This window comes from Cupriavidus sp. a3, from assembly GCF_051015765.1.
Lineage (GTDB): Bacteria > Pseudomonadota > Gammaproteobacteria > Burkholderiales > Burkholderiaceae > Cupriavidus > Cupriavidus oxalaticus_A.
In genome coordinates, this window is the sequence record NZ_CP170643.1 from 1932043 (window position 1) to 2047385 (window position 115343).

The 115343-nt window shown below is 62.3% G+C and carries 97 protein-coding genes and 9 pseudogenes (1 of these 106 running past the window's edge); 58 read left to right on the forward strand and 48 right to left on the reverse strand.

Features of this window, described 5'->3' with window-relative positions:
* Nucleotides 1–839, forward strand: the 3' portion of a protein-coding gene (locus ACAD63_RS09455) for a GNAT family N-acetyltransferase (RefSeq protein ID WP_434033827.1). The gene continues 19 nt to the left of window position 1, outside the view; 839 of the gene's 858 nt are visible here — the last part of the coding sequence; the start codon falls outside the window, past its left edge; it ends in the stop codon at nucleotides 837–839.
* A gap of 108 nt (nucleotides 840–947) precedes the next feature.
* Here ACAD63_RS09455 and ACAD63_RS09460 read toward each other — a convergent pair whose 3' ends face one another.
* From ACAD63_RS09460 to ACAD63_RS09495, 8 genes are all read right to left on the reverse strand, one after another.
* Nucleotides 948–1244 (reverse strand): hypothetical protein, encoded by a 297-nt coding sequence (locus tag ACAD63_RS09460; RefSeq protein WP_115706743.1) that lies wholly within the window; start codon nucleotides 1242–1244, stop codon nucleotides 948–950.
* Between the two features lie 244 nt (nucleotides 1245–1488).
* Complete coding sequence (gene acs / locus ACAD63_RS09465; RefSeq protein WP_135707041.1) at nucleotides 1489–3471, reverse strand: acetate--CoA ligase; 1983 nt, start codon at nucleotides 3469–3471, stop codon at nucleotides 1489–1491.
* A 137-nt stretch (nucleotides 3472–3608) separates the two neighbouring features.
* Nucleotides 3609–4724, reverse strand: a complete 1116-nt coding sequence (locus ACAD63_RS09470) for a porin (protein WP_135707042.1) — start codon at nucleotides 4722–4724, stop codon at nucleotides 3609–3611.
* Nucleotides 4725–4958: 234 nt separating this feature from the next.
* Nucleotides 4959–5888: a 2-hydroxyacid dehydrogenase gene (locus ACAD63_RS09475; RefSeq protein ID WP_135707043.1), complete on the reverse strand. Its 930-nt coding sequence runs from the start codon at nucleotides 5886–5888 to the stop codon at nucleotides 4959–4961.
* Nucleotides 5889–6040: 152 nt separating this feature from the next.
* Entirely contained in the window at nucleotides 6041–7660 is a 1620-nt protein-coding gene (locus ACAD63_RS09480) for an ABC transporter substrate-binding protein (RefSeq protein ID WP_434033828.1), read from the reverse strand.
* A 73-nt stretch (nucleotides 7661–7733) separates the two neighbouring features.
* Entirely contained in the window at nucleotides 7734–9023 is a 1290-nt protein-coding gene (locus tag ACAD63_RS09485) for an NAD(P)/FAD-dependent oxidoreductase (RefSeq protein ID WP_135707045.1), read from the reverse strand.
* A 31-nt stretch (nucleotides 9024–9054) separates the two neighbouring features.
* Nucleotides 9055–9720, reverse strand: coding sequence for a haloacid dehalogenase type II (locus ACAD63_RS09490; RefSeq protein WP_133092903.1), 666 nt, complete (start codon nucleotides 9718–9720; stop codon nucleotides 9055–9057).
* A gap of 231 nt (nucleotides 9721–9951) precedes the next feature.
* A complete protein-coding gene (locus ACAD63_RS09495) occupies nucleotides 9952–11433 on the reverse strand; it encodes an aldehyde dehydrogenase family protein (RefSeq protein ID WP_434033829.1) in 1482 nt (493 codons plus the stop codon).
* A gap of 529 nt (nucleotides 11434–11962) precedes the next feature.
* Here ACAD63_RS09495 and ACAD63_RS09500 point away from each other — a divergent pair.
* From ACAD63_RS09500 to ACAD63_RS09510, 3 genes are read left to right on the forward strand one after another with little or no spacing between them, the layout of a single operon-like run.
* Entirely contained in the window at nucleotides 11963–12337 is a 375-nt protein-coding gene (locus tag ACAD63_RS09500; protein ID WP_135707047.1) for a (2Fe-2S)-binding protein, read from the forward strand.
* On the forward strand, nucleotides 12334–13734 hold the full coding sequence (locus ACAD63_RS09505) for an NAD(P)/FAD-dependent oxidoreductase (RefSeq protein WP_135707048.1): 1401 nt from the start codon (nucleotides 12334–12336) through the stop codon (nucleotides 13732–13734). Before ACAD63_RS09500 ends, ACAD63_RS09505 begins: the two co-directional genes overlap by 4 nt.
* Complete coding sequence (locus tag ACAD63_RS09510) at nucleotides 13731–14897, forward strand: NAD(P)/FAD-dependent oxidoreductase (RefSeq protein WP_135707049.1); 1167 nt, start codon at nucleotides 13731–13733, stop codon at nucleotides 14895–14897. Before ACAD63_RS09505 ends, ACAD63_RS09510 begins: the two co-directional genes overlap by 4 nt.
* A gap of 108 nt (nucleotides 14898–15005) precedes the next feature.
* Here the strand turns inward: ACAD63_RS09510 and ACAD63_RS09515 are convergent, their stop codons facing one another.
* From ACAD63_RS09515 to ACAD63_RS09525, 3 genes are all read right to left on the reverse strand, one after another.
* Nucleotides 15006–16427 (reverse strand): aspartate ammonia-lyase, encoded by a 1422-nt coding sequence (locus ACAD63_RS09515; RefSeq protein WP_135707050.1) that lies wholly within the window; start codon nucleotides 16425–16427, stop codon nucleotides 15006–15008.
* Between the two features lie 123 nt (nucleotides 16428–16550).
* Nucleotides 16551–16904 (reverse strand): cupin domain-containing protein, encoded by a 354-nt coding sequence (locus tag ACAD63_RS09520; RefSeq protein WP_434033830.1) that lies wholly within the window; start codon nucleotides 16902–16904, stop codon nucleotides 16551–16553.
* Between the two features lie 34 nt (nucleotides 16905–16938).
* On the reverse strand, nucleotides 16939–18120 hold the full coding sequence (locus ACAD63_RS09525; protein WP_135707052.1) for an amidohydrolase: 1182 nt from the start codon (nucleotides 18118–18120) through the stop codon (nucleotides 16939–16941).
* A gap of 384 nt (nucleotides 18121–18504) precedes the next feature.
* On the opposite strand from ACAD63_RS09525, the gene ACAD63_RS09530 reads away from it, so the two are divergent.
* Together ACAD63_RS09530 and ACAD63_RS09535 are read left to right on the forward strand one after the other, a co-directional pair.
* Entirely contained in the window at nucleotides 18505–20628 is a 2124-nt protein-coding gene (locus tag ACAD63_RS09530; RefSeq protein WP_434033831.1) for a TonB-dependent siderophore receptor, read from the forward strand.
* Nucleotides 20629–20843: 215 nt separating this feature from the next.
* A complete protein-coding gene (locus tag ACAD63_RS09535) occupies nucleotides 20844–21953 on the forward strand; it encodes a tartrate dehydrogenase (protein WP_133092912.1) in 1110 nt (369 codons plus the stop codon).
* A 17-nt stretch (nucleotides 21954–21970) separates the two neighbouring features.
* Here ACAD63_RS09535 and ACAD63_RS09540 read toward each other — a convergent pair whose 3' ends face one another.
* Nucleotides 21971–25384, reverse strand: coding sequence for an adenylate/guanylate cyclase domain-containing protein (locus tag ACAD63_RS09540; RefSeq protein ID WP_434033832.1), 3414 nt, complete (start codon nucleotides 25382–25384; stop codon nucleotides 21971–21973).
* Nucleotides 25385–25769: 385 nt separating this feature from the next.
* Here ACAD63_RS09540 and ACAD63_RS09545 point away from each other — a divergent pair, with 385 nt between their 5' ends.
* From ACAD63_RS09545 to ACAD63_RS09560, 4 genes are read left to right on the forward strand one after another with little or no spacing between them, the layout of a single operon-like run.
* A complete protein-coding gene (locus ACAD63_RS09545) occupies nucleotides 25770–26465 on the forward strand; it encodes a haloacid dehalogenase type II (RefSeq protein WP_434033974.1) in 696 nt (231 codons plus the stop codon).
* Nucleotides 26435–27529, forward strand: a complete 1095-nt coding sequence (locus ACAD63_RS09550; RefSeq protein ID WP_434033833.1) for a phosphotransferase — start codon at nucleotides 26435–26437, stop codon at nucleotides 27527–27529. Before ACAD63_RS09545 ends, ACAD63_RS09550 begins: the two co-directional genes overlap by 31 nt.
* Before the next feature lie 4 nt (nucleotides 27530–27533).
* Entirely contained in the window at nucleotides 27534–28889 is a 1356-nt protein-coding gene (locus ACAD63_RS09555) for an aspartate aminotransferase family protein (protein ID WP_135707057.1), read from the forward strand.
* Between the two features lie 27 nt (nucleotides 28890–28916).
* The gene (locus ACAD63_RS09560; RefSeq protein WP_135707058.1) at nucleotides 28917–29420 is read left to right on the forward strand and encodes an Lrp/AsnC family transcriptional regulator; all 504 of its coding nucleotides are present in this window, start codon (nucleotides 28917–28919) and stop codon (nucleotides 29418–29420) included.
* 138 nt (nucleotides 29421–29558) lie between these two features.
* Here ACAD63_RS09560 and ACAD63_RS09565 read toward each other — a convergent pair whose 3' ends face one another.
* Nucleotides 29559–30479, reverse strand: coding sequence for a LysR family transcriptional regulator (locus ACAD63_RS09565; RefSeq protein ID WP_135707059.1), 921 nt, complete (start codon nucleotides 30477–30479; stop codon nucleotides 29559–29561).
* A gap of 355 nt (nucleotides 30480–30834) precedes the next feature.
* On the opposite strand from ACAD63_RS09565, the gene ACAD63_RS09570 reads away from it, so the two are divergent.
* The 11 genes and pseudogenes from ACAD63_RS09570 to ACAD63_RS09620 all read left to right on the forward strand — a co-directional run bounded on the left by ACAD63_RS09570 (nucleotide 30835) and on the right by ACAD63_RS09620 (nucleotide 39789).
* Nucleotides 30835–32112: an NAD(P)/FAD-dependent oxidoreductase gene (locus ACAD63_RS09570; protein WP_434033834.1), complete on the forward strand. Its 1278-nt coding sequence runs from the start codon at nucleotides 30835–30837 to the stop codon at nucleotides 32110–32112.
* Between the two features lie 95 nt (nucleotides 32113–32207).
* The gene (locus ACAD63_RS09575; RefSeq protein WP_434033835.1) at nucleotides 32208–33200 is read left to right on the forward strand and encodes an ornithine cyclodeaminase family protein; all 993 of its coding nucleotides are present in this window, start codon (nucleotides 32208–32210) and stop codon (nucleotides 33198–33200) included.
* A 34-nt stretch (nucleotides 33201–33234) separates the two neighbouring features.
* Nucleotides 33235–34206, forward strand: a complete 972-nt coding sequence (locus ACAD63_RS09580; protein WP_135706332.1) for a threonine/serine dehydratase — start codon at nucleotides 33235–33237, stop codon at nucleotides 34204–34206.
* Between the two features lie 522 nt (nucleotides 34207–34728).
* Nucleotides 34729–35169, forward strand: a complete 441-nt coding sequence (locus tag ACAD63_RS09585; protein ID WP_133092921.1) for an Hsp20/alpha crystallin family protein — start codon at nucleotides 34729–34731, stop codon at nucleotides 35167–35169.
* 15 nt (nucleotides 35170–35184) lie between these two features.
* Complete coding sequence (locus ACAD63_RS09590) at nucleotides 35185–35592, forward strand: Hsp20/alpha crystallin family protein (RefSeq protein ID WP_135706333.1); 408 nt, start codon at nucleotides 35185–35187, stop codon at nucleotides 35590–35592.
* Nucleotide 35593: 1 nt separating this feature from the next.
* Nucleotides 35594–35758 (forward strand): Hsp20/alpha crystallin family protein, encoded by a 165-nt coding sequence (locus ACAD63_RS09595; RefSeq protein WP_240746054.1) that lies wholly within the window; start codon nucleotides 35594–35596, stop codon nucleotides 35756–35758.
* A gap of 238 nt (nucleotides 35759–35996) precedes the next feature.
* Nucleotides 35997–36377 (forward strand): hypothetical protein, encoded by a 381-nt coding sequence (locus tag ACAD63_RS09600; RefSeq protein WP_133092923.1) that lies wholly within the window; start codon nucleotides 35997–35999, stop codon nucleotides 36375–36377.
* A gap of 148 nt (nucleotides 36378–36525) precedes the next feature.
* Nucleotides 36526–36813 carry a co-chaperone GroES gene (locus ACAD63_RS09605; protein WP_135706334.1) on the forward strand — a complete coding sequence of 96 codons (288 nt, stop codon included), beginning with the start codon at nucleotides 36526–36528 and terminating at the stop codon, nucleotides 36811–36813.
* A 200-nt stretch (nucleotides 36814–37013) separates the two neighbouring features.
* Nucleotides 37014–38951 (forward strand): molecular chaperone DnaK, encoded by a 1938-nt coding sequence (dnaK, locus tag ACAD63_RS09610; protein WP_434033836.1) that lies wholly within the window; start codon nucleotides 37014–37016, stop codon nucleotides 38949–38951.
* 90 nt (nucleotides 38952–39041) lie between these two features.
* A pseudogene (locus ACAD63_RS09615) lies at nucleotides 39042–39299 on the forward strand (tyrosine-type recombinase/integrase); the annotation flags it as partial.
* Between the two features lie 61 nt (nucleotides 39300–39360).
* Nucleotides 39361–39789: a hypothetical protein gene (locus tag ACAD63_RS09620; protein ID WP_135706336.1), complete on the forward strand. Its 429-nt coding sequence runs from the start codon at nucleotides 39361–39363 to the stop codon at nucleotides 39787–39789.
* A gap of 25 nt (nucleotides 39790–39814) precedes the next feature.
* On the opposite strand, the pseudogene ACAD63_RS09625 reads toward ACAD63_RS09620, so the two are convergent.
* A pseudogene (locus ACAD63_RS09625) lies at nucleotides 39815–39981 on the reverse strand (type II toxin-antitoxin system VapB family antitoxin).
* A 44-nt stretch (nucleotides 39982–40025) separates the two neighbouring features.
* Nucleotides 40026–40160 carry a hypothetical protein gene (locus ACAD63_RS09630; RefSeq protein ID WP_276609618.1) on the reverse strand — a complete coding sequence of 45 codons (135 nt, stop codon included), beginning with the start codon at nucleotides 40158–40160 and terminating at the stop codon, nucleotides 40026–40028.
* Nucleotides 40161–40256: 96 nt separating this feature from the next.
* Here ACAD63_RS09630 and ACAD63_RS09635 point away from each other — a divergent pair, with 96 nt between their 5' ends.
* From ACAD63_RS09635 to ACAD63_RS09645, 3 genes are all read left to right on the forward strand, one after another.
* Complete coding sequence (locus tag ACAD63_RS09635; protein ID WP_135706337.1) at nucleotides 40257–41519, forward strand: adenylate/guanylate cyclase domain-containing protein; 1263 nt, start codon at nucleotides 40257–40259, stop codon at nucleotides 41517–41519.
* A gap of 765 nt (nucleotides 41520–42284) precedes the next feature.
* The gene (locus tag ACAD63_RS09640; RefSeq protein ID WP_135706338.1) at nucleotides 42285–43838 is read left to right on the forward strand and encodes a phage integrase family protein; all 1554 of its coding nucleotides are present in this window, start codon (nucleotides 42285–42287) and stop codon (nucleotides 43836–43838) included.
* Nucleotides 43839–44396: 558 nt separating this feature from the next.
* A complete protein-coding gene (locus ACAD63_RS09645) occupies nucleotides 44397–45209 on the forward strand; it encodes a tyrosine-type recombinase/integrase (protein ID WP_240746055.1) in 813 nt (270 codons plus the stop codon).
* A gap of 408 nt (nucleotides 45210–45617) precedes the next feature.
* On the opposite strand, the gene ACAD63_RS09650 is transcribed toward ACAD63_RS09645, so the two are convergent.
* Nucleotides 45618–46589 (reverse strand): ParB/RepB/Spo0J family partition protein, encoded by a 972-nt coding sequence (locus tag ACAD63_RS09650; RefSeq protein WP_133092929.1) that lies wholly within the window; start codon nucleotides 46587–46589, stop codon nucleotides 45618–45620.
* The gene (locus tag ACAD63_RS09655; RefSeq protein WP_133092930.1) at nucleotides 46586–47797 is read right to left on the reverse strand and encodes a ParA family protein; all 1212 of its coding nucleotides are present in this window, start codon (nucleotides 47795–47797) and stop codon (nucleotides 46586–46588) included. Before ACAD63_RS09655 ends, ACAD63_RS09650 begins: the two co-directional genes overlap by 4 nt.
* A 1336-nt stretch (nucleotides 47798–49133) precedes the next feature.
* Between ACAD63_RS09655 and ACAD63_RS09660 the strand changes: the two genes are divergently transcribed.
* The 3 genes from ACAD63_RS09660 to ACAD63_RS09670 all read left to right on the forward strand — a co-directional run bounded on the left by ACAD63_RS09660 (nucleotide 49134) and on the right by ACAD63_RS09670 (nucleotide 52082).
* Entirely contained in the window at nucleotides 49134–50531 is a 1398-nt protein-coding gene (locus ACAD63_RS09660) for a replication initiation protein (RefSeq protein ID WP_135706340.1), read from the forward strand.
* A 583-nt stretch (nucleotides 50532–51114) separates the two neighbouring features.
* Nucleotides 51115–51447, forward strand: coding sequence for a DUF883 family protein (locus ACAD63_RS09665; RefSeq protein WP_133092932.1), 333 nt, complete (start codon nucleotides 51115–51117; stop codon nucleotides 51445–51447).
* A gap of 236 nt (nucleotides 51448–51683) precedes the next feature.
* A complete protein-coding gene (locus tag ACAD63_RS09670; RefSeq protein ID WP_133092933.1) occupies nucleotides 51684–52082 on the forward strand; it encodes a TraR/DksA family transcriptional regulator in 399 nt (132 codons plus the stop codon).
* A gap of 1 nt (nucleotide 52083) precedes the next feature.
* Here ACAD63_RS09670 and ACAD63_RS09675 read toward each other — a convergent pair whose 3' ends face one another.
* The 3 genes and pseudogenes from ACAD63_RS09675 to ACAD63_RS09685 form a co-directional block, all read right to left on the reverse strand.
* Nucleotides 52084–52338, reverse strand: coding sequence for a hypothetical protein (locus ACAD63_RS09675; RefSeq protein WP_135706341.1), 255 nt, complete (start codon nucleotides 52336–52338; stop codon nucleotides 52084–52086).
* A gap of 879 nt (nucleotides 52339–53217) precedes the next feature.
* Nucleotides 53218–53428: pseudogene (locus ACAD63_RS09680) on the reverse strand (tyrosine-type recombinase/integrase); the annotation flags it as partial.
* 118 nt (nucleotides 53429–53546) lie between these two features.
* Nucleotides 53547–54461, reverse strand: coding sequence for a LysR family transcriptional regulator (locus ACAD63_RS09685; RefSeq protein WP_133092935.1), 915 nt, complete (start codon nucleotides 54459–54461; stop codon nucleotides 53547–53549).
* A gap of 163 nt (nucleotides 54462–54624) precedes the next feature.
* On the opposite strand from ACAD63_RS09685, the gene ACAD63_RS09690 reads away from it, so the two are divergent.
* Nucleotides 54625–55707, forward strand: coding sequence for an alkene reductase (locus ACAD63_RS09690; RefSeq protein WP_135706342.1), 1083 nt, complete (start codon nucleotides 54625–54627; stop codon nucleotides 55705–55707).
* Nucleotides 55708–55808: 101 nt separating this feature from the next.
* Nucleotides 55809–57258: pseudogene (locus tag ACAD63_RS09695) on the forward strand (IS1182 family transposase).
* 461 nt (nucleotides 57259–57719) lie between these two features.
* Here ACAD63_RS09695 and ACAD63_RS09700 read toward each other — a convergent pair.
* Nucleotides 57720–58499: an IclR family transcriptional regulator gene (locus tag ACAD63_RS09700; protein ID WP_135706343.1), complete on the reverse strand. Its 780-nt coding sequence runs from the start codon at nucleotides 58497–58499 to the stop codon at nucleotides 57720–57722.
* Nucleotides 58500–58667: 168 nt separating this feature from the next.
* Nucleotides 58668–58868 (reverse strand): DUF1330 domain-containing protein, encoded by a 201-nt coding sequence (locus ACAD63_RS09705; RefSeq protein ID WP_240746056.1) that lies wholly within the window; start codon nucleotides 58866–58868, stop codon nucleotides 58668–58670.
* Here ACAD63_RS09705 and ACAD63_RS09710 point away from each other — a divergent pair.
* Nucleotides 58867–59811 (forward strand): amidohydrolase family protein, encoded by a 945-nt coding sequence (locus tag ACAD63_RS09710; protein ID WP_240746057.1) that lies wholly within the window; start codon nucleotides 58867–58869, stop codon nucleotides 59809–59811. The genes ACAD63_RS09705 and ACAD63_RS09710 overlap by 2 nt on opposite strands.
* A gap of 726 nt (nucleotides 59812–60537) precedes the next feature.
* Here the strand turns inward: ACAD63_RS09710 and ACAD63_RS09715 are convergent.
* Nucleotides 60538–61119: an NAD(P)H-dependent oxidoreductase gene (locus ACAD63_RS09715; RefSeq protein WP_135706345.1), complete on the reverse strand. Its 582-nt coding sequence runs from the start codon at nucleotides 61117–61119 to the stop codon at nucleotides 60538–60540.
* A gap of 41 nt (nucleotides 61120–61160) precedes the next feature.
* Nucleotides 61161–62648: a carboxylesterase/lipase family protein gene (locus ACAD63_RS09720; protein WP_434033837.1), complete on the reverse strand. Its 1488-nt coding sequence runs from the start codon at nucleotides 62646–62648 to the stop codon at nucleotides 61161–61163.
* A gap of 412 nt (nucleotides 62649–63060) precedes the next feature.
* Between ACAD63_RS09720 and ACAD63_RS09725 the strand changes: the two genes are divergently transcribed.
* From ACAD63_RS09725 to ACAD63_RS09735, 3 genes are all read left to right on the forward strand, one after another.
* Entirely contained in the window at nucleotides 63061–64107 is a 1047-nt protein-coding gene (locus ACAD63_RS09725) for a medium chain dehydrogenase/reductase family protein (protein ID WP_434033838.1), read from the forward strand.
* 578 nt (nucleotides 64108–64685) lie between these two features.
* Nucleotides 64686–65603, forward strand: a complete 918-nt coding sequence (locus ACAD63_RS09730; RefSeq protein WP_434033839.1) for a tripartite tricarboxylate transporter substrate binding protein — start codon at nucleotides 64686–64688, stop codon at nucleotides 65601–65603.
* A gap of 163 nt (nucleotides 65604–65766) precedes the next feature.
* Nucleotides 65767–66672: an alpha/beta fold hydrolase gene (locus ACAD63_RS09735; RefSeq protein WP_434033840.1), complete on the forward strand. Its 906-nt coding sequence runs from the start codon at nucleotides 65767–65769 to the stop codon at nucleotides 66670–66672.
* Here ACAD63_RS09735 and ACAD63_RS09740 read toward each other — a convergent pair.
* Nucleotides 66669–67556 carry a LysR family transcriptional regulator gene (locus ACAD63_RS09740; RefSeq protein ID WP_116348619.1) on the reverse strand — a complete coding sequence of 296 codons (888 nt, stop codon included), beginning with the start codon at nucleotides 67554–67556 and terminating at the stop codon, nucleotides 66669–66671. The two genes, ACAD63_RS09735 and ACAD63_RS09740, sit on opposite strands and share 4 nt — an antisense overlap.
* Nucleotides 67557–67770: 214 nt before the next feature.
* Here ACAD63_RS09740 and ACAD63_RS09745 point away from each other — a divergent pair, with 214 nt between their 5' ends.
* Both ACAD63_RS09745 and ACAD63_RS09750 read left to right on the forward strand, forming a co-directional pair.
* Nucleotides 67771–68766: a Bug family tripartite tricarboxylate transporter substrate binding protein gene (locus ACAD63_RS09745; protein WP_434033841.1), complete on the forward strand. Its 996-nt coding sequence runs from the start codon at nucleotides 67771–67773 to the stop codon at nucleotides 68764–68766.
* Between the two features lie 29 nt (nucleotides 68767–68795).
* Nucleotides 68796–70181: an MmgE/PrpD family protein gene (locus ACAD63_RS09750; RefSeq protein ID WP_434033842.1), complete on the forward strand. Its 1386-nt coding sequence runs from the start codon at nucleotides 68796–68798 to the stop codon at nucleotides 70179–70181.
* An 8-nt stretch (nucleotides 70182–70189) separates the two neighbouring features.
* On the opposite strand, the gene ACAD63_RS09755 is transcribed toward ACAD63_RS09750, so the two are convergent.
* Nucleotides 70190–71074, reverse strand: a complete 885-nt coding sequence (locus ACAD63_RS09755; protein WP_135706379.1) for a LysR substrate-binding domain-containing protein — start codon at nucleotides 71072–71074, stop codon at nucleotides 70190–70192.
* A 222-nt stretch (nucleotides 71075–71296) separates the two neighbouring features.
* Here ACAD63_RS09755 and ACAD63_RS09760 point away from each other — a divergent pair, with 222 nt between their 5' ends.
* The 14 genes from ACAD63_RS09760 (at nucleotide 71297) to ACAD63_RS09825 (ending at nucleotide 86799) form a co-directional block, all read left to right on the forward strand.
* Nucleotides 71297–71851, forward strand: a complete 555-nt coding sequence (locus ACAD63_RS09760; RefSeq protein ID WP_116348611.1) for a carboxymuconolactone decarboxylase family protein — start codon at nucleotides 71297–71299, stop codon at nucleotides 71849–71851.
* A gap of 42 nt (nucleotides 71852–71893) precedes the next feature.
* Nucleotides 71894–72694, forward strand: coding sequence for an SDR family NAD(P)-dependent oxidoreductase (locus ACAD63_RS09765; protein WP_135706380.1), 801 nt, complete (start codon nucleotides 71894–71896; stop codon nucleotides 72692–72694).
* A 45-nt stretch (nucleotides 72695–72739) separates the two neighbouring features.
* Nucleotides 72740–73732 carry a Bug family tripartite tricarboxylate transporter substrate binding protein gene (locus tag ACAD63_RS09770; RefSeq protein WP_434033843.1) on the forward strand — a complete coding sequence of 331 codons (993 nt, stop codon included), beginning with the start codon at nucleotides 72740–72742 and terminating at the stop codon, nucleotides 73730–73732.
* Nucleotides 73732–74571 carry an amidohydrolase family protein gene (locus ACAD63_RS09775; RefSeq protein ID WP_135706382.1) on the forward strand — a complete coding sequence of 280 codons (840 nt, stop codon included), beginning with the start codon at nucleotides 73732–73734 and terminating at the stop codon, nucleotides 74569–74571. The genes ACAD63_RS09770 and ACAD63_RS09775 overlap by 1 nt, the downstream gene beginning before the upstream one ends.
* 29 nt (nucleotides 74572–74600) lie before the next feature.
* The gene (locus ACAD63_RS09780) at nucleotides 74601–75560 is read left to right on the forward strand and encodes an SMP-30/gluconolactonase/LRE family protein (RefSeq protein ID WP_135706383.1); all 960 of its coding nucleotides are present in this window, start codon (nucleotides 74601–74603) and stop codon (nucleotides 75558–75560) included.
* 98 nt (nucleotides 75561–75658) lie between these two features.
* Nucleotides 75659–76552, forward strand: coding sequence for a Bug family tripartite tricarboxylate transporter substrate binding protein (locus ACAD63_RS09785; RefSeq protein ID WP_240746061.1), 894 nt, complete (start codon nucleotides 75659–75661; stop codon nucleotides 76550–76552).
* A 282-nt stretch (nucleotides 76553–76834) separates the two neighbouring features.
* Nucleotides 76835–77830, forward strand: a complete 996-nt coding sequence (locus ACAD63_RS09790; RefSeq protein ID WP_116348601.1) for a tripartite tricarboxylate transporter substrate binding protein — start codon at nucleotides 76835–76837, stop codon at nucleotides 77828–77830.
* 57 nt (nucleotides 77831–77887) lie between these two features.
* Nucleotides 77888–78682, forward strand: coding sequence for an enoyl-CoA hydratase/isomerase family protein (locus tag ACAD63_RS09795; RefSeq protein WP_434033844.1), 795 nt, complete (start codon nucleotides 77888–77890; stop codon nucleotides 78680–78682).
* Nucleotides 78683–78686: 4 nt separating this feature from the next.
* A complete protein-coding gene (locus ACAD63_RS09800) occupies nucleotides 78687–80789 on the forward strand; it encodes an acetate--CoA ligase family protein (protein ID WP_434033845.1) in 2103 nt (700 codons plus the stop codon).
* A 12-nt stretch (nucleotides 80790–80801) separates the two neighbouring features.
* Nucleotides 80802–81662 carry an alpha/beta fold hydrolase gene (locus tag ACAD63_RS09805; RefSeq protein ID WP_434033846.1) on the forward strand — a complete coding sequence of 287 codons (861 nt, stop codon included), beginning with the start codon at nucleotides 80802–80804 and terminating at the stop codon, nucleotides 81660–81662.
* 12 nt (nucleotides 81663–81674) lie between these two features.
* Complete coding sequence (locus tag ACAD63_RS09810; RefSeq protein WP_135706386.1) at nucleotides 81675–83009, forward strand: MmgE/PrpD family protein; 1335 nt, start codon at nucleotides 81675–81677, stop codon at nucleotides 83007–83009.
* A 73-nt stretch (nucleotides 83010–83082) separates the two neighbouring features.
* Nucleotides 83083–84027: a tripartite tricarboxylate transporter substrate binding protein gene (locus tag ACAD63_RS09815; RefSeq protein ID WP_434033847.1), complete on the forward strand. Its 945-nt coding sequence runs from the start codon at nucleotides 83083–83085 to the stop codon at nucleotides 84025–84027.
* Between the two features lie 78 nt (nucleotides 84028–84105).
* Nucleotides 84106–84909 (forward strand): IclR family transcriptional regulator, encoded by an 804-nt coding sequence (locus ACAD63_RS09820; protein WP_133096980.1) that lies wholly within the window; start codon nucleotides 84106–84108, stop codon nucleotides 84907–84909.
* Between the two features lie 366 nt (nucleotides 84910–85275).
* On the forward strand, nucleotides 85276–86799 hold the full coding sequence (locus ACAD63_RS09825) for a 3-hydroxyacyl-CoA dehydrogenase (RefSeq protein WP_135706388.1): 1524 nt from the start codon (nucleotides 85276–85278) through the stop codon (nucleotides 86797–86799).
* Nucleotides 86800–87092: 293 nt separating this feature from the next.
* On the opposite strand, the gene ACAD63_RS09830 is transcribed toward ACAD63_RS09825, so the two are convergent.
* Nucleotides 87093–87818 (reverse strand): hypothetical protein, encoded by a 726-nt coding sequence (locus ACAD63_RS09830; protein ID WP_434033848.1) that lies wholly within the window; start codon nucleotides 87816–87818, stop codon nucleotides 87093–87095.
* An 804-nt stretch (nucleotides 87819–88622) separates the two neighbouring features.
* Entirely contained in the window at nucleotides 88623–89201 is a 579-nt protein-coding gene (locus ACAD63_RS09835) for an NnrU family protein (protein WP_135706350.1), read from the reverse strand.
* Nucleotides 89202–89279: 78 nt separating this feature from the next.
* Between ACAD63_RS09835 and ACAD63_RS09840 the strand changes: the two genes are divergently transcribed.
* A complete protein-coding gene (locus tag ACAD63_RS09840; RefSeq protein ID WP_133098012.1) occupies nucleotides 89280–89684 on the forward strand; it encodes a VOC family protein in 405 nt (134 codons plus the stop codon).
* A 440-nt stretch (nucleotides 89685–90124) separates the two neighbouring features.
* Here ACAD63_RS09840 and ACAD63_RS09845 read toward each other — a convergent pair whose 3' ends face one another.
* The 4 genes from ACAD63_RS09845 to ACAD63_RS09860 are packed head-to-tail and all read right to left on the reverse strand — an operon-like array spanning nucleotide 90125 to nucleotide 93513.
* Entirely contained in the window at nucleotides 90125–91330 is a 1206-nt protein-coding gene (locus tag ACAD63_RS09845; RefSeq protein WP_434033849.1) for an ABC transporter permease, read from the reverse strand.
* Nucleotides 91331–91335: 5 nt separating this feature from the next.
* The gene (locus tag ACAD63_RS09850; protein ID WP_434033850.1) at nucleotides 91336–92544 is read right to left on the reverse strand and encodes an ABC transporter permease; all 1209 of its coding nucleotides are present in this window, start codon (nucleotides 92542–92544) and stop codon (nucleotides 91336–91338) included.
* Nucleotides 92531–93211 carry an ABC transporter ATP-binding protein gene (locus ACAD63_RS09855; protein ID WP_135706352.1) on the reverse strand — a complete coding sequence of 227 codons (681 nt, stop codon included), beginning with the start codon at nucleotides 93209–93211 and terminating at the stop codon, nucleotides 92531–92533. Before ACAD63_RS09855 ends, ACAD63_RS09850 begins: the two co-directional genes overlap by 14 nt.
* Entirely contained in the window at nucleotides 93208–93513 is a 306-nt protein-coding gene (locus ACAD63_RS09860; protein WP_135706353.1) for a hypothetical protein, read from the reverse strand. The genes ACAD63_RS09855 and ACAD63_RS09860 overlap by 4 nt, the downstream gene beginning before the upstream one ends.
* A 5-nt stretch (nucleotides 93514–93518) precedes the next feature.
* Between ACAD63_RS09860 and ACAD63_RS09865 the strand changes: the two are divergent.
* Together ACAD63_RS09865 and nthB are read left to right on the forward strand one after the other, a co-directional pair.
* Nucleotides 93519–93833: pseudogene (locus tag ACAD63_RS09865) on the forward strand (nitrile hydratase subunit alpha); the annotation flags it as partial.
* Entirely contained in the window at nucleotides 93830–94510 is a 681-nt protein-coding gene (nthB, locus tag ACAD63_RS09870) for a nitrile hydratase subunit beta (RefSeq protein WP_434033851.1), read from the forward strand. The pseudogene ACAD63_RS09865 and the gene nthB, both read left to right, overlap by 4 nt.
* Before the next feature lie 453 nt (nucleotides 94511–94963).
* Here nthB and ACAD63_RS09875 read toward each other — a convergent pair.
* A pseudogene (locus ACAD63_RS09875) lies at nucleotides 94964–95388 on the reverse strand (DJ-1/PfpI family protein); the annotation flags it as partial.
* Here ACAD63_RS09875 and ACAD63_RS09880 point away from each other — a divergent pair.
* Nucleotides 95388–95573 (forward strand): hypothetical protein, encoded by a 186-nt coding sequence (locus ACAD63_RS09880; protein WP_240746121.1) that lies wholly within the window; start codon nucleotides 95388–95390, stop codon nucleotides 95571–95573. The pseudogene ACAD63_RS09875 and the gene ACAD63_RS09880 sit on opposite strands and share 1 nt — an antisense overlap.
* A gap of 146 nt (nucleotides 95574–95719) precedes the next feature.
* Here the strand turns inward: ACAD63_RS09880 and ACAD63_RS09885 are convergent, their stop codons facing one another.
* The 3 genes from ACAD63_RS09885 to ACAD63_RS09895 all read right to left on the reverse strand — a co-directional run bounded on the left by ACAD63_RS09885 (nucleotide 95720) and on the right by ACAD63_RS09895 (nucleotide 98538).
* Nucleotides 95720–97153: an exo-alpha-sialidase gene (locus ACAD63_RS09885; RefSeq protein ID WP_434033852.1), complete on the reverse strand. Its 1434-nt coding sequence runs from the start codon at nucleotides 97151–97153 to the stop codon at nucleotides 95720–95722.
* 310 nt (nucleotides 97154–97463) lie between these two features.
* Nucleotides 97464–98000 (reverse strand): dihydrofolate reductase family protein, encoded by a 537-nt coding sequence (locus ACAD63_RS09890; protein ID WP_135706358.1) that lies wholly within the window; start codon nucleotides 97998–98000, stop codon nucleotides 97464–97466.
* A gap of 10 nt (nucleotides 98001–98010) precedes the next feature.
* Complete coding sequence (locus ACAD63_RS09895; protein WP_135706359.1) at nucleotides 98011–98538, reverse strand: hypothetical protein; 528 nt, start codon at nucleotides 98536–98538, stop codon at nucleotides 98011–98013.
* A gap of 197 nt (nucleotides 98539–98735) precedes the next feature.
* On the opposite strand from ACAD63_RS09895, the pseudogene ACAD63_RS09900 reads away from it, so the two are divergent.
* Nucleotides 98736–99176: pseudogene (locus ACAD63_RS09900) on the forward strand (porin); the annotation flags it as partial.
* 1 nt (nucleotide 99177) lies between these two features.
* On the opposite strand, the gene ACAD63_RS09905 reads toward ACAD63_RS09900, so the two are convergent.
* From ACAD63_RS09905 to ACAD63_RS09920, 4 genes and pseudogenes are all read right to left on the reverse strand, one after another.
* Entirely contained in the window at nucleotides 99178–99384 is a 207-nt protein-coding gene (locus tag ACAD63_RS09905) for a TolC family protein (protein WP_167884625.1), read from the reverse strand.
* Between the two features lie 312 nt (nucleotides 99385–99696).
* Entirely contained in the window at nucleotides 99697–102495 is a 2799-nt protein-coding gene (locus tag ACAD63_RS09910) for an efflux RND transporter permease subunit (protein ID WP_434033853.1), read from the reverse strand.
* Entirely contained in the window at nucleotides 102416–103219 is an 804-nt protein-coding gene (locus ACAD63_RS09915) for an SDR family NAD(P)-dependent oxidoreductase (protein ID WP_135706360.1), read from the reverse strand. The genes ACAD63_RS09910 and ACAD63_RS09915 overlap by 80 nt, the downstream gene beginning before the upstream one ends.
* Before the next feature lie 331 nt (nucleotides 103220–103550).
* Nucleotides 103551–104141: pseudogene (locus ACAD63_RS09920) on the reverse strand (GlxA family transcriptional regulator); the annotation flags it as partial.
* 32 nt (nucleotides 104142–104173) lie between these two features.
* Here ACAD63_RS09920 and ACAD63_RS09925 point away from each other — a divergent pair.
* Nucleotides 104174–104356, forward strand: a complete 183-nt coding sequence (locus tag ACAD63_RS09925; protein ID WP_434033854.1) for a DUF6130 family protein — start codon at nucleotides 104174–104176, stop codon at nucleotides 104354–104356.
* A 90-nt stretch (nucleotides 104357–104446) separates the two neighbouring features.
* Here the strand turns inward: ACAD63_RS09925 and ACAD63_RS09930 are convergent, their stop codons facing one another.
* From ACAD63_RS09930 to ACAD63_RS09960, 7 genes and pseudogenes are all read right to left on the reverse strand, one after another.
* Entirely contained in the window at nucleotides 104447–105928 is a 1482-nt protein-coding gene (locus tag ACAD63_RS09930; RefSeq protein ID WP_135706362.1) for an amidase, read from the reverse strand.
* Nucleotides 105929–106076: 148 nt separating this feature from the next.
* Complete coding sequence (locus ACAD63_RS09935; protein ID WP_135706363.1) at nucleotides 106077–107423, reverse strand: MFS transporter; 1347 nt, start codon at nucleotides 107421–107423, stop codon at nucleotides 106077–106079.
* 168 nt (nucleotides 107424–107591) lie between these two features.
* Complete coding sequence (locus ACAD63_RS09940; protein WP_135706364.1) at nucleotides 107592–108866, reverse strand: M20 family metallo-hydrolase; 1275 nt, start codon at nucleotides 108864–108866, stop codon at nucleotides 107592–107594.
* A gap of 114 nt (nucleotides 108867–108980) precedes the next feature.
* Nucleotides 108981–109445 carry a RidA family protein gene (locus ACAD63_RS09945; RefSeq protein WP_135707061.1) on the reverse strand — a complete coding sequence of 155 codons (465 nt, stop codon included), beginning with the start codon at nucleotides 109443–109445 and terminating at the stop codon, nucleotides 108981–108983.
* A gap of 76 nt (nucleotides 109446–109521) precedes the next feature.
* Nucleotides 109522–109674, reverse strand: a pseudogene (locus ACAD63_RS09950) (creatininase family protein); the annotation flags it as partial.
* Between the two features lie 456 nt (nucleotides 109675–110130).
* Nucleotides 110131–111465 (reverse strand): acetamidase/formamidase family protein, encoded by a 1335-nt coding sequence (locus ACAD63_RS09955; protein WP_434033855.1) that lies wholly within the window; start codon nucleotides 111463–111465, stop codon nucleotides 110131–110133.
* Between the two features lie 263 nt (nucleotides 111466–111728).
* On the reverse strand, nucleotides 111729–112061 hold the full coding sequence (locus ACAD63_RS09960; RefSeq protein ID WP_434033856.1) for a hydroxyquinol 1,2-dioxygenase: 333 nt from the start codon (nucleotides 112059–112061) through the stop codon (nucleotides 111729–111731).
* A gap of 1148 nt (nucleotides 112062–113209) precedes the next feature.
* Between ACAD63_RS09960 and ACAD63_RS09965 the strand changes: the two genes are divergently transcribed.
* Both ACAD63_RS09965 and ACAD63_RS09970 read left to right on the forward strand, forming a co-directional pair.
* On the forward strand, nucleotides 113210–113608 hold the full coding sequence (locus ACAD63_RS09965; protein WP_082818939.1) for a VOC family protein: 399 nt from the start codon (nucleotides 113210–113212) through the stop codon (nucleotides 113606–113608).
* A 57-nt stretch (nucleotides 113609–113665) separates the two neighbouring features.
* Nucleotides 113666–113893 (forward strand): hypothetical protein, encoded by a 228-nt coding sequence (locus ACAD63_RS09970; protein ID WP_135706367.1) that lies wholly within the window; start codon nucleotides 113666–113668, stop codon nucleotides 113891–113893.
* On the opposite strand, the gene ACAD63_RS09975 is transcribed toward ACAD63_RS09970, so the two are convergent.
* The gene (locus ACAD63_RS09975; RefSeq protein ID WP_434033857.1) at nucleotides 113876–114784 is read right to left on the reverse strand and encodes a LysR family transcriptional regulator; all 909 of its coding nucleotides are present in this window, start codon (nucleotides 114782–114784) and stop codon (nucleotides 113876–113878) included. The two genes, ACAD63_RS09970 and ACAD63_RS09975, sit on opposite strands and share 18 nt — an antisense overlap.
* A 119-nt stretch (nucleotides 114785–114903) precedes the next feature.
* Here ACAD63_RS09975 and ACAD63_RS09980 point away from each other — a divergent pair, with 119 nt between their 5' ends.
* Nucleotides 114904–115299, forward strand: coding sequence for a GFA family protein (locus ACAD63_RS09980; RefSeq protein ID WP_062799615.1), 396 nt, complete (start codon nucleotides 114904–114906; stop codon nucleotides 115297–115299).
* Nucleotides 115300–115343: the final 44 nt, after the last annotated feature.

Genomic DNA, 115343 nt, shown 5'->3' on the forward strand with positions numbered 1-115343 from the left:
TTGTTCCAGTAACTTATCGCGCGATGAGCGAGAAGGACCTGCCTGCAGCCTATGAGCTGTCGCAGACTATGCGCTGGCCACATCGCCTCGAGGACTGGAGCTTTGTCCTCGGCCTTGGCACTGGCTTCGTCGCCGAAGAAGCCGGTGCGGTGATCGGCACCGGCCTGTGCTGGAAACAAGGACAGCAGGCGTCGCTCGGGATGATTATCGTGTCCCCGGCGCACCAGGGTAAAGGCATCGGCAAAGCGTTGATGAAACTGGTGCTGGAAGCCCTGGGGGAACGTTGCACACTGCTGAACGCAACGCCTGCCGGCCAGCCCCTGTACGAGCAGCTCGGCTTTATCGCGACCGGCACGATCCACCAGCACCAGGGAACGTTGAATGCCCTCGTTCACGCCCCGTCCTTTCCAGGCGAAGCACTGCGCCAGTACGTCCCCGGCGATACCGAGGCCATCATTGCGCTGGGAAACCGCGCCACTGGCATGTCTCGCGACGAGGTCCTCAGGGCACTGCTCGCCGCTGGCGAGACGGTCGTGCTTGAGCGCCATGGCAAGGTCGCCGGATTCTCCATCATGCGCCGCTTCGGACGCGGCCATGCGATCGGGCCGGTGGTAGCGTCTGACACGGATCACGCGAAAGCCCTGATCGCCTATTGGTGCGGAGCCTACGCCGGCTCCTTCGTGCGCATTGACGTCACCGGCACGAGCGGCCTGCAAGGTTGGCTAGCGGAGGCAGGACTACTTCAGGTTGACACGGTGGTGGCCATGGCACGCCACGATGTACCGCAGGCGGATAGCACGCTGCAGCAGTTTGCGATCATTAGCCAGGCGCTCTGCTAAGTCAGCGCACCAGCAGCTATCCGGAGATTTACAGGCGATCTCTCATATAGCGACCGCCGGCTTGCGCGGCGGTCGCTGTTGAATCTTGCCGCGCCAGTCCATGCGCGCTTATGCGGCCTCGGCATTGAACTCGGACACGAACGCCGGCGCTGCTTCCATGCGATAGCGTTCATCCTGGCTGACGTAGTACATCGCGGACCGGCCCCGGCGCGCAAACGTTACACAACAGGCATGCTCGAAGCGCCCGAAGCGCGTGACGCCGATCCCGGGCGGGTCCCTCCACTCCCATACACGCTGTTCCTCAATGCAGTCCAACACCCGATGCTGCGTCCGGGGATGCATGGATGAACTGAGCATCATGCTGATATAGCCGAACTCTCCCAGCGACGGATAGCGTTGCTGCATTGCCGCCCATCGTCTTTTCGGGGACATTGGGGGAACATTGCCGCCCCCCGTATCCCGCCCGAGATTCCCTCCTTTCTCCGCGTTCATTTGCCTTCCGATATTTGTTGCAGGTTCCTGCCGGTTTTCAACCATGCGGGCTCGATACCGTTTCCGGTACGTCACGCATGGGATCCGCGGGCCATCGTGCGGCGGCCGGCCGCCTCTTGAAGCAGGGATACGTCGCGTGCCGGCCGGTTACGCTGACTTACTGTGCTTGCCTGAGTTGAACCAGGATCGAGGGATCCTCCAGGGTGGAGAGGTCCTGCGTGATCTGCTCCCCTTTCGCGATTCCTCGCAGCAGACGGCGCATGACCTTGCCGGAGCGGGTCTTGGGCAGGTTGTCGGCGAAGCGGATCTCCTTTGGCTTGGCGATCGGGCTGATCTCGCGCGCAACCCACTCGCGCAACACCTTCGCGAACTGCGCTGCTTCCTCCCCCTGCGGGCGTGCGCCCTTCAGGACCACGAACGCGCAGACCGCTTCGCCGGTGGTGTCATCCGGCTTGCCCACCACCGCGGCCTCGGCCACGTCGCAGTGGGCCGCCAGCACCGACTCGATTTCCATGGTGCCCATGCGATGGCCGGATACATTCAGCACATCATCGATGCGACCGGTAATCGTGAAATAGCCGGTCTTGTCATGGCGCACCGCCCCGTCGCCGGCCAGATACAGCTTTCCTCCCAGCTCTGCCGGGAAGTAGCTTTTCCAGAACCGGTCAGCGTCACCCCAGATCGTCCGGATCATGGATGGCCAGGGCCGCTTGATGACCAGAATTCCGCCTTGCCCGTGCGGCAGTTCGTTGCCGGTCTCATCCACCACCGCGGCCATGATCCCTGGCAACGGCAACGTGCATGAGCCGGGTTGCAATGGCATTGCGCCCGGCATCGGGCTGATCATATGTCCACCCGTTTCCGTTTGCCAGAAGGTGTCCACGATCGGACAGTTCCCGTTGCCGACGTTCTGGTGGTACCACCGCCAGGTGTCCGGATCGATGGGCTCGCCCACCGAGCCGAGCAGGCGCAGACTGGACAGGTCGTATCGCCCCGGGTGTACTGCCGGGTCCTTGCCGCTGGCCTTGATCAGGGAACGGATTGCCGTCGGTGCCGTATAGAAGATCGTTGCCTGATGCTTGCGCACCATGTCCCAGAAGCGGCCGGCGTTGGGATAGGTTGGTACCCCTTCGAACACGATCTGGGTTGCTCCTGCGGCGAGAGGGCCGTAGGCGATGTAAGTATGGCCGGTCACCCACCCGATGTCCGCCGTACACCAGAATATGTCGTGAGGCTTGATGTCGAAGGTCCACTTCATCGTCAACGCCGCCCACAACAGGTAGCCACCGGATGCATGCTGCACTCCCTTGGGCTTCCCGGTGGAGCCAGAGGTATACAAGATGAACAGCGGATGCTCGGCCCCGACCCACTCCGGCTCGCAGGCTGCGGGCTGGGCGGCCATCACCGCATCCAGCCATAGGTCGCGTCCCGCAACCAGCGGAATGCTGGCACCAGTACGCCGGTGAACGACAACGTGCCTCACCGTTTCGCAACCGCCCGGCGCGAGCGCTTCATCGGCAATGGACTTCAGCGGCAGGGACTTGCCGCCTCGTACCTGCTCGTCGGCGGTGATCACGGCCACCGCGCCGGCATCGATGATCCGCTCGCGCAGCGACTTCGCGGAGAATCCAGCGAAGACGACGGAATGCACCGCTCCGATGCGCGCGCACGCCTGCATCGCGGCAATGCCCTCGATGGACATTGGCATGTAAATGACGACCCGGTCGCCTTTGGCGACCCCCATGGCACGCAAGCCGTTGGCCAGCTGGCAGACCTTCGCATGCAGCTGCGCATACGTGATCCGCGTGACCAGTCCATCGTCGGCCTCAAACACGATCGCCGTCTTGTCCGCGTTGCCCAGCTGCAGGTTGCAGTCCAGGCAGTTGTACGAAACGTTGAGCTGCCCGTCCTCGAACCAGCGATAGAACGGCGCATGATCCTCGTTCAGCGTCCTGGTGAACGGCTTGTGCCAGCTGATGCAATCGCGTGCGTGCCGAGCCCAGAAGCCTTCGTAGTCTGCCTCTGCGGCCGCGCAGTGGGCCTGATAGGCCGCCATGCCCGCAATGTTCGCTTGATCCACGAACTGGGCGGGCGGATTGATGAGCTCGATTTCCTGTTGCAGCGGTGCAATATCAGACATTGGCAATTCCTGTGGACGATGAGAGCGTGGGTGCTGCGAGTCCGGCCCGGATGCTACGGGGAACTCGCAGCGGTCTGCTCAGCAGTGGGGGCCCGGATTCCCTTACGATCCGGGCATCGCGGCAGGTCGCGGCAGGTTCAGAACTTGTGGCGAATGCCGACAACGGCGCCAAACTGGTTGGTACCGGGACGCACAGCTTCGCTGCTGACGCCCAGCTGGTCATTGAACCCATTTACGCCGAGGTTCGACTTGCCGCGGTTCAGCGCGTACGACACCGTGCTGTAGACGTCGGTTCGCTTCGATAGTGCATAGTCGACCAGCGCCACGAACTGCCATGGATTGCCGGCATTCGACTCTCGCAGATTCTGGTAGTAGGCAGAGCCAGCCACAGACAATGCGGGCGTAACCTGGTAAGCAGCGCCAAGCCAGGCGAGGTTCGACACCGTGTTGGCGAGGGCAACGCCCGGCAGGACGGCACCGTTGAACGCGTGCGCATACCGATACCCTGCATAGACCTTGGCCGAACCCACCGAGTAGGTCGCCGCCGCTGCCGCGCGCCGGATCAGGCTGTTGGTCGACAGCGCGGTAGCTGCCGAACGGTTCGACTGGTCATAGATGGCACCGAAGGCGAACGGCCCGGCGGCATAGCTTGCCGAGGCCGAATACGAACGTCCGTTGGTGAAATTCCCCGCGACTTCCTGGTTGTTGCTATTGAAGCTATACAGGCCGCTCAGGCTTAGTCCGCCGAACTTGCCCATGTACTTGACCGAGTTGTCGGCGCGCGCTCCGCCCATGTACGGGTCCTGTGCGCCAACCGAGTACCGGCTGGCGATGGCCATCGGGTCGTAGGTAACGCCGAAGTCGAAAAAGGGCGTAGTGTGCCGTCCGAACGTAACCTGACCCCACCCGGTCTGCAGGCCGACGTACGCGCCGCGTCCGAACAAGCGACCGCCCTGCGCCGAGGTACCGGTATCGATGTTGAACCCGCTTTCCAACAGGAAAATGCTCTTCAGTCCGCCTCCCAGATCTTCGACGCCACGCACCCCCCAACGCGACCCCGACTGGTTGCCCGACTGAATGGCCCATAGATTGGGGCCGGCTGCGCCGGCGGCAACGGTGCCATTTGACGCTACTGCGTGGTTCAGGTACTCGAATCCCACATCAGCGACCCCATAGAGCGTGACGCTCGACTGGGCGTGCGCGCCGGAACCCACCAGACATGCGGCCGACATTGCCAACATTCTATACTTCATGAAAATTTCTCCTCCCATTGCTTTGATTTACCCATTACCTGAAATGCACGGGGTCAGGCGAATTCATCATCGATATTTCTTCAAGATGAATTCGCATTTTCATGGCTTCCTGAATGATATTAATATCTATTTTCAGGCACGCCGATGTTTATTATTGATGACCGTCGGATCAGGTGATATGTGATATTCTCTTTATCGTTGATGCCACGATATCTACCTGATTATTTGAAGACGTCAGTATCCTTTTGCCCGATCGACAAGCCCGATGACCGGCTCGCCGTTTTCATGGCGGCGCATATTGTCCAGCACAGCCATGGCAGCAGTATCCGGTCGGGTCATGCTGGCAATGTGGGGCGTGATCCATACCTTCGGGTGCCGCCACAATGGGTTGTCCGCGGGCAGCGGTTCGGGATGTGTGACATCGAGAATGGCGTCGCCGATTTGCCCGGAATCCAGCGCGGCCAGCAAATCCGCGTGGTTAAGTTGCTGGCCCCGGCCAGCGTGCACCAGTCCGGCACCCCGCGGCAAGGCGTTGAACAGGCGCGCGTCCAGCATGCCGCGCGTTTCGTCTGTTAGCGGCAGCAGGCACAAGAGGATATCGGTACGTGCGAGGAATGCGTTGAGTTCCGCCTGACCGGCGTAGCACGTCACCCCGTCGATGCTGCGTTGCGATCGCGACCATCCCGCACAGTCGAAGCCAAACGAGCGCAGGCGCGCCAGCACTGCCTGCCCCAGAGAGCCTAGTCCCAGCACTCCGACACGCCGCTCTTGCGCCAGTCGCACCTGGATGGGACTCCAGTTCGACTGCGCCTGTTGCCGCCGATATGCCGGCATGTCGCGGTGGAGCGCCAGCACCGAGAACACCGCATACTCCACCATGCCCTCCACGATACCTGGCTCGATCATCCTCACCAGCGGCATATGTGCCGGTACTGATTTCAGATTGAACTGGTCAACGCCCGCGCCCGTTGAGAACACCACTTGGAGGTTGGGAAAGCGCTGTGCAATATCCTCGGGCGGCTCCCACGCCGCCAGGTACCGGACCTGCGCGGGGTCGCCAATATCGGGCCAGATGCGGAAATCAACATCCGCCCGCTCGCGCGCAAAGACCTTGGCCCACTGCTGGCCTCGCGCCGGATCTGCTTTGTAAATGAATGTGCTCATGTAGGGCGTCTCCGGTCTAAGAGCGGTTGTCGTTGAGAAGGCCAAACTACAGCGCGGCCTGGTTCACACAGGGAGCGTGCGGTCGCGAGACCGCCGCGATCATTTGAGGCACTGTTCAGCGGCCGGATGACCCGGCGCTCCATGGGTCAGGATCACGCATCGATCCACACGTTCTCGGCGAACATATAGCCCATCAGCCCCCCCAGCGGAATGGGCGACAGGCCCTTGAGCTTGGTCGTATGGGCGTCGATGCTTGCCAGGAACAACGGGATGCCGATGCCAGCATCCTCGTGAACCATCGTCTGCATGTCGGCATACATCTGCTTGCGCTTGGCGACGTCGGTCTCACCGCGCGCCGCTACCAGCAACTGGTCGAACTTCGGGTTCTTCCAGCGCGACTCGTTCCACGGCGCATCCGATTTGAAGAATTGCGTGAAGATGGTGTCGGCGCTGGGCCGCGGATTCACGTTGCCAAAGCCAACATGACTGTTGAGCCAGTGGTTCGACCAGTAGCCATCGGCCGGCATGCGCTTGATGTCGAGCTCCAGGCCGACACGCTGCGCGGCCTGCTGCAACACCAGCGCGGTCTCGACCGAATACAGCGCTGCGGGGGACGTCACCACTTGTACCTTGCCGGACACGCCAGCTTTGCGCAGGTGAAACTTCGCCTTCTCGGGATCGAACGGCCGCTGCGGCAGATCCTTGAAATAGAAGCGGTTGGTGGGGTCGATGGGCTGGTCGTTGGCAACCACCGCATTACCGAGCGCGATGGTCTGCCGCATCTGCTGGCGGTCCAGCAAGTACTTCATGCCCAGGATAAAGTCAGGGTTGGCGCCGGGGCCCACGCCCTTGCGCATGATCAGGTCGGAGTACTGGCCGGATTGCGTCGTCATGATGGCGTAGCCCGGGGTCCCCTTCACCCTCGACACAGAACGCGGGTTGACCATCGCCACCAAGTCCATCCCGCCGGACAACAGCGCATTGAGCCGCGCGCTGTCGTCGGCAATGCCGACGAGTTCGATCTCGTCGAGGTATGGCTTGCCCGGCTTCCAGTATGCGTCGTTGCGCACCACCAGCGTGCGCACACCGGGCTTGAACTCCTTGATCTTGTAAGGCCCGGTGCCGATGCCGGCGCTGAAGTCGGTGGTGCCGTCCTTGACGATGTGGAAATGGGACGTACCCAGAATGACCGGCAGATCGGCATTGGGGCTGTTCAGCACCACCGTGACCTCGTTCGGGCCGGTGGCCTTCACGCTCTCGATCTGTTCGGCCAGCACCTTGGCCTTGGAGGTCGTGGCCGGATCCTTGTGGCGCATGATCGAGTACACCACGTCGGCCGGCACAAGCGCCTTGCCATCGTGGAAGGTCACGCCCTTGCGCAGCGTAAAGACCCAGGTCTTGGCGTCCGTGGTGTTGAACGTCTCCGCCAGCGCCGCCCGCGGCGTCAGGCTTCGGTCCAGCGAAGTCAGTCCGTTGTACACCATGTTGCAGCGCACGTAGTCGTTCTGGTTCGACTGCTTGGCCGGATCGAGGGTATCGGAGGCCGCTGCGGTGGCGACCGCCACGCGGATGCGTCCGCCGCGCTTGGGCGTCTGCGCATGCGCGCTCACCGCCGCGCCGGCCAAACCGCCGGCCAGCGTGGCCTGCATGCCCCCCGCCAGCAGCATCTTCAGGACATCGCGCCGGGTGGCGCCGTGTTTGAGCTCTTCCATCATGCGAAGGCTTTCACCGGGACCGACAAAGTTTTCCAACTGGTTACGGCTATCGCTCATGGTTGTACTCCTGTGTATCGATTAGGGAAGGCATGCAAGTCGCGTTGTTGAATACAGGATCGGTTGGTATGGCTTAAGCCAGCCGATCCTTGAGCTGGTAGTACAGGCCAACGGCGGGCAAGAACCATGGCGCGCCGAAGTGTCCGGGAATGGCGGGCCAATCGCGCTCGCGCCATGGGTTGGCGGCTGCGTCGCCGGCCATCACGGCGGCCATGCGCTCACCCATGTAGACGGACATTTGAGTGCCGTGGCCGCTGTAACCCATCGAATAGAAGAGACCGTCACGCTCGCCAGCATGTGGCAGGCGGTCCTGGGTCATGTCAACCAGCCCGCCCCAGCAATAGTCCAGCCGGACATCGGCCAGCTGAGGAAAGATTTCGGCGAGGCCGGCACGCAGGATTTCGCCGCTGGCGGCGTCCTGCTGCGGACTGGAGATGGCAAAGCGCGCCCTGCCGCCGAAGACCAGCCGATGGTCGGGCGTGAGACGGAAATAATGGTGGATGTTCGCCACCGTGGTGTAGGTGCGGCGCTTGGCCAGCAGTGCAGCCGCGCGCTCTGCCCCCAGCGGCTCCGTGGTCACGATAAAGCTGCCGATCGGCACGATGCGCCGGCGCAGCCAGCCAAAGCTGCCATAGCCGCCATGGCGGGTCGCGCCGGTGGCAAGCAGCACCTGCCGGGCCAGCACGGTGCCGCGCGTGGTGTGCAGGCGGTGTACCTGGCCATGCATGCGCTCAACGCGCTGTACACACGTGCCGGTATGAATCTGTGCGCCATGGCGCTGCGCGGCCACGGCCAGGCCTTGGGCAAAGCGGCCCATATGCATCTGGCCGCTGCGTTTGTAGAGCAGGCCGCCGTGGAAGCGTTCGCTCTGGACCTCGGCACGCACGCGGTGCGCGTCGAGTATTTCCACATCGGTATCCACGCCATCGGCGATAAGCCTGTCCGCGCTGCGGCGCAGCGCATCCATCTGATGCGCACGGGTCGCGAGCTTGAGCTTGCCGTTGCGCTCGAAATCGCAAGCGATGCCCTCGTCGCGGATGATGCGCGCCACCGTGTCGACCGCATCGTCGTAGGCGTGGTACCAGTCACGGGCCCGCTGCGCGCCAACCCTGGCAGCAACGTCGGCGTAATCCACCGCAAGGCCATTGTTGACATGTCCGCCGTTGCGCCCGGAAGCCTCCGGCGCAATGGTGGGCCCCGCCTCAAGCACCACGACGCTCGCGCCCCGCCTGGCCAGCGCCAGCGCTGCCGACAGCCCGGTGAAGCCGCCGCCGACGATGGCGACATCGACCTGGGGCGGCAGATCGTACGCATTCAGAGCCAGCGGAGGCACTGAATCTTTCCAATAGGAATCGAGCTTCATAGTGATGTACGGGAGGGACCGCTGAGGGTTTTCAGAGACCAACGACGGCAGGCAGGCCACCGATGTCCTGGATCTCGGTGTAGCGGTAAGCCGCGTTGCCCGGGCCGTGGCCGCGATTCACGAACACCTTGTTCACGATGCCGAGGTCATCGGCCGACATCAGGTCGTAGCGCAGGCTCGACGACACGTGCAGCACGTCTTCAGGATTGCAGCCCAGCGAGTCCAGCATGTACTCGAAGGCCTTCAGCCGCGGCTTGTAGGCCTGCGCCTGCTGCGCGGTGTAGACGCGGTGGAACGGCGCGCCCAGCTTCGCCACGTTCTTCTGGATCTGGTCGTCCGAGGCGTTCGACAGGATCACCAGCGGAATCTCCTTGGCCACCTTGGCCAGGCCCGCCGGTACATCCTCGTGCGGGCCCCAGGTCGGCACCGCGTCGTAGTACGACTGGCCATCGCTGTCCAGGTACTGGATCTTCCACTTCTTGCACAGGCGGCGCACGGCGTTCTTCAGCACCACTTCATACGGCTGCCAGTCGCCCAGCACCTCGTCGAAGCGATAGGCGCTGAAGTCGGCGATGAATTGCTCCATTTGCTCAGGGGCAATCCGATCGGCGAACAGCTCGCGCGTCATCTCGCCCATGCGGAATCGCGTGAGCGTGCCATAGCAGTCAAAAGTCACGTACTTGGGTCGGAAGGTCATGTTTTCTGATCCTCAGGGGTTACCGGTCATCGACCGGGGTGGAACTGCGCGTTGTCCGGCGCAGATGACAGCGTGATTGCGGGGGATTAGAGCATGCGAGCTCTTTACGGTTATTGGGAAATTCAGCCGCGTCACGCGGCGAAAATGCGGTTATTTAAGTTGCGACGGCAGGTCGTGCGGCCTGCACCGCGGCTGTGCGTCCACAGGCCCCTGTCCTGCCGGCATGCATGGCTACCGCGGCTCGGAAAAATCGATCAGCACGCTCTTGAAGCGCAGGTTCGCCTCGACCGCCTGCCGGCCAAGATCCTTGCCGATGCCCGACTGGTGGTAGCCTCCGGTCGGAATCACAAAGTCGGCGCTGCGCCCATAACGGTTGATCCATACCGTGCCGGCCGAGATGCCGCGCATCGCCCGTAACGCCCGCCCGATGTCCGCCGTATGCACGCCTGCGGCGAGGCCGTAGTTCGCATGCCCGGCCAGCTCCAGGCCTTCTTCTTCATCGCCGAAGGTCTGCACGGTCAGCACGGGGCCGAATATCTCCTCCTGCACGGCAGCGTTGTCTGCGGCCACCCCGGAGATCAGCGTGGGCTGGAAGTACGCGCCGCCCGGGCCACCGTCGAACAGGCCGCCGCCGCAGCGCAATTCCGCGCCGGTCTGTCTGGACCGCTCGACGATGTCCAGGATGCGCGACGCCTGCCCTGCCGAAATAATGGGTGCCAGCGTGGTTGCGTCGTCCCAGGTCGCACCCGGGCGCAGGGCTGCGAAGCGCGCCACGATGCGCTCGACCAGCGCCTCGGCGACGCCCCGCTGCACAATCAGGCGCGAGCCGGCGACGCACACTTGCCCGGCATTGCCGGTAATGGCCCCGGCGATAATGCCGGCCAGCCGGTCCAGGTCGGGGGCATCGTCGAATACCAGTTGCGCGCTTTTTCCGCCCAACTCCAAGGTCACGGGCTTGGGCCCATGCACCGCGCAAGCAGCCATGATCGACGCCCCGGTGCGCGTCGATCCCGTGAAGGTCATTTTCGCAACCAGCGGGTGGCGCGTGAGCGCATCGCCGGTGGTTTGTCCGTCGCCCTGGACCACGTTGAACATGCCCGGCGGCACACCAGCTTCGATAGCGAGTTCCGCCAGCCTCACCGCCGAGAACGGCGTCAGTTCCGACGGCTTCAGCACGACCGCATTGCCTGCGGCAAGTGCTGCGCCAACCTTCCACGACACCATCACCAGCGGGAAATTCCACGGCGTAATGGCGCCAACGACCCCGTACGGCTCGGCCACCACCATGCCCAGATGGTCGGGCCGGGTGGCGGCTACGTCTCCACCAAGCTTGTCCGCGTATTCGGCAAAGAAGCGCAGGCCCTCGGCCGTGAATGGCACGTCCCCGGCACCGGCATCGCGGACCGGCCGTGTCGAGCACACCGCTTCGAGAGGCGCAAGTCCCCGCACGTCGGCCTCGATCAGGTCCGCCCAGCGGCGCAGCACGCGGGCCCGCTCGCGCGGTGCACGGCGCGCCCAGTCACTGGTGCGCCACGCCCGCCACGCGTCTTGCACCGCGGCATCGACCGTGGCAGCATCGGCCAGCGGCAGCTCGGCATGCACCCGGTTGTCGGAGGGTCGGCGCACCGGGATCCGGCCTGCGTCGGTCACTAGGCGGCCACCGATGAAATGGCCCGCGGGCACAGGGATCGTCTGGGGATCGAATACTTGCACGGGATGAAGGGCGCCTGGGGTTGGCACCGTGGTTGATTCATGGTTTCCATGCTAGACGCGAAGCCTCAGAATTTGTCCCTGTTGCGGTCTGCGCCACCGCATCGAATTTCAAAGCCGCCCCCCCACGCGAACGAATCTTCCAATCCCCGGAGAAACCCTGAGGCGCGGCCCGGCACGACGACATGGAAAACAAGCTTGATATGGCGCTCCAGCCGCATCGATCGATGCGAGGCGGCCCACAACCGTCCAATCCAACACCGAACAATCTGCTGTCATGGCGGAGATAACAGCAGCGTCATTCGTGCGTTCCGCAAATGCAGCACCATGCCATGCGACTGCAGCTCTAAGCTTGTGAAAGCTTCCCGCCGTTTTCGCCACGCACGCATGGAAGCCTGCCGTCATGCAGCCATGATGACTCGATGACACAGCGGAGCGCGCCTTGACCGACGACGCGCTGTCCCGGTCCGACGTCCGCGCGGCAACGACATGACAGCTGCCGCGCCATAACCGCCGTTACCGGATCAACGCCATGCCCGACACCTCCCATTCTCCGCCGCCTCGCTTTACGCGCCTGGCAGAGTCCGATCGCCCCACTATCACCCTGCGCATCGACGGCCACAGCGCCACCGCGCTGGCCGGCGACACCTTGCTGGTCGCGTTGCTGATGAACGGCCGGCGCGTGCGCGACAGCGAGTTCGGCGACGGCCCGCGCGCCGGCTTCTGCCTGATGGGCGCCTGCCAGGACTGCTGGGTCTGGACGCCCGCCGGCCAGCGCCTGCGCGCCTGCTCCACCCCGGCCGAGGCCGGCATGGAGGTGCTGACCCGGCCGCCCGCACAGCACTGGCCGGCCACGCCCGACCTGCAGGAATCGCTCGCCCGCCACCGCCAGGGAGCCGCCGCATGAGCGCCCTGTCCGCATCGCCACGCATCGTCGTGGTCGGAACCGGCCCCGCCGGCGTGCGCGCGGCCCAGGCGCTGGTCCAGGCCGGACTGCGCCCCACCGTGGTCGACGAGGGCCGCCGCGACGGCGGCCAGATCTATCGCCGCCAGCCCGAGGGCTTCAAGCGCTCCTACGCCAAGCTCTATGGCAGCGAGGCCCACAAGGCCCAGGCCCTGCACCGCGACTTCGACGCGTTGCGCGACCGCATCGACTATCGCCCCGACACGCTCGCGTGGAACCTGACCGAAGGCGAGCTGCACGTCGTGCGCGACGGCGAACCGAAGACCTTGCCCTTCGATGCGCTGCTGGTGTGCGCCGGCGCGACCGATCGCCTCATGCCGGTGCCCGGCTGGCACCGCGCCGGCTGCTACAGCCTCGGCGCCTCGCAGATCGCGCTCAAGGCGCAGGCGTGCGCCATCGGCTCGCAAGTCGTCTTCCTCGGCAGCGGGCCGCTGCTTTACCTGGTGGCCAACCAGTACGTGCAGGCCGGCGCGCGCGTGGCCGCGGTGCTCGACACCGCGCCCGCCACCAGGTCGTGGGCCGCCATCGCCGGGCTGCTGGCGCGTCCGCGCCTGGCCCTGCGCGGCCTCGGCCTGATCCGCGCACTGCGCGCCGCCGGCGTGCCGGTGCTGCAGGGCGTGGCGCCGCTGGCCATCGACGGCGATGACTGTCTTGGCGTGCAGGGCGTCACCGCGCGCGATGCGAGTGGGCGCGAGCAGCGCTTTGCCTGCGACGCCGTCGGCCTGGGCTGGCATCTGCGTGCCGAGACGCAGCTGGCCGACCTCGCGCGCTGCGAGTTCGCCTTCGAGCCCGTGAGCCGCCAGTGGCTGCCGCGCATCGACCAGGACGGGCGCAGCAGCACTCGCGGCGTCTACCTGGCCGGCGATGGCGCCCGCATCCTCGGTGCCGATGGCGCCGAGGCCGCGGGTCGGCTCGCCGCGCTGGCGGCGCTGGCCGACCTCGGCCACGCGCGCGGGCGCGAGCTGTACACCGCCGAGTCCGCCGCCCTGCGCCGCACACTCGGCAAGATGGACCGCTTCCGCCAGGGGCTGGCGCGCGCCTTCCCGTGGCCGCACGCGCAGGCCGCCGCTCTGCCCGATGACACAGTGGTGTGCCGCTGCGAGGCCGTGACGGTGGGCGAGCTGCGCCGCTGCGTGACCGAGCTCGACAGCCAGGAACTGAACCGCGCCAAGGCCTTCAGCCGTGTCGGCATGGGCCGCTGCCAGGGCCGCTTCTGCGGCCATGCCGCGGCCGAGATCGTGGCGCAGCGCTGCGCCATCCCGGTCGAACAAGTCGGTCGCCTGCGCTCGCAGGCACCGGTCAAGCCATTGATGATGAATACCAGCGAGGTGAAGGCATGAGCAGCACGGCAACCCGGAACCAGGACGCCGATGTGCTGATCCTCGGCGGCGGCCTGATGGGCACCACCACCGCCTTCTTCCTGCGCCAGCGCGGCCTCTCGGTGATCCTGCTCGAGCGCGAGCTGGTCGGCCGCCAGGCCAGCGGCACCAACTTCGGCAATGTGCGCCGCCAGGGCCGCGCGCTGCACCAGATGCCGCTGGCCAACCGCGCGCGCGCCGTCTGGGGCCGCGTCAGGGAACTGCTGGGCGAGGATCTCGAGTTCGTCCCATACGGCCATCTGCGCGTGTGTTACACCGAACAGCAGGCCGCCGTGCTCGAGCAGCATGCGCACGACGTGAAGCCGCTCGGCCTGGACCTGCAGCTCTACACCGCCGGGCAGCTGCGCCAGCGCTGGGGCATCTTCGCGCCCGCCATCGTGGCGGGCTCGTATTCGCCGCAGGATGGCCATGCCAACCCGCGCCTGGCCGGCCCCGCCTTCGCGCGTGCCGCCCGCCGCGCCGGCGCAAACATTGTCGAGCATGCCGAGGTGATGCAGGTCGAGCGCAACCCCGATGGCTTCGTCGCCCACACCGCCGATGGCCGGCGCTTCCGCGCGCCGCAGCTGCTGGTGGCCTGCGGCGCCTGGTCCAACCGCATCGCCGCGCAGTTCGGCGAAGCCGTGCCGATGGAAGCACGGGGCCCGCAAATGGGCGTGACCGAGCCGCTGCCCTATGCCATCGGCCCCTCCATCGGCATCTCGTCGCCGATCGAATACGAGGGGCTGTACTTCCGCCAGATCTCGCGCGGCAATATCGTCTTCGGCGGCGGGCTCAAGGGACCGGCGCATATCGACCGCATTCGCGCTTACGTCAGGCCCGACAACGTGCTGCGCCAGCTCCGCGAGCTGCGCCGCTTCGTGCCGGCCTTCGAGCACGTGCAGCTGATCCGCGTCTGGAGCGGCATCGAAGGCTACACCTCCGACTGGCAGCCGGTGATGGGGCCCAGCGCCACCGTGCCCGGACTGCACTACGCCTTCGGCTTCAACGGCGAGGGCTTCGCCATCAGCCCCGGCGTGGGCGAGATCATGGCCGAGCTTATCGCCACCGGCCAGACCTCGATCCCGCTCGAACCTTATGCCGTCGGTCGCTTTGCCAGCGCTGATACCCTCCAGGTCAGCGGCTGACCGAGCCTGCGTTCCATCAGCTGCGGCAGCATGCTGTGCCGCAGCAGATACGCCCGACCGGAATGCGTCGTGGCGGAGCCGGCGAATCGCGGCTCCGCATGGCTTTGCTTAGCTCGTCAATGCGCTACGGGGCGCCACCATATTCTCCGGCCGTAGAATCTCCGCCAGAAGCGCATTGCTCACGAGCTGTTCCGACTGAACCAGCTCTACCACGGTTCGACCGGTTTCCTGCGCGAGGCGCGCGATTCGCGTAGCGTTCTCATATCCGATATACGGATTCAGCGCTGTCACGATACCGATCGAACGCTGGACCAGCGCGGAGCATTGCTCGGGGTTCGCGGTGATCCCTTCGATGCATTCACGGTCCAGCATGCGCACGGCGCGCGACAATAGCCGAATGGAGTCATAGAGCTTGTAGGCGATGAGCGGCTCCATCGCGTTGAGCTGCAATTGGCCCGCTTCGGCCGCCAGGGTCAGCGCGGCATCGTTGCCGGCGATCTCATAAGCGACCTGGTTCATCGCTTCCGGAATGACCGGGTTGACCTTGCCCGGCATGATCGAGCTGCCGGGCTGGCGCGCAGGCAGATTGATTTCCGCGATGCCGGTCCGCGGGCCGCTTGAAAGCAGGCGCAGGTCATTGCTGATCTTCGACAGACGGAGTGCCGTCTTCTTGACGAGTCCCGATAGCAGCACGAAGTCGCCCATGTCCGAGGTCGCGGCGATCAAGTTGGGCGCGGCGCGAACAGGAAACCCGGACAGCGCAGCCAGTTCTTCGATTGCAATGGCCTGATAGCGCGGATCCGCATTGATGCCGGTGCCGATCGCCGTACCGCCGAGATTGACAGCGCACAGCGTCGCGGGAATGAGCGTACGCAGTTGCTCAAGGTCGGCCGAGACGGTATCGGCCATGGCCTGGAATTCCTGTCCAAGCGTCATGGGAACCGCGTCCTGGAGTTGGGTACGCCCCATCTTCAGGATGCCGCCAAACTGTTGCGCCTTGTTGGCCAGCGTGGCCGCAAGGTGGCCCAGGTTTTCCAGCAGCGGCAGATGAGCCAGGAGCAGTCCGACCCGAATGGCCGTCGGATATGCATCATTGGTCGATTGCGACAGATTGACATCGTTGTTGGGGTGCAGCCGGCCGTAGCTGCCCTTCTGCTCGCCCAGGTGCTCCAACGCGCGGTTCGCCAGCACCTCATTGGCGTTCATGTTCGTGGAGGTTCCGGCACCGCCCTGGATCATGTCAACGACGAAGGCATCGTGGAACGCCCCATCCAAGACTTCCGCGCACGCCTTGGCAATGGCGCCGTGCTTGGCGGCGTCCAGCAGGCCGAGCCGATGGTTGGCATTGGCGGCCGCATGCTTGACGATAGCCAACGCCTTGATGAAGTCCGGGTACTCGCCGATGCAACGGCCGGAAAGATGGAAGTTTTCCTTTGCGCGCAGCGTCTGCACGCCGTAGTACAAGGTGTGATCAAGATCTCGCGTACCCAGTAGATCCTTCTCCTGGCGCGTGGGCGTAGCTGTGGTCATGATGAGGCTTATGTGATGGGTCGAAGGAAAGCGGACAGGACCTGCCGATCCGAGCGGTCAACGCCCTGACAGCCTGAGCAATAGCAGCCTGCGCCGCGCCAGCATGGGTAGATATCGTTTCGTTCAGGCCGACAACACCACGAATACCTTGCGCAGCGTTTCCGTCACGTGCCATTCGCCGGTCGTGTTGGCGGGAAAAAAGAGTGTGTCACCTGCACGGATCTGCTGCGCCTCCCCGTCCGTTGGGGTGAACGTGCTAGCGCCGGCGAGGATGTGCATGACCTCGGCGTTCGCAATCTGGCGCTCGAACCGGCCCGGCGTACATTCCCGGAGACCGGCATGGCTCTCGCCGGCGCCCTCGAGGTCGATGTCGATGCCGCTGAGCTCGCAGGGCGGCTGGGTCAGAGGGCGGGCAGGCGTGCCCTGTTGTTGGAAACCTTCGGCGGTCGCCGATTGGCGAATGATAACGATGCTCATGAATGATCCAGTGTCGATAGGGTAGTTAGCCGCGTCAGTCTGCAGCCAGCGAGCGGCGGGCAACTTCGCAGAACCAGCGCACGCCCAGGGACAGCGCGTCGTCGTTGAAGTCATAGCAAGGGTGGTGCAACGGTCGCTCTCCATCGGGCCCGGGATCGGCACGTCCCTGTCCCAGCCAAAGGTAGGCGCCAGGCTTTTGCTGCAGCATGAAGGCAAAATCCTCGGAAGTGAATGCAGCACGGGGGGCCATGCGCGCCTCCAGCCCGATGGCACGGGCCGCGTCAACGGCCAGTGCCGCTTCCTGCGGGCTGTTCACCGTGGCCGGGTAATAGCGGTCGTAATGCACTTCGACCTCGGTTCCGCTCGCCGTTGCCACGCCATGCGCCATCGCACGCAATGCAGTCTCGATCCGGCTCTGGGCTTCCATATCGAAGCTTCGCACCGTGCCGGTTATCCGCACTTCGGCCGGTAATACGTTGTGGCAGTGCCCGCCTTCGATACGCGTGACGGACAACACGGCGGATTCGGCAGGATCAATGCGACGCGCCACGATCGTGTGCAATTGCGACACGAGCTGGCTTGCGGCCAGGATGGCGTCTGCGGTGTGGTGCGGCTGCGCGGCATGGCCCCCACGCCCGCGCAGCACGATATCGAACCGATCCGCCGCCGCCATGATGGCGCCAGGCAAGGTCTGGGCGTGGCCGAGCGGCAAGTCCGGCCAGTTGTGCAGGGCATAGACACTGTCGCAAGGAAATCGCTCGAACAGGCCCTCAGCGATCATGCGGCGGGCGCCCCCCTTGCCTTCCTCTGCCGGCTGGAAGATGAAATGCACCGTGCCATCGATACCGCTGCGCGCAAGCTGACGCGCGGCACCCACAAGCATGCTGGTATGGCCGTCGTGGCCACAGCCGTGATGCTTGCCGGGCGCGTGGCTGACATAAGCCGGGCGGCCCAGTTCCACCATTGGCAATGCGTCCATATCCGCGCGCAGACCTACGCTGCGCTTTACCTTGCCGGCGCGCAGCGTGCCCACCACGCCCGTGCCGCCGATCCCCTCGTGCACCGTGAGACCCAGCATGCGCAATGCCTGCGCCACGATGCCTGCCGTGCGGTGCTCCTCGTAGCCAAGTTCGGGATTGGCGTGCAGGTCCCGGCGCAGCGCAATCAGGTCCGGCAGCAAGTCGGCCACGGGTTCTGCGATCTGGTTCCACCTCATGAGCCGGCCCCCGCTCCATTGGAAGGCTGAATCTGGCGAGGAATGGGATGGTTGGACAGGACTTCGAGATCCCAGAGGTCCATCGGTGCGCTCCGGTGTTACTGAATGCAGAAAGGTAAAAGGTTCAGCAGCGCCACGCGTGCTGCATCGTTGCCAGCTTAAGAGCACTCTCGCCAACGATGGTGCCGATCGCAGCGTGCCGCGCCGCATTGAATTGCGTTTTGCCAGTCCAGGTGAACAGATTGTTCGGCGTCCTGAGCCGGCTTTCCCCCGGTAGCACGCAATCCGGCATGCCGCTCGATTCCCGGTCAGAGAGTAGGTGAATGAGAATCTCTATCATCTGCGCGGCTAAATTCCGGCCCTGCAGTTACTCATGCCACGCTCATGCCATTATTTCCGCCACGCGCCAGGCGCATCGCGCGCCATGCCTGTCACGTCAGCCTGTTACTGTTCCCGCTATCCGATGGGGCGCTTGCCGAAGCGCCGGGGCTTGCGTCGACGGCCGATCTTCCCGAAGTGCGCGTCAGCGCCAATGCAGGCGGCAGCGGGTACGTTGCTGTCGAAGCCGCTGGCGCCACGCGAACTGAAACGCCGCTGCGTGAAATCCCGCAGTCAGTGCGCGTGGTTACCTCCGAGCTCATTGACGACCTGCGCGCGACACGGCTTTCGGACACCGTCGACTATGTGAGCGGAATCGCGCGCCTCAATGACTTTGGCGGGACCTGGGACAACTATGCCATCCGCGGCTTCAGCAGCACGGAGATGGGATACCTGGTCAACGGTTTTCCCGGCTCGCGTGGATACAACCCCATGCGCGACGCCGCCACGGTCGAGCGCTTTGAATTCCTGAAAGGCCCGGCCGCGGCACTTTACGGCAGCAGTGAACCGGGCGGCTCCATCAATATCGTCACTAAGAAGCCAAGGTTCGCGCCCGCGACCTCGGCGGAACTGAGTGCCGGTACGCTCGGGTTCCGGCGCGCCACCGCCGATACCACCGGCCCCCTGAGCAAGACGCTGGCCTATCGCTTCAACATCATGGCCGAGGACAGCGCCAGCCGCAGCTCCCTGATCGACGGCCACAAGTACCTCGTGGCGCCTGCATTGGCATGGGCGCCGGACGACCGCACCCTGCTGCAATACGAAGGAGAGTTCCTGCGGTTGCGTACGCCGCTCGACCGTGGCCTCGTCAATGTGAACGGACAAATCACGCTTCCCCGCGACCGCTACCTGCAGGAGCCCAGCGACCCCAACCTTCATCTTTCCAGCGACACGCACCAGCTGACATTCGAGCGGCAGCTTTCTGCGGCCTGGCGCACGCGGATCGGGGCGAGCTACAAGGAATCGGGCTTCGAGGGATACGCCGCGGAGTTTGGCAGTCTGCTCGCCGATGGCCGTACGCTCACGCGTCGCAACAGCCTGCGGACATTGCCCTCCCGCGACACGTCTGCCCGCGCAGAGGTGGAGGGCAACTTCCATATGGCTGGCCTGGGCCACCGCATGCTTCTCGGCATCGAAGCCTCCCGCCTGTTCATGGGCATGGATATCGCCTACTCCAGCCTCGCGGCCAACGCGTATGCGATCGACATCTATGAGCCGGTGTACGGGCAAGCGAAGCCGGCGGTCTCGCCAGGCATATCGACGCGCGAAAACCAGCGCAACCTGGGCGTCTATCTGCAGGACGAGATGTCGATCGACGAGCGTTGGAAGCTGCTTGCCGGCGTCAGGTTCGATAACTACCACCAGTCAGTGGACAACCTCCTTTCCGCGGCAGCGACCCGACAGCGCCAGAGTGCCGTGTCGCCCCGGATCGGGCTGACGTGGCTCCCGACCGCGCAGTTTTCCGCGTACGTGTCCTTCGGAAAATCGTTCCGTCCGAACAGCGGCGTGGATGAGGCCGGCAACGCCTTTGATCCGCAGTACGCCCGCTCGGTGGAGGCAGGGCTGAAGTGGCAGTCCCACGACGAACGGCTAGGGGCAACCCTTGCCCTCTTCGACATCCGCAAGCACAACGTCCTGACGCGCAGCCCCACCAATCCCAACTTCAACATCGCCACGGGCCAGGCCGCGAGCCGCGGGCTGGAGGTCGATGCATTCGGCAACCTGGACGAGCGCTGGCGCATCAGCGGCAGTCTTGCACTGGTGAACGCCAGGGTCACCGAGGACAATGCCATCGCGCCCGGCACCCGGCTGGCCAATATCCCGAGGATCAGTGCGAGTCTGCTCGCCATTCGTGAAGATGCCATGCCGAAGTTCGGCGGCCGCTATGGTATCGGCACCGGCATCGTCTACGTCGGCAACCGATCCGGAAATGCCACCGACACGTACTCGCTGCCCGCCTACGCCACCGTGAAGCTTGTCACGTACTGGCAGCTCGATCGCCGCACGCGCCTTTTCCTGGACGTTCACAACGTGCTCGACAAGACCTACTATCCCGCCTCGTGGGGCAACCTCGCCGTAGTGCCGGGACTGGGGCGCCAGTTTGTCGCCGGACTGCGGTACCGGTTCTGACAGCGGGGCAGTGTCGTCCATGGGACCACATGCCGGCCGGCATGCAGCCGCCGCCACGCACAGCATGCCGAGCATGGCGATGAATACGGGATTTCCTTCTGCCGCCCACCCGGTATACGCAATGTGCCGTCGAAATCCAACCACTACAATTTCGGTCACTACTCGCGGCCCTGGTAGCGACCATGGCGCTGTTTCGTTACTTCACAGGACTCGTCATGACGACCCAGACATACAATATCGCCGTGATCCCGGGCGATGGCATTGGCAAGGAAGTCATGCCAGAAGGCTTGCGCGTACTCCGTGCCGCCGCAAGCCGCTTTGGCATTGACCTGAACTTCACCCATGTCGAGTGGGCGAGTTGTGATTACTACGCGGCCACCGGAAAGATGCTGCCGGATGACTGGAAAGCGCAACTGGCGGGCATGGATGCCATCTACTTCGGCGCAGTGGGCTGGCCCGATATCGTGCCGGACCATATCTCGTTGTGGGGCTCGCTGCTGAAGTTCCGCCGCGAGTTCGACCAGTACATCAACCTGCGCCCCGCCCGCCTGTTCGAGGGCGTACCGTGCCCACTGGCCGGCAGGAAGCCGGGCGATATCGACACGATCATCGTGCGCGAGAATACCGAGGGCGAATACTCGTCGGTCGGCGGCGTGATGTATGAAGGTACCGAACGCGAAGTCGTCATGCAACAGTCCGTCTTCTCACGGCATGGGACGGACCGCGCGCTGCGCTTCGCATTCGACCTGGCCCGTCAGCGGCCGCGCAAGCGCGTTACCGTGGCGACCAAGAGCAACGGCATTGCCATCAGCATGCCGTGGTGGGACCGCCGGGCATCCGCCATCGCGGATGAATATCCGGATGTCGGCTGGGAAAAGCAGCACATCGACATCCTGTGCGCCCGCTTCGTGTTGCAGCCGCAGCGCTTCGATGTGGTGGTGGCGTCCAACCTGTTTGGCGATATCCTGTCCGACCTGGGCCCGGCCTGCACCGGTACGCTGGGACTGGCGCCTTCGGCCAACCTGAATCCCGAGCGCACGTTCCCTTCGCTGTTCGAGCCGGTGCATGGCTCGGCCCCCGATATCTATGGCAAGAACATTGCCAACCCCATCGGCATGATCTGGTCAGGCGCCATGATGCTCGACTTCCTCGACACGGACAACGATGCCGGAAGGAAAGCGCACGATGCCATTCTTGCCGCCATCGAGCACGTCCTGATTCACGGCCCTCGCACTGCAGACCTGGGCGGTAATGCCTCCACCACCGAGATGGGTGAAGCCATTGCCAGCGTCGTGGAACGCATCGGCCTGACCGGGCAGGCATAGGGCTCGCGTAGCCGGCCTCAGGACAACTCTTCACGCAATTGTCTTTCCCGATGCCGGTCAGCGGAATCCGTGTCCTCCGTGCAGAGGCCGCTCACGCGCGCCAGCAACAGCCGCGCCGCGTCGTCCTTGCCCTGACGATGCCAAAGCTCGGCAAGGCTTATCGCACATCGAAGCTCGACGGAACTGGCACCCTCCCCACGGGCCAGTTCCATCGCCGTGGTGAAACACGCCTCGGCTTCGCGGTCTGCCTTGGATGACGAAGCACCTCGCGGACCCCTCTTCTGCACCAGGACCTCGCCCTTGAGCCGGAGCAGCGCGGGCTCGTCAAAGCGTTCTCCGGTGTGCCCTGCCAGGGCCAGGGCCTCGGCCAGCACACGCAGCGCAGGCTCGTCTTGCGCGGAGCGTCGATACGCATCCGCCAGCAGTCCCAGCAGTGAGGGCCGTCCCAATACCGCGCCGGCGTCCTCCAGATCATCGAAGCCGCGGCGCATCAGGTCAATCCCCGCTTCAGCCTTTCCTGTTGCGGCCAGTGCCCAACCACGGAGTATCGATCCCCAGCTTCGGTACAGCTGGAACCCATGCTCTTCTGACAGTGCGATCGCCGCCTTCGCGCACTCCAGCACACGTTGCGCATCACAACGGCGCTGGTGCAGCTCGGCCGCGAAGATGAGGCTCACGGCCAGGCCGAACGGATCGGCGGCCCGGCGTGCCAGCGCCAGCGCCTCCTCGCTTCGGTTCAGAGCTTGCTGCGGCAGGCCGAGGTACCAGAGCACCCAGCTCAGCGAGCTGCGCATGTGGACCGCCGGGTTCCGCGCGTAGCGCAGCAGGTGGCCATAGGCGTGCTGGTCGGGACGGTGCAGCGCCAGCGCTTGCTCCAGGTATGTACGGGCCATTCGGATATCGCCGCGCCGGAACCGTGTAACGCCCAGCACGCGCTGCGCCTCCGCCCGCTGCTCCGAGTCTCCACTGTCTTCGGCGAGTTGGTGCAGGCCTTCAGCCAGGGATTGTGCCGTCAAGAGCTTGCCGCGCAACAGATAGAAGGACCAGAGCCCCAATTGGGCGGAAAAACGCTGCGGCGTCTCCGCGCCTTGCTCGCACAAAGTCAGCGCCCGCGTGTAGATTGTCTCGACTTCCGGTGCCCCATGGCCCCGTGCCGTGATGCATGCAATGCCGAGGTTCAGCAGCAGGCCCAGTTCGTCACGTGCGCGCTCGGGGTTCTCTGGCAGCGTCTTAAGCAAGTCGAGCGCCGCATTGAGATGGCGGATTGCCTCGCGCTGCGCGGAATGCTGCGCGGCGTGCTGCCCGGCAAGACCGAGGTATTCGATCGCCTTGCGGGTATTGCCACTTCGGCTGTAGTGGTGTGCCAGTTCGCTGCAGTAATCCATCAGGCTGCCGGGGAACAGCGTTTCCAGGGCTTGGGCGGTGCGCTCGTGTAGCGCGCTGCGCCTGTCACTCAGCAGCGAACTGGCGGCAACTTCCTGCGTCAGCGCGTGCTTGAACACATACTCCACCTCCGGAAACGCCGGGCGCTCGTAAATGAAATCTCCGGCCTGAAGATCGGCGAGCATCGCATGGAGAGCACTGTCCGCCAGCGCCGTGACATGCCGGACCAGGCTCAAGGCAAATTCCTTGCCGATGATAGCGAGCGTCTGCAGCAATTCCTTTTGAGCCGGCGGCAGGCGGTCGATGCGGGCGGCAAGCACGCCTTGCACGGTGGTGGGCATATGCAGTGACACGACACGGTCGTCCAGCCGGAAGTTACCCCGTTCTCCGTGCAGGACGTTCTCCTCGATGAGGGTTGTGACGACCTCCTCCATGAAGAAGGGATTGCCTTCGGTCTTCAACTGGATTTCGCGCTTCAGTGGCTCGAGCGAAGGATGGTCACCCAACATCGCGCTAAGGAAGCCTTGCGCATCGGCCTGGCCCAGGGGCTCCAGCTTCAGCTTGACGTGGCATTGCATGCCCCCGTCATGCGCGTATTCGGGGCGGTAATTGACGAGCAGCAGCATGCTTGCCCGGGGCACATGATCAGCCAGGATACCGAGAAAGGCCTCTGATTCACTGTCGAGCCATTGAAGATCATCGAACAGCACCATCAGCGGCTGGATCTCGCTCTCGCGCACAAGCAGCCGTACCAGCGCATCGAAAGTTCGTTGGCGCCGCACCGAAGCCTCCATCATCGGAAGCGTCGACGCCGGATCCTTGATACCAAGCAGATAGAGCAGATAGGGAAGAACGTCGTCCGGGGCACAGGCGATCGCGATCAGCCTGGCAGTGATCTTCTCGCGAATCTGACGGTCGTCATCCTGGGCGGTAATATCGAAGTACGCCCTGATCAGGTCGATCAATGGCAGATAGGGAAACGCCTTGCCATGCGAGACCGAGAAGGTTTCGAGCACCTTGCAGCCCTGTTGCGCACGCGTCCGGAATTCGTGAAACAGGCGCGACTTGCCGACGCCTGCCTCGCCTGATACGCCAAGGACGCGTCCCTGGCCAAGCCTTGCCGACTCCAGCGCCTCCTGCATGCACTGCAATTCAGCCTGGCGGCCGACAAAACGCGACAACCCGCGATGCGCCGCGACTTGCAGCCGCGTGCGCAACATGCCGGGGCCAACAACTTCGTAAACGGCAAGCGGTTGCTGAATACCCTTTACCGATGCCGTCCCGAGGGTACGAAACTCAAAGTAGCCCTCCGTAAGCCGATGCGTGGCTTCGCTGACAGTGATCGATGAGGGCATTGCAATGCCTTCCATCCGTGACGCGATATGGATGGTGTGGCCCACCGGATCGTAGTCAGTGCGCAGATCATCCTTCCGGATCGCCCGCACTACCACTTCGCCGGTATGGACGCCAACCCGGATCCGCAGCTGCATGCCCCTCGCTACAGGCGTCTTTTCATTATGACGGCGTATCGCAGCCTGCATCCGGAGTGCGGCGTAGAGCGCTCGAATGGGGTGGTCCTCATGCGCGATGGGCGCACCAAAAAGCGCCAGGATGCCATCGCCAAGCGATTTGGCAACGTATCCCTCATAGTGGTGAACCGCCTCCATCATCATGGCCACGACGGGGTCGATCAATCCGCGGGCATCCTCGGGATCCAGATCCTGAATCAATGCCGTCGAGCCGGCGATATCCGCAAACAGCGCGGTAATGGTCTTGCGTTCGCCAGCGGTTTGCCCCCTTGCTTCCATCGCCGCCTGTTCGGCGAGAATGCGCTCGGCCAGGTGCGCCGGCGTATAGAAAGCGGGCGCAGCCCCACGGTGCTGACCGGTAGGGCCGTCAGGCAGCAGCACCCCGCAAAGGCCGCAGAATTTCGCCGCGGCCCCCGACTCATGGCCGCATTGCGGGCAGATTCGCGCAAGGCTCTCTCCGCACGCCTCGCAGAAGCGCCCGCCTGCGGGGTTATCGAATCCGCACTTGATGCAGCGCATATCCCCTCTGACCACCTGGCCCGACAACAGTCATTAGAGACCACAGGACAGGCGTCTCGCAAGTTTCCAGAGGCTGATCGGGAGATTGGAAGCTGTGCAGAAAACCACCACGGGAACTGGGCTGCTGCGCGAGCGGCCTTCGTTCGCGGCATGACATGTTTGCGCCGGTCTCGCAGTGTCGCAAGAGACTCAATATGCCCCTGTCCTCAGGCCCTGCCTTAATGAGCCGCCCGACAAAGTTAGATCTGAACGGTCGACGTAGGAAATATCAGGCGTGCTCGAGATTCAAGTGGAAACTGCCTGGTTCTCTCCGCAAAAAAGCATCTCCTTAGCACTGATACCAATAAACTTATTTGTACTTGTCCACCTGCAGAGAATCACCCAAATGATATACAAACCGAAATTCATCAGCTTCGATTGTTACGGTACTCTCATTAACTTCGAAATGGGGCCGACAGCCAAGAAGATTTTCGAAGGTCGCGTTCCGACTGATCGGATGCAGGCATTTCTTGACAGCTTCCGATTTTACCGCCTCGATGAAGTATTAGGCGAGTGGAAACCTTTCTTTGACGTTATTGAAAATTCCATTCAACGGGCGTGCCAGGCACACGGCGTTGAATATCGCTCATCTGATGCGGTCGCCTTGTACGACGCGGTCCCAACTTGGCAGCCCCATCCGAACGTAGTTGAGGTGCTTGCGGCAATTGCTCCGCACATCCCGCTGGTGATTCTCTCGAATTCGATGGTCGATTTGATTCCGCATAGCGTCGCGCACCTCAAGGCGCCCTTCCACGCCGTTTACACCGCCGAGGAAGCACGCGCCTACAAACCGCGGGCCCAGATGTTCGAATATATGTTTGATCAGCTCGGTTGCGGACCAGACCAGATGATGCACGTCTCGTCGAGCTTTCGTTATGACCTCATGACGGCGTCCGATCTGGGATTCATGGCCAAAGCGTTCATCGATCGGGGCCACGAGCCCACCTCCGATAGCTATGGTGTCAACAGGTTGACCGATGTTCGCCAGCTTCCCGGTTTGCTTGGACTTGAATGCCTGCTTCCGACCGCGATGGTGAAATGAGACGCATGATGCCGGAGAATCGTCCGATTGCGGCAGCAGCGTTGAGCACAGCGGCGCCCAGTCTTGTTCTAGACGAAGTGGCAGCCTTGGTCAGTCGTCTCTACGGTATCAATGGCAGCGTCAAATCATTGGCCGGTGAACGAGACCAGAATTGTTGCATAGAGACGGCGGACGGCACTCGTTACGTTGTCAAGATCAGCAATCCATCCGAGCCGGTTTCAGTGGTCGATTTCCAGATCGCTGCGCTGGAACACATCGCGCGTGTATCGCCCGACCAGCCAGTGCCCCGAGTCGTGCGGACGCTTAGCGGACGTACGCGCGACACTGTGGCATTGGCCGACGGGCTTCAAACCACCGTGCGGATGCTTACCTATCTCGACGGCGTCCAGATTCGAGAGACTCCCCGGACCGCCGCACAGCGTCGGGCCATGGGGACAGTGCTCGCCAAGCTAAACCTCGCGTTGCGCGATTTCACGCATCCTTCCGCAATGCACAATCTGCTCTGGAATGTTTCGGCGGCGCACCGGCTGACAGCCAAGCTCGATGGCATCGTGGACGCCCCGCGTCGCGCGCTCGCTGAGTCGTTCATGTCGCGCTTCACCGACCATGTCCTGCCGCGTCTCGCCTTGGTGAGGGCGCAGGTAATCCACAACGACTACCATCTCTACAACGTTCTGGTCGCACCCGACGATCATGAACGCATTTTGGGGATTATCGACTTCGGCGACATGCTTCATGCGCCGCTGGTCGGCGAGGTCGCTACGGCGGCGGCCTTTCATATGACTGGCAACCCCGATCCCTTCGAGGGGCCGGCGCAGTTCGTCGGCGCCTATCACGCGACGCTGCCGCTTACCGAAATCGAGCAGGAGATTGTCACCGATCTCATGGCGACACGCCACCTGATCACAGCGCTGATTTCGGAATGGCGCGCCGCGCGCTACCCCGAGAACCGGGCCTACATCATGCGCCACAATCCCGCAGCATGGGAAGCGCTCTCTCAGATGGCCGCTCTTTCCCGCAATGAGGCGCGCGACCGACTACTAACCGAAGTACGAAAAGGATAAGTGAATGAAAAGTACCACTGACCTCAACATGGTCAACGCCTATATCCCCGGACGTGCTAACGTGGGACCTGTCACTGCGGCGATGATCGATCGGCGCGATGCATTGCTCGGCCCGGCATATAGGCTGATGTACGAACATCCGCTTCACATCGTGCGCGGGGAAGGCGTGTGGCTGATCGATCCGGAAGGTCGCCGTTACCTCGACGTTTACAACAACGTCGCTTCACTTGGACATTGTCACCCGGCGGTGACCGAGGCGATATGCAGGCAAGTGCAGACCCTCGCGACCAACACCCGCTATCTGCACGACACGATCCTCGAACTGGCCGAACGCCTGCTCGCGAGCGTGCCTGAGACTAACCTTGCCCATCTCATGTTGACCTGCACGGGCAGCGAGGCAAACGACCTTGCCTATCGCATCGCAAAGGTGCGCACCGGTGGCACGGGCGTGATCGTGACCGAAACCGCCTATCATGGCTTTACCGACGCAGTGTCGCAATTCTCGCCATCACTCGGCGTGACAGTCGATCTCGGCGCCCACGTTCGCCTGGTTCCAGCACCGCGTCTCTATCATGCTGAGGGTGCTGACCTCTCAGAACGCTTCACGCGCGATGTCGAGGCGGCGATCGCCGATCTTCGGCGTCACGGCATCAAGCCTGCGGCACTGATTGTCGATTCCCTGTTCACGAGCGACGGCATCCTTCCTGAACCAGCGGGCTTTTTGAAGGGCGCGGTCGATGCGATCAAGCGGGCTGGCGGCCTTTTCATCGCCGACGAGGTCCAGCCAGGCTTCGGCCGGACCGGCGAGCATATGTGGGGTTTTCAGCGTCACGGTGTCATCCCCGACATCGTCACCCTCGGCAAGCCGATGGGCAATGGACAACCTGTCGCGGGACTGCTGGCCACCGCTGACGCGCTGGCAGAATTCGGAAAGAACTCAAGATACTTCAACACATTCGCCGGCAATACCGTATCGTGTGCGGCTGCGCTGGCGGTCTTGGATACGATCGAGAAGGAAAGCCTGGTGCAGCATGCCGCCAGGGTAGGCAACATCCTGCGTAACGGCATCGCCGATCTCGCCAGCCGACACGAGGCCATTGGTGACGTGCGTGGCGTGGGCCTGTTCGTCGGTGTGGAACTTGTCTCGGACCGCGCATCGCGAACGCCCGATCGCGAGCTCACCACCCGGGTAGTCAATCGAATGCGCGACAAGGGCGTCTTGCTCAGCGCCTGTGCGATGGGGCACAATGTTCTCAAGATTCGACCGCCACTGGTGCTATCCTCGGAACAAGCCGGCATCGTCATCGAAACGCTCGACGAAGCGCTAACACAGTGCAATCGGCAAAACGGAGGTAACTAGGGCCGACACTGACGGTAGTATCGACTCATGCGAGCTTCAGCTTCCCTCGACCAGTTTGACATCAAGATTCTTGTGCATCTTCAGCGCGAGGGACGCTGTTCGAATGTCGACCTGGCCGCAGCCATTGGCCTCAGTGAAAGCCCATGTCTTCTCCGCACGAAACGGCTTCAGGAGACCGGCGTTATCCGTGGCTACCGTGCGGAGGTCGCACTGGAGAAGCTGGGCAGCCACGTAATCGTGTTTTCCGAGGTCACTATCAGCAGCCATCGGCCCCAAGACTTCCGCAAATTTGAAGCGGGGGTTGAGAAGTACCACGAAATCGTCGAATGCTACAACGTCAGTGGCGGTTACGATTACCTTCTGAAAGTCATCGCACCTAATATCGCTTATTTTCAGGCGCTCATGGAGCAGTTGTTGAAAGACGATATCGGGATCGAAAAATTTTCCAGCCGGATCGTATTGCGCAAGCCGCTTGAGCAACGGGGGTATCCGCTGCGAATTATTGCAACCGGAAGGCCGGACTGGGATTAATGAAATGCGCACTGTCCATAAAAATCTTGCGCTGGTGCCGACGTAGTCGTCGCCGCGCGATGCATCGTTGGCGACACTGCCCCAATCAGGACCGCCAACTATAGGAGGGTCTTGCGTCTTGTTGATTAAAACGTGGCGTCATTTGCGCCAAGGTGCAGGGCTGAAGGCCCGCTTGGCCGCATCGAGAAACACGCGTTGGCGGACTGTTAAGCCCTGACGCGTCGGCGTCAAGGCCATCACTGGCGCAGGTTCTAGCCGCCAAGCGGGCAACAGTCGCTTCAGCTTACCCTCGGCGATCAACGGTGCGGCATCCCATTCCGAGCGCTCCACAATGCCCAGGCCGTCCATCGCCCAGTCCCTGACCACGGTGCCGTCGTTTGATGATAATGTGCTATCCAGCCGGATCGTAACGACTTTGCGCCCACGCTTTGTCCCAGTTTCTTGTTGAGTGAAACGCAGGCGGGTAACGTATTCGTCGTTCTCGCGCAATGTCAGAAATTCGTACTGTGTGAGTTGGGATGGATGATCGAGTTTCGACAGCCGAAGGGCAAGGGCCGGACTCGCGCACAGGAACCGGTCGTTCGGGGCGAGGTAATGACCTATCCAGGAAGACCCCTTGACGTTGCCGATCGACACGACCGCGTCGGCGCCCGAGGCTGCAGCGAGTGGGCTTTCCGCCAGGATGAGGGAAATCGCAAGATTTGGGTGCGAGCGATGCAAATCACGAACCAGCGGCGCGACATAGACGCGACCAAACCCGAAGGGCGCCACAACGCGCAAATGGCCGCTCACACCGCTGTTATCGCCCGCGACGCGTGAGGGAATCGACTCGATTCGCTCCAGGATTTCAATCGCTTCCTGAACAAGCTGCTGGCCTTCGGTGGTCAGTGAAATACCTCTGGCGGCGCGAATGACGAGGCGAAACCCCATCCGTTCTTCTATCCGCTGAAGGCGCACCGTAACAGCAGGGGGAGTCAGATTTAACAGTCTCGACGCCGCGGCGAGCGATTGTGACGAGCCCAGCGCACACAGCATGCGCAAGTCTTCCACTTCAAGCATTGATGGACCTTTAACGACCTTTAACGAAGGGTTTCGTTCCATATTAAACAGGATGGCGTTCTTTTTTCTATGGCACCGCGTGAGCAGGCAAGGGGCCATTCCTGCGGAAGACTTTCCGGACCACGCTGGAGGTGCCGCCTCACACCATGCAGACCATTAAGCTTGACTTAACGGTGGCTTAATTGAGTTTTCAGCCACACAAGCTTAAGAGGGCCGATAATCCTGACGTGCGATGAAACGCCGGTCGGCGCGCTTGGCTAGTCCGCGAGTTTAGCGCCCCCACCCAGGCTGAACCGAGCAACGGAACGGATCGTGTTGAGCCTGCGACAATTACAAGTCCGCCGGGGAGTCTGTAATGCATTTTAGTTCTTACTGGCTGGACACCTCCGAGCCGTTCGTCAGCAGATCGCCTGACGTGCCGGATGGAAGTTGCGACGTGGTAGTGGTTGGCGCGGGCATAACGGGTACCGCTGCGGCATTGGCGCTTGCCAAGAAAGGCGCAAGCGTCATGGTATGCGAAGCGGAGACCGTTGGTCATGCGGCGTCGGGACGAAATGGCGGCATGTGCAATAACGGCTTTGCGCAAGATTATGCTTCACTCTCGCAGCGCATCGGCACCGAATTGGCCAACCGGCTATACCTGGCCTTCGACGCGGGCGTCGATACGGTCGAGCGGCTGATCAGGGAAGAGTCAATCGATTGCGATTTCGTCCGCACGGGTAAGCTCAAACTCGCAGCAAAGCCCGAGCACTACGACAAGCTCGCGCGAAGCCAGGCGTTGCTCGCAGCGAGCGTCGACCCTGATACGCGCCTTTTGACAAAGGCGGAGCTTTGCGACGAAATAGGCTCGAACCACTATCACGGCGGGTTGATCTTCGAAAAGAGTGCTGGGATGCACGTCGGTCGCTATGTTCGCGGTCTCGCGAAGGCTGCGGAATCTCGCGGAGCGTACATTCTGGAGCGTACCCCGGTTTTAGGTTTGCAGAGAGGATCTCGGTGCGGATACGTGGTCAGAACGCCGCGTGGGGAAATATGCGCGCCGCAGGTGCTGCTGGCGAGCGGTATCTCCCAGATAGGACCGCTCGGCTGGATCCGGCGTAGGATCGTGCCGGTTGGGGCCTTCCTCATCGTCACCGAACCCTTGCCGCAGGAACTGCTAGACCGGCTGCTACCAACCCGCCGGATGGCCACTGACACCAAGAATTTCGTCAACTTCTTTCGTGTCACCCCCGATAACCGCATGTTATTTGGCGGTCGTGCACGCTTCGCGACGTCGAACCTCAGGTCGGACGAGAAAAGCGGACTGATCTTGCGCCAGCAAATGGCAACCGTGTATCCCGAACTGACCGACGTACGGATCGACTATTGCTGGGGCGGCATGGTAGACATGACGGCCAATCGCTTGCCTCGCGCGGGCCAGCGAGACGGTGTCTACTATTCGATGGGCTATAGCGGCCACGGCACCCAGATGGCCACCCTGATGGGCACGCTGATGGCGGAGATCATGGACGGACGCGCCGATCTCAACCCTTGGAAAGACTTCGACTGGCCCGCCATCCCCGGACACTTTGGAAAACCATGGTTTTTGCCCCTGGTGGGCGCATGGTATCGCCTCAAGGACGGGCTGCAATGAATTCAGCTGCTCGTCAGCTTTTGCTAACGGAAGACGATTATTCTTTGCCGACGTCCGCACCGATATGACGATCGAAAATAATGGAGATGAAGTAAATGAAAACACTGTTGCTTAAAAAAGAGGAAGTAAGCAGACTGATTTGCATGAGGGAAGTCATATGTACTGTGGAAGAAGCATACAGGGCCTTTAGCGGCAATCAGGTAGTTCAACCAGGTTATATCGGAATACACCTCCCGCCACCTGGCGGCGAAATCGATTTCAAGCTTGGGTATTGCAAATCCAACGAAATCATCTCCATGAAGGCATCTTCTGGAGGTTTCATTAACAACCCGGAATCTCACGGCATTCCCAGCGGAATGGGGACTATTCTTCTATTTGATGCGAGAAGCTGTGCGTTGATTTGCGTTATGGAGGGCAGCTTGATCACCGGCCTCAGAACTGGAGCGTCCGGCGCTGTTTCTGTGAAAGTATTAGCACGAAAGGACGCGAAAAGCATCACCTCTATTGGCACAGGAAATCAGGCGAGGATGCAAATTCGCGCCATCAAAGAGATCATGAACGTTGAAGTGATCCATGCATGGGACAGCAACCCGGATACGCTATCTAAATATAAAACTGATATTGAGACCGAACTCGGCATTCCTGTAGTGATGGCAGATTCCAAAAAAGAAGCTGTTAAGCAGGCTGATATTCTGATTACCACGACCCGCGGTAAAGGATCGTTGGTGGAAGCTGACTGGGTAAAACCGGGCACACACATTGTTGCGATCGGCACAGATCAACAAGGCAAGCAGGAACTGGATCCAGAGCTATTCAGAAATGCAAAAATAGTCAATGATTCAATTGAGCAATGCATCGAAAAAGGAGAAACATGGCACCCGCTCAATAGCAATATTATCACCAAGGACGATATTCACGGGGAAATTGGCGAGATATTGTTGGGCAGAAAGCCGGGAAGAGAAAACGATCAAGAGATCACGATTTTCGACTCGACGGGAATGGCCGTACAGGACAATACTACCTCAACAAAGATCTATCAAAATGCAATAGAAAGCCAGACCGGGACTTTTTTTGAGTTCTTTGAGTAAGATAGTTATTAAACGCGGAAAATCAATAAGTACCATGTTCGACCACCCTACCATTCATGACATTCGAGACGCCCAAGAGCGGCTGAAGCCCTTCATCAGACATACGCCGTTACTGCGTGCGGAAAAGATCGAAACCGCTTTTGGCTATCAGGTATATCTGAAACCAGAGATGCTGCAAATTACTGGAGCCTTTAAAATTCGAGGTGCACTGAACAAGTCACTATCGTTAACGAAAGATGAGATAGCCAACGGCATCATAGCCACATCGTCGGGCAATCATGCCCAGGGGCTTGCCTATGCCGCAAAGATGCTTGGCGTTAAATCGATACTGGTACTTCCGGTTACCACACCGAAAATTAAAATTGCCAACACAAAAGCCTTAGGGGCCGAAGTTATTCTTTTCGATGGCGATACGGCTGCCAGATGGAAGCGGGTTTATGAAATTGCTGAAGAATGCAACTATGCAGTTGTCCACGCTTTTGAGGACCCTCTGGTAATGGCCGGCCAAGGAACAATCGGCTGTGAAATATTGGAGGATCTGGAAGAGGTAGACACGGTAATTGTTCCCATGGGTGGCGGAGGCCTCATTTCAGGAATCGCTACCGCCATCAAAGAAACCGCCCCATCAGTGCGCGTCATAGGCGCGGAGCCTGCCCTAACGCCAAAGTATTTTTACAGCAGAAAGAATAAAGAGCGCACATCACTTCCTTTAAAAAATACTATTGCGGACGGACTAAGGATAAGTGTCCCGGGCCAGAATCCATATCCCATTATTGAAAAATATGTGGACGAGATCGTTCTGGTAGAAGACGAACTTATAGTTGCCGGCATGCGCATGCTTGCAAAAGATGCAAAATTGATTGCTGAGCCCGCTGCTTCGATTGGTATCGGGGCTTTGTTGGGCGGCAACATTCAATTTAAACCGCATGAGAAAGTTTGCGTGGTTTTGACTGGAGGCAACTGGGACTTAGGCGATTTATCCCAGATATACAAATTTACTGAGTGAAATTGGTCGCTCATGAATTGTTATTAATTATGCTAGGTGGTAGGAAGGAAAATTTTCAACCATCGGCGGGCTTAGCTGTTGTGCGCGCTCTCGAATACCAAAGCACGCCGGCGTCGCCGACCGGCCTGTAACCGGCGTCGAAAGCCGCGGGTACATCTCCATGGCTGCGTCAAAGGCGTGATTGCGAAAGCAAGCGTCAGGTACGGCCCTTACCCCAACGCCAGGCGGCGCGACAAATGCGCCCCATGCGGCACATGGATGTGGCGCGTGTAACGGAAGCAACCCCGGTGATGCAATGTAAGGGAATCTGCCCAACCGTGACCGGGGCAGCCGATGTCCTTTCGCGGAACGGCGCAAGCTGGCCCCCTTGAAATTTGGGTGGCCAATTACTATTTTATTTTCGCTCAGGCAGTCGCGACCGTTGCGCGCTGCGTGTTTCTGTTTGTTTGCCAGCAGCTTGGCAGGTGGATGGGAGCGCGTATGCCCCTTCGCCTCCTCGCTGCATCGAAGGAGGATACGACCATGAGTGATCTATTCTTTGGGACCGACCTTTTCAGCGAACTCGACCGCATGCAGAGGCAGATGGCGAGTTTGTTCGGCGGGTTCCCATCCAGCATCCGCTCCGGCCGTTTCGGGGCATTTCCCCCCGTCAATATCGGCGCCACGGACGATTCCATCGAGATTGTCGCGTTCGCACCGGGGCTCAAGCCAGACAAATTCGAGGTGTCGATCGACAAGGGCTTGCTGACCATCAGCGGCGAGCGCGAAGCGGCGCAAGCGGAGGATGATCCGGAGGTCCGGCTGTACGCGCAAGAGCGATTCACAGGCACGTTCCGGCGTGTGGTCGAATTGCCACAGAGCGCCGACCCCGACAAAGTCCAGGCGCGCTATGCCAACGGCTGCCTGTCTATCAGTGTCGGCAAGCGCGAAGCCTCAAAGCCCCGGGCGATCACGGTCCAGTAACGTGAGGAGAATGCCATGAACGAGACTACCCAAGTGACTGAGCGCAACCAGAACGCGGTGACAAAAGGCCAGGAGGACAGGTCCACGTCGACGATGACCCTGCTTCCCGCGGTCGACATCGTCGAGGACAGCAACGGCGTCACCCTCTGGGCCGATCTTCCGGGTGTGACCAAGGACAAGCTTGAGGTGAATGTCCACGACGGCAACCTCCATATCGAGGCGGAAGCGGTCGTGCCCACGCCCCAAGGCCTGCGGGTGCAACACGCGGAGATTCGGCAGCCTCACTTCGCCCGCGCTTTCTCGCTAAGTGCCGACCTTGACGCGTCGAAGATCGAGGCGAACCTGCAGGACGGCGTGCTCAAGCTGACGATCCCGCGTCGCGACGAAGCGCGTCCGCGCCGAATTGCAGTCAACGTGGCGTGAGTTGCCGCCGCAGGGTACCGGTGGCGTCTGCAAGGGCGCCACCGCAGTACCCAATGGCATCGACCTCGATCACATCGATGCGAAGTTCGACAGAGGCGTATTGACGCTGCGTCTACCCAAGACCGGCTCGTCGCAATCTGCGGTGAAGAAGATCGAGGTGAAGTGAGCGGAAGATGGCGAGCTGCGTCAAGGGAATAGACTCGCGTGAGTCTGCTGCGCTCAGCTGGCGGATTCCAGCTGGCCATGCAAGGTAGCGCCTCCAAGGCCCTTTCTGGCATAGGCGGCGCTCGGAACGCGCGATGCTGGCTTGCAACGGCAGCGAATCCACCTGCGACGCTGAGGTCTTGAAATCGCCGGACTGGCCTCTATTTTCGCGGCAAACACTTCCCGAGATGGAGACTTCGATGGAATTCGATTCTGAGTGGGTGACGCTAGGCAGGCATCGGGTGCGGCTCAAGTGCACGCGCGGCTTTCCTACCGAGCGGACGCGGCGCGTAGCGGAGTTGGTCACAGTCGCGATCGATAACAACCTCAGCGCGCGGGCCCGTTTGGTCGACGTCACGGCGCAAGGCGATGCTTACGTGATCAGCATCGGCACGACGTTCGAAAAGGACAGAGTGGCGGCCCCCCACCTGGAAGTGGCACTGGCCACGATGTTCGGCTTGGCGCCCGAGCAGATCACGATTGACGTTGTCGTTGTCAGTCAGGCAGAGGTGGATGTGCATTTTGGCGTATATGAGCGAATGCTGGCAGAGAAGCTCGGCACCGTGCCGGCCATTCAGTGAAGCGCCGGGATCGGTTCCTGGCCAATAATGCTTGTGGCTTGAATCCAGACGCCGGCGTTGACACGTGAATGCCCTGAACGGCCGCCCGGACACGACCCGCTCGGCCGGACAAGCTCATGATCAGAGTGATGGGACGAGGAGCAAGGCTATGAACATCCGTCCACTACACGATCTCGTCATCGTCAAACGCTTGGACGCAGAACACAAGACGGCCAGCGGTATTGTCATCCCCGATACCGCCGCCGAAAAGCCGGACCAGGGCGAAGTCCTGGCTGTCGGCCCCGGCAAGCGCCTGGGCGACGGCCATGTCAGCGCGCCGAGCGTGAAGGTTGGCGAGCGCGTGCTATTTGGCAAGTATGCGGGCACCACCGTCAAGCTTGAAGGCGAGGAGGTACTGGTGATGCGTGACGAGGACATTCTGTGCGTCGTTGAATAAAGGAAGGAACAGAAGACTGGCGTCTCGCGAGAAGTCTCATCAGTTCGAGAACATGGGGGCCCAGTTGGTCAAGCAGGTTGCGGCCAAGACATCCCCGAGATGGGCGTGATTGACGAGACACGCAAGGCGTGCGGCGAGGTCCATACGGCTGTGGATGTGCAGGGAATTTCCTACCAGGAAGCGCCAGGCGCTTGGACATCATGAGCAAGATCATCGGGATTGACCTCGGCACCACGAATTCGTGTGTGGCGCTGATGGATGGCAACCAGGTCAAAGTGATTGAGAACTCCGAAGGCTCGCGCACGACCCCGTCGATCGTCGCATATTTGAACGGCGGCGAAATCCTCCTCGGCGCGCCCGCCAAGCGGCAGGCCGTCACGAATCCAAAGAACACGCTGTTTGCCATAAAGCGGCTGATCGGCCGCCGCTATGAGGAAAAGGAAGTGCAGAAGGACATTGGCCTGATGCCCTTCACAATCTTGAAGGCTGACAACGGCGACGCATGGGTCGAAGCGCAAGGCCAGAAGCTCGCTCCGCCGCAAGTCTCGGCTGAGGTGCTGCGCAAGATGAAGAAGACCGCCGAAGACTATCTTGGAGAGCCTGTCACCGAAGCCGTCATCACGGTGCCCGCCTACTTCAACGACAGCCAGCGCCAGGCGACCAAGGATGCCGGGCGCATCGCCGGGCTGGACGTCAAGCGCATCATCAACGAGCCGACCGCGGCGGCGCTCGCGTTCGGGCTGGACAAAAAGGAAAGCCGCGACCGCAAGATTGCCGTGTTCGACCTGGGCGGCGGCACCTTCGACATCTCCATCATCGAGATCGCTGACTTGCAAGGCGAGAAGCAATTCGAAGTGCTGTCGACCAACGGTGATACCTTCCTGGGCGGAGAAGACTTCGACCAGCGCATCATCGACTACCTCATCGGCGAATTCAAGAAGGACCAGGGGGTCGACTTGTCGCGGGACATGCTGGCTCTGCAACGCCTGAAGGAAGCCGCGGAGAAGGCCAAGATCGAGCTCTCGTCAAGCCTGCAGACGGAAATCAGCCTGCCGTACATTACGGCCGACGCCAGCGGACCGCGCCATTTGAACCTGAAGCTCACGCGCGCCAAGCTCGAAGCCTTGGTCGAAGACCTGGTCGAGCGCACGTTGGAGCCGTGCCGGATCGCGATCAAGGACGCCGGTGTATCGGTGGAAAAGATCGACGACGTCATTCTGGTGGGTGGCATGACCCGTATGCCCAGAGTGCAGGAGAAAGTCAAAGCGTTCTTCGGCCGCGAGCCGCGCAAGGACGTCAACCCCGACGAAGCGGTGGCGGTGGGGGCGGCGATCCAGGGCGCGGTGCTCGCCGGTGATCGCAAGGACGTGCTGCTGCTTGACGTCACGCCGCTTTCGCTGGGAATCGAGACCCTCGGTGGCGTGATGAGCAAGATGATCACCAAGAACACCACCATCCCGACCAAGTTTTCTCAGATCTTTTCTACGGCCGACGACAACCAGGCGGCGGTGACCATCAAGGTCTACCAAGGCGAACGCGAGATTGTTACGGGCAACAAGATGCTGGGCGAGTTCAACCTGGAGGGCATTGCACCGGCGCCGCGCGGCATGCCGCAGATCGAGGTGACGTTTGACATCGACGCCAATGGCATCCTGCACGTGTCGGCGCAGGACAAGGCTACTGGCAAGGAGAACCGGATCACCATCAAAGCCAACTCCGGCCTGTCTGAAGGCGAGATCCAGCACATGGTGAAGGACGCCGAGGCTCATGCTGACGAAGACCGTCGACAGCGGGAGTTGGTCGATGCGCGCAACCACGGCGACGCGCTGGCACACAGTTCGCGCAAGGCGCTGACCGAATACGGCGAGAAGCTGGACGCGGACGAGAAGGAGAAGATCGAATCCGCAATCAAGGACCTTGAGGCGGCACTGAAGACCTCCGACAAGGCCGAGATCGACGCCAAGGCGCAGGCCCTGGCCACGGCCTCGCTGAAACTCGGCGAAAAGATCTATGCGGACGTTCAGGTTCAGCCGGACACTGGCTCCGGTCGCGCCGCAGACGCGAAAGAGGCGAGCGCCGAGAAGAGTGACAAGGACGTGGAGGATGTGGAATTCAAAGAAGCGGGCGCCAAGCAGTAATAGAGCTTCGTTCTCAACCCCTGGCGTCGCCCGACGGACCGCCTTTTATTACACTTCACGGCTGGTGCTGCCGGTGATTGGAAGCGACGAGAAGCGCTGTCGCGCGGTGCGCTGCACCTGATCCTCAAAGAGGTGTTCGGCATGGCCGCGGCGCGCCTGCGGGCGCGCGGGCCGGAATGGGAACCGCAAGCCGCCGTGCTGGCCAGCGCCTCGGCGCACTGGCCGCGTCACACCGCCGGCTCGCACATGACCGACCGGCAGGTTGACCTGCGCTTTGTGCGCGACAACGTTGGGCACAGCTCGCTGTCGACGACGAGCGGCTACCATCGTGCATGGGCCCTTTTTTGAAGACCAGCTGTCGCCGGATATCCCTGGTCCCGTTCAACTCGCAACCCATTGGAGTACAGGCATGGTCGCAGTCAAATACGACGATCTTTCCATGTCCTTCGAGTTCGTTAGCTGCGCGGCGCCGACGGCGCACAACGCCTATGTCTCACTCGATAGCGGCAAAATCTATTGGACATCTGAATTCAATGACGACTTCGACGAGGAGATTCCTGACGACATCGAAACTTCGGACCGCTACGTTGCAATACCGCATAAGACCGAGCTCGGTCTTGGAAGACGTCTCGCCCTCCAATTTGTCGCCCAAGAATTGCCTGAGCGTTACGATCAGGTTGAAGAATTCTTCCGACGGCCAGGGGCTTACGCGCGCTTTAAGGATCTGGCGGAGCGCGAAGGCATTCTCGAGATCTGGTATTCCTTTGAAGCCGACTGTGTCGAAAGAGCTCTGAGGCAATGGTGTGCCGAAAACGGGCTGGAGGTTCTGGAGTCGTAGGCGCCGCTTAGACATGCCGAAAGAATCATTCGATGTCCTGCCGGCAACGCGGCGCCCCCTTGATGCCCGGTTGGCTACCGCCAAGATTCGCGAGTCGTTTCGCAGCTTCACGCTGGATCAAGGCCTTTAGTGCCTCGCGCACGAGTGCCGTTTTCTCCTCCAGGCCCTATAGGCTTGAGCCTTGGCGATCAGGTCGTCTTACCAAACATTCCCAGCCTTTCCGAGCCTTCTGCTTTTCAGCCCACCAATATCATCAAAGCGGCATATTGGACTTCGCGGTAATCCGCCTCGGAAGGTGAACTGACCACGGTCAGGTGCCTTTCGCGCAACGCTTGACTCTGCTGTTTTGAAGCCCCTAGTTGGCTTTCCATGGGGACCGCCGACAAACTATGGTTCAAGGTAGTCACGGTCTTCTGACGAAAACGGGCTCGCGCTCGTCGCGGTGCCCGAGGCGCAAGAGGTGAAGCATGGCTACCATTCACCGACGGCATTTCTTCACCCCCATGGAACTCCGGGTGCGAGATGTCACGCTTTCTGTGAGCGACGATTTCCAGACCCAGCGGGACAAGCTCGCGCGCATCATGCTGGACGCGATGTACCAGTTCGTGGGCCTGCTGGACGCGCACGGCACGATGCTCGAAATCAATCGTGCCGCGCTCGAGGCGATTGGCATACGGATGGACGACATTCGAGGGAAGCCGTTCTGGGAGGCACGCTGGTGGGTGGGCTCACCAGAGACCCAAGCGTTGCTGCGAGAAATGATCCAACGCGCAAGCCAGGGCGAATTTGTCCGTTGCGACTTCGAAAACTACGTCAAGGGCGAGAGCGAGAGCGAGGAGACGATCATTGTCGACTTCTCGCTGCTGCCAATCAGGGATTCGAACGGAAAGGTTGTATTCCTGCTCCCGGAAGGACGCAACATCACCGAGAAGAAGCACGCAGAAGCCGTGCTGGCGCGGAAGAATGAGGAACTGCAGGCAAGCTGGGAATTGATCCGCCGCCAGCACGACGAACTCCGGAGCCTCTACGACAGGCTTCAGGCCGAGCAGAAATTGTCGGAGCGGCTGTTGCTCAATCTGCTGCCCTGCTCGATCGCTGAACGGCTGAAAGCGCGTCCAGATCTTGTCGCCAGCGGCGATCCGGAACTCATCGCCGACAGCTTTCCGGACGTGACGGTCCTCTTTGCGGACATCGTGGCCTTCACGCGGTTTTCGGCGGGCATGAGCCCCGAGCAGCTGGTGGCCGTCCTCAATGAGATCTTTACCGAGTTTGACACCGTTGCCGACCTCCGCGGCCTCGAGAAGATCAAAACCATCGGCGACGCCTATATGGCGGCCGCGGGGCTGCCGGAGCCGGCACCTGATCACGCGGTGCGGGCTGCGCAGATGGCGTTGGACATGACAGAGGCCTTCATGCACTTCAACCAGCGCACCGGCTTCGACCTGCAGATGCGCATTGGCATCCATAGCGGACCAGTGGTCGCCGGTGTCATCGGCAAGCGCAAGTTCATCTACGACTTGTGGGGTGCCGCCGTCAACATCGCGAGCCGGATGGAGTCCCACGGCGTGGCCGGACGGGTGCAGGTCACCGACGCGACCAGGCGCCTGCTGGGCGACTCGTTCCTGTTCGAAGAGCGCGGCGCAATCGAGGCGAAAGGGATCGGCACGCTGCAAACGTGGTTCCTGACGGGCCGCAACCCTGCTTGCCGGGCTGGGGCGATGGTGAGGTGAGGTAAGTCAAAAGGCAAGAGAGCTCTCACTCCAGAGGGATCGAGGACCTGCTGCCAACGTAGTTCTGCAGAACTTCTAGCCTACTTCCCAGTTAAGAGCCACGGTCCCGCGGGTGATGACCCTCGGCACTGGCGGTCGCATGATGAGCGCGGTTCGCACGAAATGCTGGTCTTCAACACTTCAACAATTGATGTGCCGCGGCCACCGACGCCGTGGCCGCCATCGCCCTGCAGGGCAACAAGGCATAGCTCCTCCGAGGCATTGCAGCGGCGTGAGCATCGCAACAAGTGCCAATGCCACCATCTCCGCAAGCTGGGGAGGCAAGGCCGCTTCACCTTCGAAACGGAATGATCCTGGCGCGCACGAGCCAAGGCGCGACGGAAGGGCTTGCGAGCTGTATATCCATAGCGGTCTGTGCCAGGCACCCCGGTGGGTGCCCGCTCGCCATTATCCAGCCATTGGAGATCCTCTATAGGACCATGAGCGGCTGGTTTTGACTTTTGCGCACCAGCAAGCGCGCGATCGCCTCGGAGGTGCGCTGTCGCCTGATGGCCGGATCCATCGTCGGCAATGCCCAACCGGGCTCAACGACACTCACCAGACGACTGCTTTGGACCAAACGAGGACAGGCCGCGCAAGGTCAGCCGAAAGGCGTAGCGTTGGGCACAAAAATAATTTACATTGCGCTTTAGTCAGCATTTTCGTCCGGCTCTGGGTGACTACTGTTGAATATTGTTATAGATCAAGCGCTTAGCGCAGTTTGCGATGGTTAGCGATCCCAGCCTCAACGCCGTCACCAAGCTCACCCGCACCGAATTTGCCGTAGTCCGTGCCTATGCACAAGGCATGCGGCCGGTGGACATCGCCAACCGCTACTTGGTGGACCCGGATGAGGATGAGCACCTGAGCGAGGCCCAGGCGATCCAGCGCATCCTGGCATTGCGCGACCGCCTGGTGCAGTTCGCCCTACAGCACGGTCAGCCCGAAATCGCCAGCATGTTTGAAGCGCTGCGGGCGCGGTCGGACGTTGGCATGACCCGGCGGGTAGACGCTGTGGCGGCACTTGAGCAGCTTGGGCAGAGCTACCCCCAGCCACAGCACGAGGTCTCGCTTTGGTTCAAGCCTAGCCTGGCGCGCCGGCTGGCGGCGGCCAATATCCGGCGGATTGAGGATCTGACGTCCTTGGCGAATCGGCGCGGCAGCAGCTGGTGGCGCGCTGTACCACGTATCGGCGCGCAGTCGGCGGAGGTCATCACGCACTGGCTGGTGCGCCAACGAGCTGCCATGGGCGCTGCGGCAGTCAATACCTATGTGCTTCCGCCTGCCGCCCATGCCCGTCGCGACGCCTTGGTGCCGCTCACCTTGGCCCCCGGTATGCCATATCCGGTGCCACTCGAGCATATGCTGGCGCCAGCGGCAAATTCCGCAGCAGGGCGGTCGCTCGGCGACGATCTGGCGTTCGTACGCGCCTGGCTAAGGGACCGGGCGCCACATACCCACAACAGCTATCGGCGTGAGGCAGAGCGGCTGCTGTTGTGGAATGCGTCGCGAAAGAAGACGTTGAATGCGTTGGAGGTCTGCGACCTTGAGGCATATGAGGAATTTCTGGCGGACCCGCAGCCGGCGGCGTTCTGGTGCGGCCCGAGCGGGGCGCGCGACAGAATGCACTGGCGGCCTTTCGAAGGCCCGCTGGGGACCAGTTCGGTGGTGGCAGCCTTGCGGGTAGTTCGGGCACTGCTTCGCGCATTGGCTAAGTGCGGGCATCTGACGAACGCCCCGCTCATTCCAAGGCAAGCGGCCGCCACTGCACCCACGGCGCTGCGCCCACCGTCCCACCAAGCCGCCGTGGAGGCCTTTCTGGCTTGGCTGGGAGAAGCGGGGCAGGGTCCGCGACATCGCGCTGCGCTGGTTGCGGCCCAACTGATGCGCAGGTGCGGCGTGCCACTGAGCGAGCTGGCGGTGCTGCGCTGCGCCAGCTTACATTCCAGCGGCAGCGGCACGATATTGCAACGCCAAGGTTCGCGCCGGCTGGCGGTGACCATCGATATCTCCGTCCAACAGGCGTTACAGGCGCATTGGGCCGACCGCGGCTGGGCAGACATGATGCCACCGGCGCAAGCAGCGCTATTAGCCCCGACGGAACGACCGGACACCACGCGCGGGCGCAATAAGAGCCTGGAAGGCGTGGTGGCCGGCTATTCGGCCAGCGGCCTTGATCAGCTGCTTCGAAGCTTGTGGCGCCGCTTCTGCGATCAATGTGGACTTCCTTGGGAGGGTTTTTCACCCGGACAGCTTCGTAGCCGCGTAGGAAAAGCTTAATCCTCGACCGCTGTACACCGAGAGTAGCCGACTCCCAGGGTCGCATTCATTCATTTACCATTATCCTAATAATGGTATTGCAATGAATATAATAGGAGGCCTCGGTTCAACCACTCACCTGGGGCGGCATGGCTGTGCTTGTTGACTATCAATGCGTGTATGACATCCGACCGATCTGTCCCGGCCGCCTTGCCGCATGAGCCGTCTCTTGTACCGAACGCGCTAGCTAGGCCAGTGCTGCCCGCCGCGGCCACCGATGCGCAATGGGCCCGAGCCTGGCTCGACGCGAAATCGGCTGCAGGGTTGGGACTGAGGGCTACCACGCTTGCTCAGTACGAACTCGAGGCGCGACGTCTCTTGTGGTATGCCAATGACATTGGCCGGCCTCTGGCAGCTTGGCAGGTCTCGGATGCCAATGACTACCTTGCCTTCCTTGCTAACCCGCCAGCGTCTGCGGTCAGCATGGGCCGGGCACGCCGGACTAGCCCGAATTGGCGGCCGCTCCAAGGGCCACTATCGGAGGCTTCGCGGCGCCAGAGTGCAATCATTGTCGGCATCTTGTTCGACTGGCTGGTGCGGGTCGGCGCACTGCGGATCAACCCATTCGCCACAGTGCCGCGAGCGCGTGTCGCGACAGGACTTGGTTCTCAGCGACGCTTTCTGGAACTCGAACAAATCGATGCCGTATTCGAGGCGATAGAGCGCAGGGCGGCATTTACGGAGTCGGCACGGCTACACAAGGCTAGGGACCGCTGGCTCGTTGCGCTCCTATTTCTGACTGGGTTGCGCGCCTCGGAAGTCATCGCGCTCACCTGGGCGGACTTCGAATGCCTGGTTGGGCGTTCCGGCCCATTCTGGACGGTACGGATCCGACAGGCTAAAGGAGGCGACGATCAGCTGGTGCCGTGCGACAACGTCATGGAAGAACTGGCACGGTTTCGGCGGCTTGTTGGACTACCGCCAACGCCTAGCTCGTCGGATAGCATGGCTGTCATCCCAGCTCTTGGCGGTGGACGACAGCCCTCCAGGCACCAAGGTCCCAAACCTACTGAACGCCAGGAAAAGCTAGACCGCCAATTGGGTACGCGCCAGGCGATTTACATAATCGTTCGCACGGCGTTTGACGAGGCAGCCCACCGCCTGACGTCCGAAGGACGGACCGAGGATGCTGCTCGGCTTCGCACGGCGTCGACTCACTGGTTGCGGCATTCGCACGCCACACATCTGCTACGCGCCGGCGTACCCGTTACCGACGTGCAGCGCGCACTAAGGCATCGCGATATCAATACGACCCGCAGATATACCCACGAAGCGCTGGAGGATGTGGCGCATGCCTTGGCTGGAAAAATTTCCGGCGGAAGGGAATCGTAAGCCCCTAAGCGGCAAAGGCAATGTCCTACGCAATTGGGAACCCGCACGCGGTCCGCGCCCATTCGTCGTGGTTCTGTCCCAAGTTGGGAAAGTCCGGCATCCGCGCGAGGTACCGTCCCAGGTCGGGAAGTCGGGAGCCCAGGCGGGTACCGTCCCAGGTCGGGAAGTCGGGCGCCCAGGCGAGGTCCCGTCCCAGATTGGGAAGGCTCGGCGTCCAGTCGAGGTACCGTTCCCAGTTGGGAAGGTCAGTCTTCCAGCAGAGGCACCGTCCCAAGTTGGGAAGGCCTGCGCCCACTCGAAGGACGGTCCCAACTTGGAATCTGCGCGCAGCCAACGCGCCCGGAAGGGGTACTCCCGACACCAGGGCGAAAAAAAACCCGCTAAGCAAGCGGGCTTTTCAGTTTGATATTACTTGGGCTGGTGGTGGAATGTCTCGCTGATGAGCTCTCGAATTTGCGTCTCAAGCGCTTGCGACATCGCACCGGCTTTAATCTTCACGGTAAAACCGTTGACGTCCTTCGTAATAGACCCGGCCTGCTCTTTCCCCGAAAAAAACTTGTCAATGCTTCGCTCACTCGAGGAGCTAGGCTCCGAGGTCCGTCGTGTTGCCAGCGCCTTGATGGCTCCTGCGGCTTTACCCTGGTCCATCTTGCCAGACGCCACGAGCGGCCAGATCTCCTTCGCGGCATCGCTACCAGCTTCCCCGTACTTGCGGATCGTCGTCACGATCGCCTCCGCAGCGCTTCCGCCGAGCAACCGGGGCTGAAGGTCGAGGTCCTTCACGACGAAGTCTGGCAGCTGTGCAAAGCTAAGGAACCGGTAGAGACCGCTTTTGGAAAGACCCAGCGCCTCTGCCAGGCGTACCCGCGAGGGAAACTCCTTCTCCGACTGCCGGATAGACAGGGCAATTTCATAGTCGGACAGATCGTCGCGGCTGATATTTTCGACCATGGCGAGCACCGCCATGTCGGCATCAGAACACTCCACGACAACTGCTTTGACAGCATCCAGACCAAGCATTTTGTGAGAGCGCCACCGCCGCTCACCTGCCACGATCTGGTAACCCGTCTCGGCGCGGCGCACCACAATAGGTTGCATGAGTCCGACTTCACGAATCGACTCTGCGAGCTCCGACAGCTTGACTTCGTTGAACACGCGCCGAGGCTGCCATGGATTCGGGACGATGTCCGCAACAGCGAGTTGCGACGCGACGCCAGCGGCCTCCAACTCCTGGACACGGAGTTGCGCAACGGCCAATGCCCCGGTCAGGCCCGGTGCCGTCTGGGTACGGTCGTTGCGCTTGACCTCGTCTTGCTTAATCGCCGAGGTCTTTCGGATGCCCGCCGTCTTGGCCAGCAGCTGCTCTCGCATATTGCTCATTGCGCGTTCCTCCACTTTTCCGCATAGATATCATCCAGCCACCGGCAGTAATCAAAAATGGGCTGGCGCACGCGCTGCAGCGACTTGGATGCGCTATGCGTGCTGCTCACGTCAAACACTGTCGAGAATGCCAGCGCACCGGTGCTCATTACCGAGCTCGCAGGCACCTCAATCGGATGCAACCACTTTTCATAGGCACTCTCGGCCCAGGCACGCACAATCGGCGCGGACGAGGTGCGCCCATAGTCAACCTTGGATAGCAGCAACGAGACGAAGTCATATTTCTTGTCCGCCTCATACTTGATGAAGCTCTTGGAGACGTCTGAGAACAGACGCCAGAACGACAGAGAGCTGATGAAGTCAAGGTTCTCCGGGACCATCGGCATGACCATCGCATCTGCCGCGAGCAACGCGTTCAAATTCATGTACGAGAGCGATGGCGACGTATCCATCAGGATGTAGTCATAATGCTTGCGCAGCGGCTCTAATCCCTCCCGGAGCACCGTCCAGAAACGGAAGCCAGGTTTGATTTTCTGCATAGCGGGCAGATGAAACTCTGCCCCAATCAGTTCCGTGTGCGCGGGAATCAAATCCAGGCCATCCCAATAGGTAGACTGGATGCTACCCATCAGTCCCCCTTCGATCTGCTGGTCATAGATAAAGGGCAAGACCGTGTCTTCCGGCGTGACATCTTTTTCCGCATACAAGCCGCACAATTCCGAGAGCGAGGCTTGGGGATCCAGATCGACCACGAGGACTTTCCGACCGCGCAATGTCAGCCCTTGGGCAAGACACATGGTCGTGGTGGTCTTTGCGGACCCACCTTTTAGCTGGGCCGTGATAATGATTTTCCCTTCAGGCTCACGCGTTCCTGTGACCAGAGGCGTCTGATAGATGTCAGAAACCTTCTGCACCCAGATGCGTGCCTCCTCCAGCGTGAAGGTTCTGGTACGCCCTGTACCCGCGGCTTTTCCAGGCGGCAGGTCGCCGTCACCCTTGGTCGCGAGATACTGGACTTGGGAGTGAGAGATGTTGCACAACTCTGCAATCTCCCCCGTTTTGAAAATCGGCGCGGTTTTTCTCGGCCGAGGCGCGAGAATAGTTTCGCGAAGTTCGTCCGTGAAAATGGTGACCCTTTCCGCGAACTGGGATATCTGCTCTAGCGGTACAGTTCGGTCGACTGCAGGAAGTTGGCTCGTTTTCACCATTTTGAGGTTTTTCCGGAAAATTCGAGAAAGCTCAGAATACAGGAAATGCTTGAGTTATGGCGCATAAGCCGCTGATCTTCAACGAAAGTTTCGGGAAAAACAACAAATTTGCTTAATTTTTGGGCAGCTTGGGGATGTCTTGGAAGGCACGTCCTGCCTAACCACGTCCGTGAGCAGGTGCGCTTCCTATAACCGACAGCACAAATGACCTCACCTTCCTCCCGGAATCCGCATTCCACAGGGGCAAAGGTGAGGTCATTTGTGCAGTTCCATAGAACAGGTGAGGTCTCCTGGAAAGCTTTCAGCACAACGAACCTCACCTTCCCTCAGTGCCCCGAGAAGGTAGGGCAGCGCCGAGCGTTACTGCACAATCAACCTCACCTACAACTCGACCTCGCCCAGGCGTGCCCTCAGAACCAGCCATACCCCGGAGTGACGGTTATACAGATTCGCAAAAGTGCGAATGAAGATGGGTCATCGCGACTGTGAGGGCATTTCGGGGCGGCCAACTGCCTTGCTGCAAGGCGTCAAGCGGGCACAATAACCCTCACCATGCCCAACTACGTGTCATCGGCTGTCACCAAGGTGAGATTCATTGTGCAAAGCGGCATGGATCGTCGTCGCACAAATAACCTCACCTTAGCGTCTTGCACAAATAACCTCACCTAGGCGTCAAGGTTCTAATCGGCGCAGTGTCGAGTCAAGGAACTGGCGCTACTCCTCAGACTGATTCGCCAAGCAGTGCAGGTGCTCTGCCAGATCTCCCGGGTCCGCTTGTCGCCCGCTTACATGATTGAACCAGCGACGCATAAATGGGTACTCTACCTTGGCCACCTCCCGAGGACTTCGCGCGGCGCTTCGATTCGCGAGTGGTTGCGTGCTGTGGGTTGGATGTTTTTGAAGTAAACAACCTAACCCACAAACAGAGAAACTCGATATTCTTATAAATCAGAGACTTAACCTTCAAAAGGTGCGGTTCAATGTGTCAAAGGTGAGGTTCTCTGTGTTGTCATGGTGAGGTTTACTGTGTGGGGACGGTGAGGTCTATTGCGCGCGTTGGTGAGGTTCCTTGTGCTGATACTTCGAAGGTGAGATGTATTGTGCGGCACCTGTGGAAAAGTCCGATCCGGCTAAGCAGTTCACGGGCGTGGCGCCTCAAACGGTAAACATGGGTGAGGTTCGTTGTGCGCCAGGTGAGGTTTGTTGTGCGCCTCAAATTCCGTTCGGCCGAACTCGCGACGCCAATGGGTGATGGTGAGGTTTGTTGTGTTGACAGGACCTCACCATCACATGCTAGAGTGCCCGAGCACAAAAAAACGAGCGGGGAAAGACGAGTATGTCGACGGACAATCCGGTGGAGGTCAACGCGAGGACGACGCCTCGCCAGATGGCGCTGGCATTGTTCGAGGATATGTTCGACCTCGGGATGCCCATCAGCGAGGCCAACCGCGAAATCGGCTATCAGCGCAATAACTTCTTCACCGAAATCGTCAACATGGGGTTAGCGGCACGACGGTTTCTAGATGCCGCCTATTTCATCGTCGCGCAAGATCCCGAGATTCCTGACCAATACGATGTCGAGCTGAACTACTTCAAGTGGTTGATGCGCTATGACAGCCGTAACCTCAAGCATCTTCGAACCATCGCGGACGAAGCACAGAACGCCAAGATCCGGGTCACCAATACCCCATCGGACCGTGAGCCCGATGAGAACGATATCTGGATCCAGGTTCAGCTCATCGGCATGGTGGCCATGCACCGCGGACGCATCCGCTTCGATGTCCACCATAGCCTGATTCCCCATATTCGAGACCCCCGCAAGTCTCACTGGCTCAGCCTTCGCATCTCAACGGCTTTCACCCGCAGTCTCGCCCGCGCGATCTATGACAAGGTCTTGCCAAGCGTGCCCAACGGGCGTACGGACTGGATCAGGCTTGAGGAAATGCGCACCTGGCCAGGCAAGATGGGGGCGAACGCGAACATCTTCAAATACTTCAAGCGCGACTGGTTGGAGCCGGCGGTCCGCGAAATCAATGAGATCTCGGACATCGAACTCAGCTATGAGACCAAGACGGAGTCGACGTCCTCCAAGAAAGTCGATCGGATTCGCTTTCTCCTGAAACGCAAGGACACCGCCGACGCCGTAATGGCAAGCCTGTCCGATGCCAGCCAGATCTATAAGATCCTGAAGGACGAGTTCAACCTCTCCACACGCCAGTTCGGCGAGATCTCCGAGAATCGCGAGACATGGAACGACGATCGCATCCTGCAGGCAATCGAGTACACGCGGTTCAAACTCAATCGCGGCCAGATCAAGAAGAGTCCCGCCGGCTATTTGATGAAAGCCCTACGCGACAACTGGAGGATGTCCGACGCTGAACGGACGATGGTTCAGGTGCAGACCAAGCTGCTTGTCGAGGAAGAGCAGAAGGAAGCCGCGAAGATCGCGGTCAAGACAAGCGTGGAGCGCAGTGTCGCCTCGCGTGATGACGAGACCCGCGCTCGCATGAACGAAGAGTCGCGCCAGGGCCGCGAGCACTTCGGTGCGGCCGATACCAAAGCGCGACAGGAGTTTGCACGGGCATGGCTGGCCTCGCGCGAGGGCAAGCTCGTGCTGAAGCGGATGAAGCTGGACGCCTCGTCCGTGTCAGAAGAAGTGATCTTGGCCAACTCGGAGTTGGCATGGTATCTGGGCCAATTCGTATTTGGGCGCATGGCCGCGTCACGTGCCTGAGGGTCGCCGATTTCCTACTTTGCCGTAACTATTGCCTCCCACGGAACAGGTTGGTGGTAGACCTCTGAGACAATGCAGGCCCTCCCATGAATCGTGGGGCGCCGCCGCCACGCGGATCTCTTAGCCCCAGTATGCGAATCCCGGCGCAGTTTTACCAGGGCGAGCCAGTCACTATCGCATTCCCCATAGGAAGACGTCGAACGGGCCGCCGCGCAAATCGTCGAGCGGGCGGTGGAGCAGGTCGATTTACCCCATGGCAACGATCCGGATGATGACGATGCTCCCGATGCCGCCAAGCATCGCTGTCATCGTGGACCACGCTCTGCTCCCTGACCGGATGTATGCCGCACGGCACGCCAGCCAGACAGGCCAGCGATAAGCCATCCCAGCGGCAAGAGGCCTTCGAGGCGTAAGCGCGACGATACTTCCGGGCATTGGTTGCCGGCTCCTCTTGTCTCCTTGCGGGCCGCGTCATCGCGGCTTGCTGTTTGTCATGGCGGACTGTCAAGCCAATCCTATATTGGACAAAATGCCGATCGTGCTGCGCGATGCACCGCGATGCTCTCGCTAACAGGAGGGAAAGATGAACGACATCCAATCCGATCTATCCATGCGCAAGGACGCATTGGTACGCGACGTCGATACGCTGATGGCCGACGTACAGGCACTGCTTCATGATGTCAAAGCCGAGACTGGCGTAGGAGCCAGCCTTGAGCGCCACGCGCTCAAGGCCCGGCAGCGCGCGCTGCAGGAGCGCCTCGTTTCGCTGCGCGAAGACAGCCGCGCCAAAGTCTCCGAGTGGGCGACAACAACCGATCGCTACGTTCACGAGCATCCCTGGCAAAGCATGGGGACCGTGGCCGCCATCGCGGCAACCACAGGCGCTATCGTCGCGCTGGCTGCCAGCCACCGTTAGGGATTCGTGACTGCGGCGCCGGCGCGGCCGTGGCACCTGATAGTCCCGCATGGGGCACATGGTGTTGGCCATGCCGGCAAACGATACCAGCCCCTTGCGGAAGCCTCCGATCTGAGGGGTGACACATCTGGGCGGCAATACGGCAACTGTATCTGCCAAATCCGCCTGCCCTTGCGCGATACGCTGTGCGATCTGCCTGCGTGCGACCCGCAAGATGTTTATGGGGGAGGCCAGTCGTGAAAGGACTGACAAAGGAAGAATTGGGGAAGCTGGCGGCACAAATGGACGCTGAAGAGTCGCGTATCCGTGCTATCGCCGGAACTGCGGATTCGCCAGTGGTGACGCCAACACAACGTGAACACCTTGATGATGGTGAAGTGGCAGACGTAAAGACCGTGCAGCGCCAGGGCGACGCCATGCTGAAACACTATCGTATGCAACTGGCCGACATTGAGGCCGCCCAGTCACGGATGAGGAGCGGTCAGTATGGCGTTTGTGTCGACTGTCAGCAGGCCATCCCATTCCCACGCTTGCTCGCGTGCCCAACGGCCATGCGCTGCACGCCATGCCAGAATCTCCACGAACAGCCCATCACCGCCAGGCGCTGTAGTCACGACTATTCATCGCCGAGCTGACTTACTCGTTCCTGAGATCAATGCCGAAACCGCCAGCCAGTTCACAATCGATGATCCCGGCGGCGTAGGCAAAAAGCCAGTCCTCTGCTTCCTGCGGCGTTGCGGGCGGGCGGGCCCAGTCGGGCGTAAAGCGGATGCCCATGTCCTCGTTGCGTGTGGAGATCTGGACGCGCCCATTTGGCTTGCCCTGCTCAATCACGTCCGGCACGAACAAGGTAACGCGAAATCCCTTGTAAGAGCGCTTTTTTTCGAGCATTTCAGCCTCCGGCAATTTACGCAGGTCCGTGGCCGAGCTCCTGTGGCCGGGGTGGTCCCCAGCACTTTACGAATCGCCCGAGCGCTGGACATTCTTAAGCTCACGATATAGCGAGGCGCTGCTAATGCCTAGTAATGTCGCGTCCTGTACCGAGTTTCAGCAACAGGAACATCGGGATCATAGTGGAGCGGGCAGCCGATTTTGACCTAAACTGAAAAGTTCCGTCGCGCGCTTAGCGGCCGCTTTGGCGCTATGTAAATTCGCTGGTAGGCGCGGGCGAATGACAATGGGACGGGCAACACACTGTCATCTGCTGTCTGAATTGGCATGCGCCGCGTTCAATGCGCGCATGCCCCCAGCCTGGCCGCGCTGGGCACGTCGGCCGTGCAAGTCGATGAACGGGTGGTGGCTGCCGGCCGGAGTGCAGTGGCTGCGAGAAGCCGATCAACTGCCAGAATCCGGCTTGCGCCGCGAAGCGGGAGAGGTCGAATTGACCGGCAACTTCCTTTCCACCTTCGGTTGCTGGCTGCGCAACCGATCAACAGATGCCGGCCGCTCGCGGGCCTGGCTCGATTGGCAACTGCGCTGCGCAGAGCCTCTGGCCTTGCACCGTCCTGGCAATACCGGGGCCCGGCCGGGATGGACACGATCCCCCACGCCTTGATGGCGCGCAGGTAGCACAGTTGCACAAGAGGTTCGCTTAGTCGAAGGCTCTGTCACCGAGTAGTCCTGTCGGGTCGATCGAAAGCCATCCTCGCTCACCGAAATGGATGCAACGAGGGGCGCTGCAAAGCGCGACGCGTGCAATTTGCACACGACTGAGCATGCGCGCTCGTTTAGAACAGTATCGTGAACGAGACTATCCGACGTTGATTGTCTCTACCCGAACAGTACTCGAGTCACGCGGAAGTCGACATTCTGTTCGAGCAGGTGGGTGGCGAAGCTGTGTCGCAGCATATGCATGGATACGCGCTTATCAATCTGTGCATCCTGGGCGGCGGCATGGATGGCGCGATTGAGTTTGACGGACACTGATCGGCTCGATCGGATTGAGGCCCGGGAACAGCCAGGCACCGGCGAGCCCGCTTCCTACCCCTATGCGCTGGCCAATACGACCCTTCAGGTCAGAGGGAGCAGCGCAATAGGAGGAGCAGTGCCCATCCCGACGTCCACGAGTATCAAATCGATGCAACGACCTGCATTGCGGCTCACTTCGTCTTGCGATGCGCGGCTTCGCGAGCGACTTCGGTGACCAGTTCACGCAACCACTGGTGCGCAGCATCATGGCGGTAGCGAACATGCCAGGCCATATCCACCGGGAATGTCCCGAGGTCCACTGGCGCGGCCAGGACCTTCAGCCGCACATCGCTCGCAAGGTGGCGACAGATCAGGGCAGGTAGCGTCGCGCAGTAGTCCGTCGCGGCAACAAGTTCTGGAATGGCCATGAAGTGCGTGACCGATATCGCTACCTCGCGGCGAAGGCCGTGGCGCTGAAGTGTCTGGAAAAGGCCTGCGCGCAGGCGGCCGGGTGGCAAAACATTGACGTGCTTGAGCTGCTCGTACTGCTGCTTGGACATTCGCTTGTGTACATGCGGATGGTCAGACCGCACCACGCACGCAAGGCCGTCTTCCATCAGGGGCTGCACCACAAGGTTGTCGGGCGGGTCGACAATGCGGCCCAGCACCAACGCCGTCGCGCCGGAGCCTACGCCGGTCTCGGCCAAGTCCGTGCCGAACGGCACCAGCCGCAGCCGAATTCCCGGTGCTCGCTCACTCAATCGCGTGACAATTCCAGGCAACAGCACGAACTCGACGTAGCTGCTCGGCGCCAGTATGAACAGACGTTCCGCCTTGGTCGGGTCAAAGCCCTGCTGACCCAGTACCAGCTCATCCAGTTGGCCGACCGCAGCGGCGATGCCAGGCGCGAGCGATTCGGCCTTCTCCGTCGGCTGCATGCCGTACCGCTCGCGAATGAACAGGGGGTCCTGCAGCAAGTCCCGCAGTCTCGCCAGGGCATTGGATAGCGCCGGTTGCGTCATCCCTAGTCTCTCGGCTGCACGCGTGACGTTTCGCTCTTCCATGAGCGTCAGGAATACGGGCAAGAGGTTGAGGTCGTAGCGCATCCAGATATATTGGCAGGGATATAACTAGAATCCAATAAATAAATTGGATGAATGGAACGGCCGCGCACATACTGCATTGCAACGAGGGGTTGCTCTCCTATCTGGCAGACGGGGTTGCAGCACTTCTTCCATACCGCATTCGCACACAGCCACTGGAGCCGCCATGTTTACCGAACCTCTTTTCTCCGCCTCCCGCCTGGGCGCTATCGATGTCCGCAACCGCATTGCCATGGCGCCGCTTACACGGTCGCGCGCGGGCATGGACGGTGTCCAGACGCCGCTGGCCATCGATTACTACGCACAGAGGGCGTCGGCGGGCTTGATCATCACCGAGGCAACCAACATCTCTCGCCAGGGCCGTGGCTACGCTTACACGCCCGGCATCTACACCGATGCGCACGTGGACGCCTGGGCACCCGTGACAGACGCCGTCCATGCCGCGGGTGGCCGCATCGTGATGCAGTTGTGGCATGTGGGGCGCATGTCACATGTGAGCTTGCAGGAAGGCGGCGCTGCGCCCGTGGCGCCCTCCGCCATCCAGGCCAGCGGCAGCGTCTTTACGGAAGCCGGACACCTGCCGCCGTCGATGCCGCGCGCGCTCGCCACCGAGGAGATCGCCGGCATTGTGGAAGACTACCGAAAGGCCGCGCGTCGCGCGAAGGACGCCGGGTTCGATGGCGTGGAAGTGCACGCAGCCAACGGCTACCTCCTGGAGCAATTCCTGCGCGACAGCACGAACCACCGCGAAGACCGCTATGGCGGCTCCATCGAGAACCGCGCGCGCTTGTCGTTGGAAGTGGTGGAAGCTGTCGCCCAGGTTTGGGGAGCCGATCGTGTTGGGCTTCGCCTTTCCCCCCTTTCGACCGCAGTCGGGGACACGCCGCTGGACAGCACGCCGATGGAAACGCACGGCTACCTGGTTCGCCGGCTCGGCGAGATGGGACTGGCTTACCTGCATGTCGTCGAGGGACAGCTACACGGCCGCAACGGCGCCGCGACGTTCGACGTGCAAGGCCTTCGCGCGGCCTTTGGCGGCGCCTACATCGCCAACAACGGATACGACCGACAGCGCGCTCTAAACGCGACCGCTTCCGGTCACGCAGACATGATCGCCTTTGGCAAGCCCTTCATTGGAAATCCCGACCTTGTCGAGCGATTGCAATTGGACGTGCCTTTGTATGAGGCACCAGCAGCTACCTTCTTTGGGGGCGGTGCGGAAGGTTACACCATGCTGGAACGGGCCTAAGCGGGGCCAGCATGCTGGCTGGCCGGCGCCTTACGACCGAGGGTGTGTGAAAACGTTTCGATCACCTAGACTGGATCAACGCATTCAGATTGGGGGACCGGATGAAGCGATTCATAGAGGGAGAAGACCGCAAGCAAGCAAGCTACGCTGCTTCCAGAATGCCTCGATGATTTCATCGCCGAGGATAACCCCACCAGGATCATCGACGCGTTCGTTGAAGAGTTGGATCTCGAGTCGCCCGGGTTCGAAGGTGCCAATCCTTCGACTACCGGTCGCCCCTCATATCATCCTGCCGTCCTGTTGAAGATATACATCTATGGCTACCTGAATCGGGTCCAGTCTAGTCGCCGCCTGGAGCGCGAATGCCAGCGCAATATTGAACTGATGTGGCTCACCGGCCGTTTGGCGCCGGACTTCAAGACGATTGCAGACTTCCGCCGGGATAACAGCACAGGCAATTCGCAATGTCTGCCGTCGTTTCGTAGTTCTGTGCCGCGATTTAAAGTTGTTCTCGCAGTCGCTAGTCGCCATCGACGGCAGCAAGTTCAAAGCGGTCAACACGCGTGACCGCAATTTCACGGCGGGCAAGGTCGACAAGCGCCAGCAGCAAATCGAGGAAAGCATCCAGCGGTATCTCAGCGCACTGGAGACCGCGGATCGCACGCAGCCGGCGGAACTGGAACTCAAGACAGCTCGACTGCGCGAGAAGATTGCGCAACTGCGCCAGCAGATGCATCGCCTTGACCAGATAAAGGAAGAGCTCAAGACACTGCCAGACGGTCAGATCTCGCTGACCGATCCTGATCCGCGCTCGATGGCGACAAGTGGCAAGGGCTCCAGAATGGTCGGCTACAACGTACAGATGGCCGTAGATGCCAAGCACCATCTAATCGTCGCGCATGAGGTCACTAACACAGGCAGTGATCGTGCGCAGCTCAGCTCGATGGCTCAAGCCGCTCGCGATGCGATGGGTAAGGTCAAGCTTAGAGCCATCGCTGATCGTGGCTACTTCAGTGCGCAGGAGATCAAGGCGTGCGCCGATACGGGCATCGCTGCCATCTTGCCTAAGCCCACGACATCCAGCGCGAAGGCGGGAGGTCGGTTTGATAGGGCGGACTTCATCTACATTGCCCGAGACGACGAGTATCAATGTCCCGCTGGTGAACGCGCGATCTACCGCTTCACCAGAGAGGAACATGGACTGCGGCTACGCCGCTATTGGAGCAGTGCTTGCCCTCAGTGCGCCATGAGGTCGCAGTGCACGCCAAGTCCCTACCGGCGCATATCAGATGGGAGCATGAGGAAGTGCTAGAGGCCGTCCAGCGCCGGCTCGATAGGACGCCGGATGCAATGACGGTTCGGAGGCGAACCGTCGAGCATGTCTTCGGAACCTTCAAACATTGGATGGGCTACACGCACTTCCTGACACGCAGGCTACCGAATGTAGGCACTGAAATGAGCCTGCATGTTCTGGCGTATAACCTCAAGCGAGTGCTTAGGATTCTCGGGTTCTCGAAAACAATGAAGGCAATGCGCCTGGCGGGTGCATAAGCACCCATTTGAGCACCAAAAAAAAGGCTGAAAATAGCCTTCAAAGGACAATTTACGTTGCCGGCGCCGTGTTGACGTCGTCCCGACCGACTTGACTGAGAATCCGATCGATCAGGCCAAGCACTGGAAGGAACGCGCGTTGTGCGGCTCGAGAGACGTTTCCACACGGCCTCGACCCATTCCAGACTTTGGCGCCACCTCACAGCTTTTCGCTCAGCACCCATAGATCTTCTTCAAGTCACCTCGCTTATTTTCAGCGAAGAAGTTGCGCCAGAGTAGGAATTGGACAGAGCAGTCATTCGACGTTCTTCGCTCGGCCCTTCTCCGACGGTCGGCCGGTCCAGTTGTTCTGACTGAAGTCGCGACAAGAGCGGTCGCCCGGGTCGGTGTTGCGACCGTCGCTCGCAAGTTGCGATGCCGGGTTTTGGCAGACGATCCGGTGGCAATGCAGGAGATCAGGCTTATGTTGTCGGATCAGGCAATGAAGAGGCGAACGACAGATTGCTCCCGCAAGACCGCGAGATGCTCACGCTTGCCTCGAGCAGCGCTTTGATTGCCTTTGTCTTGATGCGCCGGACATCTGGGCTTGCGCCGATTAGCGTCAGACACGCGACTGCCTCGTTCTGAACATCGAGAATCGGCGCGCTCATGGCTGACAGTCCTGGGATGAGAACCGATTCCGCTTCGTCGTATCCGACTCGCCGGATCGTCGAAAGACGCTCAAGCAACTTCACTGGGGGCTGTTCATGGTTCTTCGAAACGGCCATCTCGATCAGGTCATCCCTGACCTGATCGGGGGTGAAGGCGAGCAGTACGCGGCCCGTGGCCGAGTTCGTTAATTGGAATGTCGAGCCCACCGATAGCGTTGTAATGAACGGCACATAGCTGCGTTCCCATCGCACGATAGTGGGGCCGCGATCGCCGAGCACACACAGGAGGGCGGGCAATCCCGTGCTAGAAACTAGCTGTGGCATCGCTTCGCTGGCGAGGCGCAGGTGATCAACACGGGCGAGGGCGGACGCGCCGATGCGTACCGCCGTCGGCCCAAGGTCGTAGAGACCGGTGACTTCATCCTGTACTGCGAGACCGCTTGCCATCAGGCTTGCGAGGTAGCGATGCGCGAGGCTGTTTGGCATGCCGATGGCGCGCGCCAGATCTCGGAGGGGTGTCGCCTTACCCGCCTCGACAAGCGCAAGAAGAACCTCCGTCGGCCGACTGAATCCGGCGCCGTCCTCCGCCATTGCCGGCAGCAGTCGGTGGCAGGTCGTCCGCCGACACCGCCGATGGTTCTGCGATGGTTTTTTTTGCTTTTGTCAAAGCCGTCGATACTCCTCTCGGAAGGGGGGCGAACCTCGGATTCAGGGTGCGCAAACGACTTTTGAGTTTATCACGGGCGATGACACGGCAATTCAGCCAGCTCCGGGCAAGCAGATGACGCGCGCATCGGCATTGCGGAGGCGGAGCGGCAAAATGCGCTGATAGTCCGTGGAGGTGTACCAGGCTTCGGCCTGCTCAGGGCTCTCGAACTCCAGAACCACAAACGTCCCGGTTTTGGCGTCGCCCTCGAGGATGTTGGGCGTACTCGCCACGGCAAGGGAGCAGCAGTTCATGGCGGCAGATCTCGACGCCGCGCTCGCGGCGGGTGCCATCGGCATGTCCACCGGGCTTTATTACCCGCCTGCCAGGGCGGCGGACACCGCCGAAGTGATCGCGGTCGGCGCGCCGCTGACCAATGCCCAGGGCATCATCACGATGCATATCCGGGATGAGGGCGACGCCATCGTCGACGCATTGACCGAAGCGCTGCAGATCGGCCATGCGCTCGGCATCGAGACCGTACTGTCCCACCACAAGCTGGTCGGCAAGGCCAATCACGGGCGATCCGTGGAAACGCTGGCCATGATCGAAGCTGCCGGCAGGAAGCAGTCGGTCTGCCTGGACTGCTACCCGTACAACGCATCGTCAACCATGCTGCTGCCGGCGAGGATTGCACAGTCCGATGATGTCCGGGTGACATGGTCCAAGGCCGATCCCAGGGCAGCCGGGCGGTCACTGTTTGCATTGGCGCGGGAGCGGGGGACATCGCCCGAGGCGCTTGCCGAGGCCCTGCAACCAGCGGGCGCCATCTATTTCGCCATGAGCGAAGACGATGTGAGCCGCATCCTCCGGTACCCGGCCACGATGGTCGGTTCCGATGGCTTGGCACATGACGTGAGTCCGCATCCTCGACTTTGGGGAACCTTTCCTCGCGTACTGGGCCACTATGCGCGAGATCGGGGGCTCTTTTCGCTGGACATCGCCGTCCACAAGATGACCGGGCTGAGCGCGGGTCGCTTTGGCCTTGCCGGGCGAGGTATCGTCGCTGAGAACCACTATGCCGATATTGTCGTGTTCGACGAGCAATCGGTGGGCGACTCGGCGACATTTGACCAGCCGACAGCAGTGAGTACTGGTATCAAGGCGGTGTTCGTTAACGGAAAGCTGGCCTGTCAGGACGGCGAGTCCAAGGACCTGCACGCCGGCAGTGTGCTGCGACACCGGCGCGCAACATAGAACGTGTGGTGCATCAAGGTCCGGGCTCGCCGCCCGGTCCCCGTCACAGATCGTGATACGCCCATTCCATTCCATTCAATGGTCTGGCAGCCATAGGGTATGGGTGATCCCAAGCGCTGACGCCGTAGCGAGGCGGCTGCGCAAAGAGCAGGCGAGATCTTGCACGAGTGCGCTGACGCTGCTCCGTGGATCAAGTACCAGATGACCCGCCTCGGGTTGACCTACGAATATCTCATGATGGCAGGCTGTTTCGCGGTGCCCGGCGTGGCTAGAGGCCCTGCCTCAGGAGGCATCCCGATTCCGGGCCGCCGGTCGTCACGCCTGGGATGGCGCTGAAGATCTGCCAAATTAGATGCAGCGCGCCGTCAATGCCGGGCAGCCGATTGAGCATTTCCGCGTCGTGCGAAAGGAATAGCTCGGGCCGAAGCGTTCCCGACCCTAACCCGTCATCCAATCTTCGGCGCCGTCAACGACCGCTGACAAGCAACTTCCGCCACTTGCCACATTGCTTTCACACGCCGACTTCGCCGACCTCGCTGGCTATGAAGTGCCTGTTCACGCAGACATTCCTCATCAAGAAGTTATCTTCCTCGACGAGACCGACCCCATGTCCTCTCCGATGAAGGAAACCACCGGTTGAATCCACACCGATGAACGGACGGTGGCAGGGAGCCACCACAACGACGGCAACTGCCCAGGAGCGCGCATGTGTCTGCCAAGTTCCGGTCAGTTCCCGTGCGCACCATGTGCACGCATGTTTTCCAGCCACCGGATACGTGTCCTCTCGTTGGCAAAGGTAAGCCCATACAGGTTCTCGCGGATCGGCCTTATCCCGGCGAAACTCAGCATACTTCGCTCGAAGCCGCGGACTCCGTATGCGCCAAAGTACCAGCGATACAGCAGCGCCGGCATTCCCATGGTCACGATGATGCGTGCCGAGCGGCCGGCGAGCAGTCGTCTGGGGAACCCTTTCTCCTTGTAATCCATGGCAAATCCGGGCCGAAAGATGTGTTCGAGAAAACCCTTGAATAGCGCCGGCATGGTTCCGTGCCATAGCGGAAACAGGAAAACCCAATGCTCCGCCCAGCGCATGTCCTCCCTTGGCCGCTCCAATGCTGGAGGCAGTGTGCCAGTCTCGAACTCAGCCTGCGTGCGAAGCAGCGGGAAGTCGAGCTTCGCCACCTCGATGCGCCGTACGCCGTGCCCTGCCGTGGTCGCGCCTTGAGCGTAGGCGTCCGCCAGCGCATGCAGCAAGCGCTGGCCCGATGGGTCTGGATGCCCCTGGATGATCACGATGCGCTTGGACATGTTGCGGGCGAAGCTGTTCGGAAGGCCAGCGGTACGACGCACTAAGGCACGCCGTGCCAGAGGGCAAGCCTCACGGCCAACGGGTCGTCTACCACGGCAGACGGCGTGTCGAAGCGCATCGTTGACCTGTGGACCGGATCGTAGGTGGGCCAGCCGCAATCGCCGTTGACCGCGAACGCAACCCAGGCCCGGTGCATCGCGTCGGCGAGTGACTGTGGTGGTGTTGGGCCGACCAGCGCCTCTGCTCCGGGGCCCAGAGTATCGAAGATGAATGGTATCTCCACCCCATGCGCCGCGCCCAGACGACCTCCCAACTGCGGCGAACGCCAGGCGAACTCATACATGTACGTCGAGACCCGGGCATTCGCCGCGTGGGCGTCTGCGAGTCGAACGGCAGGGATGCGCCAGTACCAATCCGTCTGGATTTCCGAGAACAGCTCACCAGCGGTGGCCGTGGGATGTGCTGCGCGGTAGCCGCTCAGGCCTCCGGCCGACAGGCCGTACGCGGCCACCAGCGCCAGGAGGGAGGCCTCGGTAATGCGATCTATGGCTCCGCTGGGGACCAGGAAGAGCCGGGTCTCCTCGGTATTCGAACCGACCAACAGTGCTGTGTTCGCGGCCGCTCCCGCGCGAATGGCGTCGATTGGGGGGGCAGGAAGAATTGCTCCATCGACCGTAGGCGCCCACGGGAGGCTGCTAAGCGCAACCTCCCCCCAGAAAGCCGGGTCCGGATCGGCAGTCAGTTCCTCGCGCAATTGCGCCTGTGCCTGCAGAACCTGCGCGGGCGTGGTTGAGGCAATCGCCTCCCTGGTGGGATCGACCTTCAGGAGCGCCGCCAGCCTGTGGCCAATGCGTTTCGCCGTGGCGGCCGAAGTGACATGGGGTGTGTTTCCGCTTTCCACGATTGCCCGCCGAAACAACCCTTGCGCGCGTGGCACGGTAAGGAGGGTTGCGACGCTCATCCCGCCGGCCGACTGCCCAAAAATAGTGACCTGACCTGGGTCCCCGCCAAATGCATCAATATTCTGCTGCACCCACTCGAGCGCGGCGATCTGGTCAAGTAGTCCGAGATTGGCGAGACCGTCGCCAAGATACAGGAAGCCCTCCGCGCCCACCCTGTAGTTGATCGTGACGCACACCACCCCGTCGCGCGCGAAGTGGCGGCCGTCATAGATAGGGGTAGCCCCGGTTGCATGGAACTCGAACATCCCACCGGGAATCCAGACCAACACCGGGCGCCCGGGTGTTCCGGGTTCAGGCGTCCAGATGTTGAGCGTTAGGCAATCCTCGCCGCCGCCAACGAGTTCTCCGAGTGCCTCCGCGATGCCGGGCGGGTACGCAATCTGTGGCGATTTCGGCCCAAACGAGAGCGCATCCCGCACGCCAGGCCAGGGTGCTGCGGATTGCGGCAGCCGCAGCCTGTTCATGCCGAACGGTGGGGCAGCATATGGGATGCCCTTGAACGCGTACACGCCATCGCAGCGGAGGCCTCGCACCTTGCCAAGACGCGTTTCGACAATCGGGTACATGGCCGGCTCCCCCGAAAGGTTGGCACTTGGATAGTGAATAGTCATGAAGGGCCGTGGCTGCTTTGCGCTGCATCAAGAGAAAGCGAGTCCTGGATGTCCCCCGCTCCGACATCGGCCGCGTTTCAAGGCGGGAACCGCGCTTCGCACCGTTTTGAAAAACGGCACGCAGATTCTTGGTCCGTCGATAGATCAGTGATGCTCTTTGGTGCGTCGGATGGAATGCATTCTGTAGGCTGAATCGTCAAGGCCAACCCCGTTGACTTAGGTCAACAGCGCTGGCGAGATAGCACCTAGTTTTAATGCAGAGGCTGCGTACATACGAGCGGCTAGTCTCAAGGCTTTGTCGCTATGTGTCGCCGATCTGCGACGTTGTTGTGGTACGAGACGGATACTCTCCAACGCTATGAAACACATGCGCATCATAGTCACCAACTACGGCGGGCCCGATGCGCTTCACGTAGTGGAGGAGGAATGCCCCGAACCCAAGGCCGGCGAAGTGCGGGTGAGGGTGCTGGCAGCAGGTGTGGGCCAACCCGACCTAATGATGCGCGAGGGCTTTCACCCCGAAACGCCCCCGCTGCCTTTTACGCCCGGTTGGGATCTGGTCGGCATGGTGGATAAACTAGGCAGTGGGGTCTCCGGGGTTGAACCCGGTCAGATCATTGCAGCCTTGCCGATCAGCGGCGCATACGCCGAGTTCGTCTGCCTGGCTGAGCGCGAACTGGTTCCCGTGCCTCCGGGAGTGGACGTGGCCGAGGCTGTCAGCCTCGTACTGAACTACGTTACTGCGTACCAGATGTTACATCGCTGCGCCAAAGTCGAGCCGGGTCAGCAGGTCTTGATTCACGGTGCGGCGGGCGGAGTTGGCTCGGCACTATTGCAGCTTGGGCGGCTCGCCGGGCTGCAAATGTACGGGACCTGTTCATCGCAAGATGCGATGGCGGTTTCTGGCCTGGGCGGCATACCCATTGACTATCAAAGGCTTGATTTCGTGGAAGAGATACGGCGCCTGACGGGTGACGGCGTAGACGTCGTCTTCGACGGCATCGGCGGCAGCAACATCTGGCGTTCCCGCGACGCTCTCCATCCCCGCGGGAAAGTCGTAGCCTATGGCCTTACTGCCTCGCTACGTGGGGGACGCCTGGCATCAGGTCGCTCGGGGCGCCGTAACCGTTTCCAGCGACTTGCGATTTTCGGTGTGTGTATTGTTGGAGGCTGGCTCCTCCCGGGCCGGAAGCGGGTGGTCCCCTACAGCATTCAATGGCTCAAGCGGATGAAACCGGCATTGTTCCGGCAGGACTTGACTGTTCTGCTGGACCTACTTCAACAAGAGAGAATCAAGCCGCTGATTGCTCGGAAATTCTCTCTTAGCGAGGCAAAACTTGCGCACGAGTTGCTCGGCGAGAAAGGCGTGGCCGGCAAAATCGTGCTCATGACCAACGAGGCGTTGATGGGGTGACCGACGCCAAGCTCGAAAACTCGCAAGTCAGGATTGGCCTGACTGAGGCGGAAAGGGCGAGCATGTAACGCTGGCCTGCCGCAACTACAGACTTCCGTTTCCGACCCGTTTGAGCCAGTCAGTTTCCGATCCGGGGTGACCGAGATGGTTCATGAAACGGACACTCAACAGCATGCCGGATTGGGTGTCGTCGATGGCTCCCTCGGAACAACAATATTCCGCGAAGACGAATCACGGACAGCAAGCAGCTAATCTGCTGCACACATGATTGTGTGCTTAAGCGCCCGCACTCTGTAGATGAGAGGATGAGTGTTGCACGGCCGGTTGGAGATCGCTCATATCGTGATGGTCGAACGCCTTCCGCTTCTCGGCTGCGTCATCAATAGCGCAGCGGAATCATTGTCTTTCCGAATCGGTATTGGCCTTGAGTCTCCAACCTTGCGATCATTCTCTCCTGCATTACCGACTTAAGTAAACAGGAGACACACCATGGCAGGATGCCGAGGCCCGGTAACTACTTTTCTCGCAGGCCTTACGCTTGCCGTTGTGCCGTTGTGCCGTTGTGCCGTTGTGCCGTTGTGCCGCTTGCCGCGCTTGCGGCACCATACCCTGACAAGCCTATCCGGCTGATCGTCACCTTTGTACCCGGTGGCGGCGCAGATATCGTCGGGCGTTACATCGCCGACAAGCTATCGCGCTCCCTAGGCCAGCCGGTCATTGTCGAGAACCGGCCCGGGGCCGGCGGACAGATCGGTGTCAATGCCGGCAGGGGCTCGGCCCCTGACGGATATACGCTGACCCTGGTTTCCTCCAGCTATACCGTCAATCCCGGCCTGTACAGCCTTAAGTACGATCCTGTGGCAGACGTGACTCCTATCGTCCAAGTATCGAAGGGGCCGCTGATCCTGGTCTCGCATGCGGATTTCGCGCCGCGCAATGTCGCGGAGATCATTTCGCTAGCGCGCGCCAAGCCCGGTTTGCTGACCTTCGCCTCCTCCGGAGCCGGCAGCGTAATCCATCTTGCGGGCGAGCGCTTCGGTGCCAATGCAAAGGTTGAGTTGCGCCATATTCCCTACAAAGGCGGCGGCGCGGCACTGAACGACGTGGTTTCCAAGCAGGTCGACTTGTACTTTGCCGCCAGCGCCAGCGCGCTGCCATTGATCAAGGCCGGCAAGCTGAAGGCCTATGCGGTGACGTCTTCCGAGCGGCTGCCAGCGCTGCCCGCGGTACCGACGGTAGCTGAAAGCGGTGTTCCGGGCTATGACGTTACGCTCTGGTACGGCATTGTCGGTCCCAAGGGGATGCCGGCCGATATAGTCAAGCGCGTCAATGGTGAGGTGAATCGCATCCTGGCACAGCCCGAGACGGCGACAAAGTTCGCTATCGATGGCGCCGCCCCGGCCGGCGGCACGCCACAGCAGTTTGCCTCGCTAATCGGCCGCGAAGTGAAGAACTGGTCGGAGATCGTGACGAAACTCGGGATCAAGCCTGACTAAGCTAGCCAGCCTAAGCCGGCAGGAAGGCTGACCGTGTTCCCCGCCAGCCCTATAACTGTCAGTCAGATTCCATATTGGAATTTACAGGGTGGCCTCGGTACAGTAGGCCGGACAAGGTCCAGGACGCCTTTGTCCTGACCGGTACACCGAGGGAGACTAGACCATGCGAGGCAACACGGAGCAGCAAGCGAAGGCAACATCGCGCGCTGGCGACAACCAAAGCGCAGTTCTGCGCTACGAAGTACCGCGCTCGGCGGCGATCTCCATCGAGGTCTATGAACTGGGTGCCGGACCGGCCATCGTCTTGCTGCCGTCGCTCGGCCGCGGCGCAACTGACATGCTGGAACTGGCCGAGCCGCTTGCTGCTGCCGGCTATCGCGTCTTCTGCCCGGAGCCGCGCGGCAATGGCCGCAGCGTCGGCCCCCTTGCCGACAAGACGTTGCACGACTGGGCAGGCGATATCGCAGCCGTGATCGAGCATGGCGGCCAGACGCCGGTCGTTATCGTCGGGCATGCCCATGGCAACTGGATCGCCCGCACCGTGGCCAGCGACCGGCCTGATTTGGTGCGCGCGCTGGTCCTGCTGGCCGGTTCGGCGGGCAAGGTGCCGAAGGACGTCGATGCCGTGCCGATTCCGCCTGAGGTGCGCGCCCAGATCGAGCGTTGCGGCGATACCAACCTGCCGGACGCGGTGCGTCTGGAAAGCCTGCGCGCGGTATTCTTCGCGCCGTGCAATGATCCTGCTCCCTGGCTGCAGGGCTGGAACACGGAGTTGATGACGATGCAGACGCTGGCGCAGAAGCGCACACCTGTAGATGACTTCTTCGCTGGCGGCAACGTGCCGATCCTTAATGTGCAGGCAGAATACGATGTGATTGCACCGCAGCGCTATGCCAATGTGCTGCGTGACTACCTCGGCGATCGCGTGACCAACCTCACCATCCGCGATGCCGCGCATGCCTTGCTGCCGGAGCGGCTGGACGAGGTTGTGGCGGCGATCATCGACTATGTGGCTGCGCTGTCTGCGGGGGCAAAGCGCGGTGGCATGAAGGCGCGTGATGCAGTTTAGTAGGCGATCGGTTCGCTCATCACTTCGCTCACGACCCGCATGACCAGATCGCTGGCCGCCTGCTCACGCCAGATTGCATAGAGCTGGATGTGACCAGCGGTCTGGCCGATCTCACGAAACACCACGCCTGGCAGCCCGGCGCGGGCGTAAGAGCGCGGCACCAGCGCCACGCCCAGGCCGAGCTTGACCATCTGGAAGGTGGTCAGTGGATTGCGCGCCGTATGTGCGATGACGGGACTGAAGCCGGCATGCAGGCATGAGGCGATCATGCCGTCGAACAACGCCGGCGCGTGCTCACGCGAGAATGCCACCAGTGGCACACCTTCGAGGTCGCGGAGCGCCAGCGCAGGCCTGGCGGCGAGTTCGTGGCCTTGGGGCACGACGATAGTGAAATACTCGGTGAAGATCGGGGCTTTGCCGAGGCCGCTGCGCGTCGGGATCGAATGCACGATGCCGATATCGAGCTTGCCCTGCATCACGGCATGCGCCTGGTCGGCCGAGCCCATGTCGGTCACGGCGATATGCAGCCCGGGGAAACGCTCTGCCATGCGGGTCAGGATGGTGGGGAGCACATGGAAGATGCCTGACGTCACCATGCCGATCTGCAGCGTGCCGATGTCGCCGGCCGCCGTGCGCCGCGCGGTAGTCACGGCTACGCGCACTTGGTCGAGCACGGTGCGGCAGTCTGCCTGGAAGGCACGGCCCGCGTCGGTCAGGCGGACTTCCCGGCGATTGCGCACCAACAGTTCCACTCCCATCTCGTCTTCCAGTGCCTTGATTTGCTGGGAGAGCGGTGGCTGCGACATGTGCAGCCGCACCGCGGCCTTGCTGAAGTTCAACTCATCCGCGACGGTCACGAAATAGAGCAGTTGCCGGAGTTCCATGGTGCTGATTTCCTTGCGAGACAGGGCACTAGGATAGCCGCAACCAACGCAGGTAGCGCAGTGCCGTGTCATATGCCAGTCCTATAACTCATGGAGCGAAACAGTATTGGACGGTCTGCCGGCCCGTCCCTACAGTGGCCTGCATAGCGCGGTGCCATGCGGATGGAAAAGGTCCGGACGCCTTTGCAAGCGCGTAAAAACCAAGGAGACAGCCATGAACAGGACTGGCAGGACAGGGCGGCGTGCGGCGCTGGGTGTGATCGGCGCGATGGCGATGATGATCGGATCGCAGCCGGTGGCGCTCGCGAGTGAGGCGTATCCCAATCGCCCGATCAAGATGATCATCCCTTACACCCCGGGCGGCTCGATCGATACAGTGGGGCGCCTGGTGGCTGCACAACTGCAGCGTCAGCTTGGGCAAGCGATCGTTATCGAGAACCGACCGGGTGCGTCGGGCATGATCGGGTCAGAGGCGGTGGCAAAGGCCTCGGCGGACGGCTATACGCTGCTCTTCAATGCCTCCAGCCAGGTGTACCTGCCGCTCGTCGCGAAGAACGCCCCGTACGACGCCATCAGGGATTTCACCCCGATCGCACAGGTAGGGCACGTGCCGCTGATCGTGGTCGCCAACACCAGCCTCCCAACCAGTTCGCTGCGCGACTTGGTCAAGCTGGCGAAAGCCAAGCCGCGGACCTACACCTGGGCCACCTCCGGGCTAGGCACCACCAGCCATCTGGCCGAGGAGATGATTCGCCACGCGTTCAAGCTGGAGATGGATATCGTGTCCTACAAGGGCGCCGTGCCGCAGTTGAATGACGTGATGGGCGGGCACGTGTCGGCGGCGGTGTCGCCGATGCCAGGCGCGTATCCGTTCGTCAAGGCGGGGCGGCTAAAAGTTCTGGCGGTCACCAGTAGCAAGCGTATCCCGCAGCTTCCAGCCGTGCCGACCGTTGCCGAGAGTGGCCTGCCTGGCTTTGAGCTGTTGTCGTGGTACGGGCTCTGGGGTCCCGCCAACCTGCCTGCGGACATCACCCGAAAGCTGTCGCAGGAGGTCAACAAGGCCGTGCGCGAAGCCAGCCTGAAGGCGCGCTTCGAGGAACTGGCCTTTGAAACCGTGCAGTCCACCCCGGAGCAGTTCAAGGTGGTGATCAAGGATGAGATCGACAAGGTCGCGGGCATTGTCAAGGCAGCCAGCATCCGTATCGATTGAGCGATGGACAGGGATAAGGACAAGCAAGCATGCATCAGCAAATGCAATCGATGGCCATCACCCGGGAACTTGCCGGATGGATCGCCGGCATCCGCAATGCCGACTTGCCGGACGGTGTGCGGCAGGCGGTCGGTGGACTCTCACTGGACACATTCGGCGCCGGCCTGACCGGGCATGACGAGCCCTGGTCGCGCGCCATCCGTGACTGGGCGGACGATGGTTACCTCGCTCCGCGCAGTGGCGGGGCACGCGCATGGGGCCGACCGGGCCGGTCGTACCGGGCCGCCGATGCCGCGCTGGTCAATGGCGCCGCTGCACACGCCTACGAGCTGGACGACTTCCACAATGCAAAGGTCCACCTGGGCGCGGTCGTACTGCCGGCGGTTTTCGCGTTGGCGGAGACGCTCGAGGTACCGCCCGAGCGGGTCGAAACCGCTATTGCCGTTGGCTACGAAACCATGATCCGCTGCTCACTAGCGTTGCAGCCGGCGCTGGCCAGGATGAAGGGATGGCATATGACCGCCGTGTGCGCGCCGCTGGGCGCGGCAGCGGCATCGGCGGTCATGCTGGGGCTCGACGCCGAGCGCACCGCGTGGGCGCTGGGTCTTGCTGGCACCCAGTCGGGCGGGCTGTTTGCGTTCGCTAGTGACGGCACGGATTCCAAGCGCTTCCATCCGGGGCGCGGCGCGCAAGCCGGCGTGATGGCAGCCGAACTCGCTGCGCGCGGCCTGACAGGCCCGACGCAGTTGTTCGAGACCGGGGACGGCGGCTGGCTCAAGGCGTTCTCGGAGTCGCCCAAACCGGAAAGGCTGCTGGACGGGCTGGGCAGCGACTGGCATATGGCCCGGACCAACTTCAAGCCTTATGCGTGCTGCGGCAGTGCACATGCGCATGTCGATTGTGCGCTGCGGCTGCGCGCCGACTGGGCGGGGCAGGGACCGATTCGCGTCGGCATGCCGACCGTTGTCGATGTGCAATGCGGTTACCACTACGCGCCGGGCAGTGTGCTGAACGCGCAGATGAGCGCTCGCTACGCGCTGGCGGTTGCGCTCTTGGATGGCGAGGTACTGCCGGCGCAGTTCGAGCAGACCCGCCTGGCCGACCCGCAGATCGTCGCGCTGGCCAACACGATCGAGATCGTACGCGACCCCGAACTCGACACGCTATACCCGGCCAGTTTCTGTGGCTGGGTGGAAATGATGTCGACGAACGGCGAGGCGCTGCGCGCGTACCAGGCCAACCCCTCGGGCTCCGCGGAGAATCCGGCGCGCATGGCAGCCATCCGGGACAAGTTTCGCGCCTTGACGGCGGACGTGCTGGCGCCCGCGCAGGCGGAGGTGCTGATCGACGCATTTGGCAAGCTGACGACGACGCCAGTGTGCCACATCCTGGCCGCCGCCGATTCCGTCGCCTGAAGCCAGGGCTACGCCTGCGGCACGCCGAGCGAACGCAGCGCGCGCTGCAGCACTGGCGAGCGGTTGTCGGGATTCCAGATCGCTGAATACTCGGCAATGGCGGGCTCGCCGGTGAGATCGCGCAAGGCCACGCCGGGCAGCGAAGCCTTGGCGAGCGTGGCCGGTACCAGCGCGATGCCGCGGCCCAGCCCTACCAGGCTGACCACTGACAGCAGATGTTTGGCGTAATGCCGGATATGCGGGCTGAAGCCGGCCTGGACGCAGGTGGAGGTCACCAGGTCGAAGTACGCCGGCGCACTGTCGCGCGGGATCGTGACAAAGGGCATCTCGGCCAGCCGCACCAGGTCGATGCGCTTGCGTTTGGCGTACGGGTGCGATGCGGGCAAGGCCACCACCAGCCGCTCCTTGTGGATGACATGGGCGCGAAGCTCGCCTGGGGGCGTGCCGATCTGCGCGAACCCCAGGTCGATGCGGTCGCGCTGCAGCGCATCGACCTGCTCGGCGGTGCTGGTCTCCTCCCAGGTGATATCGATCTCGCCGATATCCTGCTCGAACTTTTGCACGATGCGCTCGACGTTCATGTACAGCACTGCCGCGACGAAGCCGATGCGCAGGTGGCCGGTCTCGCCGTGCTCGGCCTTGCGCACCGCCTCGACGGTGGCGTCGAGCTGGTTGAGCATGCGGCGCGCTTCACGTACCAGCGCCGAGCCGGCCGGCGTCAGCCGCACCGTGCGCCGGTTGCGATCGAAAAGCAGCACGCCGAGGTCTTCTTCGAGCTGCTGGATGTGCTTGGTCAGCGGCGGCTGCGAGATCAGCAGGCGCTGGGCCGCGCGGCCGAAGTGAAGCTCCTCGGCGAGCACGAGGAAGAGTCGGAGGGTGCGGAGTTCGAGCATGGCGTGTGGGCTGAAGAGGCCGGTGAACGAAGTCGACTTATTCTAGAACTGAATTAGTCTCTTCCTAAAACTGTATTGGACGCTATCGTCGTCGGCGACCAGAATAGCTTCCATCAAACCAACAACGAAGCGGAGACAGCCAGGCCGATCCTGTGCGGCCGGCGCCCCATCAGCGCCACGGCCTGCGTTCCGTTTCCAACCGTCGACACGGAGCGCTAGCGAATGGAACGCCTCAAGCCACTGAAACCCGAAGAACTGACGCCCGAGCAGATGGAAGTTCACGCGGCGATTGCCGCCGGTCCGCGGGGGCAGGTTCGCGGGCCGCTTGCAATGTGGCTACACCGCCCCGGCCTGGCCAACCGCGCGCAGGCGCTGGGCCAGTACTGCCGCTATGACTCGTCGTTGTCGCCGCGGCTGTCGGAGCTGGCGATCCTGGTGATGGCCCGCACCTGGATGTCGGAGTTCGAATGGTGGGCACACAAGCCCATCGCGCTGAAGGCAGGCGTAGCCGAAGACGTGGTCGAAGCGATCCGCACCGGGCGTGCGCCGGCCTTCGTCAAGGAGGATGAGCGCGTGATTCATGAGTTCCTCACTGAGTTGCATGCCACGCGCAATGTGCCGGACGAACTGTACCGGCGCGCGATGGCAGTGCTGGGCAAGGACCAGGTGGTCGACTTGGTTGGCCTGGCTGGCTACTACACGCTGATCTCGATGACCATCAATGTCTTTGGTGTCGTACCCCCGGACGGCAGCGCGCCCCAACTGGTACGCGCTTGATTTGAGTTCAAACCGTTACCCCGAAACACAAAGGATTTCCGTATGTCTGGCCGTCTCGAAGGAAAGGTTGTCATCGTCACCGGCGCGGGTTGCGTCGGCCCCGGTTGGGGCAACGGCCGCGCCGTTGCAGTGCGCTTTGCACAGGAAGGCGCAAAGATTTTTGCCGTCGACAAGAGCGCTGATGCGATGCGTGAAACGCTGGAGCGGCTAGAGACCGCGGGCGCAGAGTTCGACTCGCACCTGTGCGACGTGACCGACACCGCGGCGGTCAAGGCCATGGTTGATGCCTGTGTGGCGCGCTTCGGGCGCGTGAATGTGCTGGTCAACAACGTCGGCGGTTCGGCCAAGGGCGGCCCGGTGCAGCTCAGCGAAGAAGACTGGGACCGCCAGCTCAACTTCAACCTGAAGAGTGTCTTCCTGACCTGCAAGCACGTGCTGCCGCACATGGAGCAGCAGGGCGGCGGCGCCATCGTCAATACAGCTTCGACTTCGGGCATCCGCTGGACCGGTTCGGCCCAGGTCGGCTACGCCTCGGCCAAGGCGGCGATCATCCAGCTCTCGCGCGTGGTCGCGGTCGAGTACGCCAAGAAAAATATTCGCGTCAACACGGTGGTCCCTGGCCAGATGCATACGCCGATGGTCGAGGTGCGCCTTGCCGGGCAACGCGCGGGTGGTGACGTGGACGCGCTGCTCGCCCAGCGCCAGGCACGTATTCCGCTCGGCTTCATGGGCGATGGCCGCGATACCGCCAATGCGGCGCTGTTCCTGGCATCCGATGAAGCGCGCTTTGTCACCGGTACGGAGATCGTGGTCGACGGTGGCATGAGCGTACGCTGCGACTGAGCAGCATCAAGCGCAGAATTTGTAGGCAGAGCTTTGGAGTTGAAAATGGAGTCTTCCCTTGGCATCGGGCGCCGCCAGGCGCTGGGCCTGATCGCCGGCGTCATGCTGGGCACGCTGGCATCCGGCGCGCACGCCGCGACGTTCCCGGACAAGCCAATCCGTCTGGTGGTGGCATTCTCGGCGGGCGGACCGACCGACATCCTCGCCCGCGTGATCGCTCGCGATATGAGCACGCGGCTGGGTCAGCAGATCATCGTCGACAACCGTCCCGGCGCCGGTGGCAATATTGCCGCAGAGTTCGTGGCGAAAGCGCCGGCCGATGGCTACACGCTGCTGTACAACAGTTCGTCGATCGCGATTTCGCCGGCGCTGTTCAACAACACCAAACTCAATCCGGATCAGATCTTCGCGCCCGTTGGCTACGCGGCCACTGTGCCGCTGGTGTTGATCGTCAACGCCGAATCCCCGGTGAAGACGCCGGCCGATTTCATCAAGCTGCTGAAGGCCAGGCCGGGGCAGCTCAACTTCGGCTCGTCCGGCAACGGCACCATCGATCACCTGACCAGTGTGGTGTTTGCCGACAAGACCAAGACCAGGTTCAACCACGTCCCCTACAAAGGCAATGCCGCGGCACTGCCGGACCTGCTTGCCGGACGCATCGATTTCATGATGTCGGGAAGCCTGAACGCGGTGCTGCCGTTCATCAAGGAAGGCAAGCTGCGCGCGGTCGCGGCCACTACGGCCAAACGAGTTTCGGTGCTGCCGGATGTGCCAACGCTGGCCGAGTCGGTCCTGCCGGGATTCGATTCCGGCACCTGGCAAGGCATTGTGGCGCCAAAGGGCACGCCCACGCCGGTGGTCGAACGGCTCAACCGCGAGCTGAACGCCACGCTCCAGGCGCCCGAGGTGGTCAAGGCGCTGCAGGCGCAAGGCGCCGAGCCTACCGGCGGGACGCCCACCCAGTACCGTGACCTGATCCACGGCGAGTACGCCCGCTGGACCAAGGTGGTGAAAGACACCGGCGCGACGGCGAACTGATGACATCCAGCGACGAAGCCAAGATGCGCGCCGCGCCGGCGGTGTGGGACTGCCACACGCATATCTACGGACCCTATGACCGGCACCCGCTGCCCGACGGCGCCGTCTATGCGCCGCAGGCAGCACCGTTCGGTGCCTTGCGCGCCATGCACCGATCGCTCGGCATCACGCACGGCGTGATTGTGCAGGCGGCCTGCTATGGCAGCGACCATAGCGCGCTGTTGGCCGCCCTCGATGCGGGAGAGGGAGCGTATCGCGGCATCGCCGTGATTGCGCCGGAGATGGACGAGGCGCTGCTGGCGCAGATGGCGGCTCGGGGCGTCAAGGGTGTGCGCATTGGCCTGATGAGCCATCTCGGCAATGCCTTTGACGCGGGGCGCGTGCGCGCGATGGTCGAGCGCATCCGGCCGTATGGCTGGCACGCGCTGGTCCATGGCACGCCGGAAGATGTGGTCCGGGCGGTCGAAGCCGTGGGCCATCTCGGCACCTCACTCGTCATCGACCATATGGCGCGGGTTGCGGTCTCCGAAGGCGGGCTGGCGCGCCAGCTCGAGAATGTCTGTGCGTTGCTGCGCAATGAATCGGTCTGGATCAAGGTCTCGGGCGTCGACCGCATCACTGCGGGTGACCTCGGGGCACCGCAGGCGCGCAGCGTACTGGAGCACTTGTTGGCGGCGGCACCCACCCGCGCAATCTGGGGCACGGACTGGCCGCATCCGAACCTTTCCTATCCGGTGCCGGACGACCGTGCGCTGCTCGCCTGGCTGCAAGCTGCGGCCGGCGATGACTCACTGCTGCGCGCCGTGTTGTCGGAGAACCCGTCCCGTCTCTACGGATAACCCTCTTTCCGGATCCTCCGGTCTGAACGATGACCATGCACTCTTTTCTTGCGCCGACCGAGCCGGTGCGCTATCCGGATGCGCGCGTCCAGGCACTGAGCCCGCGCTTCGAGAAATACCACCTGCCCCTTGCAGCGATCGATCGCATTGCCACCCGGTGCCGCTGGGCCGAAGGCCCGGTCTGGTTCGGGGATGGCCGCTACCTGCTGTGGAGCGATGTCCCGAACGACCGGATCCTGCGCTGGGATGAGGAGACCGGTAACACCAGCGTCTTCCGTAGCCCGTCAAACCATGCCAACGGCAACACCCGCGACCGACAGGGGCGGCTGGTGACCTGCGAACATGTCGGCCGGCGCGTCACGCGCACCGAGTATGACGGCAGCATCACCGTGCTGGCGGACCGCTATGACGGGAAACCGCTGAATTCGCCCAATGACGTGGTGGTGAAGTCGGACGGCTCGATCTGGTTCACCGATCCGCCGTTCGGCATCGCCGGCTACTACCAGGGCGAGAAGGCGACTTCGGAACTGCCGGAGCGCATTTACCGTATCGATCCGGTCAGCGGCCGCCTTGAGATTGTCGCCGATGACGTCAGCGGGCCCAATGGCCTGGCATTCTCGCCTGACGAGGAAGTGCTGTATGTGATCGAGTCGCGCACGCGGCCGCGCCGCATCCGCGCTTTCCGGGTCAGCGAAGGTGGCCAGGCGCTGGGCGACAGCCGAGTACTGGTTGACGCCGGACCTGGCACCCCCGATGGCTTTCGCGTCGATATTGACGGCAACCTGTGGTGCGGCTGGGGCATGGGCACGCCCGAACTCGACGGCGTGCGGATCTTTGCCCCGGATGGCGAACCCCTCGGGCATATCAGCCTGCCAGAGCGCTGTGCCAACCTGTGTTTTGGCGGACGCCATCGCAACCGGCTGTTCATGGCGTCCTGTACTTCGATCTATACGCTCTATGTCAATACGCAAGGTGCGGCCGGCGGCTGACCGCCAGCACCCACAGAAGGAGGCATTGCAACATGAGAAGGACTTTCCTGAAGGGTTCGCTGGCCACGATACTGGCGGTGTCATTCGGCCAGGCGGCCATGGCCGGCGACGTGGTGCGGATGGTGGTGGCGTTCCCCGCGGGCGGGCCGGCGGACGCGCTGGCGCGCGCGATGTCCAAGCAACTGGAGACGGAACTCAAGCGCACCGTCATCATCGACAACCGGCCCGGGGCCAACGGCGCCATTGCCGTCAGCGCTGTCACCAAGGGGCCGGCGGATGGTTCCGTCTTCTTCCTGACCAGTGCCGGGGCCATTGTCATCAATCCGTCCCTGTACAAGAACCTGTCGTACCGCCCTGACCGAGAGTTGATGCCGGTTTCGCTGGTGGTCACCACGCCGCAGGTCCTGGTGGTACCGCTGCAGTCGAAGATCGGCTCGGCGAAGGACCTGGTGGCGCAGCGCCGGGCCGGCCGTCCGGTGTCGCTGGCGTCATCCGGCATCGGCAGCATGCCGCACATGGCGATCGAGCTGTTCAAAGCCTCGACCTCGGCGGAGTTCCTGCACGTGGCGTACAAGGGCGCGGCACCAGCGATCACCGATACGATCGGCGGACAGGTGGATGCGTTCTTCGGCGATGCCTCGGGCCTCCTGCCGTTCATCGAGGGAAAAAAACTGAAGCCTGTCGCCGTGACCACGGCCAAACGCCTGCCATACCTGCCGGACGTGCCGACGCTGGATGAAAGCGGCATCAAGGGCGTCCATGCGGAGAACTGGTACGGCATGATGGTGCCCGCCGGCACGCCGCCAAAGGTTGTGCAGACGTTGAATGAGGCCATTCGCAAGACGTTGGAGAACAAGGACGTCAAGGCCAATCTGGCAAAGATGGGCCTGACACCGGCACCGTCTACTGCTTCGGAATTTGCAGGTCGGATCCGTGCGGACGGGGACAAGTGGTCGAAGTTGATTGCGGAGCGGAACGTTAAGCCTGAGTAATGTACTCGCCGGGTTCGGGTCCGGCGTCTGTTTGCAGTCCTACATTCCCCGGGCTGGCGATCTGGGACTGGTTTGGGGAATAGGGTTGGCCCTGCAGCGTTTGTGCGCTCTGCAGGGCCTCTTTTTTTCTGATAACTGTCCGCCGAACCTATAATTCCATGCAATGGAATTGTGGGGGTGTGGAATCGCCCGGCAAGCCCTAAGCTGTCTCTAACAAAGAAACGCGCCCGGTGCACGCAGTCTGATGGCCGCGGCGTTCCGACTTGTTCCAGGAGACAAAGCATGCATCCGTTCTGTACCGGCTTCTTCCGCCGGCTTGCCAAGGCAGCCATCCCGTTCCTCATGGCCGCGGCAGCGCCCTTGCCCGCGCTCGCAGCCTTCCCCGACAAGCCGATCCGCATGGTGGTGCCGTTCGCCCCCGGCGGTGGCACGGACCTGGTGGCGCGTGCGATGGGCATTACCATGGGCGAGGACCTGGGCCAGCCCGTCATCGTCGATAACAAGCCGGGTGGCAGCACCATCATCGGCACCGATGCGGTGGCCAAGAGCGCGCCCGACGGGTACACGCTGGTGATGGCGACGATGGCCCACGCGGTTAACCCGAGCCTGCACAAGAAACTTCCGTTCGATACGGAGAAGGCGTTCGCGCCGGTGATGCTGGTGGGCCGCTCACCCAATGTGCTGGTGGTAAAGCCGGACAGCCCCATCAAGACCGTGCAGGACCTGATCGCGGCCGCCAGGGCCAAGCCGGGCAAGCTCAACTACGCCTCGCAAGGCGCCGGCACTTCGGCGCACCTGGCTGGCGAGTTGTTCAAGAAGATGGCCAAGGTCGACATGAACCACATTCCTTATCGCGGTGCCGGCCCGGCGATCACGGACCTGCTCGGCGGGCAGGTCGATGTGATGTTTGCCACGGCAGCCGCGGTCGCTCCGCACCTGGAGAGCGGCAAGCTGCGGGCGGTGGCGGTCACGACCGCACAGCGCTCGCAAGCGCCGGCGCTGAGCAAGGTGCCCACGATCGCGGAAAGCGGCGTGCCCAACTATGTAGCAGATAGCTGGTATGGCTTGTTCGTGCCGGCCGGCACGCCACCGGCGGTGATCACGCGGTTGAATGCCGCGGCCAAGAAGGCCGTGCACACCGACGCGTTCCGCAAGCGAGCCGAGCAGGAAGGGCTGGCCATCAGTGGTGGCACGCCAGACGAGTTCGGCCGCTACGTCAAGGCCGAGAGCCAGCGCTGGAGCAAGGTCATCAAGGACGCCAACATCACGGCCGACTGAGCTCGGCATACGTACCGAACAAATCGCACTGATCGCACCCGCAGAACTGGACAGGCCATGGACAACTATTCCCTGATTGAACTGAAGATTGAATCCGGTATCGCGCTGCTCGCCTTTAACCGCCCCGACAAGCGCAATGCCATGAGCGACGACATGCGCTCGGAATTCATCGATGCGCTGGAACGCGTGGCGGCGGACAAGGCGATCCGCGCCCTGGTGCTCACCGGCAACGGCAAGGGCTTTTGCGCCGGCGGCGACGTGGCCGGCATGCAGCGCCGCATGGAAGCGCCGCAGGGCGAGGTGGGCTTCAACGGCTGGAGCCGCCAGCAGCGGGTCCATCACACCGTCAAGCTGCTGCACACCATGCCCAAGCCCACCATCGCCGCGGTCAACGGTGCCGCGGCTGGGCTGGGTGCCGATACCGCGCTGTGCTGCGATTTCGTGCTGGCCTCCGAAGCGGCATCGTTCTCGTGGTCCTATATCAACCGGGGCCTGATCCCGGACGGGGGCGGCATGTATTTCCTGCCGCGCCGCGTGGGGCTGTCGGCGGCTAAGGAACTGGTCTTTACGGGCCGCAAGGTCGAGGCACAGGAGGCCAAGGCGCTTGGCATCGCCGACCGCCTGAGCAAGCCAGAAGCGCTGATTGGCGATGCGCTGACGTGGGCGGCAGAACTGAGCCAGGGCTCCACCACCGCGATCGCGCTGGGCAAGAGCATCATGAACCAGTCCTTTGAGTTGCCCGCCGACCAGGTCTTTGCCCAAGGCAGCCAGGCGCAAGGTATCTGCTACACCAGCAGCGAGCATCGCGAGTCCGTGCTGGCTTTTCTGAACAAGACTGCCACCAAGGCCTGACACCATGAATGCGATCCAACGACTTGTCACGCCGCGCAGCGTTGCCGTGATCGGCGCTTCCGCCGATCCTGCAAAGACCGCCGGCCGCCCAGTTTCCTACCTGCGCAAGCATGGCTTCAGCGGGGCGATCTACCCGGTCAACCCCAAGGTCGAATCGATCGACGGGCTGCGCTGCTATCCCGACATTGCCTCGCTACCCGAAGTGCCCGACGTCGGCATCGTGCTGCTGGGCGCCGAGCGTGCGCACCTGGCGGTGCGCGACCTGGCGGCGCGCGGCGCGGGCGCGGCCATCGTGCTGGCGAGCGGCTATACCGAGACCGGTGCCGAAGGCGCGCGGCGCCAGGCCGAACTGATCGATGCGGCCGGCAGCATGCGCCTGCTCGGGCCCAATACCATCGGCCTGGTCAACCTGACCGACAACATCCCGCTGTCGGCGAGCGGCGCGCTGGAAATGGACCAGTTCCCGGCCGGCAGCATCGGCGTGGTGTCGCAAAGCGGCGGCATCCTCGGGGCCTTGCTGTCGCGCGCCGCGGCGCGGGGCATTGGCCTGTCCAAACTGGTTTCCACCAGTAATGAAGTCGACCTCGACCTGGCCGACTTTATCGATTACCTGGCCGATGACGAGGCCACCCGCGTGATCGCGCTGTATGTTGAGAGCGTGCGCAACCCGGAAACGTTCCGCCGTGCTGCCCTGAAGGCCGCGCGCGCTGGCAAGCCGGTGGTGGCGTTCAAGATCGGCCGCTCCGAGAGCGGCGCGCGCGCAGCGGTGTCGCATACGGGCGCGCTAGCCGGTGCGGATCGGATGTACGACGCGCTGTTCGAACAGGTCGGCGTGATTCGCGCGCAGACGTTCTCGGACCTCCTTGACATGCCCGCAGCCCTGGCTGCCGGCCGCAAACTCACCGGCAATCGCGTTGCGATCCTGACCTCGACCGGGGGCGCAGGCACGCTGGTCTCCGACAGCTTGGGCGTGGCCGGCTTCGAGACGCCGGCACCGGACGAGGCGACCGCGACGAAGCTGCGCGCGCTGCAGAAGGGCGACCACGCCGCGCTCGACCGCAACCCGATCGACGTCACCCTGGCCGGGCTGCAGCCTGACCTGCTCCGCGCCGCGATCCGCATCCTGCTCGAGAGCCCGAGCTATGACGCGGTGGCAGTGATCGTCGGCTCGTCCAGCCTGGCGATGCCGGACCTGATGGCCAATGCCATTCGCGACTGCCTGCCCGACAGCGACAAACCGGTGATTGCTTACGTGAGCCCGCATGCGCCCGAAGTCGCGTCGCTGCTGAATCGTCGTGGCGTGCCGGCGTTTTCCGCGCCGGAGGCGTGCACGGTGGCGATCGATGCGATGCTGCGTGCCGGCAAGCTCCGCGCGGTTGACGAAGCGGGCACCCCCACGCTGCCGTTGCCGGATCTCGGCGCCTATGGCACCGGTTCGATCGACGAAGCCGCGGCCCAGACCTTGTTCGCCGGTTTCGGCGTACCGGTCGCAAAGGAGGTGGTGGTTGCCGATGGCGTCGAGGCCACGGCGGCGGCGCAAGGCTTCAGCGGCAATGTCGTGCTGAAGATCCTGTCGGCCGAGATTACCCACAAGAGCGATGTCGGCGGCGTGGCCGTCAATGTCCCGCCGGCAGAGGTGGCAAGCCGGCTGGCAAGAATGGCGAGCGATGTGCAGTCGGCCACGGGGATCGCGCCCCAACGCTTCCTGGTGCAGGAAATGGTCAAGGGCGGCGTCGAAGTGATTCTCGGCATGCACCGCGACGCGCTCGGCACCGCGATCCTGCTCGGCATGGGCGGCGTGACCGCGGAGCTGTTCGGCGATACCACGCTGCGTCTGCTGCCTGGCGAGGGGGGGCTGACCCGTGACGCCGCGCTGGCGATGATCGGACGCCTGAAGACCGCCCCATTGCTGCAGGGCTTCCGTGGCCGGCCGAAGGCGGATGTGGACGCGCTGGCCGAGGCGATCGTCGCCTTCTCGCGCATGGTCGCCACGCTTGGCGATCGGCTGGTCGAGGCCGAGATCAATCCCGTCTTCGTCCTGCCCGAAGGGCAGGGTGTGGTGGCCGCCGATGGCGTGGCGGTACTGGCGGGCGCCGACAAGCCCTGACGAGGCCCTGGCATGTGCGGCGAGCGCGGCGGTACGTTGGTGACTTCGGTCGATGGCTGCGAGGTCATTTGGCGAAGCTTTGGCGATGGCCCGGCGACCGTGCTGCTGCATGGTGGCCATGGCAACTGGCGGCACTGGACGCGCAATATCGGGCCGTTGTCCCGCAACCGCCGGCTGCTGGTGCCGGACATGCCGGGCTTTGGCGATTCCGGTGCGGCGCCGCGCGCCGACCTGCCGGGACTCGTCGATGTCCTGGCCCGCTCGCTGGCCCGCTTATCGATGGACCAGTCGCTGAACCGTATTGACTTGGTGGGTTTTTCCTTTGGCGCGCTGGTGACGGCGCACCTTGCGACCCATGAGGGTCTTGGCGAAATCGAAGTCGGCCGCCTGGCATTGCTCGGGCCGGCCGGCCACGGCGGTCCGCGCCGCATGACGCAGGCGCTGGTCGACTGGCGCCGCTGCCTCGATCCGCACGCGCTTGCCGCGGCGATGCGTCACAACCTGGCGGCATTCATGATCGCCGATCCGGCCGCCATCGACAGCGAAGCCGTGGCCATCCACACGCGTGCCTGTCGCGCGACGCGCTTCCATAGCAAGTCGATCTCGCGCGCGGGCGGATTGCAGCAGGCGCTTGCACACTTTCCCGGCCCGGTATTGATGATCTGGGGCGAAGCCGATGTGACCATGTCGCCGGCATCGATTGCCGGGATCGCCCGCGACTCGCGGGACGCGTCAGCCGGCGCGCCAGCAGTCAGGGTCCGCGTGGTGCCGGGCGCCGGGCATTGGGTCCAGTACGAGGCCCACCAACAAGTCAACGGGCTGCTGCAGGATTGGGTGCAGCAGTCCCCCCACATGCTGGCGCAGGCCGGCTGAGGAGAACCCATCTTGAACGCAACCGAGGCCTTTGGGCCGTTCTTCAGCACAGTCAAGGCAGGGCCGCTGCCCGCCGAGGTGCTGCATCATGCGAAGCGCGCGCTGGTCGACTGGCATGCGGCGCTGTTTCCGGGCATCGGCACCGATGCGTTCCAACGCCTGCAAAGCGTGCTGGAAGAGGAGCTTGGCCGCGGCAACGCGACGCTGCCAATGGGGCAACGTGCCACGGCGCGCGCCGCGGCGCTACTCAATGGCGCTGCCGCCCACGCTGCGGAGATCGACGACAGTTTCCGTGATGCGATGTACCACCCCGGTGCCGCCACCATCGCCGCCGCGATTGCTGCGGCACAGGACGTGGGCGCCAGCGGCGAGACGTTGCTGAAGGGCGTCGTCGTCGGCTATGAGGTGTCAACGCGTATCGGCGTCGTGCTGGGCCGGGCGCACTATCGTTTCTGGCACAGCACCGCCACGGTCGGCACCTTTGGCGCGGCGGCCGCCGCGGCGTTCATCTATGGCGCGAACGAGGAGCAGCTTGCCCACGCGCTGGCGACTGCGGCCACTTTCGCCGCCGGACTGCAGCAGGCGTTCCGCATGGACTCGATGTCCAAGCCCCTTCACGCGGGCCGGGCTGCGGAGGGCGGATTGCTCGCCGCCCGCGCCGCCATCGCGGGCATCACCGGTTCGCTCGATGTGCTCGACGGTGAGACCGGCATGGGGCACGCGATGTCGGACGGCCCTGACTGGAACGGGCTGGCATCGACCCTTGGGAAAGACTTCCATATTTGCCGGCTGACCTTCAAGAACCACATTGGCTGCGGCCATACCTTCGCCGCCATCGACGGTGCGCTGGCGCTGAAAGCGAAGCTGGGCATCGAAACGGCCCAAATCCGTCGCCTCCGCGTCGCCACCTATCGTCCGGCGCTGGATATCGCCTGCTATCTCGACCCCAAGAGCGAGAACGAAGCCAAGTTCAGCCTCAAGTTCATCGTCGCCGCCGCCCTGGTGCATGGCAGCGTGCGCCTGTCGGCATACACGCCGGAACGGCTGTGGGACAGCGAGACGCGCCGGCTGATGGCCTGCATGACGGTCGAGGTCGACCCTGAGATCGACGGCCGGTTTCCTGGCAAGCGCGCCGCAAGGGTGGAGATCGAAACCCGGGACGGTGCCACGGCAGACTACCTGCAGCCGAATCGCAAGGGTGATCCGGAGGATCCGCTGACCGACGACGACCTTGACGGCAAGTTGATCGAACTGGCATCGCCGGTGATAGGTACCGATGGCGCGCGCCGGCTGGCGCAGAAGATCTGGCACATCGACACGCAGCTGGAGGTCAGTCTGTTTGGCTGACTAATGGAGGCCCAGCGCCGAGGAGATCAGGATCATGCTTAGCATTCTTGCCATAGGTCGACTGCTGTTCGCCATGCTGGTGACGGCGTTGCCGATCATTCCCCTGGCCGCGCACGCGCAGCCCTACCCGGCGCGGCCGGTGCGCATCATCGTGCCATTCCCCGCAGGCGGGGGCACTGACGTGATCGCCCGCTCGCTGGGCGATGAATTGTCGCGCGGCATGGGTAAGCCCTTCATCGTTGAAAACAAGCCCGGCGCCGGCTCGGTCATGGGCAATGACCTGGTCGCCAAGAGTTCGGCGGATGGCTATACGCTGCTGCTTACCACCAGTGCCTTTTCTATCGTCGCCAGCATTGGCATCAAGTTGCCGTATGGCGGCATCCAAGCCTTCGAGCTGGTGGCGCTGCTCGGCCGCGCGCCAAATGTGGTGCTGGTTCGCAACGATAGCCGAATCCGCTCGGCGGCAGATCTGCTGCGCGATGCCAAAGCCAATCCGGGCAAGCTGACCTATGGCTCGGCAGGTAACGGGACGTCGGTGCACCTGGCAGCCGAGTATTTCCAGTCCTTGGCTGGTATCCGGCTCGTGCACGTGCCATACCGTGGCTCAGCACCTCAGTTCGCCGACCTGCTGGCCGGCCATATCGATGTCGCGTTCGCGACGATGGCCAGCGCCGCAACGCTGATCCGCGACGGGCGCGTGCGGGCGCTGGCCGTGACCTCGCCCGCGCGGTCCCCGGCTTTCCCGGAGGTGCCTGCCGTCGCGGAGGCTGGCGTCAAAGGTTACAGCGCCGAGGTCTGGTACGGCGTCTTCGTACCGAAGGGAACGCCGGCGACGGTGGTCGCCGCGCTGCATCGAGCCATCGCCCAGGCATCTGCCGGTGGCGCGTTCCGCGAAAGGCTGGCGCGCGAAGGGGTGGTGGGCGGCATTGGTTCGCCACAGGATCTTTGCGCCACTGCCGAGCAGGAGGTCAGTCGTTGGCTGCAAGTGGTGAAGGACAAGGAGATCCGCATCGAGTAGCATTGCCCGCAGCCCAACATACGCAGGCGCCGGGCGCCGACTTCCAGAACGGTCACTGGCCCGCAGTGACTCCCTGCTATGCCGAGCAGCATCGTCAACATCGAACGGATCAAACCAGGCCAAGGCAAGGCGACGCCCAACCGCTCGCTAGAGCGTGGCATTGCCGTACTACGCGCCTTTCGCGCCGGCTCGTCCATGCTCGGCAACAGTGAAATTGCCGAGCGCACCGGCTTGTCCCGCTCCACAGTCAGCCGCCTGACGCAGTCGCTGATAGAGACCGGCATGCTCGAGTATGTCCCGCAGTTCCGGGCCTACCGGCTGGGTGTGCCGGTCCTCAGTATGGCGCATGCCATGCGCGACGGCTCGCAGGTTCTCAGGGTCGCGGCGCCGATGATGGCCGAGGTTGCCATGCGTCAGAAGATCAATGTCGGACTGGCGGTGGCGGAGGGCGACGAGATGATTTACCTGGAGTCGTTCCGCTACAACCGGCGCCAGTCACTGCGTACGGTGGTGAGCGGACAGCGCATCCCGATGGCGCTGACCTCTCTCGGCCGCGCGCACCTGGCAACGCTGTCACCGGAGGCTTTCAGTGCGATGATGAGGGTCATGGCCGACAAGTACCGCGGCCGCGGCTGGGGCGCACTGCGACGGGAAATCGATGCTGCGGTGTGCTCCGTGCATGAGAAGGGCTACTGCGTTGCGTCATGGCAGCCTCAGGTCGTGGCCATGGCAACACCAATGCGCTTTGACGAGTATACGGCCCATGTATTGAACGTCAGTGTATCCACGCAGCAGGATGCCGGCGCTATCGAGGCGGCGCTGGCCAAGCCACTGATGGAACTTGCGGCAGCGATACAAGCGCGGATGCTTCGGGGAGAGTAAGGCGTCGACGCGGTCGCCTTATTGCCACGTTCGCTAATACCTATAGCAAATTTTAAAAGGGGAGGTAAGGATGGGGTCAGACCGCCATTGCAGTGGGCCGTTCACGCTGCCCGACGAGATTGGCGTTGCAGAGGGTAACGCATCAAATTGGTTTCGATACCTTGCAGAATTGAAGGGCTTCCCGCCCGTGAGTGTCACCACACCGGCCTGACGTGGCTCGGCACAGATCCAATTTCAATGGATGGAATTGAGCGGGTGCGCGGCGGCTCCATGAGAGTTACTCTCCGCCATCATGGGAGACTGCAGCCCTGGGTTGCCCTTCTAGTGCGGCCATCGGCCACTCTCCGACTCAAACAGAGCGTCTCTATGAACTCTTCTGACATCAACACCCTTGGCATCGTCGGCACCGGCGCCATGGGCCGGGGCATCGCGCAGATCGCCGCGCAGGCAGGCCTGACCGTCAACCTGTACGACGCCAACCCGCAGGCGGTGGAAGCCGCGCGCAAGTACCTGCAGGACACGCTGGCCAAGCTCGCGGACAAGGGCAAGCTCAGCGCCGCCGACGCCGAGGCCACGCTGGCCCGCGTCAAGCCCTGCGGTGCGCTGGAAGACCTAGCCGGCTGCGACATGGTGCTCGAAGCCATCGTCGAGAAGCTGGAGGTCAAGCGTGACCTGGTGGCCAAGCTCGAAGCCATCCTGCGCGAAGACGCCATCATCGCCTCGAACACCTCGTCGCTGTCGATCACCGCGATCGCGGTCGGTTCGAAACATCCCGGCCGCATCGCCGGCTACCACTTCTTCAACCCGGTGCCGCTGATGAAGGTGGTCGAGGTCATCGATGGCCTGTCGGGCAACCCGGCGGTGGGCGACGCGCTGATGGCGCTGTCGCGCCGCATGGGCCATACGCCGGTGCGCTGCAAGGACATGCCGGGCTTTATCGTCAACCATGCCGGCCGCGGCATGAATATCGAGGGCCTGAAGGCGGCGCAGGAAGGCGTGGCCGGATTCGCCGACATCGACAACATCATGCGCGAGCAGGCCGGTTTCCGCATGGGGCCGTTCGAGCTGATGGACCTGACCGGGCTGGACGTGTCGCACCCGGTGATGGAATCGATCTACAACCAGTTCTACCAGGAGCCGCGCTACCGTCCGTCGCCGATCACCGCGATCCGCGCGGTCGGCGGGCTGATCGGGCGCAAGGCCGGCGCCGGTTTCTATGCCTATGCCGATGGCCAGAAGCAGGTGCCGGCCGCCGCCGCGGTGCCAAGCGCGCGCCCGTCGAGCGTGTGGGTCAGCCACGCCAGCGAGCGCGGCCACGCCATGGTCACCAAGCTGCTGGGCGCGCTCGGCGTGACCCCGGAAGGCGGCAACCAGCCCTCGGCCGACGCGCTGATCATCGTCACGCCGCTGGGCCTGGACGCCACCACCAGCGCGCTGCAGCAGGGCCTGGACCCGGCCCGCACCGTTGCCATCGACACGCTGCTGCCGTTCGAGGCCACCAGGCGCCGCACGCTGATGACCACGCCGGCCACCAGCGCCGCCGCGCGCGACGCCGCGCATGGCCTGTTCGCCAGCGACGGCGTGCCGGTCACGGTGATCCGCGACTCCGCCGGCTTCGTTGCCCAGCGCGTGCTCTGCTGCATCATCAACATCGCCAGCGATATCGCGCAGCAGCGCATCGCCACGCCGGCCGACATCGACCTGGCCGTGAACCTCGGCCTGGGTTACCCCAAGGGCCCGCTGGCGCTCGGCGACGCGGTCGGTCCGCAACTGGTGCTGGAAACGCTGCGCAACATGGAAGCGGTGACCGGCGACATGCGCTATCGCCCGAGTCCGTGGCTGTGGCGCCGTGGTGGCCTGGGCCTCTCCCTACTGACTGTCGAGGCGTGATTTCAGGTGATCTCGACGAGCACATCAAGGATAGGCCCGTACTCGTAAGTATTTCGTCGAGCCGCATCACGGGCCGTCGCAAGCCGATGACGAAAGACCGTTCGCGGTAGGAGGACGGACATCCGTTGGCGCACGCCGAATGTCGCAAAATGGCCGACTACAGCCATTGCGTTTCCGTCGTCCTTGGCCAGTTGCGGGGACACGTAATCCCGCGCGCACCGGCGCCGGGGGATGCAAAGGAAGGCCGAGCCCGCAGGGCGAGGCCCGTCGAGTGGAGCGCGTTGGGTTCGCGCCTAGAGCCCCTTATACTTGCCTTCGGCGTCAACGTAGAGAATGCTCGTCAGGAACCACCTGGAACCTGCTTCGTGAAGGTGATACTCGTAATCAGCGGTGAAAGTCACGTTATGCTTCGTCTTGGTGTGGCGCGTCCTTACTATACAAGCGTTCACCGCGCCGAATTCGGTGTCGAGGATTGCCTCGCGATTGTCGTGTGAACAGTCGTCGCCGAATGACACGGGCTGTGGGCGATGCCCCGGCGGGCAATATTTTGAGATCAGCGCGTTGTAAGCGGATTCCGCAGCATCGATACCTTGGAAAGTATCCTGCGCGTTTGCCTGATTAACGAAATCGTTCCATCTTTCATAGTCAGCGATGAAAGCACGAACCACGTCTTCGGGCTCCAAACCGTCAAGGGACGCTGCTGCCGGAGCGAACTCCGGCAGCGGTGCTTCAGGCTGTGGCGGTGCCTCGGGTTCCTGTAGTGCCTTTCCCCAAACCGCAACGCTTGCCTCGAAGTGACCCGGATCGCTGGCCGAAATCCGGATCATGCTTGGAATAAAACTCTTGCCCTCGTACTCCGGGGTGGCTGAGTAGCGGCGAATCTGCCCTTTCTGAGCGAGTGGCACGACGGTGCGCTGATCGATCCGAGCCTTCGATTCAGCGGCATGAGCCGGCACGTACACTGTGTTCGGAAGAATATCCTCGCCCCCGAACTCGAGAGGCATGAGCAGTAGCTTCATGAGCTCTCCTCGCTTACATAAGTCTTCAGCTTTCCCGCGCGAATCGACGTGCCTGTAATCAGGCCCGACGCTGGGTGCGCCGAGATTTTTGAACCATTTCAACATCGGCCTTCTCCCTGTGCCGCTCAACATTCGGCAGGAACCGCGACTTCCAGATAGCGCAACCGGCTTGAAGTTATCCGCTCGGCGGCGGGGTCACGGTTCGGATTGTTCATGCTCACGAAGCAGTTCCTCGGCCCATTCCGGAAGGGACAAATATGCGACGCTTCTCGATTGATCGTCATGCCAGTAGTGCAGCAGCTTGCCCCTCGACGGACCCGCAGTTTCATACACAACGAAGTCTCCCGAGTCGTTGGTTAGAACGGGCAACCACAAGGGGCTCCATGGCTCCATGAAGTCGGACGTCGGATCTGCAAAGAACGAACATTCCCTCCCTATTTCGCTTACCGAGAGCAGCCGCCGATTGTCCTTTCGACTGAGCGGTGAGTTCCATGGCTGCCCATCGTGCCAAGAGAACAGCACGCACACGTCGGCTGGCAGTTGGCCAACTTCTGGGACGGATGAGACAAGCCCAGCCAGGTCTCCCGCCTCAGCCGGAGGCCGAAGCGTCGCGCGGATATGTGGCGGAAGGACTCGCTCGATGCTGGTAAGGACGATCCTCAATGCAGATGGCGCTTGCTCGTTCATTGGTTGAGGTGAACTCATGCTCCGTCCCTGATGTATCCGACGCTTCACAGCGTATAGAACCAAGGCGGGCTTGTCAGCTTCTGGATGAAAAGCCATCCTAACTGCCAGATGTTCTGCTTACGCGAACGCCCGCACGGTGGTCATCCGTTCATGAAGCATGAATCCGAACAACGCCCAGGCCGCTAGTCCTGCGACTGTCACTATTGCATCACGTGCAGGTGTCCCGGCTGGGTAGCTGGTTCTCGCTTCCCGGTCCCGCCGGCGCGCTGACACGAAATCTGCCACCGCCCACGCCAGGAACGCGCCAAACAGCACTACTGCGGCGAGTGTTCCGTTGGCAAGCAGGTGCGCCAGGGCCCAGGCCTGCACGCCTGCCAGCATCGGATGGCCGAGCGCAGCCTTGATGCGGTTGCCAGGCACGTATGCCGCCGCAATCAGCACGAAGGCCGGGATTGTGAGAAATGCCGCAAAGTGCCGCCCCCACGCCGGTGGCGTCCAGACCATCACAGGATGCGCGCTGGCCAGGCCGTAGCCCCAGACAACCACCGCCAGGCCGGCAATCGAAACCAGGGTGAACAAGCCTTTCCAGCGACGCGGGCCGAGCTTGGCAATCTGCGCGGTGCGCCATGAGTCAGCAACCATGCGCACCGAGTGCGCGCCCAGGAAAATGAACAATCCCAATACTAGTAGCGTCATGAAGCGCCCCATTTCATTAACGTCCGGCACACGCCTAAGCTGGACTTATGCCTCCACCCCTACACAGGAGAGTTTCCCATGCTCCAAAACAGTGACGTCGCGACCAGGATTCCTGCACAAGACCTCGCACGAGCGAGAAGCTTCTACTCGAGCAAGCTTGGTCTTGAGCCGGTAGAGGAACGGCCTGGCGGCCTCCGCTACAAATGCGGCAACAGCTACTTCGTACTTTTCGAGTCGGCTGGATCGGCCTCTGGCAGTCACACACAAATGGCCTGGGAGGTCGATGACATTCAGGCAATCGTTAGCGAACTGCGGCACCGGGGAGTCACATTCGAAGAATACGATCTTCCCGGTCTCAAGACCATCAATGGGATCGCCGAGATCCAGGGAAACTACCCGTCCAAGGGTGGCATTGGCGAGAAAGGTGCTTGGTTCAGAGATTGCGAGGGCAACCTTCTTGCCATCGGCCAACCGGTCAAATGAGTCCGTCGACCTCATCGGACGACGATCAAATCGAAGTAGAGCCGACCACCGTGGCGCGATCAGCGATTCGGGGACCATCCATCCGCCAGATCTGCGTCTCACCCGTCTTACTGCGTGCCACACAATGTTCGCCTTGCAGTCGCCCGTCATCGGTACCTTTGGAACAGCGTCGGGGAATCGGCATGCTCCTGGCCGCGCGGGAGTGGGAGCCAACCGTATTTGCGAGCTTGTACAAACCGTCAAGGTAAGAGGAATGGATGCTATTTCCGCAGTTTGGAGGATGCAGCCATGTGGGCTGGTGCAAATCTACTGGGATGATGACAGTCGCAAAGCGACCCATTGCGGCCTGTCGACCCAGCGTGACATCTATGGCGGCTTGGCGGGTCGATGCAGCTCTATTTGGCTTAAGTTTGCAGAGGAATTTGCAGGCAGTATCTACCTCACTCCGACCGCAGCGCCTGCTGCGGCTCCAGCCGCGCCGCCCGCCGCGCCGGCAGCACGCCGGCGGCCAGCCCCACCACCACCGCCACCACCTCGGCGCCCACGGCGTAGGACCACGGCGTGCGCACCGGCAGCGCAGGCACCAGGACATCGAGCACGACGGCGATCAGCCAGCCCACTAGCAGCCCGGCCAGCCCGCCGATAGCGGCCAGCATGGTGGCCTCGGCGAGAAACAGCGCCAGCACCTGCCGGTGCGTGGCGCCGACCGCGCGCAGCAGGCCGATCTCCGCGGTCCGCTCCGATACCGCGATGGTGAGGATGGTCAGGATGCCCACGCCACCCACCACCAGCGACACCGCGCCGATGGCCGCCACCGCGAAAGTCACTGCATAGAGCACCGTGCCGAACACCTCCAGCATCTTCTGCTGCGGGGTGACGGTGAAATCCTCAGCCCCGTGGCGCGCCCGCAGCAGGCGCTTGATCCCCGCCTCCACCTCGGCCACCTGCGCGGGCGGGTCATAAGTCACCTCGATCTCCACCAGGCTTTCGCGGTTGAACAGCTCCAGCGCTCGCCCGGCGGGGATGTAGACGGTATCGTCCAGGTCGAAGCCGAGCATCTGCCCCTTGGCCTCCATCACGCCGACCACCCGGTAGCGCTGCGCGCCGACGCGGATGCGCGCCCCCAGTGGGCTCTTTGCGCCGAACAGCTCGCGCGCCACGCGGGCGCCCAGCACCGCCAGCGGGCGTGCGGCGCGCTGGTCGTCGTCGGGCAGGAACTGACCACTCGCCACGCGCATCGACAGCGCCTCAGTAAATCCCGCGCCGACGCCATAGAGCGTCACGCGCCGGCGCAGACTGCCGTACTCCACCTCGGCATTACCCTGCACCATGGGATTGGTCATGCGCACGTGCGGGGCCTGGCGCAGCGCCACGGCGTCGTCGATGCTCAGCGGGCGGACGGTGTTGATCGAGCCGAGCGAACCCATCCCGCCCTTGGTCTGCGTGCGCCCCGGCGTCACCCCGATCAGGTTGGTGCCGAACTGCGTGAATTCGGCGATCACGAAGCGGTGCAGTCCCTCGCCAATCGAGGTCAGCAGGATCACGGCGGTGATGCCGATGGCAATGCCCAGCGCGCTCAGTGCGGTGCGCAGGCGGTGCGCCGCCAGCGCGGTCAGGGTGAAGCGGAGCAGGTCGGCCCAGCGCATGGTGATCAGCGGCGCGACAGCGCCTGCACGGGATCGAGACGCGCCGCCTGTGAGGCCGGCGCGAGCGTGAAGGCCAGCGCGGTGGCCAGCGCGGTGCCTGGCGCCGCCAGGAGCGCCCACCACGGTGGCGCGAACGGGATGGCAGGATAGATCCGCCCCACCGCCAGGCAGCCCAGGCCGCCCAGCGCCAGCCCGGCGGCGGCGCCGGCCAGCGCCATCAGCGCCGCCTCGCTGAGGAACAGCAGTCGGATCTCCCCCGCCGTGGCGCCGATGGCCTTCAGCAGGCCGATCTCGTGGCGGCGCTGCGTCACCGCGATCAGCATCACGTTCATGATCAGGATGCCCGCCACGGCGAGGCTGATGGCGGCAATTGCGCTGACGGCCAGGGTCAGCGCGCGAAGGATGCGGTCGAAGGTCGCCAGCACCGCATCCTGCGTGATCACCGTGACGTCGCGCTCACCTTCATGGCGCAGGCGCAGGATGGCCTCGGCGTCGGCGCGGGCATCGACCACCTGCGCGCGCGAGCGGGCTTCCACCAGGATGCGGAACAGCGAGTTGGTATTGAAGAGCGCCTGTGCGGCCGCGACCGGCACAATCACCAGCTCGTCGGTATTGAAGCCGAGCGACTGTCCCTGTCCAGCCAGCAACCCGATTACGCGGAAGCGTCGGTCGCCGATGCGCAGCCATTCGCCCAGCGCTGGACGGCTGCCGAACAGGTCGGCGGCCACGCGTGCGCCGATCACGCAGACGGGCTGGCCGTGGTGCAGGTCGCCCTCGGGCAGGAAACTGCCCAGCGCCAGCTCCATATGCCGCACCGGCAGCAGCTCGGCGGTGGAGCCCAGCACCGGCGCCTCGCGGCGGCGTGCACCGGCATGCAGGTCGGCGTCGCCGACGATCAGCGGCGCCACGTGCAGTACGGCGGCGCTGCGGCGCAGCGCCAGCGCGTCGTCCAGTGTCAGGTCGCGGGTGGTGGCACCCAGCACGATGCCCGGCGCCGCGCCGACCGTCTCGCTGCGCCCCGGCAGCACGATCACGAGATTGGTGCCGAGCGCGCCGAACTGGTCGACCACGTAGCGCCGCGCCCCCTCGCCCAGCGCCGTGACGATCACCACCGCCGCCACGCCGATGCCCATCGCCAGTAGGATCAGCAGCGTGCGGGCGCGGTTGCCGCGCAGCACCTGCCAGGTGAAAGCGAGCACGTCAGAGCAACGCATGGCGGTCCTCGACGATGGCGCCGTCCACCATGCGCAGGCGACGGTGCGCGCGCTGGCCGATCTCGGGGTCGTGCGTGACCACCAGCAGCGTGCCGCCACGCGTGTGCAGCCCTTCGAGCACGGCCATCACGTCCATGCCGGTGTGGCGGTCGAGATTGCCGGTGGGCTCGTCGGCGAGAATCACCGACGGCTGCATCGCCATCGCACGGGCGATGGCCATGCGCTGGCACTGGCCGCCCGACAACTGATCGGGCCGATGCCCGGCGCGTTCGCTAAGCCCGTACTCCTCCAGCAGCGCGGCCACGCGCCGCTGGCGCTGCGCCGGGTCGATGCCGGCCAGCACCATCGGCAACTCGATATTGCCGGCGGCAGTCAGGCGCGGCACCAGGTGGAACAACTGGAACACGAAGCCCATCTTCTCGCGCCGCACGGCGGCCAGCTCGTTCTCGCTCAGAGCGGTCACGTCACGGCCGTCCAGCAGGTAGCGTCCCGCAGCGGCGCGGTCGAGCAGGCCGATGATATTGAGCAAGGTGGACTTGCCCGATCCGGACGGCCCCATGATCGACAGGTATTCGCCCAGCTCGACCCGCAGGCTGACATCGCGCAGCGCGTGGACGGTCTCGCCGCCAAGCACGAATTCGCGGCGGATGCCTTCCAGCTCGATCATCGCGGGGCCTCCTCCTCCACTGCCCGGGCGCCGGATTTGACGCCGCTGCGGTCAAGCGAGACGACCACCCGGTCCCCGCGCGCCAGGCCGCCACGCACCTCGGTGAACTCGGGATTGGCCAGCCCGGCCTGCACCTGCCGCGCCTGCAGGCGGCCCCCGGCCAGCACCAGCGCGCGGCCGCCGGCGTCGAGCGCCGCGCTGGGAGCCCGCAGCACGCCATCGCGCACCTCGGTGACGATCTCCACATCGGCGCTGTAGCCGACTAGCAGTTCGCTGGCCGGGGCCCGGCGGTCGAGTTCCACCTCGCATGGTCGTCTGCACGCTGTGCTCGTGCTACCCATGGGACGTGCTCGGGCTGCCACCGGTCTGGTACAAGTCGGCCGCTTATCGCTCGCGTGCCGTGTCAGATCCGCGCGGCGTGCTGGCCGACTTCGGTGTCGTCCTGCCAGAAGACGCGCAGATCCGAGTCTGGGACTCGACCGCAGAAGCCCGCTTCATTGTGGTACCACCCCGCCCCGCCGGCACCGAAGGCTGGCCCGAGGAGCGCCTTGCGCGGCTCGTCACCCGTGACTGCATGATCGGCACCGGCTTGCCCCAGCGTCCCGAGGAGATATCGCCATGAACGGAGTTCATGACATGGGGGGCATGCACGGCTTCGGCGCGGTCCGGCCCGAGGCTGACGAACCCCCGTTCCACGCGCAGTGGGAGGAGCGCGTGCTGGCGATGCAGCGGGCCATGCGTTTCACGCGCGCCTGGAACATCGACATGTCTCGCGACGCGCAGGAGCGGCTGCCTGCCGAGGTGTACCTCTCGGTGTCCTACTACGAAAGATGGGAATTGGGAATCGAGCGCAACGCCGTCGAGCGAGGGCTGATCGGCGCCGATGAAATCGCCGCAGGGCATGCCCTGCATCCGGGCAAGCCCGTCGAACGGGTCATGACGACAAACGACATCGAACACGCATTCACCCGAGGCTCTTTCGCTCGCCCGCCCAAGAAGCAGGCCAGGTTCAAACCGGGTGAGCGAGTGCGCACGAAGAACATCAACCCGCCCACCCACACACGCTTGCCGCGATACGCACGCGGCCGTGAAGGAACGATCGAGGCGATCCGGGGTTGCCATGTCTTCCCGGACAGCGTCGTGACAGGCGCGGGAGAAGACCCGCAGTGGCTCTACACTGTCGTTTTCGAAGGCCGCGAGCTCTGGGGAGCGGACACCGACGCCACGCTCACCGTTTCGCTCCCATTCGGCTTCAGTGGGCAAGCGATAGGCGTTATCCGTTGGTTGGCATTCGCCTAGTACGCGAAGTCGACGCAAACGAGCACTCGATGCCCAAGGAGCGCAGGCATTGACGTCAGGCGGCGCAGTTGCTGCAGTCGCACCAGCTCGCGGACCCTTGAGCCCCCGGATCCGCTGGGCCTCGTCGGGAGTCGCGATCACGAGGCCTAGCGCCTCGACGATTCCTGGAATCTGCCGTACCAGGTTGACCGGTGAATGTGGTTGTAGATCAACTCCGTCCAGCCGAGCGAGGCGAAAATACGGTGGCAGATGGCGAGTTGATCATGCGCTTGCTATTCCTCGTCCGGGCAGCCTAGCGGGGTCATGAATCCTCGTTTCCTGTGAAATCGCCATGCGACAGTTCGTGGCACACGTGGTCGTTCTACGCTCGCTCGTCGATCCCAAGGGCCCAGAGTCGGGCAGCGTACGCGTGCGTCGCGGAGGATCGTCGGCCTTCCGGCTATCCAATCCGCGTCAAAGGGAAGAGGCAACCCGCGCAACGATCTCCTCACGTCGCGCTAGCGAGCCTGCGGACCGCCGACGTACCAGCTCACAATGGACTTTGGTGCGGAATCCAGGCTACCAGCGTCAAACGGCGGAGCGGGCGCATATTCGAGCTCCAACTGGACAGCTTGTGCCTCTTCTTTACCGACGAGCTCAATCGCCAACGTCAGGGCGAAATCGATTCCCGCAGTAATGCCACCACCGGTCACCAGATTGCCGTCGCGGACCACGCGCTCGCGCACGGGAATTGCGCCCAACGGACCTAGTAATTCGTGAAACGCCCAGCGCGTCGTCGCCCGGCGTCCACGGAGCAGACCGGCCGCCCCGAGAACGAGTGCGCCGGTACAGACGGACGTAACGAAGCGCGCATTGCCGGCCTGCCGACGGATGATACTTGACGCTTGTCGCTGATGCCGACGCGCGTAAGGTCGTGTTTTTGACCGAAGGCAAGGAAGCGGCCACGGTTGGCCAGTTCGCTGAACATCTGCGTGAGCACAACGCTTTCGCCCGCTCACTAGCGCTCGGCGATGCGCGCTCGCTCGATTACCAGGTGTTCACAGTGGTGCTGGCTCAGAGCTAGCTCAGGGCAAGACCGGCTTGGCCTGCGCCGATCACGAGAGTTTTGATGCTTTCCTTGACCTTCCGTGTTCCTCATAAGCGCGCCTCATCTGCTCAGCAGACACCTGCGGCATTCCCAATTCCGGAGTAGTTGTTGGGCAACGCAGTTTACGGCGCAACCACAAAAACATCAGTGCGATTCGCCGCATCCCCCGAGTTTGCCTGAACAAAGAAGGGTACAAACGCGGTTCCCATGGCCGCCAACCCTTCATAGTCCCCGACAAAGAAGCCCAATGCCAAAGGCGCCGTCTTCATATCGAAGGGACCGGACAGGTGCACTTCACCGCCGAAGGAGGCGCCCCCGTTGTTCGAAATGGTTAACCAGTAGTCGGCCGGCAGCGTGGTCATATTGCCGGCGGCGAGGTTACGGAAATCGTAGTAGGTAACGGCGACGACTCCAGCGGAATTGACGTGAACTGATGGCGTGAAAGCAGTGCGTCCGGACGGGGTATTGACGCGGATCGGAGGGCTCCAGGTCTGGCCGCCATCGCTTGATGTCGACATGGCGATCTCGTCGTACAGCCCACCGTTGAAGCGCGAATCCTGCCAGACCACGTAAAGTTGCCCGGTTGCCGGGTCGATGGCGGGCTCCGGAATGATGTCACCGGTTCGAACTGCCTCGCCAGTATTGGGATCCGTCACCCCCACCGTGCGCATTTCAGCGATGACCTTCGGCTTGGTCCACGTCGCACCGTCATCGGTCGACATGACGAAAGCGACTTTGGATGCGGTGATGTTGAATGGCGGGCGGATCAGGTTGAAGAAGTTGTAGAGCGAGCCGGTCTGCGAGTTGACCACGATCTGGTTGCCAATGGTCTGCTGCCGCGAAGGGGTGTTGACGATCACCTGCGGCGGGCTCCAGGTTCGGCCGCCGTCGACGGTCTTCGAAAACAGCGCGGGTCCACGGAAGGCTGCCGTGTGCAAATTGGCATATGGGTTGCCGTTTGGCTGCTCGAGACGGTCCCAGACCGCGTAGGCTACGCCAGGGATGACCGGATTAGCAGTCACCGATTCCTTGTCGTTGAAGAACTGCGAAGTGGGTTCGTTGTCGGCGAAGATGACGCTCAGGTTCTGCCAGGTCTGGCCGCCGTCCCGGGAGACCGCGGCGCCGACCGCGTTGCTGTTATTGGAGCGGTTGAATGAGATCGAGATGGCATAGGCGGTGCCGTCGGGTCCGATCGACACCCAGGGGTCGGAGGCCCTCTCGTACCCGAGGCCGTCGGCGCATGCACTGAAGGGCAGTGGCGTCTGCTGCCAGGTTTTGCCGCCGTCGAACGAGGAGCTGGCAACCAGACCGCGCGCGCCGCCATCCGACCAGCGGTCCTGCTGCCAGACCCCGATGAAATTGGCAGGATTGGCAGGATTGACGGCCAGATAGGGCTCGACCTCGGCATTCAGATAGTTGGTGCCCCCCGTTCCACCGCCAATGGTGCAGCTTGCAAAGGGGCTGGGACCGGAAACGAGGGTGGCCGCCTGGCTTGTGAACGCAGCGCAGAGTGCGATTCCGACCAGGAGCGAGATAAGCTTGCTGTGACGATGCATGAGGGCCTCCTCCACTTGCGGACGCTGGCATCAGCTTAGGAGACTTATCTCGTTGGCAGGATGACGAATTGTTAATTCTGCATGAGACTCGGTTTTTCACGGCCGCGTGGGGGCGCCACTGGAGAGCAGACATCCCATTGTGATCCCAAGCAAGGCGATCGTGCGGAATGGCCGATGATGCGACCGATATGATCAGCGGTCCGTTCTTTGAGCAGAACCGGCGTTCGAAGCTCCGTGTGAGAGCGTGGGTCAACGTTCGTAGATGGCCGGGAGCAGCCCGAGATTAGCTCAGGCCCTTATCTGCAGCGCCTCAGCGCAGCACACGATAGGTCGACTGCACCAGGCCTGATGGAAAGTACCGGCTCGATTCGAGCGCCAGACTCACGTCGCGCAGCAAGTCGCCGAACAAGGGTCTGCCGGTCCCGATCAAGACCGGCACGGTTGTGACGACTAGGTCGGCGATCAATCCGTCGCGCAGGAATGACTGGACCAACTGACCGCCATCGACGTACACGCGACGCATTCCCGTCGCCTCCAGTTGCGACATCGCGTCCGTAGGCGTGCAATCCGAGAAACGCACCTTTCCCTGAAGCTCTTCTGGCACCGGCGTGCCTGCCAGTTTTCGGGACAGCACAAGCACGGGCTTGTCGTAAGCCCATTCGCCCATGGTGAGGACCTTTTCATAGCAGCCCCGGCCCATGACGATCGCGTCCTTGTCGGCGATGAAGGCCGGATAGCCGTGGTCTTCGGCGGGGTCATCCCGCTCCAGAAGCCAGCCGATGTCGCCGTCGGGCCGGGCGATAAAGCCGTCGAGGCTGGTGGCAATAAAGACGTGTCCTGTAATCATTGATAGTGCACTAAGAGTGCTTGGCGCGAATGATGGCATCGCGTGCCAGAAGAACCTGTTTCAGCCTTTCGTCCACCGATTCATCGCGTTCCAGACATAGAACAGAACAGGTGACGTGCCTGAGCCATTCCCGATGGCGCGCGAGAGTCCGGCCTTCGGCCGTCCCCGCATCATACTGTGCTGCCCAGTCCAAAAATTCGGGATCGGCCTTGCCGAATCGCAGCTCTTCTCGCCGCCTGAGCCGGGCAACGCGGATATCGGTAGGAAGGTAGAGAAATACGACCAGGTCGAAAGCATGCTCCAATTCGTGCCCCCAACCTATCACAGCTCCCGCCACTACAGTCTCGCCGCTGGCGCGCACGGCGGTCAACAAAGCAGCCGCTCGTTCTTCGGCACCAAATTTCTCTTGATAGGGGGAATTGGTTGGACGCCAAAAGAAATCGTCCGATTCCAGAACTCGCGCTGGGTTGCAAAGCGCAACTGCCTGCGCCAGAGTCGAAGTACCGGAACCTGCGGCGCCAGTGATCAGGATGTGCACGGCGAGCGATGGGAGTGCGAATAGACCGCCAGAGTCTATCAAGTCAACGAGGAGCGAACAGAATTCCGTCCTTAGTCGCCTAGCGACCCATCTGAGACGTTCGATGTGATGGCTCGATGGCGTGCTCACACTCGACAAGCAGTCACTCTTCTCATGGCTGGCCTCGTCATACAAGAAGGTACGCCGTCGGCAAGCAGGTCTATCGGCTCAATTCGGGCGAGTTGTCCGGCTCCCGCTGGGGTGTCGGGGCGTAGAGGATCTCGGTACCGGCATGCAGGCAATACTCGTGCTTGAGAGTGGCTTTGGTGTGGATACAGGCACGCTGCAGCAAGCGGGGCGGTTGTTCGGCCGACAGGCGTTTGTTGGTCTGCAGACGGCCGGCATTGGCCAATTTACCCTTGGGCGCCTGTACACATCGATGCTCGAAGCACTCGGGAATTTTTGCCCCCGCTGCCTATGCCACCCAGTATGAGCCCGTGGTGCTGCAATCAGGCGCGAATTATCGCGAGGACAACACGGTCAAATACACCGGGCAATTCGGACCGGTGACCGCGCTTGCGCATTGGTCCTTTGGCGCGGGCGTGGCCCTGCCGGCATCGGTAGGACTGTCAACGCCGATCGGCGGCAACGGCGAAATAGCTAGTGGGCGTCTACTTCAACCTGCCAACCCCCACCCGCAGCAGCGAAGATTCGCACGAGGTTCGTCCGCAGGCTCGCATCCGATGCGGCTTGTCGCGACTCCGCATCGAGAAGATCACGTTCGGCCACAAGCACGTCCAGCAAGCCCACATAGCCGAAACGGTACTGCGTTCGCGCCAGTTCGGCCGCGCGCCGGTTCTGGGCCACGCCAGCGCCGATTGCGCCCGCAGTCGCGCTGCCCGTGCCTCTTCCACCCGTGCCCGCGCAATCGCCAGCGACTTGTTGTCGGCAATCGCCTCACGGACCAGGGCCTCCAGCGCGCGGTCATTGAAATGCGACCACCATTGCTGGTCGACCCGCGCATCGTCGTTGCTGACGATCAGGTCGGCGTGCGCTTGCGCAGGCGCCAGCGTCTGCCAGCGCGGCGTGACGTCGACACCGGAGCTTTGCGGCCCCACCGGACTCGTGCAGCCGGCTACGACAGCCGCAGCGGCAGCAAGGACCGAGGCGGTCAATCGCTCAAGCTTCAACATGCTGCTGCACCTTTTCCTTCCTCGTGATGCGCTTTTCCAGGTTCCGGCTCAGGACATAGAAGACCGGCGTCAGAAACAGGCCGAAGAACGTGACGCCGATCATGCCGAAGAACACGGCCACGCCCATCGCGTGGCGCATCTCGGCGCCGGCACCGTGCGACAGTACCAGTGGTAGCACCCCCATGATGAAGGCGATAGACGTCATCAGGATCGGTCGCAGGCGCAGGTGCGCAGCCTCGATGGCCGCCGCCAGCGTGCCCTTGCCCTGCATCTCCAGTTCCCGGGCAAACTCGCATATCAGGATCGCGTTCTTGCAGGCCAGTCCTATCACGAAGAACCCTATCTGCGTGAAGAGGTTGTTCTCCCCGCCGGTCAGCCAGACCCCCGCGATGGCCGAGAACAGGCACATCGGCACGATCAGAATGATGGCCAGCGGCACGAACGGGCTTTCGTACTGCGCGGTCAGCACAAGGAACACTAGCAGAATGCAGATCGGGAAGACGATCAGCGCGGTGTTGCCGGCCAGGATCTGCTGGTAGGCCAGCTCGGTCCATTCAAAGGCCATGTCGCCCGGCAGCGTGTCGTTCAGGATGCGCGTGATCGCCGCCTGTGCCTGTCCGGTCGAGTAACCCGGTGCCGCGCGCCCATTGATGTCAGCGGAGCGGTACGCGTTGTAGCGCGATGCGCTGTCGGGGCCGCTGGTGTCGCTGAGCGTCACCACGGCTCCCAGCGGCACCATCCTGCCTTCGACGTTGCGCACCTTCAGTCCGAGGATGTCATCCCGCTTCGAGCGGAAGTCCTTATCGCCCTGCGCGATCAACTGGTACGTGCGGCCGAACTTGTTGAAGTCGTTCACGTAAAGGGAGCCAAGGTAGATCTGCATGGTCTTGAACACATCATCGACGTCCACACCGAGCTGTGCTGCGCGGGTACGGTCCACGTCTGCATAGAGCTGCGGCGTGGAGACGTTGTAGTTGGTGTACACACCCGCCAGCTCGGGCGCCTTGCGCGCCTTCTCCAGTACGTTGTTCACCACCTTGCTTAGCGCCAGGTAGCCGGCGTCGCCACGGTCCTCGATCTGCAGCTTGAAGCCCCCGGTGTTGCCGAGCCCTTGCACGGGCGGGGGTGGGAACACGGCAATGAAGGCATCGCGGATCGACGCAAACTGCTTCTGCAGGCTGGCCGCCATCGCCGGCCCCGTCGTCCCCTGCTTGTGCAGTTCCTCGAACGACTGTTCGCCGACGAACACCACGGCCGAGGAAGGGCTGTTGATGAACCCGTTAATTGAGAGTCCCGGCAACTGCACGGCGGTGCGTACGCCCGGCGCTTCCAAGGCCACATCGACCATCTGGCTTACCACGGACTCCGTGCGATCTAGCGTCGCCCCTTCCGGCAAGCGAACCAGGTTGACCAAGTAGCCTTTGTCCTGGATCGGCACGAAGCCGGCCGGCACCCTGACGAAGCCTAGCACCGTGGCCGCCAGCAGCGCCGCGTAGAGCACCATGGACCCCCGCTTGTGCTGCAACGCCCGCTTCACGCCGCCGCCGTAGTACTCCCCACCTCTGCTGAATAGGCGGTTGAAGCGGCTGAAGAAGCCACCGAGCCAGCGGTCCATCAGCTGCGTCAGCCTGTCCTTGGGCGCGTCGTGCGAACGCAGCAACAAGGCGGACAGCGCCGGCGATAGCGTCAGTGAATTGAAGGCCGAGATCACGGTCGAGATTGCGATGGTCAGCGCGAACTGGCGATAGAACTGCCCGGTGAGGCCGCTGATAAACGCAATGGGCACGAAGACTGCGCAAAGCACCAGCGCGATGGCGATGATCGGCCCCGTCACCTCTTTCATCGCCTTGATGGTAGCCTCGCGTGGCCGCAGGCCGGTGGCAATGTTCCGCTCGACGTTCTCGACCACTACAATCGCGTCATCCACGACGATGCCAATCGCCAGCACCAGCCCGAACAGTGACAACGCATTGATCGAGAAGCCAAAGCCGAGCATCACCGCGAATGTACCGACCACAGACACGGGCACAGCGAGCAGCGGAATGATGGCCGCGCGCCAGGTCTGCAGGAAGACAATCACCACCAGTACCACCAGCACGATGGCTTCGAGCAGCGTATGGATGACCGCCTTGATCGAATCGCGCACGAACGTCGTCGGGTCATAAGCAATACGGTACTCCAGGCCATCGGGGAAGTGCTTGTTCAGTTCGGCCATCTTGGCGCGGACGTTGTTCGAGATGTCGATAGCGTTCGCGCCCGGGGTCTGGAAGATCACCAACGCCAGCGCCTGCTGGTTGTCGAGGAGCGCGCGCAGGGCGTACTCGCTCGCGCCCATCTCCACGCGCGCTACGTCCCTGAGGTAGGTGACCACACCCCCCTCGCGCTTGACGATGATGTTCTCGAACTGGTCCACGTCGGCCAGGCGGCCCTGCACGTTCACGGGCAACTGGATCTCGACGTTGTCCTTGTACGGCGGCCCGCCCACTACGCCTGCCGCCACCTGGATGTTCTGCTTGCGGATCGCGCCCACTACCTCGTCGGGGTTCATGTTGCGCTCGGCGATCTTCTGCGGGTTGAGCCAGATGCGCATCGCATAGTTGCCTGAACCGTAAAGCTTGATTTGGCCAATGCCGGGAACAAGAGCGCGCCAGTCTGCGGTGCGCGCAAGGGCTATGTACTCGGTTGGCGTTTTCGAAGGCAGACGTTCACTGCGCGGCGGTGTAGCGCGGCGCGGCGGGTATATTGCTCGACAGGAGCGGGGACATTGCGCCGCGCGCGGTTTCATAAGCCTCCCACTTCTCCACAGCATGCAGTGACGGGATGGTGACGAGTTCGCGGCGGTCGAAGCCTGTCAGGGCAGCGTCGACCATGTCATCGGCGGACATGACGATCGCCTTGTCGAGACTCTCCAGAGGAAGACCGCCCGTCTGCCAAAACTCGGTGGCCGTGGCGCCGGGCAAGACTGCCTGGACCTGTATGCCTTTGTCGGCCAGCTCATGATGGAGAGACTGGCTGAAAGCAAGCACGAAAGCCTTGCTGCCGCCGTACACGCCATTGAGGATCTCCGGCGCTATGGCGACGATCGAAGAGATATTGATGACGGCGCCTTTGCCACGTGAGGCAAAGCCGGGCACGGCGGCGTACGTCAGGCGCGTCAACGCGGAGACGTTCAGGTCGATCATCCGCGACATTGCGTCGACGTCGCTGTCGAGGAGAGGCGTGTGCGTGCCGACACCCGCGTTGTTGACCAACAGCGCGATGGTGGCGTCCTGTCTGAGCTTTGTTTCGACGGCAGCCAGCCCATCCTTGTCGCTGAGATCAGCGTCCACGATCTCGACGTTCCGGTGCGTTTCGGTCGTGATGCGATTGGCGAGGGTAGCGAGACGCTCGCGATTGCGTGCGACGAGGATAAGGTCATATCCGCGGCGGGCGAGGCGGTCCGCGTACACCGCACCGATACCTGAGGATGCGCCGGTGATAAGCGCTGTGCCGTGATGTGTTTGCGTCATGATGTCACTCCTTGTATGGCGGTTGCCGAATGGCGTGAGTCGATTATGGATAGTCTCCACATTCCATCACACGCCAGCCAACCGTTGTGGTGATGTTGTATGGGAAGGTATTGCTTGCCATCCCTGATACATAGCAATACACCAGTCGCCGGTATTCCTGCTGGCGGACTTCAAGTTGAACCGCCCATGTCTTATGGAGGCTCTGGTTCCCAACAGAATGGAGCCCGGACCCAAGCAAGCCAAACTTTCCCCAGGTCCGAGAGCGAGCGAGACCTCGGCTTCCTGCCCTTCTACGCCTGCCACGCTCGGCAGTGCACCCAACGACATCGCTTCATGCTGGACTCCGCGCTTCGCGCCGTACCGCCTGCAGCGGCAGGCCAAAGCCACGCATAAAGGCTTCGCGCATATGGCGTCGATCGCGAAAGCCGGTCTCTCTCGCGATCACGTCCAGCGGATGCCGGCTTTGCTCGATCATCAGACGCGCAGCCTCCAGGCGCAGACCCTCGATGGCCCTGGCGGGTGACTGCCCTGTCTCCAGCATGAATACGCGGCTGAACTGGCGCGGGCTCAGGTTGACCTTCTGGGCCAATTCGTCGACGGTCAGCGGCCGACTCACGTTCTTGCGTGCGTAGTTCAATGCGTTCTGGATACGGTCCGACTTCGGCGCGAGTTCGAGCATTTCGGAGTGCTGAGACTGTCCTCCCGAACGGTGTTGATGCATTACCAGGTTGTGCGCGACCGAACGCGCCACGTCTGCACCCAGGTCCTTCTCCACCATCGCCAGCGCGAGATCGAGCCCTGCGGTCATCCCCGCAGACGTCCAAATCGGGCCGTCGACGATATAGATGCGGTCGTCCTCCACGCGGATGTCCGGAAAACGCTTCTGCATCTCTCGCGCAAACGCCCAGTGAGTCGTTCGATATCTCGCCACGCATCGGGCATCTGCACGCAACAATGGACGACGTTCATGGCACTTGGGCCCATACGAGTGAAGACCCGATCATCGTCGTCGGGCTCACGCCGGGGCCGCACAAGCTTCGGCTCGAGTTGGCTGACCCGAGCCACAAGATCCTGGCGACGGAGGTGGTTGCCGTCACGGTTCCAGATCTTAAGGTCTCGAAGCCGCACGAGCATTGATGTATTGTGTGCCCGTCTGTTTCTGGCGGGCGCGCGGACTGCCAGGATAACGAATCTGCGGCTGTGATCCCGCCACTTGCTGCCCGGATGCTACTGTTTCGACGTCTCGTTGGCGATTGACCCTGCCCATACCGATGGTCGCCGTTCGCACCAGGGGCTTGCCGCTTCCAACTGTGCGGCCAGACGGAACAGCGTGTCCTCCCGCCCGAAGCCAGACATGAAATGCGACCCGATTGGCAGACCTGTTTGCGAGTCGACGGAAAGCGGCACTGACATTGCTGGCGTTCCGCTCACGTTCGATAGCGCGGTAAACGGTGACTGTCTAAAAACGTGCGCGATCCAGCCAAGCCCATCGACGGATGTTTCTACCCGATTGTATTCACCAATCCGAGGCGGAAGTCCGGGTAGCGTTGGTGTCAGCAGAATGTCGTAGTCGCCGAAGAACCGACCCAGCGCTCGCGTGACCGTATTTCTCACCTGCAATGCTGACAGGAGTTCTACGGCGCCAATCTCAATGCCGTATCGATAGAGCGCGAGCGTTGCGGGTTCAAGGTGTTTTTCATCCACCGTTCGTCCGGTGGCTGCGGCAATGCCGTTGATCCGGAGCGCCGCGTTGGCAGCCCAGATTTGCGCATTGCATTGCACAAAGGTGTCCCAACTCACACCCAACTCTGGCGTTACCTCATGGACATGATGACCCAGGAACTCAAGTGTCCTGGCCACCTTGCTCAAGGCGTCAGCAACCGCCGTGTCGGTACGCGCGGCACTGAATGGATTCATCATGAACCCTATTTTCAGGTTTCCCGGCTGCTGCCGGATCTCCGACAGATAGCTGGCTTGGGGTGAGGCAATGTAGTAAGGCTCGCCCACGCCGCCGCCATGGATGCCATCAAGCAGCGCCGCACTGTCGCGGACGGTTCGGCTCACGGCAAAATGCACGCCCAGACCATTCCAGACTTCGTCCACGAACGGGCCGCTGGACACGCGTCCCCTGGTTGGCTTCAGACCGAATAGCCCGTTGACGGAGGCCGGCACCCGTATTGATCCGGCTCCGTCCGTCGCATGCGCGATGGGAACGATACCGGCGGCCACCGCCGCTCCTGCACCTCCGCTCGATCCGCCCGCGCCATGTTGCAGACTCCAGGGATTCCTCGTCGGGCCGTACAGCACGGGCTCCGTCGTCGTGCTAACTGCCAGTTCCGGCATTGTTGTTCGCCCGAGCGTGATCAGGCCTGCCTGACGGAAGCTCGTCATCACGTACGAGTCTTCCTTTGCAACCGTTCCCAGTGCAAGACGACTGCACATTTCGCTCCTGCGTCCCTGCATGGTGACGCCGAGATCCTTGAGGAGAAACGGCACGCCGCCGAGCGGTCCTGGATCAGCACTCGCAACGCCAGCTGACTGTATCTCCGCCTCTTCGGGCCAGTAATCGAGCACAGCATTTACCTGGGGATTGACGGCCTCGATGGCAGCCAATGCGGCTTGCGCTACTTCCATTGCGGTCACCTCTCGCGTGGCGATGAGGTGATGCAGCCCCATGCCGTCAAGGGCGGTATATTCGGCGAGCTTCATGTGAACTTTCTCTTCAGGGACTTGGGAGGGCGCGCATCGCAAGGATTGCACACCTGTCTGGTCTGTCCGCAGGCAAAGCTTTTCCGCATCGCCCCCGGTGCTTCATAGTCGAGTGCCTCTGGCAGGCGTGATCACTGGCCAAAGGCACTTACTTCGCTTGACCCGCACTGGTCGGCATGGGCGACTCGTGGCGAAGCGCTGTATCGGCCCCGGGCTTCAGGCGCAGGAACAGGATGATGAATGCACACACCAGCAACATCGCTGCCATCAGCAGGAACCCAGGGTAGATGCTGCCAGTCACGGATTTCGACCAACCGATGATGCTTGGGCCAAAGAAGCCGCCAGACAGGCCAATCGTATTGATCAGGGCAATGGCTCCCGCTCGGGCGTTGCCCTTGATGTAGGCGGGCGGAACGGCCCAGAAGACGATGTTGGCCATCCACATCAGGCCAGTAGCGACGGTAACGCATACCAGCGTCACTGCGAGATTGCCGTCGGCGAGGTACCAGCCAACGAAGCAAAGACTGCTTAAGGCAGCCGGCACGGCGATGTGAATTCGACGCTCCTGGCGCCTGTCGGAACTGCGGCCGCCGAAGAAGATGGCAAACGCCGCCGCCACATAAGGAATCGCCGCATACCAACCGAGGGTCTGCGTGCTGGTGACACCGGCGGATTTGATGATCGTCGGCAGCCAGAAGCTCAAGGCGTAGATTGGCGCGATGATGCACAGATAGGCTATCGCCAGGACATACACCTTGGGATCACGCAGTACCATGAGAAACGATTCGTGCCGCCGGTCTGCAGCCGTGTTCGTTTCCGCGGCCAGCGCGCGTTTCTCCGTGTCGTTGAGCCATTTCGCGTTGGATGGGCCATCGACGAGCAGGAAGTAGGCCGCGACGCCAAGCAAGAGGGTGGGGGCGCCTTCAATGAGAAACATCCATTGCCAGCCGGCGAGGCTGGCCGTACCGGCGAAAGCCGTCATGATCCACGCCGACAGCGGCCCCCCAACAATTCCGCTGAAAGGACCCGCAAGCCAAACCATCGAAATGGCGCCCGCGATGCGGCTCGGACCATACCAGCGCGACAGGTAGAACAGGACGCCCGGTGCGAAGCCGGCTTCGAAGACGCCCAGCAGAAAGCGCAGCGCGTAGAACACCGGGACGCTGTTGACGAACACCATGCACATCGAGGTGATACCCCAGAGCACCATAATGCGGCTAAAGGTAAGCCGGGCGCCAACCCTGGGCAGCAAGAGATTGCTTGGCACCTCGAACAAGACGTAGCCGACGAAGAATATTCCTGCCCCGATGCCGTAGGCGGCGTCGGAGAAGCCGAGGTCGCTCTGCATCTGAAGCTTCGCAAAGCCGACGTTGACTCTGTCCAGATAAGCGAGCATAAAGCCAATGAACAGCAGTGGCAGCAGGCGTATATCTACTTTTCGATAGAGGGAGGCGCGGTGCGCTCCGCTCCCTGAAATTTGGTCCTTCCGAGACACAGACCTCTCCTTTGGTTGGTGCGTATAGCGTCGCCACGGAGCGCACCGGCGCCGGCATCCGTGGTTGAAATGGCTCTGGCGTGATTGCGTCAACGTCGCTTCGGTCGACCGACACTTCGCGGTGGCCGTGGGCGGTTGACCCGCAATCGATGTGGCAGTTGAAACTGCTTATAGTGGTTCGGACATGATCGCAAGCATGGCGTCGCAGAGGACCTGCGCCCCGGCCGCGACATCGACTTCGCGCGCGTTCTCGGCCTCGTTGTGGCTGATGCCATTTTCGCAAGGCACGAAGATCATCCCGGTGGGAATATGTTGTGCGGTGTACTTGGCGTCGTGGGTCGCGCCGGAAACGATGTTCTGGAACTTCATGGCCCGACCGCCAGCAGCCTTGCGCACGGTTGCCACCACGCGCTCGTCGAACGTTGTCGGCGTGGACTTCAACAGAACCTTCGCTGACACCGGACAGCCTTCAATCTCGCCGACGCAAAGTTGGAGGATCGTCTCGCCGGCACGCAGGAGGGAATCTGGGTCGGGATGCCGCAGATCGATATTGAATGTCACCCGGCCTGGCACGGTGTTGGGCGATCCCGGATATACCTCCATCCGTCCGACGGTGAAGCGCAGGATATCCTCGGGGTCGTCTATCGCGGCGCGAATGCATCCGATGAGCTTGGTGGCGGCCACCAACGCATCCTTGCGATGCCGCAGCGGCGTCGTGCCTGCGTGGGCCTCGGCACCCAGCAGTTGGATCTCGTAGGCATGAAGTCCCTGAATGCCCGTGACAATGCCCACATTGCATGCTTGGTTCTCAAGGACGGGGCCCTGTTCGATGTGGGCTTCGATATAGGCAAAGGCGCTCATGCCAAGCGGGCGCTTCTCCAGAACCGACAGCTCGGCGACCTGGACCTGCAATGCGCTTTCCACATCGATTCCGTTGATGTCTTTGATCGCCAATGCATCGGCCAGCGGCAGCGCGCCGGCCGCAACGGCGGAGCCCATCGTAGGAGGTGGGAACCTTGAGCCCTCCTCGTTCATCCACACAACGAGCTCGATCGGACGTTCAGTCTCCATGCCGTGATCGTCAAGCGTTTCGAGTACCTCGAAACCTGCAAGCACCCCGTAGACACCGTCGAACCTCCCTCCGGTCGGTTGGGAGTCAAGATGTGAACCCGTCCATACCGGGCTGAGACCCGGATCCCGTCCGGGGCGGCGGATAAACAGATTGCCGATCGGGTCAATCGAGGTCTGATAGCCTCGCCTGGATGCCCACTGGAGCAACAACTTCTTGCCCTGGGTGTCTTCAGAGGTGAGCGCCTGGCGGTTGACTCCGCCTTTGGCCGTGGCGCCGATCCTTGCCATGGCGCTGACATGTTCCCAGAGCCGCTGGCTCTTGATGCGGGGACCGACGGAGGTAAGAGAGGACGAGGAATTGGGGGCGTTCATCTGGCTGCTTGCCTTGTTGCGTTGCTTCGCATGAGCAACTGGTTGCCGCGTTGAAAGTTGTCGCGCAGAAATTAAGAGTTCATCCGTGTGCACTGTTTGGTTCGATCTGAAGCCTCAGTCCAGTTCGACGCAGACTTCGATCTCCACGCATGCTCCCAGCGGAATCTGTGCGACACCGAACGCCGACCGCGCATGCTTGCCGGCATCACCAAACACGTCGACGAACAGCTCCGACGCGCCGTTGGTGACCAGATGCTGCTCGGTGAAGTCGGGCGTTGAATTGACCAGGCTCATAACCTTGACGATGCGCTTGACGCGATTCAGATCGCCGGTGTGGGCCTGCAGCGTCGACAGCAGATCGATCGCGACCGCGCGGGCTGCGGCGCGTCCCTCGTCCGTCGACATCGTGGCACCGAGCTTGCCAACCCACACGCTGCCGTTCCTCTTCGCAATATGGCCAGACAGGTAGACAACACTGCCGCTCTGCGCGCTCATGACGTACGCGGCAGCCGGCGCGCCTGCGGGGGACAGCTCGATGTCGAGTGCTTTCAGTCTTTGGTGGATATCGTGTGATTGCATGATGTTTGTCGATGGAGGGCAAGATGGCCCGCGCGACGGGGAGTCGTCGCGCATCATGTGACGCCGGCGGGCCGCTTCAGTCCGGCATCGGCTCGCGGCAGAAGGCTTCGGCCAGTTCGACTAGTGCACGGCCTTTCTCGCGCGTTGCCGGGCCTGGATCGGATCCGATGCGTCCGTCGGGGAAGCGGGCACGGAAGTCCAGGGCTTCGCGGATCGGGCCGCTCGGAGCAAAGCATGCCAGTCTCCAATGTCTCTTTGATGCGGGTACCGCGTTGAGCGGATAGTGGCAGCGACAAGGACAATCTCCAACAGCAACTATGTCCACACCTTGTTGCCCTGCGGGCAACGCATCGGATATAGCGCCCGCAAGCAGCCGGGATCTGCCGGTTGATCATGGCATCCGGAGAAGTCAAAGATCGTGTATTGCAAGGAGGGAAACGCACCGGTACTTATCCGAACGTTGGAAGCGCAGGCCGCCGCGCAGGCCGACCGGCTCGCGGCGGCCCAGCGCCGGGCCGAGCGCGTGCGCGCTTCATGCTCGATGCCGAACGCTCTCCGGACGCGATGCCCAGCGCCAGCCTGCCTCCCGTCAGCGGTCAACGCTGGCCGCGGCCTTCGCGGTGTGCAGGGGATGCCGCGGCGGCTGCAGGATGGCGCGGGGACCCCAGGCCCGCGCCATTCATGGTCAGACCAGCTGGTACTTCTCCCGCACCAGCTTGCCGATCCCCATGCGGTCGAGCACGGCCAATGGGCACAGGAAGGTGACGCGGACGGTGCCGGGCAACCTGCTGATGTCGATGGAACCGGTGATCGTCGCGCGATTGAGCACCTCGTCGTACGGCAGCCCGGTCACGTCAGCCGCACGCTGCAGCCCGTTCTTCGTTGCTGCGTTGAGATCGACGCCGCTGCCGAGGAATGTCACGGGTCCGGATTCCTCGATTTCAAGCTGGCCCCATCGCGCGCCAAGCTCCCGAGCCTTCTTCCGCTCGGCGGCGGACAGCGGCCGGGCCAGCGGCGGCAGGTCTTCCACATTCTGCAGCAGGATCGGTCCGTCGATCGTCAGGCCCTTGATGACCTCGACAGTCAGCTCCGTCTCGCCGGATACATCGGTCGCATGGCCGGCGATCTCGCCATTGCCCTGCTGGGCATGCATGTCGCCCAGATACACGCCGGCGCCCGGCACCTTGACCGGGCTAATCAGGATGCAGCCCTCGCGGACCGAGTTGGTATCCATGTGGCCATCGGTCTTGGCCAGCTGGAGTTCGTCGCTGGTCAGTGCAAAGCGGTGCGGCGCGCCGACCAGGTACTGCCCGAAGTCCGCGCAGTTGTGCGAATCAGGCAGGTCCCGCGCCGGCATCGTGCCGATATTGCCCAGGAACGGCCGCATGCGCGACGCCACACCAGGCATGTCGGCACGCGCCAGCGACAGGATCGAATGCTGCGCAGCCAGTTCGGGCAGTGCGGACATTTCCGATGCCTTGCCCGCAAGCCGGTCCGCCACCGCCTGATTGACCGTCAGGCTGATCTGGTTTTCCTGATCCAGCACGATCACGTAGCCGTGGCTGAAGCGGAAAGCGCTGACCTCGGCACCGCAGTGGCTGCAGCGTATGGCATCGTCGCCGATGCCCTCTACGTGGCTGGCGGGATGCTCGGTGCCGCACTGACCGCAGAACTTGGCCACGAAGGGGTCGCCGTGATAGCGCCCTTCGACGAACCGCATCACCCCAGACGACGTGGCCGACGAGGTGACCGTCATCCGGCGGATCCTCAGCGCCACCGCGTCGCCGACCTCGGCGCCGGCAATTGCCACCGGCTGCGTGACTTCATGCCCGCCCTCGAAGGCCGGCGTGATCATCGGGCCCCAGCAGCCCGGTGGCGTGCCGGCGACCAGCGTACCGCCATCGGCCAGCGGTCCCAGCATCGGCTGGCTCGGGCCGATCACTCCGTGCGTATAGCGCTGGACGCGGATCCAGTCCGCGGCATGGGCGTCGTCGATGGGTTGAATTGAATGGGATGTCATAACTTCGTTGTCTCCTTGACTAAGGTTGGCGCACCGCATCAGGTGCGGCACTATTGCCGTGCACCTGTTCGGTCACGGCATCGGCGAAGGCTTCGGGGCTTCCTGCGGAAGGTTGTGGCCAACGCCACGGACCTGGCGATGGACGCGCGGGTTGATGATGCGGGCGGCCTACGCGTTGCCGTCGGGAGCCGGGACCAACTCATCCGCGGTCCCGTCCACGAGCTTGTTCTGAGTGATTCTGCTCATGCGGCAATGCTGGGGCTTCAGGCGTAGGAGCCGTCCAGATACGCATCGACCGTGCGCGCCGGCGACACAGAGACACCGCTGCGGTCCGTGCCGGCCAGGGTGCGGGCGCCGTCGGTGTAGCGGTCGCGCGGCTCTTGCAGCGTGCGGGCACCGCCTGTGTACGGGTTGCGGGATTCCTGCGCCGTGCGGGCGCCATCGATGTACGGGTTGCGCGCCTCCTGCACTGAGTGGGCGCCGGCGGTGTACGGCGCACTTCCTCCGGCATAGGACAGCCCAGCCGCCTGAGCGCCAACTGCGGAGGCCGCCAGGGTGACGGCGAAGACCAGACGATTGACGAGGTTGGTACGCATGATCGATTTCCTTGGGACGTTGCTTTGAGAATTGAGCAGCTGCGAATCGCTTCGTTATTCTTCGCCGCCGTACTACGGAACGTATTTAAGGAAGCTGACGTATCGCGCGTGTAGCGTGCGGGAACCTTTTCTGTCAGGGCTTGTATCGTCCCGTCGGCTTGATACAAGCGCATACAAAGGGGGGAGCTCGCCGCCGTACGGGAATGCCATGGCTTACCGGCTTAGTCGAATGTGGTGTGCAGGCTGCGCCAGTGGAAAGCGATACCTTGCCACCCAATGCCAGACCTTCTCGATCGAACGCGCCGGACTTGTACCTTGCGCACATAACTGTCTGCTCCCCTGAGGTCTTCGAAGACGGCAAGGGTGAAGGAGATGATCAAGGAGGCGCGGGCGCGCCACATGTCCCGCAGCATTAACCATCCGACGCCGGGGATCGTTGCCTTCTCCGCACCGGTATTCGACTAGTCGGGAAATATTGCGCTGACGATCACCATCATGGGCCCGTCCAGCACGGTCGATACCGATTGGGACGGCCCGGTTGCCAAAGCGCTGGATGCTTGCGCGCAGGCGGTTTCGAAGCGCCTCGGCTACAGGGGCTCGAAGGAGTGCTTGCCGGCGTTTAGCTTCAGGGCGCGGAAATGGTCGCTTCCATGAGCGGCCCTTTCTTGCCCGACGACAGTCCGTCTATCGTGAGCTTGCGCGATGCGCCCGCGTGCATGCTGGGTTGGACGAGCAGAGACGGCCGATCACTAGCCGGATAGATCGGCCGACGAAGGTCTGTTGTCTGGGTAGAGCCGACGTTGGGGTGTCCGAGCGAGAGGAGCGGCGAGCGGCGGTACATGGCCGGCTGCGGCCGTTGCGATGCTCTCCATCGTTGGCATTTCAATTGGCTCAAGGGTGCGGAAATCCTGGATCGGGGAGGAAGGCAGTCCGGACGGTCGTGCTCAATGACCAGTTGCGATCGCACGTTGAGCGACGGTTTCCATCTATTGCCGCAGAAGAACAACATCGCCTTGCCGCTTAATTAGCCCCGATTTTGCGTCTCGGTATCGGACCGGCGAGGCTGACGCTTCGTGGGGAGGCTAGGAGCGATGCCACCTCACAGCCGTGATATTGTTCGTCGCCGCCACCTTCCTGGGAGACGCAAAGTGATTTCGCACATTTTTCTTGGCGTTAACGACTTCGATCGTGCTTTTGAGTTTTATTCGGCGTTGATGCATGAACTAGGACACAACCTCAAATTCTGCGAGCGCGACACGCCATGGGCAGGGTGGATGGCAACGGACGCACCGCGGCCGCTGTTCCTTATTGGCAAGCCATATGACGGCAATGCTGCGCGAGGTGGGAATGGTCAAATGGTGGCATTGCTTGCGCGTGACCGGCAGACCGTTGACCAGGCATACGCCCGTGCGCTCGCAAACGGAGCAAATTGCGAAGGCGCTCCTGGCCTAAGAACCCAGTATCACCCTCACTTCTACGGCGCATACTTCCGAGATGCTGATGGAAACAAGCTTTGCGTATGCTGTCATCACCCGGTGTCGGTTTAGCGTTATCGATTTAGCACTGACCTGCCTCTACGCCTGTCGACACGGCCAGCGCCTCAGATGGCCGTCGACGCGCTGGCGCGGGCAACGGAAGCCGAAGCGGACGGCGCATATACGGCGTTGAACGCCATCCTTGTCGAAGGAAACCACTTGCCGCCGCCGACGATAGCTGTCATCCGAGCCATCCGTCCGGTCAAGGAAACGATGGGCGCCTGCGATCCCAGCAAGACACTCGATATATGGCGCACGACCCTCGCCCCGTTTGTGACGCTACTGGTGGGATGCTGAGGCGATCTTTTGAGAAAAAAACTTCACGAAAGCCTCGACCTTCCTCGGGTGATTGCGAGGTTTCGGAAACACCGCATATATTCCCGGCTGCTTAGACGCACCAATCTCGTCGTACTCTTCCAGCAGCCGAATCAAGCTACCGCTGAGCAAGTCCTGCGCGACAAGCCAGTCGGGCTGCCGGGTGATTCCCTTGCCTGCCTTGGCCCATGCAATCAGCGCATGCGATTCGTTACTCGAAAATGGCCCATCTACCGGAATTGCCATAGTTGTGCCGTCCACCTGGTACTGCCAAGATGAGGAATGCGGTTCATGGCGGTAAATCAGGCACTGATGTCGTGCCAGTTCGGCCGGATGCCGGGGGGCGCCATGAGATGCCAGATAGGCGGGGCTGGCGCATGTTACGCGGCGGTACGTGCTGAGGCATCGAGCGGAGAAATCGGAATCCCCCGGTCGCCCCGCCCGCAGGGCGAGATCGAAGCCGTTGGCGACAAGGTCGACAATCCGGTCGCTAACCTGGAGATCGAGGCTGATTCTCGGGAAGCGTGCCGTGAACTCATGGAGATGCGGGTACACAAAGGTCAGCGCCACGCCCAACGGTAATGTCACGCGCAGCTCACCCCTTGGTTCCGACGCAAGGCGCCGGACCGCATCTTCAGCTTCGTGCGACTGTTCAATGATGCGCTTCGCGTGTTTGTACCAGAGCCTGCCTGCCTCGGTCACGGCGATGCGACGCGTCGTCCGGTCGAGCAGGCGCGCGCCAAGCCGTTTTTCTACTCGAGCTAGTGCGCCGGTCACCGTCGCAGGCGCGAGTCCGAGGACCCGGGCTGCCTGCGCCATGCTCCCCGAGTCCACGATCTGGCAGAACACCTGCATGCTGAACAGCTGATCCATCGTCCATTATTCGTAAATCATGAAGAATCCATTCATGGGCGGCTACTTTATCAAAATTTCCGCACACCCTACGATCTTCTCCAATTTGGCATTCATCGCAACACTTCCTGGAGAAGCCCATGACCCAGCACGGCAGTTGTCTCTGCGGACGCATCAAATACCGAATCCACGGCCCGCTAACCGACGTCCTGAATTGTCATTGTTCGATGTGCCGAAAGCTCCATGCCTCGGCCTTCCGCACGAGAGCCAAGGTGGCGATTAGGGATTGGGAATGGGTATCGGGGCAGAACACCGTCAAGTTTTACGAGTCCTCGCCTGGCGAGCACAAGGGATTTTGCAGCGAATGTGGCTCAAGCATATTGACGCGATTTGACTGCAATCCCGAGGTATTCGGATTCCCCCTCGGTACGCTTGATAGCGATCCCGGCGTGAAGGCCGAGCGTCATGTTTTTGTCGGCAGCAAGGCGTCGTGGTATGACATCACCGATACGCTTCCGCAGCACAAGGAATACTGAGGCCAGTCGGAGGGCAGTACACATACAAGGTAAATATCACGAAT

Coding starts and splice junctions, on each gene's coding strand:
- ACAD63_RS09460 (WP_115706743.1), bottom strand. CDS start 1,244: ATGCAGCAACGCTATCCGTCGCTGGGAGAGTTCGGCTATATCAGCATG.
- acs (WP_135707041.1), bottom strand. CDS start 3,471: ATGTCTGATATTGCACCGCTGCAACAGGAAATCGAGCTCATCAATCCG.
- ACAD63_RS09470 (WP_135707042.1), bottom strand. CDS start 4,724: ATGAAGTATAGAATGTTGGCAATGTCGGCCGCATGTCTGGTGGGTTCC.
- ACAD63_RS09475 (WP_135707043.1), bottom strand. CDS start 5,888: ATGAGCACATTCATTTACAAAGCAGATCCGGCGCGAGGCCAGCAGTGG.
- ACAD63_RS09480 (WP_434033828.1), bottom strand. CDS start 7,660: ATGAGCGATAGCCGTAACCAGTTGGAAAACTTTGTCGGTCCCGGTGAA.
- ACAD63_RS09485 (WP_135707045.1), bottom strand. CDS start 9,023: ATGAAGCTCGATTCCTATTGGAAAGATTCAGTGCCTCCGCTGGCTCTG.
- ACAD63_RS09490 (WP_133092903.1), bottom strand. CDS start 9,720: ATGACCTTCCGACCCAAGTACGTGACTTTTGACTGCTATGGCACGCTC.
- ACAD63_RS09500 (WP_135707047.1), top strand. CDS start 11,963: ATGCCCGACACCTCCCATTCTCCGCCGCCTCGCTTTACGCGCCTGGCA.
- ACAD63_RS09505 (WP_135707048.1), top strand. CDS start 12,334: ATGAGCGCCCTGTCCGCATCGCCACGCATCGTCGTGGTCGGAACCGGC.
- ACAD63_RS09510 (WP_135707049.1), top strand. CDS start 13,731: ATGAGCAGCACGGCAACCCGGAACCAGGACGCCGATGTGCTGATCCTC.
- ACAD63_RS09515 (WP_135707050.1), bottom strand. CDS start 16,427: ATGACCACAGCTACGCCCACGCGCCAGGAGAAGGATCTACTGGGTACG.
- ACAD63_RS09520 (WP_434033830.1), bottom strand. CDS start 16,904: ATGAGCATCGTTATCATTCGCCAATCGGCGACCGCCGAAGGTTTCCAA.
- ACAD63_RS09525 (WP_135707052.1), bottom strand. CDS start 18,120: ATGAGGTGGAACCAGATCGCAGAACCCGTGGCCGACTTGCTGCCGGAC.
- ACAD63_RS09530 (WP_434033831.1), top strand. CDS start 18,505: ATGCCATTATTTCCGCCACGCGCCAGGCGCATCGCGCGCCATGCCTGT.
- ACAD63_RS09535 (WP_133092912.1), top strand. CDS start 20,844: ATGACGACCCAGACATACAATATCGCCGTGATCCCGGGCGATGGCATT.
- ACAD63_RS09540 (WP_434033832.1), bottom strand. CDS start 25,384: ATGCGCTGCATCAAGTGCGGATTCGATAACCCCGCAGGCGGGCGCTTC.
- ACAD63_RS09545 (WP_434033974.1), top strand. CDS start 25,770: ATGATATACAAACCGAAATTCATCAGCTTCGATTGTTACGGTACTCTC.
- ACAD63_RS09550 (WP_434033833.1), top strand. CDS start 26,435: ATGCCTGCTTCCGACCGCGATGGTGAAATGAGACGCATGATGCCGGAG.
- ACAD63_RS09555 (WP_135707057.1), top strand. CDS start 27,534: ATGAAAAGTACCACTGACCTCAACATGGTCAACGCCTATATCCCCGGA.
- ACAD63_RS09560 (WP_135707058.1), top strand. CDS start 28,917: ATGCGAGCTTCAGCTTCCCTCGACCAGTTTGACATCAAGATTCTTGTG.
- ACAD63_RS09565 (WP_135707059.1), bottom strand. CDS start 30,479: ATGCTTGAAGTGGAAGACTTGCGCATGCTGTGTGCGCTGGGCTCGTCA.
- ACAD63_RS09570 (WP_434033834.1), top strand. CDS start 30,835: ATGCATTTTAGTTCTTACTGGCTGGACACCTCCGAGCCGTTCGTCAGC.
- ACAD63_RS09575 (WP_434033835.1), top strand. CDS start 32,208: ATGAAAACACTGTTGCTTAAAAAAGAGGAAGTAAGCAGACTGATTTGC.
- ACAD63_RS09580 (WP_135706332.1), top strand. CDS start 33,235: ATGTTCGACCACCCTACCATTCATGACATTCGAGACGCCCAAGAGCGG.
- ACAD63_RS09585 (WP_133092921.1), top strand. CDS start 34,729: ATGAGTGATCTATTCTTTGGGACCGACCTTTTCAGCGAACTCGACCGC.
- ACAD63_RS09590 (WP_135706333.1), top strand. CDS start 35,185: ATGAACGAGACTACCCAAGTGACTGAGCGCAACCAGAACGCGGTGACA.
- ACAD63_RS09600 (WP_133092923.1), top strand. CDS start 35,997: ATGGAATTCGATTCTGAGTGGGTGACGCTAGGCAGGCATCGGGTGCGG.
- ACAD63_RS09605 (WP_135706334.1), top strand. CDS start 36,526: ATGAACATCCGTCCACTACACGATCTCGTCATCGTCAAACGCTTGGAC.
- dnaK (WP_434033836.1), top strand. CDS start 37,014: ATGAGCAAGATCATCGGGATTGACCTCGGCACCACGAATTCGTGTGTG.
- ACAD63_RS09620 (WP_135706336.1), top strand. CDS start 39,361: ATGGTCGCAGTCAAATACGACGATCTTTCCATGTCCTTCGAGTTCGTT.
- ACAD63_RS09630 (WP_276609618.1), bottom strand. CDS start 40,160: ATGGAAAGCCAACTAGGGGCTTCAAAACAGCAGAGTCAAGCGTTGCGC.
- ACAD63_RS09635 (WP_135706337.1), top strand. CDS start 40,257: ATGGCTACCATTCACCGACGGCATTTCTTCACCCCCATGGAACTCCGG.
- ACAD63_RS09640 (WP_135706338.1), top strand. CDS start 42,285: ATGGTTAGCGATCCCAGCCTCAACGCCGTCACCAAGCTCACCCGCACC.
- ACAD63_RS09650 (WP_133092929.1), bottom strand. CDS start 46,589: ATGAGCAATATGCGAGAGCAGCTGCTGGCCAAGACGGCGGGCATCCGA.
- ACAD63_RS09655 (WP_133092930.1), bottom strand. CDS start 47,797: ATGGTGAAAACGAGCCAACTTCCTGCAGTCGACCGAACTGTACCGCTA.
- ACAD63_RS09660 (WP_135706340.1), top strand. CDS start 49,134: ATGTCGACGGACAATCCGGTGGAGGTCAACGCGAGGACGACGCCTCGC.
- ACAD63_RS09665 (WP_133092932.1), top strand. CDS start 51,115: ATGAACGACATCCAATCCGATCTATCCATGCGCAAGGACGCATTGGTA.
- ACAD63_RS09675 (WP_135706341.1), bottom strand. CDS start 52,338: ATGCTCGAAAAAAAGCGCTCTTACAAGGGATTTCGCGTTACCTTGTTC.
- ACAD63_RS09685 (WP_133092935.1), bottom strand. CDS start 54,461: ATGCGCTACGACCTCAACCTCTTGCCCGTATTCCTGACGCTCATGGAA.
- ACAD63_RS09690 (WP_135706342.1), top strand. CDS start 54,625: ATGTTTACCGAACCTCTTTTCTCCGCCTCCCGCCTGGGCGCTATCGAT.
- ACAD63_RS09700 (WP_135706343.1), bottom strand. CDS start 58,499: ATGGCGGAGGACGGCGCCGGATTCAGTCGGCCGACGGAGGTTCTTCTT.
- ACAD63_RS09710 (WP_240746057.1), top strand. CDS start 58,867: ATGGCGGCAGATCTCGACGCCGCGCTCGCGGCGGGTGCCATCGGCATG.
- ACAD63_RS09705 (WP_240746056.1), bottom strand. CDS start 58,868: ATGAACTGCTGCTCCCTTGCCGTGGCGAGTACGCCCAACATCCTCGAG.
- ACAD63_RS09715 (WP_135706345.1), bottom strand. CDS start 61,119: ATGTCCAAGCGCATCGTGATCATCCAGGGGCATCCAGACCCATCGGGC.
- ACAD63_RS09720 (WP_434033837.1), bottom strand. CDS start 62,648: ATGTACCCGATTGTCGAAACGCGTCTTGGCAAGGTGCGAGGCCTCCGC.
- ACAD63_RS09725 (WP_434033838.1), top strand. CDS start 63,061: ATGCGCATCATAGTCACCAACTACGGCGGGCCCGATGCGCTTCACGTA.
- ACAD63_RS09735 (WP_434033840.1), top strand. CDS start 65,767: ATGCGAGGCAACACGGAGCAGCAAGCGAAGGCAACATCGCGCGCTGGC.
- ACAD63_RS09740 (WP_116348619.1), bottom strand. CDS start 67,556: ATGGAACTCCGGCAACTGCTCTATTTCGTGACCGTCGCGGATGAGTTG.
- ACAD63_RS09745 (WP_434033841.1), top strand. CDS start 67,771: ATGAACAGGACTGGCAGGACAGGGCGGCGTGCGGCGCTGGGTGTGATC.
- ACAD63_RS09750 (WP_434033842.1), top strand. CDS start 68,796: ATGCATCAGCAAATGCAATCGATGGCCATCACCCGGGAACTTGCCGGA.
- ACAD63_RS09755 (WP_135706379.1), bottom strand. CDS start 71,074: ATGCTCGAACTCCGCACCCTCCGACTCTTCCTCGTGCTCGCCGAGGAG.
- ACAD63_RS09760 (WP_116348611.1), top strand. CDS start 71,297: ATGGAACGCCTCAAGCCACTGAAACCCGAAGAACTGACGCCCGAGCAG.
- ACAD63_RS09765 (WP_135706380.1), top strand. CDS start 71,894: ATGTCTGGCCGTCTCGAAGGAAAGGTTGTCATCGTCACCGGCGCGGGT.
- ACAD63_RS09770 (WP_434033843.1), top strand. CDS start 72,740: ATGGAGTCTTCCCTTGGCATCGGGCGCCGCCAGGCGCTGGGCCTGATC.
- ACAD63_RS09775 (WP_135706382.1), top strand. CDS start 73,732: ATGACATCCAGCGACGAAGCCAAGATGCGCGCCGCGCCGGCGGTGTGG.
- ACAD63_RS09780 (WP_135706383.1), top strand. CDS start 74,601: ATGACCATGCACTCTTTTCTTGCGCCGACCGAGCCGGTGCGCTATCCG.
- ACAD63_RS09785 (WP_240746061.1), top strand. CDS start 75,659: ATGGCCGGCGACGTGGTGCGGATGGTGGTGGCGTTCCCCGCGGGCGGG.
- ACAD63_RS09790 (WP_116348601.1), top strand. CDS start 76,835: ATGCATCCGTTCTGTACCGGCTTCTTCCGCCGGCTTGCCAAGGCAGCC.
- ACAD63_RS09795 (WP_434033844.1), top strand. CDS start 77,888: ATGGACAACTATTCCCTGATTGAACTGAAGATTGAATCCGGTATCGCG.
- ACAD63_RS09800 (WP_434033845.1), top strand. CDS start 78,687: ATGAATGCGATCCAACGACTTGTCACGCCGCGCAGCGTTGCCGTGATC.
- ACAD63_RS09805 (WP_434033846.1), top strand. CDS start 80,802: ATGTGCGGCGAGCGCGGCGGTACGTTGGTGACTTCGGTCGATGGCTGC.
- ACAD63_RS09815 (WP_434033847.1), top strand. CDS start 83,083: ATGCTGGTGACGGCGTTGCCGATCATTCCCCTGGCCGCGCACGCGCAG.
- ACAD63_RS09820 (WP_133096980.1), top strand. CDS start 84,106: ATGCCGAGCAGCATCGTCAACATCGAACGGATCAAACCAGGCCAAGGC.
- ACAD63_RS09825 (WP_135706388.1), top strand. CDS start 85,276: ATGAACTCTTCTGACATCAACACCCTTGGCATCGTCGGCACCGGCGCC.
- ACAD63_RS09830 (WP_434033848.1), bottom strand. CDS start 87,818: ATGAAGCTACTGCTCATGCCTCTCGAGTTCGGGGGCGAGGATATTCTT.
- ACAD63_RS09835 (WP_135706350.1), bottom strand. CDS start 89,201: ATGACGCTACTAGTATTGGGATTGTTCATTTTCCTGGGCGCGCACTCG.
- ACAD63_RS09840 (WP_133098012.1), top strand. CDS start 89,280: ATGCTCCAAAACAGTGACGTCGCGACCAGGATTCCTGCACAAGACCTC.
- ACAD63_RS09845 (WP_434033849.1), bottom strand. CDS start 91,330: ATGCGCTGGGCCGACCTGCTCCGCTTCACCCTGACCGCGCTGGCGGCG.
- ACAD63_RS09850 (WP_434033850.1), bottom strand. CDS start 92,544: ATGCGTTGCTCTGACGTGCTCGCTTTCACCTGGCAGGTGCTGCGCGGC.
- ACAD63_RS09855 (WP_135706352.1), bottom strand. CDS start 93,211: ATGATCGAGCTGGAAGGCATCCGCCGCGAATTCGTGCTTGGCGGCGAG.
- nthB (WP_434033851.1), top strand. CDS start 93,830: ATGAACGGAGTTCATGACATGGGGGGCATGCACGGCTTCGGCGCGGTC.
- ACAD63_RS09885 (WP_434033852.1), bottom strand. CDS start 97,153: ATGCATCGTCACAGCAAGCTTATCTCGCTCCTGGTCGGAATCGCACTC.
- ACAD63_RS09890 (WP_135706358.1), bottom strand. CDS start 98,000: ATGATTACAGGACACGTCTTTATTGCCACCAGCCTCGACGGCTTTATC.
- ACAD63_RS09910 (WP_434033853.1), bottom strand. CDS start 102,495: ATGAAACCGCGCGCGGCGCAATGTCCCCGCTCCTGTCGAGCAATATAC.
- ACAD63_RS09915 (WP_135706360.1), bottom strand. CDS start 103,219: ATGACGCAAACACATCACGGCACAGCGCTTATCACCGGCGCATCCTCA.
- ACAD63_RS09925 (WP_434033854.1), top strand. CDS start 104,174: ATGGACGACGTTCATGGCACTTGGGCCCATACGAGTGAAGACCCGATC.
- ACAD63_RS09930 (WP_135706362.1), bottom strand. CDS start 105,928: ATGAAGCTCGCCGAATATACCGCCCTTGACGGCATGGGGCTGCATCAC.
- ACAD63_RS09940 (WP_135706364.1), bottom strand. CDS start 108,866: ATGAACGCCCCCAATTCCTCGTCCTCTCTTACCTCCGTCGGTCCCCGC.
- ACAD63_RS09945 (WP_135707061.1), bottom strand. CDS start 109,445: ATGCAATCACACGATATCCACCAAAGACTGAAAGCACTCGACATCGAG.
- ACAD63_RS09955 (WP_434033855.1), bottom strand. CDS start 111,465: ATGACATCCCATTCAATTCAACCCATCGACGACGCCCATGCCGCGGAC.
- ACAD63_RS09960 (WP_434033856.1), bottom strand. CDS start 112,061: ATGCGTACCAACCTCGTCAATCGTCTGGTCTTCGCCGTCACCCTGGCG.
- ACAD63_RS09970 (WP_135706367.1), top strand. CDS start 113,666: ATGGCCGTCGACGCGCTGGCGCGGGCAACGGAAGCCGAAGCGGACGGC.
- ACAD63_RS09975 (WP_434033857.1), bottom strand. CDS start 114,784: ATGGATCAGCTGTTCAGCATGCAGGTGTTCTGCCAGATCGTGGACTCG.
- ACAD63_RS09980 (WP_062799615.1), top strand. CDS start 114,904: ATGACCCAGCACGGCAGTTGTCTCTGCGGACGCATCAAATACCGAATC.